The 93,440-nt window shown below is 71.6% G+C and carries 93 protein-coding genes and 1 pseudogene (1 of these 94 cut by a window edge); 60 read left to right on the top strand and 34 right to left on the bottom strand.

The features are described from left to right. The 29 genes from KPF22_RS01255 to KPF22_RS01120 all read left to right on the top strand — a co-directional run. A partial coding sequence (locus KPF22_RS01255; protein ID WP_224400977.1) for a DUF5753 domain-containing protein occupies window positions 1-761 on the top strand: 761 nt, incomplete at its 5' end. Window positions 762-967: 206 nt separating this feature from the next. Further along, the gene (locus tag KPF22_RS01250) at window positions 968-1,258 is read left to right on the top strand and encodes a WhiB family transcriptional regulator (RefSeq protein WP_100877206.1); all 291 of its coding nucleotides are present in this window, start codon (window positions 968-970) and stop codon (window positions 1,256-1,258) included. Next, a complete protein-coding gene (locus KPF22_RS01245) occupies window positions 1,255-2,286 on the top strand; it encodes a hypothetical protein (RefSeq protein ID WP_100877207.1) in 1,032 nt (343 codons plus the stop codon). The genes KPF22_RS01250 and KPF22_RS01245 overlap by 4 nt, the downstream gene beginning before the upstream one ends. 116 nt (window positions 2,287-2,402) lie before the next feature. Further along, a complete protein-coding gene (locus KPF22_RS01240) occupies window positions 2,403-2,618 on the top strand; it encodes a hypothetical protein (protein ID WP_100877208.1) in 216 nt (71 codons plus the stop codon). Beyond that, complete coding sequence (locus KPF22_RS01235; protein ID WP_100877209.1) at window positions 2,615-2,917, top strand: hypothetical protein; 303 nt, start codon at window positions 2,615-2,617, stop codon at window positions 2,915-2,917. Before KPF22_RS01240 ends, KPF22_RS01235 begins: the two co-directional genes overlap by 4 nt. Beyond that, window positions 2,914-3,441 carry a hypothetical protein gene (locus tag KPF22_RS01230; RefSeq protein ID WP_179763170.1) on the top strand — a complete coding sequence of 176 codons (528 nt, stop codon included), beginning with the start codon at window positions 2,914-2,916 and terminating at the stop codon, window positions 3,439-3,441. Before KPF22_RS01235 ends, KPF22_RS01230 begins: the two co-directional genes overlap by 4 nt. A gap of 10 nt (window positions 3,442-3,451) precedes the next feature. Further along, entirely contained in the window at window positions 3,452-3,898 is a 447-nt protein-coding gene (locus KPF22_RS01225; protein ID WP_100877211.1) for a hypothetical protein, read from the top strand. 6 nt (window positions 3,899-3,904) lie between these two features. Further along, a complete protein-coding gene (locus tag KPF22_RS01220) occupies window positions 3,905-4,933 on the top strand; it encodes a hypothetical protein (protein ID WP_157818144.1) in 1,029 nt (342 codons plus the stop codon). Between the two features lie 110 nt (window positions 4,934-5,043). Next, window positions 5,044-7,260, top strand: coding sequence for an ATP-binding protein (locus tag KPF22_RS01215; protein WP_100877213.1), 2,217 nt, complete (start codon window positions 5,044-5,046; stop codon window positions 7,258-7,260). A gap of 235 nt (window positions 7,261-7,495) precedes the next feature. Then, window positions 7,496-7,765 (top strand): WhiB family transcriptional regulator, encoded by a 270-nt coding sequence (locus KPF22_RS01210; RefSeq protein WP_179763270.1) that lies wholly within the window; start codon window positions 7,496-7,498, stop codon window positions 7,763-7,765. Then, entirely contained in the window at window positions 7,762-8,265 is a 504-nt protein-coding gene (locus KPF22_RS01205; RefSeq protein WP_179763171.1) for an SsgA family sporulation/cell division regulator, read from the top strand. The genes KPF22_RS01210 and KPF22_RS01205 overlap by 4 nt, the downstream gene beginning before the upstream one ends. A gap of 945 nt (window positions 8,266-9,210) precedes the next feature. Further along, a complete protein-coding gene (locus KPF22_RS01200) occupies window positions 9,211-10,494 on the top strand; it encodes an asparagine synthase-related protein (RefSeq protein WP_179763172.1) in 1,284 nt (427 codons plus the stop codon). Continuing rightward, window positions 10,491-11,435, top strand: a complete 945-nt coding sequence (locus tag KPF22_RS01195) for a GNAT family N-acetyltransferase (RefSeq protein WP_100877134.1) — start codon at window positions 10,491-10,493, stop codon at window positions 11,433-11,435. The genes KPF22_RS01200 and KPF22_RS01195 overlap by 4 nt, the downstream gene beginning before the upstream one ends. 355 nt (window positions 11,436-11,790) lie before the next feature. Further along, the gene (locus KPF22_RS01190) at window positions 11,791-12,996 is read left to right on the top strand and encodes a DUF932 domain-containing protein (RefSeq protein WP_224400976.1); all 1,206 of its coding nucleotides are present in this window, start codon (window positions 11,791-11,793) and stop codon (window positions 12,994-12,996) included. After that, window positions 12,993-13,379, top strand: coding sequence for a hypothetical protein (locus tag KPF22_RS01185; RefSeq protein WP_100877135.1), 387 nt, complete (start codon window positions 12,993-12,995; stop codon window positions 13,377-13,379). The genes KPF22_RS01190 and KPF22_RS01185 overlap by 4 nt, the downstream gene beginning before the upstream one ends. Window positions 13,380-13,640: 261 nt before the next feature. Continuing rightward, window positions 13,641-14,684 (top strand): hypothetical protein, encoded by a 1,044-nt coding sequence (locus tag KPF22_RS01180; RefSeq protein WP_224400975.1) that lies wholly within the window; start codon window positions 13,641-13,643, stop codon window positions 14,682-14,684. A gap of 125 nt (window positions 14,685-14,809) precedes the next feature. Next, entirely contained in the window at window positions 14,810-14,944 is a 135-nt protein-coding gene (locus KPF22_RS31740; protein ID WP_255624037.1) for a hypothetical protein, read from the top strand. A 291-nt stretch (window positions 14,945-15,235) separates the two neighbouring features. Continuing rightward, on the top strand, window positions 15,236-17,062 hold the full coding sequence (locus tag KPF22_RS01175; RefSeq protein WP_100877138.1) for a ParB/RepB/Spo0J family partition protein: 1,827 nt from the start codon (window positions 15,236-15,238) through the stop codon (window positions 17,060-17,062). 101 nt (window positions 17,063-17,163) lie between these two features. Further along, entirely contained in the window at window positions 17,164-17,607 is a 444-nt protein-coding gene (locus tag KPF22_RS01170; RefSeq protein ID WP_100877139.1) for a hypothetical protein, read from the top strand. A gap of 290 nt (window positions 17,608-17,897) precedes the next feature. Next, the gene (locus KPF22_RS01165) at window positions 17,898-18,329 is read left to right on the top strand and encodes a hypothetical protein (protein WP_100877140.1); all 432 of its coding nucleotides are present in this window, start codon (window positions 17,898-17,900) and stop codon (window positions 18,327-18,329) included. A gap of 82 nt (window positions 18,330-18,411) precedes the next feature. Beyond that, the gene (locus KPF22_RS01160; RefSeq protein WP_100877141.1) at window positions 18,412-18,885 is read left to right on the top strand and encodes a hypothetical protein; all 474 of its coding nucleotides are present in this window, start codon (window positions 18,412-18,414) and stop codon (window positions 18,883-18,885) included. 121 nt (window positions 18,886-19,006) lie between these two features. Next, a complete protein-coding gene (locus KPF22_RS01155; protein WP_100877142.1) occupies window positions 19,007-19,600 on the top strand; it encodes a hypothetical protein in 594 nt (197 codons plus the stop codon). Then, on the top strand, window positions 19,597-20,259 hold the full coding sequence (locus tag KPF22_RS01150) for a hypothetical protein (RefSeq protein ID WP_224400974.1): 663 nt from the start codon (window positions 19,597-19,599) through the stop codon (window positions 20,257-20,259). The genes KPF22_RS01155 and KPF22_RS01150 overlap by 4 nt, the downstream gene beginning before the upstream one ends. Window positions 20,260-20,682: 423 nt before the next feature. After that, window positions 20,683-21,084 carry a single-stranded DNA-binding protein gene (locus KPF22_RS01145; RefSeq protein ID WP_100877143.1) on the top strand — a complete coding sequence of 134 codons (402 nt, stop codon included), beginning with the start codon at window positions 20,683-20,685 and terminating at the stop codon, window positions 21,082-21,084. Window positions 21,085-21,455: 371 nt separating this feature from the next. Beyond that, complete coding sequence (locus KPF22_RS01140; protein WP_224400973.1) at window positions 21,456-22,451, top strand: bifunctional DNA primase/polymerase; 996 nt, start codon at window positions 21,456-21,458, stop codon at window positions 22,449-22,451. A gap of 195 nt (window positions 22,452-22,646) precedes the next feature. After that, window positions 22,647-23,789, top strand: a complete 1,143-nt coding sequence (locus KPF22_RS01135; protein WP_253067047.1) for a DUF1173 family protein — start codon at window positions 22,647-22,649, stop codon at window positions 23,787-23,789. Between the two features lie 423 nt (window positions 23,790-24,212). After that, the gene (locus tag KPF22_RS01130; RefSeq protein WP_157818118.1) at window positions 24,213-24,368 is read left to right on the top strand and encodes a hypothetical protein; all 156 of its coding nucleotides are present in this window, start codon (window positions 24,213-24,215) and stop codon (window positions 24,366-24,368) included. 71 nt (window positions 24,369-24,439) lie between these two features. Continuing rightward, complete coding sequence (locus tag KPF22_RS01125) at window positions 24,440-24,721, top strand: hypothetical protein (protein ID WP_100877146.1); 282 nt, start codon at window positions 24,440-24,442, stop codon at window positions 24,719-24,721. A 400-nt stretch (window positions 24,722-25,121) separates the two neighbouring features. Beyond that, window positions 25,122-25,976, top strand: a complete 855-nt coding sequence (locus KPF22_RS01120) for a hypothetical protein (RefSeq protein ID WP_100877147.1) — start codon at window positions 25,122-25,124, stop codon at window positions 25,974-25,976. A 205-nt stretch (window positions 25,977-26,181) separates the two neighbouring features. Here KPF22_RS01120 and KPF22_RS01115 read toward each other — a convergent pair whose 3' ends face one another. From KPF22_RS01115 to KPF22_RS01105, 3 genes are all read right to left on the bottom strand, one after another. Further along, entirely contained in the window at window positions 26,182-26,700 is a 519-nt protein-coding gene (locus tag KPF22_RS01115; protein WP_157818119.1) for a hypothetical protein, read from the bottom strand. Between the two features lie 1,030 nt (window positions 26,701-27,730). Further along, the gene (locus KPF22_RS01110) at window positions 27,731-28,858 is read right to left on the bottom strand and encodes an NAD(P)/FAD-dependent oxidoreductase (protein ID WP_224400972.1); all 1,128 of its coding nucleotides are present in this window, start codon (window positions 28,856-28,858) and stop codon (window positions 27,731-27,733) included. A gap of 112 nt (window positions 28,859-28,970) precedes the next feature. Then, on the bottom strand, window positions 28,971-29,864 hold the full coding sequence (locus KPF22_RS01105) for a metalloregulator ArsR/SmtB family transcription factor (RefSeq protein WP_224400971.1): 894 nt from the start codon (window positions 29,862-29,864) through the stop codon (window positions 28,971-28,973). Between the two features lie 113 nt (window positions 29,865-29,977). On the opposite strand from KPF22_RS01105, the gene KPF22_RS01100 reads away from it, so the two are divergent. The 3 genes from KPF22_RS01100 (at window position 29,978) to KPF22_RS01095 (ending at window position 32,888) form a co-directional block, all read left to right on the top strand. Beyond that, window positions 29,978-31,315 carry an NAD(P)-binding domain-containing protein gene (locus tag KPF22_RS01100; RefSeq protein ID WP_224400981.1) on the top strand — a complete coding sequence of 446 codons (1,338 nt, stop codon included), beginning with the start codon at window positions 29,978-29,980 and terminating at the stop codon, window positions 31,313-31,315. A 191-nt stretch (window positions 31,316-31,506) separates the two neighbouring features. After that, window positions 31,507-31,632: a hypothetical protein gene (locus KPF22_RS31735; RefSeq protein ID WP_255624031.1), complete on the top strand. Its 126-nt coding sequence runs from the start codon at window positions 31,507-31,509 to the stop codon at window positions 31,630-31,632. Window positions 31,633-31,754: 122 nt separating this feature from the next. Further along, complete coding sequence (locus KPF22_RS01095; RefSeq protein WP_224400970.1) at window positions 31,755-32,888, top strand: MFS transporter; 1,134 nt, start codon at window positions 31,755-31,757, stop codon at window positions 32,886-32,888. 44 nt (window positions 32,889-32,932) lie between these two features. Here KPF22_RS01095 and KPF22_RS01090 read toward each other — a convergent pair whose 3' ends face one another. Beyond that, window positions 32,933-33,184, bottom strand: a complete 252-nt coding sequence (locus KPF22_RS01090; protein ID WP_224400969.1) for a hypothetical protein — start codon at window positions 33,182-33,184, stop codon at window positions 32,933-32,935. Between the two features lie 97 nt (window positions 33,185-33,281). On the opposite strand from KPF22_RS01090, the gene KPF22_RS01085 reads away from it, so the two are divergent. The 5 genes and pseudogenes from KPF22_RS01085 to KPF22_RS01065 all read left to right on the top strand — a co-directional run bounded on the left by KPF22_RS01085 (window position 33,282) and on the right by KPF22_RS01065 (window position 36,657). Then, window positions 33,282-33,647, top strand: coding sequence for a helix-turn-helix transcriptional regulator (locus KPF22_RS01085; RefSeq protein ID WP_224400968.1), 366 nt, complete (start codon window positions 33,282-33,284; stop codon window positions 33,645-33,647). Next, window positions 33,644-34,804, top strand: coding sequence for an ACR3 family arsenite efflux transporter (gene arsB / locus KPF22_RS01080; protein WP_224400967.1), 1,161 nt, complete (start codon window positions 33,644-33,646; stop codon window positions 34,802-34,804). Before KPF22_RS01085 ends, arsB begins: the two co-directional genes overlap by 4 nt. 630 nt (window positions 34,805-35,434) lie before the next feature. Beyond that, window positions 35,435-35,707, top strand: a pseudogene (locus tag KPF22_RS33540) (three-helix bundle dimerization domain-containing protein); the annotation flags it as partial. Between the two features lie 30 nt (window positions 35,708-35,737). Continuing rightward, a complete protein-coding gene (locus tag KPF22_RS33535; RefSeq protein WP_224400980.1) occupies window positions 35,738-36,172 on the top strand; it encodes an arsenate reductase ArsC in 435 nt (144 codons plus the stop codon). After that, complete coding sequence (locus KPF22_RS01065; RefSeq protein WP_224400966.1) at window positions 36,169-36,657, top strand: low molecular weight phosphatase family protein; 489 nt, start codon at window positions 36,169-36,171, stop codon at window positions 36,655-36,657. The genes KPF22_RS33535 and KPF22_RS01065 overlap by 4 nt, the downstream gene beginning before the upstream one ends. Window positions 36,658-36,726: 69 nt before the next feature. Here KPF22_RS01065 and KPF22_RS01060 read toward each other — a convergent pair whose 3' ends face one another. Beyond that, complete coding sequence (locus KPF22_RS01060; protein ID WP_224400965.1) at window positions 36,727-37,251, bottom strand: DinB family protein; 525 nt, start codon at window positions 37,249-37,251, stop codon at window positions 36,727-36,729. A gap of 61 nt (window positions 37,252-37,312) precedes the next feature. Here KPF22_RS01060 and KPF22_RS01055 point away from each other — a divergent pair, with 61 nt between their 5' ends. After that, entirely contained in the window at window positions 37,313-37,618 is a 306-nt protein-coding gene (locus KPF22_RS01055; RefSeq protein WP_224400964.1) for a hypothetical protein, read from the top strand. A gap of 10 nt (window positions 37,619-37,628) precedes the next feature. Here KPF22_RS01055 and KPF22_RS01050 read toward each other — a convergent pair whose 3' ends face one another. Both KPF22_RS01050 and KPF22_RS01045 read right to left on the bottom strand, forming a co-directional pair. After that, window positions 37,629-39,593: a cation-translocating P-type ATPase gene (locus KPF22_RS01050; RefSeq protein WP_224400963.1), complete on the bottom strand. Its 1,965-nt coding sequence runs from the start codon at window positions 39,591-39,593 to the stop codon at window positions 37,629-37,631. Continuing rightward, on the bottom strand, window positions 39,590-39,967 hold the full coding sequence (locus tag KPF22_RS01045; RefSeq protein WP_224400962.1) for a helix-turn-helix transcriptional regulator: 378 nt from the start codon (window positions 39,965-39,967) through the stop codon (window positions 39,590-39,592). Before KPF22_RS01045 ends, KPF22_RS01050 begins: the two co-directional genes overlap by 4 nt. A gap of 47 nt (window positions 39,968-40,014) precedes the next feature. Between KPF22_RS01045 and KPF22_RS01040 the strand changes: the two genes are divergently transcribed. The 8 genes from KPF22_RS01040 to KPF22_RS01005 all read left to right on the top strand — a co-directional run bounded on the left by KPF22_RS01040 (window position 40,015) and on the right by KPF22_RS01005 (window position 46,874). After that, entirely contained in the window at window positions 40,015-40,641 is a 627-nt protein-coding gene (locus KPF22_RS01040) for a class I SAM-dependent methyltransferase (RefSeq protein ID WP_224400961.1), read from the top strand. 72 nt (window positions 40,642-40,713) lie between these two features. Further along, window positions 40,714-41,232 (top strand): isoprenylcysteine carboxylmethyltransferase family protein, encoded by a 519-nt coding sequence (locus KPF22_RS01035; protein WP_224400960.1) that lies wholly within the window; start codon window positions 40,714-40,716, stop codon window positions 41,230-41,232. Between the two features lie 196 nt (window positions 41,233-41,428). Continuing rightward, window positions 41,429-42,028 carry a recombinase family protein gene (locus KPF22_RS01030; protein WP_224400959.1) on the top strand — a complete coding sequence of 200 codons (600 nt, stop codon included), beginning with the start codon at window positions 41,429-41,431 and terminating at the stop codon, window positions 42,026-42,028. Between the two features lie 107 nt (window positions 42,029-42,135). Beyond that, window positions 42,136-42,387, top strand: a complete 252-nt coding sequence (locus KPF22_RS01025; protein WP_224400958.1) for a hypothetical protein — start codon at window positions 42,136-42,138, stop codon at window positions 42,385-42,387. Further along, a complete protein-coding gene (locus tag KPF22_RS01020) occupies window positions 42,384-43,955 on the top strand; it encodes a Mu transposase C-terminal domain-containing protein (RefSeq protein ID WP_224400957.1) in 1,572 nt (523 codons plus the stop codon). The genes KPF22_RS01025 and KPF22_RS01020 overlap by 4 nt, the downstream gene beginning before the upstream one ends. Further along, window positions 43,952-44,743: an ATP-binding protein gene (locus KPF22_RS01015; protein WP_224400956.1), complete on the top strand. Its 792-nt coding sequence runs from the start codon at window positions 43,952-43,954 to the stop codon at window positions 44,741-44,743. Before KPF22_RS01020 ends, KPF22_RS01015 begins: the two co-directional genes overlap by 4 nt. Further along, entirely contained in the window at window positions 44,740-46,095 is a 1,356-nt protein-coding gene (locus KPF22_RS01010) for a hypothetical protein (RefSeq protein ID WP_224400955.1), read from the top strand. The genes KPF22_RS01015 and KPF22_RS01010 overlap by 4 nt, the downstream gene beginning before the upstream one ends. Then, window positions 46,092-46,874 (top strand): helix-turn-helix transcriptional regulator, encoded by a 783-nt coding sequence (locus KPF22_RS01005; RefSeq protein ID WP_224400954.1) that lies wholly within the window; start codon window positions 46,092-46,094, stop codon window positions 46,872-46,874. The genes KPF22_RS01010 and KPF22_RS01005 overlap by 4 nt, the downstream gene beginning before the upstream one ends. A gap of 66 nt (window positions 46,875-46,940) precedes the next feature. Here KPF22_RS01005 and KPF22_RS01000 read toward each other — a convergent pair whose 3' ends face one another. The 8 genes from KPF22_RS01000 to KPF22_RS00965 form a co-directional block, all read right to left on the bottom strand. Next, the gene (locus KPF22_RS01000; protein WP_374107445.1) at window positions 46,941-47,942 is read right to left on the bottom strand and encodes a DUF389 domain-containing protein; all 1,002 of its coding nucleotides are present in this window, start codon (window positions 47,940-47,942) and stop codon (window positions 46,941-46,943) included. Between the two features lie 148 nt (window positions 47,943-48,090). After that, complete coding sequence (locus KPF22_RS00995; protein ID WP_224400952.1) at window positions 48,091-48,573, bottom strand: YqhA family protein; 483 nt, start codon at window positions 48,571-48,573, stop codon at window positions 48,091-48,093. Between the two features lie 2 nt (window positions 48,574-48,575). Next, window positions 48,576-49,580, bottom strand: coding sequence for a YhjD/YihY/BrkB family envelope integrity protein (locus KPF22_RS00990; RefSeq protein ID WP_224400951.1), 1,005 nt, complete (start codon window positions 49,578-49,580; stop codon window positions 48,576-48,578). Window positions 49,581-49,647: 67 nt separating this feature from the next. Beyond that, a complete protein-coding gene (locus tag KPF22_RS00985; RefSeq protein ID WP_224400950.1) occupies window positions 49,648-49,989 on the bottom strand; it encodes an STAS domain-containing protein in 342 nt (113 codons plus the stop codon). After that, on the bottom strand, window positions 49,986-51,086 hold the full coding sequence (locus tag KPF22_RS00980; protein ID WP_374107446.1) for a TerC family protein: 1,101 nt from the start codon (window positions 51,084-51,086) through the stop codon (window positions 49,986-49,988). The genes KPF22_RS00985 and KPF22_RS00980 overlap by 4 nt, the downstream gene beginning before the upstream one ends. Before the next feature lie 306 nt (window positions 51,087-51,392). After that, complete coding sequence (locus tag KPF22_RS00975) at window positions 51,393-51,680, bottom strand: AsnC family transcriptional regulator (RefSeq protein ID WP_308010347.1); 288 nt, start codon at window positions 51,678-51,680, stop codon at window positions 51,393-51,395. Between the two features lie 176 nt (window positions 51,681-51,856). After that, a complete protein-coding gene (locus KPF22_RS00970) occupies window positions 51,857-52,321 on the bottom strand; it encodes a DUF3040 domain-containing protein (RefSeq protein WP_224400949.1) in 465 nt (154 codons plus the stop codon). A gap of 77 nt (window positions 52,322-52,398) precedes the next feature. Then, window positions 52,399-52,593, bottom strand: coding sequence for a hypothetical protein (locus KPF22_RS00965; protein ID WP_224400948.1), 195 nt, complete (start codon window positions 52,591-52,593; stop codon window positions 52,399-52,401). Between the two features lie 402 nt (window positions 52,594-52,995). Between KPF22_RS00965 and KPF22_RS00960 the strand changes: the two genes are divergently transcribed. After that, window positions 52,996-53,220: a hypothetical protein gene (locus KPF22_RS00960; protein ID WP_224400947.1), complete on the top strand. Its 225-nt coding sequence runs from the start codon at window positions 52,996-52,998 to the stop codon at window positions 53,218-53,220. Between the two features lie 151 nt (window positions 53,221-53,371). Here the strand turns inward: KPF22_RS00960 and KPF22_RS00955 are convergent, their stop codons facing one another. Further along, entirely contained in the window at window positions 53,372-53,902 is a 531-nt protein-coding gene (locus KPF22_RS00955) for a hypothetical protein (RefSeq protein ID WP_224400946.1), read from the bottom strand. A 1,076-nt stretch (window positions 53,903-54,978) separates the two neighbouring features. Here KPF22_RS00955 and KPF22_RS00950 point away from each other — a divergent pair. The 6 genes from KPF22_RS00950 to mobF all read left to right on the top strand — a co-directional run bounded on the left by KPF22_RS00950 (window position 54,979) and on the right by mobF (window position 64,368). Then, a complete protein-coding gene (locus tag KPF22_RS00950) occupies window positions 54,979-55,641 on the top strand; it encodes a recombinase family protein (protein ID WP_224400945.1) in 663 nt (220 codons plus the stop codon). Next, a complete protein-coding gene (locus KPF22_RS00945; protein WP_224400944.1) occupies window positions 55,638-55,994 on the top strand; it encodes a hypothetical protein in 357 nt (118 codons plus the stop codon). Before KPF22_RS00950 ends, KPF22_RS00945 begins: the two co-directional genes overlap by 4 nt. Continuing rightward, on the top strand, window positions 55,991-57,661 hold the full coding sequence (locus KPF22_RS00940) for a Mu transposase C-terminal domain-containing protein (RefSeq protein ID WP_224400943.1): 1,671 nt from the start codon (window positions 55,991-55,993) through the stop codon (window positions 57,659-57,661). The genes KPF22_RS00945 and KPF22_RS00940 overlap by 4 nt, the downstream gene beginning before the upstream one ends. After that, window positions 57,661-58,407 carry an ATP-binding protein gene (locus tag KPF22_RS00935; RefSeq protein WP_224400942.1) on the top strand — a complete coding sequence of 249 codons (747 nt, stop codon included), beginning with the start codon at window positions 57,661-57,663 and terminating at the stop codon, window positions 58,405-58,407. Before KPF22_RS00940 ends, KPF22_RS00935 begins: the two co-directional genes overlap by 1 nt. 238 nt (window positions 58,408-58,645) lie before the next feature. Then, window positions 58,646-59,785, top strand: a complete 1,140-nt coding sequence (locus tag KPF22_RS00930; RefSeq protein ID WP_224400941.1) for a hypothetical protein — start codon at window positions 58,646-58,648, stop codon at window positions 59,783-59,785. Window positions 59,786-60,069: 284 nt separating this feature from the next. Further along, on the top strand, window positions 60,070-64,368 hold the full coding sequence (gene mobF, locus KPF22_RS00925; RefSeq protein ID WP_167409924.1) for a MobF family relaxase: 4,299 nt from the start codon (window positions 60,070-60,072) through the stop codon (window positions 64,366-64,368). 30 nt (window positions 64,369-64,398) lie between these two features. Here mobF and KPF22_RS00920 read toward each other — a convergent pair whose 3' ends face one another. From KPF22_RS00920 to KPF22_RS00850, 15 genes are all read right to left on the bottom strand, one after another. Beyond that, entirely contained in the window at window positions 64,399-65,145 is a 747-nt protein-coding gene (locus KPF22_RS00920; RefSeq protein ID WP_157818120.1) for a hypothetical protein, read from the bottom strand. Window positions 65,146-65,272: 127 nt separating this feature from the next. Next, a complete protein-coding gene (locus KPF22_RS00915) occupies window positions 65,273-67,162 on the bottom strand; it encodes a type IV secretory system conjugative DNA transfer family protein (protein WP_157818121.1) in 1,890 nt (629 codons plus the stop codon). After that, window positions 67,159-68,535 (bottom strand): alkaline phosphatase PhoX, encoded by a 1,377-nt coding sequence (locus tag KPF22_RS00910; RefSeq protein ID WP_224400940.1) that lies wholly within the window; start codon window positions 68,533-68,535, stop codon window positions 67,159-67,161. Before KPF22_RS00910 ends, KPF22_RS00915 begins: the two co-directional genes overlap by 4 nt. 64 nt (window positions 68,536-68,599) lie before the next feature. After that, complete coding sequence (locus tag KPF22_RS32865) at window positions 68,600-69,754, bottom strand: C40 family peptidase (protein ID WP_100877154.1); 1,155 nt, start codon at window positions 69,752-69,754, stop codon at window positions 68,600-68,602. 8 nt (window positions 69,755-69,762) lie between these two features. Next, window positions 69,763-71,511: an ATP-binding protein gene (locus KPF22_RS00900; RefSeq protein ID WP_100877155.1), complete on the bottom strand. Its 1,749-nt coding sequence runs from the start codon at window positions 71,509-71,511 to the stop codon at window positions 69,763-69,765. Continuing rightward, entirely contained in the window at window positions 71,508-73,040 is a 1,533-nt protein-coding gene (locus KPF22_RS00895; RefSeq protein WP_224400939.1) for an SCO6880 family protein, read from the bottom strand. The genes KPF22_RS00900 and KPF22_RS00895 overlap by 4 nt, the downstream gene beginning before the upstream one ends. Beyond that, window positions 73,037-74,746, bottom strand: coding sequence for a hypothetical protein (locus tag KPF22_RS00890; RefSeq protein ID WP_100877156.1), 1,710 nt, complete (start codon window positions 74,744-74,746; stop codon window positions 73,037-73,039). Before KPF22_RS00890 ends, KPF22_RS00895 begins: the two co-directional genes overlap by 4 nt. A gap of 11 nt (window positions 74,747-74,757) precedes the next feature. Then, on the bottom strand, window positions 74,758-75,618 hold the full coding sequence (locus KPF22_RS00885) for a hypothetical protein (RefSeq protein WP_100877157.1): 861 nt from the start codon (window positions 75,616-75,618) through the stop codon (window positions 74,758-74,760). Further along, window positions 75,618-75,938 (bottom strand): hypothetical protein, encoded by a 321-nt coding sequence (locus KPF22_RS00880; protein ID WP_157818122.1) that lies wholly within the window; start codon window positions 75,936-75,938, stop codon window positions 75,618-75,620. Before KPF22_RS00880 ends, KPF22_RS00885 begins: the two co-directional genes overlap by 1 nt. 105 nt (window positions 75,939-76,043) lie before the next feature. Then, on the bottom strand, window positions 76,044-77,108 hold the full coding sequence (locus KPF22_RS00875) for a hypothetical protein (protein ID WP_100877159.1): 1,065 nt from the start codon (window positions 77,106-77,108) through the stop codon (window positions 76,044-76,046). Continuing rightward, window positions 77,108-78,052 carry a serine protease gene (locus KPF22_RS00870; RefSeq protein ID WP_157818123.1) on the bottom strand — a complete coding sequence of 315 codons (945 nt, stop codon included), beginning with the start codon at window positions 78,050-78,052 and terminating at the stop codon, window positions 77,108-77,110. The genes KPF22_RS00875 and KPF22_RS00870 overlap by 1 nt, the downstream gene beginning before the upstream one ends. 45 nt (window positions 78,053-78,097) lie before the next feature. Then, on the bottom strand, window positions 78,098-80,515 hold the full coding sequence (locus tag KPF22_RS33530) for a transglycosylase family protein (protein WP_374107444.1): 2,418 nt from the start codon (window positions 80,513-80,515) through the stop codon (window positions 78,098-78,100). A gap of 67 nt (window positions 80,516-80,582) precedes the next feature. Next, window positions 80,583-81,863, bottom strand: a complete 1,281-nt coding sequence (locus KPF22_RS32860) for a family 16 glycosylhydrolase (protein ID WP_208622861.1) — start codon at window positions 81,861-81,863, stop codon at window positions 80,583-80,585. Further along, the gene (locus tag KPF22_RS00855; RefSeq protein WP_100877161.1) at window positions 81,860-83,206 is read right to left on the bottom strand and encodes a MinD/ParA family protein; all 1,347 of its coding nucleotides are present in this window, start codon (window positions 83,204-83,206) and stop codon (window positions 81,860-81,862) included. The genes KPF22_RS32860 and KPF22_RS00855 overlap by 4 nt, the downstream gene beginning before the upstream one ends. Window positions 83,207-83,229: 23 nt before the next feature. Then, window positions 83,230-83,748 carry a hypothetical protein gene (locus KPF22_RS00850; RefSeq protein WP_157818124.1) on the bottom strand — a complete coding sequence of 173 codons (519 nt, stop codon included), beginning with the start codon at window positions 83,746-83,748 and terminating at the stop codon, window positions 83,230-83,232. 726 nt (window positions 83,749-84,474) lie between these two features. Here KPF22_RS00850 and KPF22_RS00845 point away from each other — a divergent pair. Continuing rightward, on the top strand, window positions 84,475-84,909 hold the full coding sequence (locus KPF22_RS00845) for a helix-turn-helix transcriptional regulator (RefSeq protein WP_157818125.1): 435 nt from the start codon (window positions 84,475-84,477) through the stop codon (window positions 84,907-84,909). On the opposite strand, the gene KPF22_RS00840 is transcribed toward KPF22_RS00845, so the two are convergent. Further along, a complete protein-coding gene (locus KPF22_RS00840; protein WP_100877164.1) occupies window positions 84,894-85,118 on the bottom strand; it encodes a hypothetical protein in 225 nt (74 codons plus the stop codon). The two genes, KPF22_RS00845 and KPF22_RS00840, sit on opposite strands and share 16 nt — an antisense overlap. Window positions 85,119-85,798: 680 nt before the next feature. On the opposite strand from KPF22_RS00840, the gene KPF22_RS00835 reads away from it, so the two are divergent. The 4 genes from KPF22_RS00835 to KPF22_RS00815 all read left to right on the top strand — a co-directional run bounded on the left by KPF22_RS00835 (window position 85,799) and on the right by KPF22_RS00815 (window position 89,693). Continuing rightward, window positions 85,799-86,269, top strand: a complete 471-nt coding sequence (locus KPF22_RS00835) for a hypothetical protein (RefSeq protein WP_157818126.1) — start codon at window positions 85,799-85,801, stop codon at window positions 86,267-86,269. A 47-nt stretch (window positions 86,270-86,316) separates the two neighbouring features. Further along, window positions 86,317-86,790: a hypothetical protein gene (locus tag KPF22_RS00830; protein ID WP_157818127.1), complete on the top strand. Its 474-nt coding sequence runs from the start codon at window positions 86,317-86,319 to the stop codon at window positions 86,788-86,790. 641 nt (window positions 86,791-87,431) lie between these two features. Beyond that, entirely contained in the window at window positions 87,432-88,232 is an 801-nt protein-coding gene (locus KPF22_RS00820) for a hypothetical protein (protein ID WP_224400938.1), read from the top strand. A 258-nt stretch (window positions 88,233-88,490) separates the two neighbouring features. Continuing rightward, a complete protein-coding gene (locus tag KPF22_RS00815) occupies window positions 88,491-89,693 on the top strand; it encodes an amidohydrolase family protein (RefSeq protein ID WP_224400978.1) in 1,203 nt (400 codons plus the stop codon). 67 nt (window positions 89,694-89,760) lie between these two features. Here KPF22_RS00815 and KPF22_RS00810 read toward each other — a convergent pair whose 3' ends face one another. Further along, entirely contained in the window at window positions 89,761-90,981 is a 1,221-nt protein-coding gene (locus tag KPF22_RS00810; protein ID WP_224400937.1) for a hypothetical protein, read from the bottom strand. A gap of 28 nt (window positions 90,982-91,009) precedes the next feature. Beyond that, window positions 91,010-92,221, bottom strand: a complete 1,212-nt coding sequence (locus KPF22_RS00805; protein ID WP_224400936.1) for a dienelactone hydrolase family protein — start codon at window positions 92,219-92,221, stop codon at window positions 91,010-91,012. 179 nt (window positions 92,222-92,400) lie between these two features. Between KPF22_RS00805 and KPF22_RS00800 the strand changes: the two genes are divergently transcribed. After that, the gene (locus KPF22_RS00800) at window positions 92,401-92,850 is read left to right on the top strand and encodes a hypothetical protein (RefSeq protein WP_100877171.1); all 450 of its coding nucleotides are present in this window, start codon (window positions 92,401-92,403) and stop codon (window positions 92,848-92,850) included. A 108-nt stretch (window positions 92,851-92,958) separates the two neighbouring features. Continuing rightward, window positions 92,959-93,440, top strand: partial view of a DUF664 domain-containing protein gene (locus KPF22_RS00795; protein ID WP_208622862.1) — the 5' portion only. 52 nt of this gene lie beyond the right edge of the window; only the first 482 of its 534 coding nucleotides appear in the window; its start codon is at window positions 92,959-92,961; the stop codon falls past the right edge of the window.

The following is a 93,440-nucleotide window of genomic DNA, read 5'->3' as shown; positions in this document are numbered from 1 at the left end:
GGTCGCAGAGCAAGACCTCCAAGATGGAGAACGGCCACTCCGCCCTCGTACTTGCCGACATCGAGCAGTGGCTCGACACGGTCCACGCCGACGAGGACGTCCGTGCAGAGCTGCGCGCACTCGCCCAGGAGGCGGGGACCCGGGTACGGCCGTGGCGCAACAGTAACCGCCCCGACGGGCCCAGCCAGCAGGACGCCAGGGCTCGGCGTGACGCAACGACCAGCGGGATCGGGGTGTATCAGTCCGAGGTCGTTCCCGGGCTGTTGCAGACCCCGGACTACGCGCGCAGACTGCGCGAGATCCACAGCCTGCTCCCCGCCGCGGAGATCCCCGCCTCGGTGCTGTCGCTGATGAACCGTCAGACAGTCCTGTTCGACGAGTCCAAGCAGTTCGACCTGGTCATGACCGAGACCGCGCTGCGATGGCGTCCCGGCCCAGCCTCCGTGATGCTCGCTCAGCTCGACCGCATCGCCGCGCTGGCCAGCCTCCCCAACGTGCGCATCGGTGTGCTCTCCCGCGAGACGCAGGAGCGTGCCGAGGTCCGCCCCCTGCACTCCTTCGTACTCCTGCGCTACGACGACGCACCCACGACCGTCGAGATCGAGACACTCACCGCCGAGCAGGAAGTGACCGATCCAGCCGACGTCAAGCTCTACGAGCAGTTCCTCGCCGAGCAACAGCGGTCCGCAGAGCACGGACCCGCTCTACTCGCCCTGCTCGACCGCCTCCGCGCCGACCTCTCCTTGAGCACTCCAGGCTAGTCGCACGAAGACTAAGGCCCGCGATCAGCAAATTAGCTGGGCGCGGGCCATTTCTGTGCGCGCAGAGTTAGTCGCGGAAACCTCGGGCTAGACTCGCGACTAGTCACGGACTAGTCTGGAAGTAGAGATGCCCCGGCGGGTGCGACCGCCGAGGCATCTGAGCAGACAACCGGACTGATCCCCCATCACGAGGAAGCCAGGCGCCCATGAAGACCGTACCCAGAAGCGTCGACTCTCAGGCGGTGCCCGGCCGTCTGCCGTGTGCCGATACCGACGTGATCGAGCTGTTCTTCCCCGTCGGCACCGCTGGGCCGGCCCTGCAGCAGATCGCCGAGGCCAAGACCATCTGCCGTCACTGCCCGGTGCTCCAGGCCTGCCGGGCCGAGGCGCTGGCTCGGCCCGGCGCATTCACCCACGGCGTCGTGGGTGGACTCAGCGAGGACGAGCGGAACGCGCTGCTGCGGCGTCGCGCGGCACGACGAGCGGGGATCCGATGAGCGCCCCGACCAGCAACGGCCACCGTCCGACGCCGCCGTCCACTCTCTCGGCCGAGCAGTGGGGGAGCGAGCTCATCCCCTCCGGCACCACGCGTGAGGACGACCCGGTCGAAGAAAGCGTCGCCGACACCGACGAGGTCCGGGCGCTGGCTCGCCAGGTTCACCAGGCTCGAGGCCTCGTCGCCCTCCAGGACGACCCGGCCCTGCACGAAGCACTGTCCGAGCGAGAGCGGCGAGCTGACCGCAAGGTCACCGAGCGGATCCGCAGTGCCCGGCGGGCCGAGCGGCGCCGGACCGCGCTCGCCGAGGTCGCCGGCACCCGACGCGACAGGCAGGAAGCTCGCTGGGTCGGCAGGGCACGGACCAGCAAGGAACGCCTGCTCAACCCCAACCGGCGCCTCGCCGCGACCTATCGCCGCTACGTCGCGCTGTCCTGCGTACCTCCAACCCTCATCGGTTTCGGAGTGGTATTCATGTCGGCGACCGTGCACGACGGTGTCGTCGGCATGGACGGGCCGTGGGTGGGTTACCTGATCGAGCCGATGGCGTCGGTGCTGCTGGTCGTCAGCCTCCTGATCGGCTTCACCGCAGTACAGAACAGCCGGCAGGTCCCCCGAGGCCTCTACGTCCTCGACGGCGGCCTCGCGCTGGCCTCGCTGGTGTTGACGGTCGTCCCGTGGGGTCTGCGTTACGGCTTCGACGCGGGGTCGACTATGGCCCACACCCTGCCGTCACTGCTGGTCGTTGCGGCGGTGGTCGTTCAGCATCTGCTGCACTCGGTGTTCCGGCCGATCTTCGCCGAGCTCTACGAGGAGCTGCAGCCCTCGCGGCTGACCGACCAGACCGCCGACACCGTCGTGCTCTACGAGCGGACCCGTCGCGCGATCGACGACCAGCAGATTCCACTCTCTGCCTCTGGAGCACCGTCGCGAGAGGCGATCCGCAAGCGGTTCGGCGTGGGCAAGGTCCGCTCCCAGCTCGCCGGCGACGCCTACGAGCTCGTCCAGCAAACCCTCGACCCGCGGTAGCGCCAACCATGCGCCCGGGCCGCCGGCCCGGGGCGCTACCGCCGCAAGTCCTCTCCCCGGCGCCGCACCCCCAGGCGCCGGGGAGGGGACCCCTCCGATCTCCAGGAGCGCACCTCATGTCCGACCGGATCACAATCACGCTGGTCACAGGCTCCGAACGCCACCGGACCAGCGAGCCGATCGACGCCCCCGTCGACGACCCGCACCAGATCTGGGCGCACGTGCTCGAGCTCGCCGACCGGATCGGCGGCCTGGCCCGCCATGCCTACCTCGCCGAGATCGCCGTCGCCGAGACCGGCCTGCCGCTCTACGACCTGCGGTGCCTGGGATGAGCGGGCACCGCAGAAGCAACGCGGCCGCGGCCGGCGAGTTGCCACCCACGCTGCGTCGCTCCCGCCCGGACCGCCGCCGCGCCGCGCTCGCCACCCGATTCGCCAAGACCACCACCGACATCGAACGAGCCGTGTGCGCCTTCGACTACTTCCGAGGTGCCGCCAGCCGGCGCCACCCCCGGCCTGACGCCGCCGCCGAACTCGTCGCCGCCGTGATTGGCCAGCTCATCGAAGCGGGCGACCACCTTCTGCGCATGCAGGCACGAGAGCCCCTCAGCCCGAGGAAGGACACCGCATGAGCGAGCACGACGCCGCCCTCGACACCGCGGCGCCCGACTCGGGCCAACAGGAGACCCCGGCCCTGCCCAGCCCGCGTGTCACTGCGGCCACCCCGGCCGCGAACCCGGACGGCGAGCCGGAGGTCGAGGTCGACCGACCGCGTGCCGGGTGGCCAACCGTGCCCGATCGGCGCCAGGGAGCCCTGCACGCGGTCACCACCGCGGCGGCCGAGCTGCGTTTCGTGCACGAGCAGCCGGCCAGCCTGAAGCAGAGCCTCGCCCTGGCCCGTCAGGGCGCCTGGACGACCACCCGGACCGGCCCGCTGCGCCGCGCCGCGGTCGTCCACGTCTGGTGCATCCAGGCGCCCGTCCTGGTCATCGGCGCCCTGATCGCCTGGGCCGCCCGGACCCCGGGTCGCCTCTGGACGGTCGCCTTCCTACTGCTGAACGTCGCGACCGCGCTCGACCAGATCCCGGTTGTCCGCCTGCTCATACCCGAGTTCCTGACCTGGCCCTACTGGCCGCCCTTCTGCTGGATCAACTGAGGAGTCCGACATGAACGCTGCAGCCTTCGCCGGCACCGGCAGCATCGCCGCACTGGCCCTGCTGTTCGGCCTCTGGCTCTACTACCACGACGACATGCGCAAGACCACGAGCCTGCTCTTCCTAATTGCCGGGACCGGCCTCGGCGGCCTCATCGGCGCGCTCATCGCCCAGGCCTACGGCGTAGCGGCCAACGCCACCCCCCTGGCGACCCGCCTGCTCGGCTTCGGCGGCGCGGTCATCCTCGGCGGGATCGCCATCGTGATGACCCTCGAGGTCGTGATCAAGGGGATCTTCCCGAAGACGGCCAGGCCCAACCGCATCCATCCCTGGCTCGCGCTCGCGGCGCCGACCATCGGTCTCGCCAGTGGGGTGCCGATCCTCTACGGCCTCTACCGCCTGGTCGCCACCGGCATGGGCAACGCCGGATCCATCGCCCAGCAGTGGTTCGTGGGGTGATCGACGATGGAAACGCTCGTGCTGGTCGCGCTCATCACCTGGGGACTCGCCCGCTACGCAGGCACCGAGCTCATCGCCACCGCCCGCGGCACCGAACCACCGCGCCTGCGCGACCGCCAGCGCCGCGCCGAACGCGCCCACGAGCGCCGGATGGCCCGGGAAACCCGCCGCACCGGCCCCAGCGTCGGCGACGCACTGGCCCAACGCATCGCCGATCGCATCGCCCATCCCCGCGGCCCTCGCTCGCCCGGGCCCGCCCGGGCAGCGATGGGGGAGTGGTGGTCCGACGCCTGGGGCTACGCCACCGAGCGACGCCGTGAACGCCACCAGCGCCACGCCGACGGCGACCTGCTGCGACAGCGCCTGGCCCGCAACCTCCGCCAGCGATTCGGCGACACAACCGACCCGCACTGGCGACCGCGGCCGACCACCGCCCAACGCCCACCCCATCGCACGGACAACGCCGACCCGGTCGTCATCGACGCCGAGCCGACCCCAGCCCCGCCCACCGACCACACCAAACCCGCACCGGTCGAGGAGACCCCGACCGACGGCCCCCCGGAGGACCCCGAAAAGCCCAACCAGCACGAACCCGACCACACCCAGCAGCCCGAAGCCATCCACACCGAGCCCGACACCGAGCCCGAGCCGCGGTCCGCGGCCGAACACCAGTCCACCGCCACGATCCACCCCATCCGGAAGGACATCCCGATGACCGGCGCCAACCCGAACCTGACCAGCGGCGAGACCCTCGATCCCGGCAGTGCCAACCACTTCTGCGAGCAGATGCAGAACGTCGGTCAGCGACTTCTGACCGAGCTCGATCAGTCCGTCGCCTCCCTGACGCAGGCAGGCGTCAGCGGCGAACCCATCCGCCTGCTCGAGCAGATGCGCGAGAACGCCCAGCTGTTCACCAGCTCCGCCGGTGAGGCCAAGACCCACTTCGGCCGGCACCTCAACACCCAGGACCAGGTGCTCAGCGACGACACCCTCGCCGGAACCGTCAACGGCACCTACATCGGCACTCGCTCCTAGCCCGACAGCCCCGCCCCCAGGACTGACCCCGGTCGCTGGGCACCCGCGTCGCGGCGGAGCGGTGGCACTCCGACAAGCACTCCAGCACCACAACGACGAAGGGACTTGCGATGCCCAGGCAGCAGAGCGTCGCCGGCACCAACCTCACCCCAGAGGTCCTGGCCCGCGCCCTGCAGCGCCTGGTCGACGAGGACACCAGCCCGGCCACTCCCTCCGCCGAGCTCGCCGTGCGCCAGCCCACCACTGTGCTGCGCAAGGAGACGCCCCGGCGGTCGGCGATCAGCGATCACCACGATCACATCCGAGCTGAGAACGCCGCCCGCCGTGCCCCCTACCTGGCGACCTCCGCCACGGCCGCCGCCGGCTACCTCGGCTGGGGTCTGACCGAACTCGTCGGCCTCGCCGCCGGCCCCGGCGCCGAGCTGGCCACGACCACCGGCATCGGTCTCACCTCCCTCGGAGCGATCGCCGGTGCTCGCGCCCTGCTCCACAGCCGCATCCCGGCCTTCTGGCGCCGGCAGTCCTGGGCCGCGGGCGCAGGCACCGCGGCCTGGATCACCGCCGCCTCTGCCGTCGGCCCCGCCAACTGGACGATGACGGCGCTGCTCGCCGGAGGCGCTGCCGCGACCTGGGCCAGCTGGATGAAGCAGCACAGCATCCCCGACGTCGACCTCAACGCTCCCCAGCTGCCCGAGGCGAGCGACGAGACCACCAGCGGTGACTACGGCGACACGCTGGCCCAGCGCTGGTCCGAGAGCGTCAGCCGCCGCGGCAAGGCACTGCCCGGATCCATGCTCACCGACCGCGTCGATCTCAGCCGCGCCATCCGCTGGACCGTGCGCACCCCGGCCGGCGACGCCTCTTTCGACGACGTGTTCGGCCGCCGCCCCCGCATCGCTGGCGCGCTCGGCGTCTCGGCGAAGAACTTGATCATCGAACCGCACGAGGACAACGAAGCCTGGGCCTACCTGACCGTCATCGTGCGCGACTTGCTCTCCGGCGGCATCCCCTACCGAGGCCCGCGCTACGACAACGGCGTCATCCCCCTCGGCCCGTTCGCAGACGGCGAGGGCGACATGCAGTTCTACGCCGTCGAGGACATCGGCGTGCGCAACGGCCTGGTCACCGGTGAGCCAGGATCGGGAAAGTCAGCCTGCCTCGAGGCGATCGGGCTCGGTATCAAGCAGAGCGCTGTCTGGCACCTGCTGTTCGGCGACGGCGACCCCGACGGAGGGTCCAGCCCCGTACTCAACGACATCAGCGACTGGGCCGAGGCCGGGCCCCGCCAGGTGCTCGCCCAGCTCGAAGCCATCGAGGCCGCCCTCGAGATCCGCAGCCTGCTCAAGTCCACCCTCACCGAGGGCCCCGACGGCCCGGTTCGAATCACCGACCCCTCGCAGCAAAGCCCCCTGCGTAAGCTGCTGCCCAGCACCACCATCCCCGGCCTGATGTGGATCATCGACGAGCTGCAGCGGCTCAGCACCGACGCCTGGCTCGCATCGCAGGATTTCATCCCGCGCCTCGAACGTGTCGTGCGGATCGGCCGCAAGTACGGCGTCGCCGTGGTCGTCGGGACCCAGTCCCTGCTCGCTGGCGACTACGGCAACAGCACCGTGCTGCGTGGCTACCTGATGGCCCGCAACCTGTTCGCCTTCCGCAACATGAACCGCAGCGAGAACGCGGTGGTCGGCGGGATGGCCGTCACCCCAGGGTCTCTGCCTCCTGGAGGTGGCTACTGCTTCGCCATCGCCGGTGGCCGCTTGTCGATGGGCCGCGTCGCCTGGGCTCCCGACCTGGGGGAATGGGCCACAGCTCTCCCGTCATGCGCGCTCGACGAGAACACCGCCCTGGCCATGCGCGACTTCCAGCCCGCGATCGAGCAGAGCCCGGGCGCCCGCTTTGCCGCGCAGGTCGAGAAGCTCCACGCCTGGCGGCGCCGGAAGGAGTCCGGCGAACCCGTCGACGTCCCTGCCACGACCGTAGGCGACGCCGTTGAGGCCGCTCTGCCGGCGTTCATGCAAGGACTCCAGATCCCGTCCGCGCTCAGTGCGCAGAACGTCGTCGCGCTGCGCCCACGACCGACCAGCTCGCCGGCTCCCGACGGCCCGCAGGCCGCCCCGGACATCGAAGGGCTCCCCGCCAGCCAACAGGAGGTTCTACGCGCGCTCCAGGCCGGTTGTCGCCGCACTGGCGAGATCGTCGCCGCGACCGGTCTCAAGGCACCCGCCGTGTCCAAGTCGCTCGGCGCGCTCGCCGAGATGGGCGTCGCCCACAAGATCGCTCACGGGCAGTGGGAACCGGCCGGGACTGAAAGCCAGACCGGATGAAAGGCGCACCGACACCACTCGCTAATTGGTACGGTACTTGGTACTGTACTGGCTAATTGACGTCGTCATCACACGAGGCGGCCCGAGCGCTCACCTTCCACAGATCCCGCCCGGGCCGCTCCGACCTCATCGATCGGAGAACGAAGTGTCTCAGCTGTCCGCCCCCAGCCCGGGGAGCGCCACGGCCTCCTCGCAGCGCCCGGGCCTCGCCTACGTCCCGGAGGACTTCGACCACCTGTTGCTGGCACTCCTCAGCGAACCCCCGCCCTCCGAGCCGGACTGGCGGGAGCACGGACTGTGCGCCCAGACCGACCCCGACGCCTTCTTCCCCGAGAAGGGGGGATCCAGCCGGGACGCGAAGCGCGTCTGTGATCGCTGCGAGGTCCGGGACGACTGCCTCACCTACGCCATCGAGCACGACGAGCGATTCGGCATCTGGGGCGGCGCGTCCGAGAGGGAGCGGCGCCAGATCCGCCGCGAGCAGCAGTTGGAGGGGCCCCGATGACCGACACTCAGCCCGACCGCGGCGGTGTCGGTCTCAACAAGATCTGTACCCAGGTCATCGGGCGCATCTACCAGCTCCAGCTGGCCCCCGAGCCCGGCATTCGTGAGCTGCCGGTCCACGTCGAGATGACCTACCGCCGCAGCCGCCCCTTCGAGCTGGAGGTGCGATTCCGGACCTGCGGTGACACCACGAGCGTGACCTGGTGCATCGGCCGGGAGCTGCTCTCGGCCGGGCTCACCGGGGCGTCGTCCGAGGTGGACGACGCCGCTCAGCACCTTGCCCGCGACGTCCAGATCAGTACCCACGCTCTATCGCGGCACGACTGGACACTCATCACCCTCCGATCACCCAGCGGAACAGCCGAGATCGGCCTACCCAGCCACGAGCTCATCGAGTTCATCGACCGCACGGAAGACGTCGTGGCCGCTGGTATGGAAGGACCACTCGTTGCCGAGGCTGACCTCGCGGCCCTGTTTGACGAGCCAGGTCCGGTCTGGTGAGCAGACTGGCTGATCACTCGGCCGTGATCACACAGCTCGGCCCCTCCCGGACCGGGCCTGTCGGGGACTCGGCGCGAGCGCGGCGGTGCTGGTCCGGCTGACCTGTCGTGCCATCACCCACCGGGGTGGGCCCGGCGCCCGCCGAGCCCACCCCGTCACCCGACGACAAGCGCCAGCCCGGCCGGGCCAGCGCACGACGTCCGCAGGAACCCCGCGGACAGCCCACCCCGAGCCCGTCCCGTCCGATCGTCCTAGGAGAGCCGTGATACCCACCGCCGCCGTCCTCACCGACACCAGCGACAGCGCTAGTGCTACCTCCGCCGGGCGGGACAACGCGGCGCGGTCGTACGGATGGTGCCCGTCCTGCGGGGACTGGTTCTCCCACTGCAGGTCGTGCTCTGCATGCCCGAAGGGCGGCACACACACGACGAACTGTCCGAACGCGTCCCGGACCCGCTGCTGACCGGTCCCCGACCCTCCGCACGGTGCACCCCCGCGCGCAACTCCGTCGCTGATGTGCGCCTCTTCCTCGGTCCGCACGGCACCGACCCAGACCCCAGCAGCCAGCCCAACGTGACCATCGATCCCCGCCCCCGGGACGGAGATGGGCTTGGCCACTGTGACCGGTCCTTGCCGCTGCGCCCGATCGGCCTGCACCCGCGCCGCCCGGGTGGGACGAGCTCGCTGCGCTCGTCGGCCTGGCGGCCGATCCCACACCGCTCGGGCGAGCTGGTCCGCCCGACCGGTCAGCCGGACCGGTCCCGGACGTGGCGCCCACCCCGACCGGGGCCGGCAAACGATGAGCACGGAGGTCAACATGGCAGCGAAGTCTTCTCCCGGAGATGGTTCCCACGGCCGCGGGATTCGCGGCGACAACCTCGCCGTGAGCACCCCGTCGCGGGTCTACACGCTGGTTCGCGCTCTGCTGTTCGGGGCGCGGTAACGATGAGCGAGGCGTTCTCCACCGAGGTCGGCCCCTGGCTACGCGGATGCGCCCAGCCCACGGTCGACCTCGACGCGGTGGCCCTGCTGTTTGCGCCGCCGGTGCTCTACGGCGAGTTCTATCCGTGGGAGGGCGCCTCGTTGGCTGCGCCCCCGGCCGGCACTGCCGGCCGGGGGCCGGCCCTGGCCCCGGCCTTCGGCCGTGCCGTCGCCCGAGCCTGCGACGACGCCGCGGTGATCGGAGTGAGTTTCTCGGGTGGCATCGACAGCCTGGCCGTCCTCACCGAGGCCTGCCGCCAAGCACAGGGGCGTCGGGTCGTGGCGTTCACCATCGACCTCACCGACGACCAGGGCCGCTCAGCCGCCGCCGTCGCTGCTGCGCTCATCGCTCGCCTCCAGCTGGGATGTGAGCTCCAGATCATCGAGACCTCGGCCCGCACCGAGCCCGCATGGTCTCCAGCCGGGCCCCGCCTCGACGCTCTCCCGCAGCTCAACGCCACAGTTGCCGCGCGCGCGGCCGGGCTCGGCTGTGAGGTCCTGTTGTCAGGGGATGGAGCAGACGAGGTCCTCGAAGTCCCACGCTTCGCCTCGATCGAGTTGCTGGCCACCCGCGGCCCCCGCGCCGCGGCGCGCTACCTGTCCGACCGCGGCCGCGGAAGCGTCCTGGTCGACGAGGCAGCCGCCGGCATCGCACGTCTGCTGCCCGCCCAGGCGAGCTGGCGCATGTACTGGGCGGCGACTTGGGCTAGCACGATGGGTGCTGCAGTCCCCGCGGCCGTCACCGACAACTACCACGACCCGCTGCGGGACTGGAGCGAACGCTGGCTGGCCCAGCGCCGCGACCAGGACCACGCGTCGACGTCGTGGGCCCAGAAGTTCGCCCACGATGCGATCTGGCCGCACGCCCCACTGATCGGGGCCGGCCGGCTCGCCGAGCGCTCGCCGTTCCTCGACCCAGAAGTCCTCGCCGCAGCAGCGGATCTCTCCCCGGGACACCGCTATGACCCGGCGTTGCCGACCGCATACCACCGCAACAAGGCTGCGGTGGTCTCCCTGTTCGCCCCACGAGAGCGGCAGGTACTGCCGCCGGCCAAGCAGTACTTCCAGACCGCGCTGCGCGAGCTCGTCGAGCGGTGCGACCCCCGGCTGCTCACGGCGGCCGGATTGATCGATCCCGCCCGCATCGACACTGCCGACACCGCGGTGTCGATGACGATCGCCGCAACCGAGAGCTGGCTCCGTGCCGCATCGGTCCGCGGCGCCCGGATCCCAGGAGTGAGCCCATGACCGGCACTCACCTCGATACGACGTCCCTGCTGGGTCATCCTGGTCTCATGCAGGGGAGGCCGTCGACCCGACTCACCACCATCACTCTTCACCCAGTACGCCGCGACGAGCACCAGGCAGTACTCGACCTCGTCGACGCCGACCGGCTGCCTGGACAACCCCAAGCCGCCCCCGCCGACCTGCGCGAGGCTCTCGCAGGACGTTCGCCCATCGACGGCGCCTTGTGGGCGGGACTGACTGACCTGCGGCATGACGTCGCCGTCGACAGCCTCGGCAATGTGCTTGGCGTGATCGCCACCGGCTGGCGCGCCCGGGACAGCACCGCGGTCCTCACCTGGATGCACGCGCGGGAGAACAGCGCCGTCCTGTCCGCCCTGCTCGACGCCGCCCTGGCACGCTTCTCGACGACCAAGGCGGAGGCGTTCGGCATGGCGACCGCACTGGACCTAGGACTCGAGGCGCTGCCGGTATCGCACCGGCGTCACACGGCTGATGTCCTGGTCGCAGCCGGATTCGCCAGCGCCGACCTGTGGAACTACATGCTGCTGCCACCGGATGCGCTGACCGAATTGCTCGACGCCCCGGCATCGAAGCTCAGCCCTGCGCTGACGTCCCGGATCGAGAAGCGGCGACTGGGCTGGCGTATCGCGGTCCACGAGGGGAAGCACCTCGTCGGCGAGATAGAGATCGACGGCCCTGCCCAGGGCATCTCCCGGATAGCGTGGCTCGAGGTCGACCCCGGCCACCGCGGCGCTGGACTCGGCCGGTTCCTCCTTCGAGCGGGCTTGGGCCGCGCCCGGCGCGCCGGAGCCGAGCAGGCGGTGCTCTACGTCGATGACGATGAGCCCGGCACCGCGCGCGACCGAACAGCAGCCACAGCCCTCTACCGGAAGTACGGATTCCGCTCGATCGACCGTCTCCACACCTTCACTCGGTCCTGACCGTCGGGCGAGCGATACGCGGGCCGTAGGGACGGACTGGTCCTCGCGGGGGAAGAGAAGCCGGCGAGGTCCCGCCCGCTACATGGGTGGGCCGTGATGACTCTGCACCCCGCTCTCCGGCTTGCCCGCCGATGCCGCGCCTGCCGCACCCGACGCGGGTGACACCACCGGCTCTGCGTCGTCGGCCGGCCGGTTGGTGCGGTCGGGTGGTGTCACGCCGGTCGGGCGAGCGCACGCCCCCGGCGCGCCGGAGTTCGTGGTGCGGGCGAGTCACGTCCCACCGCAGCGGTCGGGACCGCACCGGCCCCACTTCCACCGGGGCCGGTACGAACGCCGCACAGATTGGACTCACGTCATGAGCCAGAACATCGAGCACAACACCTCGCGCGCTGACAACGAGGGCGGACCGGGCCCGGTGGCGCTGACGACCCGCAACGCCGACCTGAGCGACATGGTCGAGCTGCTGCGTACCCAGCAGGCCGCGAAGTCCGACCACGTCGTCGCCGCCTCGGCCTTGCAGGCCAGGGCCGGCAGGGTGGTCGTACGCGGCGCCGGCCCGGTGAAGCTGTCGATGGACGGGGTCACCAGCGGTGACCTCTCCCTGGCCCCGACCCGCACCGCCGACAACGGCATCGCCGACAAGCTCGGCATCCCCACCGCCTACCTGCGTCGGACCCGCGAGCACAACGTGGAGCTCTACGACGACAACGTCAACGGCTGGCTCACCCACGACCCGAACCGCCGGTTCCTGGTCCGCGGCCTCACCGCAGGTGAGGGCGGGCAGGGGGTCATGCGGGCGCTGCTGTCGGACCGATACCGCCCGATCGAGAACCTCGACGTCCTGATGACCGCCCTGGAAGGCGTCCACGCGGCCGGACACCCAGTCGACATCGTCTCCGCGGACCTGTCGGAGTCCCGCATGTACGTCAAGATCCGCTCGACCGCGGTCTCGGCGATGGCCCCGGCGCTGCTGGCCGGCTACACCTCCCCGTTCTCCGGCGCGCGCGGCGCCGACAACCCGACGGTGTTCGCCGGGTTCGTGCTGACCAACTCCGAGACCGGGCAGGGTAAGTTCCGGCTCATCCCGCAGCTGACCGTGCAGATCTGCAACAACGGGATGACCCTGACCCGCCACGCCATCGACGAGGTCCACGTCGGCGGGCGCCTCGCCGCAGGCCAGATCAACTGGTCCTCCGACACCCAGGCCGCGAGCTTGCAGCTGGTCACGAAGATGACCCGCGACGCGATCGGTTCGTTCCTCGACGAGCGCTGGGTCGCCGAGCGGATCGCTGAGATCGAGGCCGACGCCGGGATCGAGGTGACCCGCCCGCAGCAGACCATCGAGCACGTCAGCAAGAAGCTGCGGTTCTCCATCGAGGCCCAGAACTCGATCCTGTCTCACTTCATCGACGGCGGCCTGCGCACCTCCGGTGGGGTACTGCACGCGGTCACCGCGGCCGCTCAGGGCATCGCCGACGTTGATGAGGCCTACGAGGTCGAGGCCCGCGGTATCGAGGCCATGCGGCTCTCCGCCGCGTTCACCACCGGTCGCGTCGCGTGAGCACGCCGCAGACGGTGAACCCCCTCGCGTTCGACCACTACAGTGCGCCGACGCTGGCCCAGTGCGCGGCCGCGTCTCGCGCCGCGGCCCGGCTGGTCGGGCACGACCAGCGTTGGACGGCGGTGTCGCAGCGGGTGCTGAGGGACGGGGCCACCGATGAGCAGTTGTGGCCGGCGGTGCACCTGCTCGTGGCGCCCTCACCGGAGTGGCCGTTCCACCTGATGATGACCCGTTACCTGCCCGGCGACTGCAGCGTCTGCCACCTTCGCGAGGCGGAGCACTGTCCCTGCGGGTGGTGCCCGACCCGGGGCCACGCACCGTGCTGCGAGGTCGCCTACGGCTGGTGGCAGGTCATGTCGGTCCGCCACGCCGCCCGTCCCTGATCCCGCGCGCGTCGAGCCAACGCCACCGAACTCCCATCCCACCACCTGACCACCCGAGCCCTGGCTGGTGCGGCCTGCCCTGCGCAGTGGATCGCCCCAGCCAGGGCTTCGTGCTGTGCACACCTTTCGAGACGAGGAACCACCGATGATCACGTCGTCCGAGAACCATCGGCTACTCCACGAGCAGGGCATCGCCCCGCTCCTGCTCACCGGCGCCGCCCGGGCCGACACCGCGCCCGGCCACCCCGGGCAGGCGCGATCGTGACCGGCGCAGCGCAGCTGGGGAACCGCGATGTCGCCGAAGCTGTCGCTGAGGCCTTGACCGCGATCGACGAGCACCCCTGGGCGACGAGCACACACCCCAGCGGGATGCTGCTCACCGCCACCGACGGTGCGGCCCTGCGAGTCCGCATCGCCCGCCACGGACCGGAGTCCGGCCGATTGCTCGTGGTCTGCGAACCCCCGCCGGACGCGCGGGACGTACCCGGTGCCGACGCGCTGAGAGCCCGAGCCACCGTCGATTCGACCCGCCCGACGGCCCGGATCGCCGCAGACCTGCACCGGCGGCTGGTCACCCCGTACCGCCACGCCCGCCCGGCCGCGCGGGACTGGCGGCGCGCCGCGGACGCCCTCGCCGCCGCTGAGCAGGCCATCCTGGCCGAGGTCCGCTCCAACCTCTCCGGCCTCCCGACGCTCGTGTCGCGAGGCGAGCACGGCGACCGCGGGGCGCTACGGCTGTGCTCAGATCATCCGCACACCGGTCCCATCGACTCGGTGCAAGTCGTGGAGCCCTCCCTGCGCCACGAGATCCGCCCCGGCCAGTTCGACGCGCAGTTCCCGAGCTACACCGAGGTCCGGCTGCGGGTACACCCCCGGCTGCTACCCGACCTGTCCCGAGCCCTCGCCGTGCTCGGCTGGGCATCGGACATCACCTCAGTACCTGCCCACCAGTGCCCGCACGCCCACGAGCCGCAGTGCAGACACGGTCACGACCACACCGATCACAGAGACCCCGAGGGCCTCATCGGCCGCCTCGCAAGAAAGCACGAGGTGGGAGGCGCCGACATGATCACCGTCAGGGTCGAAAACACCTACTCGTGCGGACACGAGTCCGAGTACGCGGCCGTGATCCGTGCGCCCCACGTCGGCGAGAGCGTGGAGGGATGGTTCGACGATGTCGTCCAGCCCGAGACCGGCGACGGTCACGCGTGCGGACCGTCCGAGCACGCGCACTACGAGGCCCTGGTGACTGTCGCTCCGCGCCGCCCCGACCTGCTCGGGCAGAGCCGCACGTGGGAGGGCTGAGGTGGACGACATCGGAGCCCAACGCCTCAACGATGGGCTGACTCCCCGTCAGTCGGCCGAGCGTGCGCTGGGGGGCGCTGCGCGCGTACCGGCCGGACGGGACCTCACCCGAGCGGATCGCCGCGGTGGACGAGCAGGCAGCCGAGGGCGTGGCTGACCTGATCACCGACCTCCTCCACCTGGTGACCGAGGCCGGCTGGGACCCCCGCGAGGTCATGCGCAGCGGCATCAACAACTTCGCTGGCGAAACGGGGACATAGCCAGGTCAGGTATGCCGTGTGTCCGCCCCGGCCAGGGGGCGGACACACGCTGGCATCCCGACCGGCGGGCCGACGATGCCTCGGCCGCGAGGTCCCCCACGGGTGAACCCGCCCCGCTGACGCCTGAGCGCTGCGGCACTCCCATGGCGGGTCCACACCGGGGTGACCACGGCCGATCCCCCTCCGGCCCCCCGGCCGGGCTGCCCGGGACGCGCAGCGCACCCCCGGGCAGCGGGGGCGCACCGCCCGACCAGCGGGTCGGGCGGTCACCGCCAGGGAGAGGCCCCGTTCATGAGACACACCACCACCGACTCGACCGACCGCGTCGACGACCAGCCCGAGACCACCGGTACCCCGGTCGCGCCGGTGACCGCGGAGCTCCTCGGCGATGTCGACGAGCTCGGCGAACTGGCCTGGGCGGACCCCTCCACACTGGTCCTCGAGGTCAATACCCGCACCGACGCCCACCTCGACCCGCACTTCTGCGCCTCGATCCGCGACCGCGGCGTGCGCGAACCCATCAACGTCTACCGCCGCGCCGCCGATGGCGCCCTAGTCGTGCGCAAGGGCCAGCGCCGCACCCTTGCCGCAGTCAAGGCCGGTCTGGCCCGTGTGCGAGTTCTGGTCGAACCCCAGACCCCCGCCACCGACGCCGCCGAGGCCTTCACCGACCCCGCACAGGCCCAGCGTGTCGCCGAGGCCGAGCGAATCATCGACCAGCTCGGCGAGAACCAGCACCGCGCCGGGATCTCCGACGCCGACGAGGTCGCCGCACACCAGCAGCTGCTCGGGCTAGGCATGACGGCGTGGCAGATCGCACGGACCACCCGGACCCCAGCCAAGCGGGTCCGACAGACCACCGCGGTCGCCCGCAGCGCCCGGGCGCTCGAGATCGGGTCCTGTCACGAGCTGGACCTGGTCCAGATGGCGGTGATCGCCGAGTTCGCCGATGACGACACCGCGGTCGAGCAGCTCACCGAGACCGCGCTGACCCGACCGGGACAGCTCGCACACCAGGCGCAGCGGCTGCGCGACGAGCGCGCAGACCGCGCCCGGTGCACAGCGGTGGAGGACCAGCTGCGCGCTTCAGGGGTCACGGTCCTGAGCCGTGACGACGACCGCCTGGACACCGCGTCCTCGATCGCTCGGCTGCGGCCCACAGCGGACGACCCGCAGGGCACCGACCTCACTGAACAGGCCCACCGCGACTGCCCCGGCCACGCCGCCACCGTCATGACCCGCTGGGACTTCGAGCAGGCAGGCAGGATCGCCCAGCCGGTGTGGATGTGCCTGGCCCCCATCGAGCACGGCCACGCCGAGCTCTACGACCGGTCCCAGCCAGGCATCACGACCACTGCGCCGGTCGGGGAAACCGACGAGCAGCGCCAGGCCCGCGAGGACCGCGAGCGGGAAGCCGCGCGCCAGGAACGGCGCACGGTGATCGCGAACAACAAGGCATGGGACTCCGCGCAGATCGTGCGCCGGGACTGGCTGCGCGAGCTGTTCACCCGCAAGGCGGCGCCGAAGGGAGCAGCGATCTTCGTCGCTGCCGAGATCGCCCGGGGCGATCACGACCTACGCCGCGCGATGGAGTCCCGCAACGCCCTCGCCGCGACCCTGCTGGGGTTGGGCGCCGCCTCCCCCCGTGGCGTCTACGGCCTCCACAGTGGGCCGACCCACCCGATCGCCGAAGCCGCCGGCACGTCGAACGCGGCCCGGGCCACGATGCTCTCCCTCGCGGTGGTCCTCGCCGCCTACGAGGACGGCACCCACCGCAACAGCTGGCGTAACCCCAGCCCGGCCACGCGGCGCTACATCACCCAGCTGCGCGAGTGGGGCTACGACCTGTCCGACGTCGAGCAGCTCGTCATCACCGACCAGACCGGCGCCACCGAGACCACACCGCGGGATGCCACCGTCCCGGACCCCACTACCGAGGCGGACTCCGCCGAGAACGGCGGTGTAACCGACAGCGCCGGCGAGGCAGCGGCCGAGGACCAGACAGCGGACACCACCGAGCCCGACACCGCAGCGACCGGCACCGCGGCAACCGCCGAGGGCGGGACTGAAACCACGGCGGAGGCCGCCGCGAACAGCGAGGCCGCCGCGAACGGCTGACCGCACGGTCACCGCAGGGGCGAGACGCCCGCGGGCGTCTCGCCCCTGCGCCCGACCGCGCTGTATCCGCAGTTCCCCTACGTCGTACAGGAGCACACATCGTGGACATCTCCATCGACCTGCTCGCCGCCGTCCTCGCCGAGACCGACACCGACCACTGGCGGCGGCGTTCGCACCACGAGCAGGCCCGCTACATCACCGCAGCCCTCAGCCTCGGCACCGCCCACCCCGGCCCACGTGCCGCCCCGCCCGGGCGCGCCGCCGAAGCCGAGCACACCATCGAGGAATGGGTCTGCCGGGCCGAGCGCCACGACCTGGCAGAGGACGAGCAGCACGCGCTGCAGAGCCTGCTCACCACCTACGGCCTCTCCGGCGGAACCATCCCGTCGCCCTGGGGGCGTGCCCTCGGTGAGCTGATCGCGGTCACCGGGCCCACTCACCGGCGAGCGCTGGCCCGCGCGTTTCCCGATTGGATCGTCTGGGCCGAAGCGCTGGAGACCCCCGGGCTCCGACAGCGGCTCCTCGCCGCCGTCGATAACGCCTAAGCACCGACGGACCAGAACGTGTGGCGCTGCGGTCCGGCGCGCGACGCCGCAGGCCGGTGGAGCTCGTGCCAGATCGCCCGGAGGTCAGCACAGCACGGCGTGGTTCGCGGCGATGGACGCCTGCCGACACCGACCGGGTGGGACGGGCCTCGCTTCGATCGGACCCGCTTCGCGGGTTCCCGCCCGGTCGGGCCAGCGGCAACCCCCGCCGCCCCCTGCGGGGCCACACCGCACCGCGCTGAGGCAGAGCCGCGATCCAGCGCAAACCCCACCGATCCGCGGAGGCCCCGTTGACCAGTACAAACACCCCCACCACCAGCGAGGCGGCCCTGACCCTGGACCGGCTGCAGACCCACCCGATCGTCGTCGACGGCCTGCGGGTGAGCGTCGCGTCGGATCCGCACCGGATCCGGCTGGTCGTCGCCGACGACGACGGCGCGGTGGAGTTGCGCTGGCTCGACCCGCGCAACGCGTCGGGGCCGTTCGGGCCCTCGGTGGTGCTGCACTCGGCCCACCCGGTGGGCCCCGGCCGCCTCTACGAGGAGATCGGAGAGGACTGCGAGCTCACCGGGGACGAGGTCACCGTCGGGATCTGCTACCCCGACACCGTCGTCGCGGACGCCGTCCGATGCGACCTGCAGCCCCTGCTCGAACCCGGCGTCGATCTCGCGCCCGTGGTCGCGGTGCTGGCCGGCTACCACCGCCGCTGCCTCAACCGCTGACAACCCGCCGCGGGGCCCCGCTCCCGGCGGGGCTCCGCGCCGCCCGCACCCCGCCAGCCTACTGCCCGAGAGGGGTTCGCCCATGCACACCATCGCCGTCACCGAGGACCAGTTCACCGCCGCGCTGCACGCCGTGGCCGGTGAACGCGGCCTGAACTGGACCTACCCCGGCATCGACACCGACCCCGAGGCCTACGTCGACCCCGCCGATCAGCACCCGCTGTTCGCCGAGAACAGCGGCGAGAACGGTGTGCCGTCGTGCCGCTACGTCAGCGCCGACGGCCACCGGGCGATGTGCCTGATCGGCGCCGCCCTGCACCGCGCCGGGATGCCGTTGCACCTGTTGGCCGACCACGAGGGCGCCCTGGCCGACGCCGTCCTAGACCTGCTGATCGTCCCCACCCTGCCCCACGCTGTGACGGCCGCGGCCCGCGCCGCGCAGAACGCCCAGGACGACGGCCGCACCCTCGGCGACGCCCTGACCGCCTACCACTCGGTCCTCATCAGCACCCGGCTCTCGACCATCGCCGACCGCGCACCGGCCGCCATCAGCTGATCCTGCCGCGGCCGGCCGGCCGAGCGGACGGTTGCCCCACTCGCCCGGTCGGCGCCGTGACCACCCACCGGCGCCCGCCGGACGCCGTCGCCACCCCTCGACGACCGACCGGAGGCCACGCATGACCACGACCGCCCACAGCCCGCGATACCCCGCCTGGGGCGAGCGCATGACCGACGACACCGTGTCCTACTGGGAGTCCTTCGCCTCCGCGCTGTCCTACTACCTCGACTGGGAGCAGGAATCGCGCATGGGCAAACAGGCCCGCTACATCGCTGACGTCCCGGCCATCAACCACGACGACGTGCGCGTCGTCGTTCGCCACGGCGGGCGGTGCGCACCGTGCGTGCTGCTGCCCGACGACATCGTGCGGGCGCTGAACGTGGCAGCCAGGCAGGGATGGCAAGAGATCCCGGACGTGGCCTACGGGTTCGGGCAGTACCAGCCCGTGTGGTCGCCCGCCTACCGCGTGATGCTGACGGTCTTCGAGGTCATGGCCCAACACCGCGACCCGCACCCCGGCGGCGACCGCCCGCTCGCCACGTTCGGGCAGCGCACAGGCCGGCCGACCTGCACACCGTGCGTATTCATCGGCGGCTACTCCACCTGGGACTACGACGCCCAGGACTGGCGCGACCGTGCCAGCGACGACCAGCGCCTGTTCCTGCACCAGTTCCCCGCACTCGACGATCACGGTCTGTCCTGGGCCGGATGAGCGGCGACGGCCCCGACCGACGACGGCGGCCCGACCGCCACCTCGGCCTCGCGGGAGCGATCAACAGACCGACACCCCGACGTATGGAGATGCTCATGCCATCCCACCGGCCCAACACCGACCGGACCAACGACACCCAACCGCGCTCGGCGGCCAGCCCCGGGCAGCTCAACCGGGCCGCCGAGTTCCTGCCTCAGACCAGCGACGATCAGCTGCCCGCGGTGAGGGTCGGTGACGCCTTGGTTTTCGCCTACTGGAGCGACGACGGGGCGCTGCACGTATCGATCGACACCACCGACCTCGGCGAGCGCTACCCGAACACTCCGCCGCTGCGGGTCATGCTCAACGACGGCCTCCTCTACCGGCGCACCATCACCGGGGCGACCTTCGCGGCTGAGACTGACGCAGTGCCGCGCGTGCAGGACCTCGGAGACGAGGAGTTGTTCCAGCACCTGGCCCTGGCCGAGCATGCCGAGCTACACGGTGCGAGTGGGCTGGCCTACCCGGTGGCCACGCTCGCCGCCGAAGTCGAGAGCCGGATCCCCGGAGCCCTCGAACGGCTCGCCCAGCACTTCGCCCATCACGACACCACCGACGTCGTGCGCGCCTGGTTCAGCACGCCGGCTCGCCTGCTGCTGACTGTCGCACGCACCGCGTAACCCCCGACGCGTCGGTACGACCTCGGCAACCAGGCCTCCATATCCATATGGGGCGCCGCCCCGGGCTATCTGCAGGGCCCGGCTCCTCCTACCTCGCGCGAGATCACCTGCTCGGCCTGAACAGCGAACTATCGCCTGGGTCTGACCACCGGAGCAGGACGGTCGCACACGTGCGGGCACGCGTGGTCAGAGCCCGGGGTTGGGAGACGCCCGGAGGTCAGCACAGCACGGCGTGGTTCGCGGCGATGGACGCCTGCCGACACCGACCGGGTGGGACGGGCCTCGCTTCGATCGGACCCGCTTCGCGGGTTCCCGCCCGGTCGGGCCAGCGGCAACCCCCGCCGCCCCCTGCGGGGCCACACCGCACCGCGCTGAGGCAGAGCCGCGTCACCAACCAGCACCGACCACTCCGAGAGGCACCCCATGAACGAGATCACCCTGACCGGGAACATCGGCCAGATCCGGCCCCTGGTCCGAGGCAAGGCCAACGGCACCGCAATCCTCAACTTCTCCCTCGCTCTCAGGCAGCGCGAGCGCGACCCGAACACCGGGCAGTGGCGTGACGCCGAGCCCGCCTGGCAGCAGGTGACCGCTTTCGGCAGGCTCGCCGAGAACGTCTACAACTCGGTGGAGTCCGGTACCCGGGTGACAGTGACCGGCCGGCTCACCGACGACTCCTTCACACCTGCCGGGGAGACCCGCCGGGTCGTGCGCACCACCCTGCACGCCGACACCGCCGGGGTCGAACTCAGCTTCGCGACAGCGACCGTCCACAAGAACGGGCGTCCCGCTTCGACCACCGCGCCTGAGGTCATCGCCCCTTGACCCCAGTCGTGGGCGACGCCCGGGCGCCGCCCACGACTGCGCCCGGCCCCTCGGGCTCGTCCACCCCCGTGACCACACCGCACAGCGCCGGGCCTGCTCCGACCGACCGCGACCCAGGCCCGGCCTGTGCACCCGCCACCGCAGCATCTGACCGTGGCAGCGACACGGATTCGCCGGAGTCGCTGCAGATGTGCAGATCGACTACCGCAGGGACGGACGGATCCCGGGCCGGCCAGGCACCGGTCCCTAAACCACGCGAGGAGCACAAGATGACCGTCACGACCAGCGCCGACAGCACCCACACTGCTGGGGAGCGATGCGATGGTGCGTACGACACCGGTGCCCGGACCAGACGGGAGGACACGGCGCGCATGCCGCGAGGAGCTCGTCCGCGCCTCGAACGTGAGGTGGCGCGGCTGCGGCAGGTCGCGCTCGACGCCGCGACCGCCGGTCTGTTCGTGTTCCCGGTCCGGGCCGGCACGAAGGTCCCGGCCTTCCACGGCGAGACCCGGTGCCGGCGCCGTGGAGTGTGCGCCGAAGGACACCAGGGCTGGGAGCAGCGCGCGACCCGCGACCGCGTCCAGATCCGGCGCTGGTGGTCGAACACCACCAGATGGAACGTCGGTGTGGCGTGCGGGCCCTCCGGCCTCGTGGTGATCGATCTGGACACCAGCACCGAGCCGATCCGGGCATGGGGCGGGGCCACCACCGGACGGGAGGTCCTCGACCAGCTCGCCGCCCGGCACGGCGAGACCCTCCCCGACACCTACGCGGTGCGCACGCCAACTGATGGCGAGCACCTCTACTTCCGGGTGCCCGAGGGGCTCCAGCTGCGCAACACGATCGGCGGGCACGGTCACAGCCTCGGCCCGCTGATCGACACCCGCGCCGGGGGCGGATTCGTCGTCGGCGCCGGCAGCATCCGCCCCGAAGGTGCGTACCAGGTCGCCGAGCACGGACAGGTCGCCGAGCTACCCACCTGGCTGACCACCCTGCTCACCCCGCCGCCGCCGAGCTCGCTGGCCACACCGGCGAGGAGACTGTCGACCAAGCGCGCGAACGCCTACATCGCCGCGATCCAGGCCGACGAACTGGACAAGGTCGAACACTCCCAGGCGGGCACGCGGCAGATCACCCTGCTCGGCGCCGCCCGGGTCCTCGGCCAGCTTGTCGGCGGTGGGGAGCTCGACGCCGACAACGCTCACGCGGCTCTGCTCGACGCCGCCCGGGTACACATCGGGGTCGCGGGGTTCACCCGTGTCGAGGCCGAGCGCACCATCGCCCGTGGGATGACCTTCGGGATGCGCGCCCCGCGCACCATCGACCGCGGCACCGCCGGCGCCGACAACCACGTCGACGAGGCGTAGCCCACGCGATGCTGAACTACCCGACAACGCGGTGCGGATGAGGTAGGGAGAGCCGATATGACCTTCAGACGCGGGCGGGCGCCGGTCTCCGGACACCGACACGGCCAGCACGCGGTGTCTCGGACGCGGGTGCGGCTGGCCGGGCGCGAAGTCGCGTTGTGGCAGCTACGCCGCGCACCCAGTGTCTACCGAGCGGTGGTCGAGCAGGCCAAGATCATTGACGGCTGTGCGTGGTGCCTGTGCACTGACCCCGCCCCGCGGCTGGTGATCCGCCACCGCGCAGGGGTCTACTACCTGGCCTGTTGGCCCAGCGGTGGAGAAGAGCACGCCCGCGACTGCGAGTTCCACAACACCACCGGCCAGTGGTCCGGGCGAAGCCAGTACCAGGACGGCGCGCTGCAGGAAACTGACGACGGCAGCGCGAGCGTGGCGTTGTCGCTGCCACTACACGTTCGCACGAGCGACCCCGCGGCGTCGGGCACCACCTCGAGCCCCCGCGATGCCGGGGCGGCGCGGTCACGGATGGGCCTGCTCGGGCTGCTGCACTACCTGTGGGAACGCGCCGACCTGACCCGCTCAAGCCCACCCGATAACCCCAGATCCGGCCGGCGTGGGTGGGCCAGGTGCAGTCCGCTCGTTCGAGCCGCGACCGACGGGGTGACCTCAGCCGGCCTGCCGCTGAGCTGGTGCTGCTACGTGATCCCACCGTTCGACCCCGCGCACCCTGACCAACACGATGCGGCGTTCACCCGGTTCACCGACCGGATGGTCGAGCGCAACGGGATAGTGCAGCGGGGGCTGCTGCTCGGCGCGGTCCGTTCCTGGACCCCGACGCCCTACGGACAGCGCTGCGACCTGCGCCATCACCGAGCACCGATCTTCTTCTCCACCGCGCTGCACAAGCGCATCCGCCGGGCCGCGGCGCCGGCGATGACCGACCAGCGCCCGGCCGGCAGCGAGCAGGTGATACTCGCCCTGGTCTCGCGCAGCGACCAGGGCAACCTGTCCGCGGTCGGCGCCGCGGTGATGCTGACCAACGCCGACTTCATCCCGGCCGACTCCACACACGAGGTCGTCATGGCCGATGCCCTGACGGCGGCGAAACGGACCTTCGTTAAACCCCTGCGCTACGACGGTGAGGCCGCGGTCCTGCCGGACTTCGTCCTCACCGACACCGATCCGGCGACCCTCGTCGAGGTCTGGGGCATGCTCGACCGCGAGGACTACACCGCGCGCAAGCAGGCGAAGATCAGCCACTACCGGAGCACGGACACACCGCTGATCGAGTGGGACGTCCGCGATCGGTTACCGGACCTGCGCCTGCACACCGCGACCTGACCGCGCCTCGCCGAGGTCAACCCCGCACTGGGGCAGTCGACCACTCCACACCGGAACGGGTTCGCGTGGTCCTCCGGTGGTCGGTGCGTCTGGATCGCCCGAAGGTCAGCACACCCGGCGGGGGCGGAGCACCGATGCCTGCTGCCGACCCGTCCGGGTGAGACTGCCGGGGGCTGCTGTTACCGAGGTGGTCGGCGGTGTGTGGGCCTGTTGCGTGCGGCAGTGGCGGTCACGAGGTGGTCGGGGTGGGTCGGGCCGGGTCGCGCCGCGACGGCCGGGGTCGAGGGGGCCGAGTCAGCTGGGGTCGGGTTCGCAGTCTCACCCGGACGGGCCAGCAGCAGGCCCCGCTGTCCCTTCGGGACCCCCACCGGGCGTGCTGAGGCTGCGCCGCGTTCCAGCCGCACCGACCACCGGAGGACCGCCATGCCTGCCGCCATCTTCGACTCCCTCGACATCGCCGACGGCTACACCGAGCGCGACGCCCGGATCTTCCGCTCACTGGCCGCGGACTGGGAGTCCGCCGGCCCGGTGGAGGCCGATGGCTCGGGCATCGCCGAAGGCGAGGAGCCGCCCTTCTGAGGGCGGTCCGCCCTCCGGGGCCCGCCCGCCGGGCGGGCCCCTTCCCGTGTGCGCGTGAGGAGGTCCGGCTGATGCCGATCGAGATCCACCAGACCTACAGCACGAAGATCCGGCCGGGGGACTGGCTGCCGACCGACACCATCGACCGGATCCGCCACGACGAGTACGGCGTGCCCGTGCGGGTGGAAACCAACCGCCGTACGCGGGTGGTCGCGGTAGAGAACCGGGCCGCGACCACCCGCGGGGTCGATGGCCACGAACCGGTGACCCTGGTGCTCGACGGAGGGGCCGTCCTCGAGGCCCGCCCGGACCGCAAGATCGTCGTTGTCCGCGAGACCGCACCGGTCACCTGAGCGAACGCAGTTGCGTGGCCCCCCGCGGGAGGGCCAGCGCGGCGTGGCGGATTCCGGTGCGGTGCGCCCAAGCCGGGCGGAGTGTCAGCCGGGAGGGGCGACCGGCGGCCGGGTGGGGGCGCTCAAGGCCGCGCCGGGCCGTGAACCCCGGTGGACCGCCTTCGGCGGGAGGTGGGCCTGCCGGCCCTAGAGCTGAGCACGGCCTCACTCCACGTAAAGGGCGCTCCGCTGGCGCTCCGCGTCGCCACGGCGACAGCCCTGGCGGGCTGCCCTTGACGTCGAGCCTCGGAGGCCGAGCGATCGCCGCGAAGCGGCAGCGGGGACGACGCCCGCTGCCCCTCACGGGCCAGCAGCCCCACCCACCCCGATCACCCACCGCCAGCGACGGAGAGGCACCGCGATGACCATTGCCAGCGAGACCACCAGCACCGACGATGTCGACAACACCGGCGCTGTGATGACTGCGGCGGCCGCGGAGCTCAGCGTCATCGCCGAGATCATCGAGCGTGGCGCGGTGCGCGGCGCGCGTGCTCGTCTTGCCCGCCTGCTCGACAGCGTCGACGCGCCGACTCGACTGCTGATGGTGCGTTGCGTGGAGGCGCTGGAGGCCGAGCACCCGACAACGGCCCTTCACCGGCTGCGCGACGAATGGCGTCGGGCCGACGAGGACGGGCGCGCACTGGTGCAGGCGCTCGCGCCGACCGCGGAACGGCGCGCGGAGAAGGCCCGCGATGCCGCGCGCATCGCAGAGGACAACCGCGCCAAGGATCGCGACCGGGCGGCCCGCCGCGCGCGGAACCTGACCAGCCGCCGCGCCAACCCACGCGAGCGGCGCGACCCGCGCACGGTCGAGTCCGACACGGTGGCCCGGCGCTACTTCGCCGACCGGGTCGAGCCGAGCACCGAGGAGGACGAGCGGCAGCGTGATGACCGGATCGACTACGACCGGGCCGCGCTGGCGCCGATGGCCGGGCTCGGGTGCGTGGCGTGTGGAGTGGAACGCTCAGCCACCGACCGGCGCCGCGCCAATGACGATGGACTGTGCCAGGACTGCCGTGAGGACGGCGTTCCCGGCATCGCGATCCCGGCCGCGGACGCGGACGCGCGGGCAGTGCTGTTCGCCCGGTGCGACTACATCGCGGCGACCTCGACCAGCCCGAACGAGCGCGATGCCCGGATGAGGCGCGATTGGCGGGCGATGCGACGGACCGACCAGTTCGCCGTGGTCGACTGGCGCGAGGCGCAGGGCATGTGACGGCGTCGGGCCCCACCGGCACGGTCGTGCGGGACCGCGCCGGTGCCGGGTGGCGCTCAGGGCCGCGCCGGGCCGCGCGCGGAGCGGACCCGCCTTCGGCGGCACAGCATCATCCGCGACGACGCAGCAGCCAGGCCTGGCCTGGCCTGCCGCGGTTGCCATAGGTCAGGTAGTCGCTGCACTGCCACACGGACCTCGTAAGGGGTCAGTCCTCGACCGACTGGACGGAAGGGCCTGAGACGGAGGGGACCGGCGGACCCTCCATCTCACGTTCGGCGTCGATGGCCGGGGAAGCGTCCTTGGCCGGAGCCGGGGTAGCGGCGCCGCCGGGCTCGCCACCGGCGCGTGCGGGTCCCTCGGGTGCCGGTGTCGTTGAGTCCTGGCCGGCCGGCTCATCGGCACGAGCTCGCTTGAGCATCGCGCGGACACGTTTGACCGGCAGTTCGAACAGCGCGGCAAGGTCCTCCGCGCTGCGCCGGCCCCGGCCGTCGACGTGCAGCTCGACCAGCACTGCGCACTGGTCGGCCGTGACGGCGTCAAGTTGCTCGCGCGCGTCGGTCATCACCTGCTCCCGTCGACGATCGAGTTCGGCGATGGCATCGGCACGTTCGCGGTCGATCTCCGTGACCCGAAGCTGGGCATGCGCGTAACGAGCGAACGCTACTTCCTCCCGCTGGCGCTGCTGCTGCTGGTCACGGTCGAGCTGATCTCGCTTGGCCAGCATCCCCGCGATGTCGTCTCGCTCCTGGCGTGATTGCCGCATTCTCTGCCTGGCCATGACTGCTTGCCCCCTCAGTCCGCGTTCCCTGCGCGGGTTCTATCCCGCCCTGACAACATAATGGAAAGTACACGGCAAGTGATCTCGTTTGACAGACGAGGTGGGGGCGGCCGTCGGGTGCATGAGTCCGCCCCCCGCTCGGGCACACGCTGCCCGGGCGTGTGGCGGTCGGTGCCTGGCATGTGGCCGTGACCCTCGCGGCGATCGAGAGGGAGTGTGGCCGTGCCAGCACAGCGAGAGGACAGGGCGTGTCGGCCGTGGCGGTCACCTAGTCCGGTGCGCCGTCGTGGAGTGCCACCGGCAGGACGGCGGCGGCGACCTGCCCGCGGCTGCGCGCGCGCCAGATGGTCGGCAAGGTCGCGGCGGTTCAGATCCACACCGGTGGCCACGCAGACCGCGAGCTGATCGTCCAGGGCTCGGATTGCCGACACCCAGCCGGGCGGGACCGCCGGGCCCAGATCGCCGGCGTAGAGCACCTCGCCGGCCGTGCCAATAGTGATCCCTCCATCGGGGTGCGGCATCTCCACCGACCAGCCGGGCGGGCGCGGGAGGGCGCGGACCGCGCTCGGATGAGTCTCGGTCAATAGTGCCCAGCCGCGCCCCAGCATGGCGGAGACCAGCACGCTGACCAGCTCTGCGCCCCGATGCGGATCGGCCGCCCAGATGTCGCGGCTAAGCGCAAGCGTCAGGGTCGCCGCCACCTCACCGGTGCGCTCGTCGTGGACTACGCCCGGCGAGGCCAGCAACGTCCCCATCGGGTCGTCCGCGTTCACCGGCCGCAGCTCCTCCTCGCGCTCGTCGCCGTCCCGCACGTCGCCTTCGCTCCCCTGTGGAGCGACAGTAGAACGACAGTCCGACGGCGCCACGACGATGGCAGTAGGTTCGGGGCCTTCGGGGTGCGTTGTGCAGTCAGGCGCGGTTGGGCAGCAGGCGGCCGACTTCAGCGTTCCGGTCGCCGATTCGGCGCCAGGCACTCTCACGCTTGTGCGGCCGGCTGCTCGCAGCATCGAACGGCGGGCAGAGCCGTGCGGTGGCGCACCAGTCGGGTGGTGACGTAGCGCGCGTCGCGTCCGGCCCCGCGCAGAGTGGCCGACGCGAGGCTGCGTTGCCATTCGAGCCCGACGTAGCCGAGTCCGGGGTGCGAGGTCGACAGTCCCCGGATCTGGCGTGGCCGGTCGTGGTGGTCGAGGGCGCCGAGGTCGGTGAGGTAGGGCAGGTCCGGTCGATACCCGGTGGCCAGCAGGATGGTGTCGACCTGCTCGGTGCGCCCGTCGGGCCAGCTGAGGCGGGTGCCGTCGATGTCGGTGAATATCGGGGCTCGGCCGGGTCGGCCGGCGTCGATGGCGGTGCGGTAGGTGCCGTCGTCGACGACGGGTACCGACGGCGTGCTGCGCAGGTAGGGCCCGATGGGTAGGTGGTCGAACCCGAGCGTGGTGGCCCACCAGTGCATGTCGCGGCCCAGGATGCGCTGCGGCGCGTACTTGACCGGTACCCGGGTGGCGAGGGTGACGCGGGCGTGCTGGGTGAGTTCGACGCCGATCTGGGCGGCGGAGTTCCCGGCGCCGACGATCACGACGTGCTGGCCGGCGAACTGCTCGGGTCGGTGGTAGTCAGCGACGTGCAGGGTCTGGCCGGTGAAGGCGTCGAGGCCGGGCAGGGCGGGCCGGTACGGGTTGCCGAAGCCACCAGTGGCGGCGATGACCAGCGGGGCGGTGAGCGTCTGCTCGCCGGTGTGGATCTGGTAGCCGCCGGGCGCGGCGGTGATGGTGTCGACTCGGGTTCTGGTCCGGATGTCGACGTCGAGGTGGGCCGCGTAGCGGCGCAGGTAGTCGGCGATCTCGTCGCGGTGGGGGTACCGGCCGGGGTCGCCGGGGAACGGCAGCCCGGGTAGCGAGCTGTAGCGGGCCGGGGAGAACAGGGTGAGGCTGTCGTAGTAGTGCGGCCAGGACCCGACGGGCTCGGGTCCGGCTTCGAGGACCACCGGCGCGAGACCGGTCTGGCGCAGGGCGTGTGCGGCGGCGAGCCCGGATTGGCCCGCACCGATGACGATCGCGTCGCACGAGCTGGCGGAGCCGGACGTGCCGGGGTGAGCGGGGCGGGACATGGGCACCTCGCAGGGACGGTCCTCCGTCGGGAGGAACGCGGGCAGGAGTGAGCACCGGCGACGCGTACGGGGTCGGCGGTGAAGGTTGTGGCGCGGATGGGTCGCCGCGCGGTTAGTCGGGGTCGGTGGCGGTGCGGCGTTCGAGGAAGACGGTGTCGCGCCAGACGCCGTGGTGGCGACCGATGCGTTCGCGCAGGCCGAGGGTGCGGTAACCGGCGGACTGGTGCAGCGCGACCGAGGCCCGGTTCTCCGGGAAGATCGCGGTCTGCAGGGTCCAGAGCCCGGCGGCGTCGGCTGCGGTGACCTGCTGGTGGATCAGCGCCTTGCCGATCCCACGCCCGCGCGAGCCGTCGGCGACATAGATCGAGGACTCGGCCACGCCGGCGTAGACGGGCCGTGTCGAGACGGGTGCGAGGGCGGCCCATCCGACGACGTGGCCGTCGAGCTCGGCGACCCACCGGTGCTCGGGCAGCCATCGGCGGTCGAGCTCGCGCCGTTCGGGGACCTCGGTGTCGAAGGTCGCGTGGCCGGTGGCGATGCCCTCGGCGTAGATGCGCCGGACCGCGGCCCAGTCGCCGGGCTGCAGGGCGCGGACGGTGACGTCGGCGGGCAGGTCGGTGGGACAGCACGGGCGCGGCCCGAGCATGCCCATGACGGCGTCGGCGGCATGCGGGAGCCCGGTGCAGCAGGCCGGGTTGACCGTGACGAGGGTGGTGGTCTTCTCCTTGTGCAGGCGCACGAACCCGACGTCGGCGAGCTTGCGCAGGTGGTGGCTGCAGGTGGACTGGGAGATCCCGAGCTGTTCGGCCAGTTCCCCGACCGCGATCGCTCGTGCGGCGATCGCGACCGCGTGCAGCAGCCGCACCCGGGTCGGTTCGGCCAGGCAGGCGAACCAGCCGGCGTAGGTCTCGGCGTCGGCGACCGGCAGCTGTGCCGACGTGGCTGACACGTCGGTCAGCGGCAGCAGTGGCGTGCGAGCGGGCTGCTCGGCGGCAGTGGTGCTCATACCGCTCAGTATCGACACACATCGATGGTTGCGTCAATCGATGCCCGTCGATACAGTCCGACCAGCCCATCGACGAGCGTCGATGAATGAACCTGCCGACCCTGGAGGTCGTGATGAGTGAGAACACGTTGCCGGTCGTGGTGGTCGGAGCCGGGCCGGTCGGGCTCGCCGCCGCCGCGCATCTGCTCGACCGCGGCCTGGAGCCGCTGGTGCTGGAGGCCGGTGAGCAGGCCGGTGCGCACGTGCGGCAGTGGCACCACGTGCGACTGTTCTCCCGGTGGGCCGAGGTGGTCGACCCGGTGGCGGAGAAGCTGCTGGCCCCGACCGGATGGACCCACCCGGACCCGGAGACCTACGCGACCGGGCAGCAGTGGGCGCAGCGCTACCTGCAGCCCCTCGCCGAGGTGTTGGGCAGCCGGGTGCGGTTCGGCGCCCGAGTGTCGGGTGTGGCCCGGCGCGGGCGGGACCGGGTGGTCGACGCCGGTCGCGAGACCGAACCGTTGACCGTGCACGTGCAGACCGCCGCGGGAGAGGAGCGGATCCTCGCCCGCGCCGTGGTGGACGCCTCCGGGACCTGGGACTCGCCGAACCCGCTCGGCGCGGACGGGCTGCCCGCCGCGGGCGAGCGCGCCGCCGCCGACCGGATCGCCTACCAGGTGCCAGACCTGGCCGACCCGAGCGTGCGGGCCCGCTACGCCGGCAAGCGGGTCGCGGTGGCCGGCAGCGGGCACTCGGCACTGACCGCACTGGTGGCGTTCGCCGAACTGGCCGAGACCGCGCCGGGCACGCACGTGGACTGGCTGCTGCGCCGTGGGCAGGTCGGTGACACCTTCGGCGGTGGGGAGGCCGACCAACTGCCCGCCCGCGGGGCCCTGGGCCGGCGCGCCGCGGCCGCGGTCGAGGCCGGGCACATCAGCACGGTGACCGGGTTCCGCACCAGCGCGGTCGCCCAGACCGGCGACCGGCTCGTGCTCGAGTCCCTCGACGGGCGCCGGCTCGCCCCGGTCGACGAGGTCGTGGTGCTGACCGGGTTCCGCCCGGACCTGTCATGGCTGGCGGAGGTGCGGCTGGACCTGGACCCGACCCTGCAGGCCGCCCGGGCCCTGGCACCGTTGATCGACCCGAACGTGCACTCCTGCGGCACCGTGTACCCGCACGGCGCCCGCGAACTGACCCAACCCGAGCCCGGGGTGTTCGTGGTCGGGATGAAGTCCTACGGGCGCGCACCGACGTTCCTGGCGATGACCGGCTACGAGCAGGTCCGCTCCGTGGCCGCCGCACTGGCCGGGGACCACGAGGCCGCCGAGCGGGTCGAGCTGGTGCTGCCCGACACCGGGGTCTGCGGCGGCGCCGGCCTGTTCGACGACCCCGCCGCCGCCACCGCGGAGGCCGAGGGCGGCTGCTGCGGCCCGGCAGAACCGATCGACCAGACTGCACAGGCGGCATCCTGACTGGCCGACCCGCCTGACTGCTGTCCGTCCCGGCGCGACCCATCGCCGCGTATCGGCACCATCGCCGGAGGCGGCGAGGCCGCGTCGGGCCTCGCTGGGAGGCCAACCGCGAATGTCCTCTGTGAAACCCACCGCCGCGACCGCGTCGCTGAGCTCGAGCGGGGCTGCGTCGGGTGATGGTCGTGCTGTGCGTGACCGAGATCGTCAGCTGGGGCGTGCTGTACTACGCCTTGCCCGTGCTGGCCCCGGCCATCACCCGCCGACCCCGGCTGGTCACTCTCGATGATCACCGCCGGGTTCGCCACCGGCCTGGCTGATACGCCCACGGGAAGGACGCGACGATGGCCAGCAAGAAGACGCCGAACCTCCTACCCCCGCTGGCCGGCGACCCAGGCCGAGCCCCCTCCGGATGAGTAAGAGGCGCGCGCTCACCGGCGCAGTGCTGCTCGACCTGGCGGTGAGCCCACTATTCGCCTGGGACGTGTTCACCGCGTCCCTGTGCCGGGAACTCCGGGTCGGCGATACCGGGCTGGCCAGCGTCTTTTCCGTCGGCCTGGTGGCCTTCATGGCCGGGGTCCTGGTCGGTGGCCGGGTCGCCGACGCGGTCTCACCTCGGCGGCTGGCCATCGTCGCCGCGATCGGTACCGTGATCGGTCTGCTGGGCAGTGCTGTCGCGACCTCAGTGGTCACACTGATCCTCGCCTTCGGTGTCCTACTCGGCGGCTCGACCGGGCTCGGCTACGCCACCGCGGTCCGGGTCGCCGGCACCGTGCAGTCCGGGCGCGGCCTGGCGCTCGGCCTCGTGGTCAGCGCCTACGCGGCCGGCACAGCCGTCCTGGCACCCGTGGCAGCTGCGCTGCTCATGGCGTTCGGACGTGGCTGGACCTTCGTCCTGCTGGCCGCCGCGCTGGGGGGCGTTCTGGCCGTCGCGGCCGTGCTCGTTCCCGGTCGCGTGGCCCATCCGCGCGTAGCACGACGTCGGCCCCGGAGCACCGGCCGGCGCCACCCGAGCGGGCCGGTCGTCGCGCTGTGGCTGGCTTTCGCGCTGGGCAGCGCGCCGGCCCTCGCGGCCTTCGCGCAGGCCGGACAGCTGGCAGGGACTGCGGGGGCCGTGGCGCTGGCGGTGACGTTGCTCAATGCCGGCAACTTCGTCGGTCGGCTCATGGCCGGGCCGCTATCGGATCGGGTGGGACCATCCGCGGCCCTGCACGCCAACTCCGCCCTCCTCCTTCTTGCCTGTCTGCCACTGGCCCTGAGTGCGAGCGGGCCCGTCGCGCTTGCCACCCTGTTCCTACTCGGAACCCAATACGGCGCACTATCCACGCTCACCCCGGCGGCAGTCTCGGACGTGGTGCCCAGCGAACGGTTCGGCGCCACCTACGGCCTGGTCTTCACCGGGTGGGGCCTCGCGGGTCTGCTAGCCCCCGTCGGCGCCGCGTCCCTTGCCCCCGAAGTCGGGTACGACGGCGTCTACCGCTCCTTCCTCGTCGTCGCGGCGGTGGCGTGGGCATGCGTGGCGACCTACGCGAGGCTGGTCCGCGCCCACAACGAACCGGCCGGCCACCCGGGATGAAAGGCTGATGTTGACCCGACCGGCTGTACTTCCGGGCGGGGCGCTCACCGGGATCGGGCAAGCTTGGCCAGGCCCGCTGCGGGCAGACAGGCGAACGTCGTCACACCACCTGCTGTGAGATCGGCGTCGCCGGCCAGGAATCCCCACAGGACCAGGACGACCGCGACCGCGATGATCGCCTGCCCGATGGCGCGCGAGACTGGATCCCTGACGGGCATCGGGAGCCGGTGGCGGTGAGCACGTCCGTGATGCCGTGACACCGCAGTGCGGTCGCCGGCCTCACCGGGGTCGAGCATGCGATCACTCCAGTCGCGCAGGGTTGGATCGACGACGCTCGATCCGGGGCGGCCCTGCGAGGTTGCACTCTTATTCGATAGACGTCAAGATAGAAGTATGTCGAATAAGGAGCCGCCGGGTGTGGCGCCGTCGTGCTGGTCGCCGCTGGTCGGGCAACCGCTCTCCCCGGAGCACGCGAGCGAGATCTCCCGCGTGTTCAAGGCCCTCGGAGACCCCGTCCGGCTGCGCCTGTTGTCCCTGATCGCCTCCCACGCTGGCGGGGAGGCCTGCGTGTGTGACCTGACCGAGGTCTTCGACCTGTCCGGCCCGACGATCTCGCACCATCTCAAGGTCCTACGCGAGGCCGAGCTGATCATCGGTGAACGTCGCGGCACCTGGATCCACTACCGCGTCGTCCCCCAGCGACTCGCCTCGCTGGCCGACCTGCTGATCCCGACCACGGCGGAGGCCGTCGCATCATGAGCACGGAGAACACCACCGGCGCCGCCCAGCAGGCGGCCACCGACCCGGCCGAGGCCGGCGTCGTCGCCCGCCTGTCCACCCTCGACCGCTTCCTGGCGGTCTGGATCATCGTCGCCATGGTCGCCGGACTGCTGCTCGGCCGCCTGGTCCCCGGGCTCGCCCCGGCCCTCGACGCGATCGCGATCGACGGGATCTCGCTGCCGATCGCGCTCGGCCTGCTGATCATGATGTATCCGGTGCTGGCGAAGGTCCGCTACGACCGCCTCGACACCGTCACCGGCGACCGCAAGCTCCTGCTCACCTCGCTGGTGCTCAACTGGGTCCTCGGCCCGGCACTGATGTTCGCACTCGCCTGGCTGATGCTGCCCGACCTGCCCGAGTACCGGACCGGGCTGATCATCGTCGGGCTCGCCCGCTGCATCGCCATGGTGATCATCTGGAACGACCTGGCCTGCGGCGACCGCGAGGCCGCCGCCGTGCTGGTCGCGCTGAACTCGGTGTTCCAGGTCGTCATGTTCGGCGTACTGGGCTGGTTCTACCTGGTCGTGCTGCCCGGCTGGCTCGGCCTGCCGGTCACCGACGTGTCGTTCTCCACCTGGGACATCGTGAAGTCGGTACTGGTGTTCCTCGGGATCCCGCTGCTGGCCGGCTACCTCACGCGCCGCTTCGGGGAGAAGGCCAAGGGCCGGGCCTGGTACGAGGAGACGTTCCTGCCGCGGATCGGGCCGTTCGCGCTCTACGGGCTGCTGTTCACCATCGTGCTGCTGTTCGCCCTGCAGGGCGAGGCGATCACCTCTCAGCCGCTCGACGTCGCCCGGATCGCGCTGCCGTTGCTGGCCTACTTCGCCCTGATGTGGGCCGGGTCCTACGCCGTCGGCCGGGCGGTCGGGATGGGCTACGAGCGCACCACCACGCTGGCGTTCACCGCCGCGGGCAACAACTTCGAGCTCGCCATCGCCGTCGCGATCGGCACGTTCGGCGTGACCTCCGGCCAGGCCCTGGCGGGAGTGGTCGGGCCGTTGATCGAGGTCCCGGTACTGGTCGCGCTGGTGTATGTGTCGCTGTGGCTGCGCCGGCGCCTGTTCGCACCAATGACCACGCCCACCCTGCAGACCGAGCAGGCAAGCCCCGAGGCCACCCGGGACACTCGGTCGTGAACTGCTTGGACTGCAGCGCCCGGGACCGGCGGGCCCGACCCGCGGTCGCGGTGTGTCAGGGCTGTGGCGCGGCTACCTGCCTCGAGCACACCTGGGTGGACCACCGTGCCGGTCGGCCACCCGGGATGGCCGGGCCCGCCCGGGCACCGAGCCGGATCCTGCGCTGCGGGTTCTGCGACACGCGCACCAGCAACCAGACTGCCGCCGCGGCGGCCGGGGGTTCACGCGTCGGTCCCGGCGGAAGTCTGGGCTGCCTGCGGGGAACCGGCTCCAGCCCCGATCCACCGTAGGCACCCCACACCCGACACTCATCACCGCAAGACGGCGTGCGCGGTGCGTGATCTGCCACCGCGACGGCGCCACTGCTCGGTGGGTGCACCGCCGCACCGCCGCTGCTCATGCTCAAGGAGTCCTGATGACCGCTGTAGCGATCGGCGCGATCGACATCCCCTCCGGGCGAGGCTCTGGCCGGGGCCCTCGGGGCGCTGATCGAGGTGCCGGTGCTCGTCGCCTTGGTGTACGTGTCGTTGTGGCCGCGCCGGCGCCTGGTCACCACCGCGGACACACCGCTGCCTCGCGCGGGTGGGACTTGATGAGCACCCGCTCGGCCGGCCAGTAGCGGACCATGTCATGGACGCCTCCTCGTTCGACGCCACGCCGGTCGTCGTCGCTATTGCGCGACGGCGCCCGGCGGGCGACCGCACCCTCGAACACTTCGCGCTCACCAGCCCACACCCGCGGCTTCAGCAGACCGTCGACGAGCTGCGCCGCACATTCCACGGCACCTTCGGCCCCGAGACGATCAAGGCCGTGGTCGTGGACGTGTTCACCAAGCTGGCGCTGACCGCCCGCATCACCACCCACCTGCCCGTCCTCGCCGCCCGCCACGCCCACCAGCGGCTCGCGGCAGCAGCCCGATCCCCAGGAGCCCCCGTGACCACCACAGCCGCGGTCCCCGAAGTCCTGTTCGTCTGCGTCCACAACGCCGGCCGCTCCCAGATGGCCGCCGCCCTGCTGGCCCACCACGCCAACGGCGCCGTCCGCGTCACCTCCGCCGGCTCGGCCCCGGCCGAGACCATCAACCCCGCCGTGCGCGAGGTCATGGCCGAGATCGGCCTGTCCCTGGACACCGAGTTCCCGAAGCGCCTGACCACCGAGGCGGTCGAAGCGGCCGCCGTCGTGATCACCATGGGCTGTGGCGATGCCTGTCCGGTGTTCCCCGGCAAGCGCTACCTCGACTGGGAGCTGACCGACCCCGCCGGCAAGACCGCCGAGCAGATCCGCCCGATCCGCGACGACATCGACGCCCGGGTACGCCGCCTGCTCACCGAAGTGACCGGTGCCCCGACCGAAGCGACGACCCCGTGACCACGACACCGGCGGTGTTGTTCGTCTGCGTCCGTAACGGCGGCAAGTCCCAGATGGCCGCCGGGCTCATGCGCGCGGCCGCCGGTGACCGGGTCGAGGTGCACTCCGCAGGCACCCAGCCCGGCACCTCGATCAACCAGCTCTCCGCGGCCAGCCTCGCCGAGGTCGGCGCCGACATGTCCGGTGAGATGCCCAAGGCGATCGACGCCGACCTGCTGCGCCGGGTCGACCTCGTCATCACTCTCGGCCGCGACGCCACCGTCGACGACCCCGCCGCAGCCGAAGTACGCAACTGGGACACCGACGAACCCTCCGAACGCGGCATCGACGGCCTCGACCGCATGCGCCTGATCCGCGACGACATCGCCCAGCGCGTGCGCACACTCCTCGAGGAGGTCGCACCGTCCCAGGTGCGGAACGACAGAACGACAACAGCGCTGGCGCGCGAGGATGACAGTGCCTCTCCTCATGTAGCGGACCGCTGAGGGACTATCGGTCGGCGAGAAGGGCTCTGCCCTGCCAGAAGTGCCAGCGGTGGTACTGCACGGTAGGCCTTATGACTGGGTGTGCGGTGCCGCGATGGTGAGCTGGCGTCGATGGTGATCGAAGTGCTGGGTCCCGAAGTGGTAGACGTCGAGCACGCTCATCGTCGGCGTGAAGTAGGGATCCCAGTCCGTCGGCACGTAGATGCTCGAAGCCAGGCTCCGCTCGGTCTCGGTGGTGAGGCGACGCTGCAGGGAGCCGATGACGGTGTCCAGCAGCGCGGTCATGGCATGCGGGGACAGCAGCCGAGCGGCGAGGCAGGGACCGAGGTAGTTGATCGCATGGAAGGGGCGGTGCGCGGCGTTCAGGGTGGCGGCGAAGCCTCGGCTGTAGCCGAGGCGGTCGAGCGTTCGCACCAGGGAAAGTAGCGTGCGGACGACTCCGTAGCCGAGGACCATGTGGAACAGCAGTTGCCGGTTCGTCCACCGTGTGCCGTTGGTCAGGCGCTCTAGGTCGCCGCGCGAAGCCGTGCCGACGAGCTGGTGGAACTCGGCCTGGGCTCGCCGCAACTCCTCGCCGACCTCGTACAGGTCCATGCGACCGCCTCCGACCACCGATGCTACTGCCGCCGCGGCCGGCCAGGAGCACACTGATGTGATGCGGGTAGAGCTGCTGGTGGTGCCGAACTGCCCCCACGAGAACGTCGCTTCGGAGCGTCTGCGCCAGGCGCTCGACGACACCGGACATGCCATGACCCCGGTAGTGGTGCGAGAGGTGACCGCAGAGATAGTCGCCGGGACGCCTGAATTCGCGGGATCACCCACGATCCTGGTCGACGGAGCAGACCCGTTCGCCGAGCAAGCCGCCGGGCCGGGCGCGTTCTCGTGCCGGGTCTATCACGGTGAGCTCGGTCTGTCTGGCGCCCCGTCGGTGGAGCAGCTGCGGCAGGTGTTGCGTCGCTGATTGCATGGCGTCACGCCCCTGTTTCAATGCGCTCGCGCGAGGAGGCGGTGGTGGCGGGGCTTGCGGGGACCAGCCCCAGACGACGGGTGCGGCCGGCGCGGATGCCGTTGCCGATGACCACGACTTCGGCCACTTCGTGCACGAGCACGACCGCGGCCAGCCCGAGTATCCCGAACAGGGCCAGGGGCATCAGGCCGATGATGATGGCCAGCGACAGGGCCACGCTCTGCCACATGATGATCCGGGAGCGGCGGGCGTGCGCGAGGACCTGGGGCAGGTGGCGCAGGTCCTCGCCCATCAACGCCACGTCGGCAGTCTCGATGGCCACATCGGTGCCCATGGCGCCCATCGCGATGCCCAGGTCGGCGGTGGCCAGGGCGGGGGCGTCGTTGACCCCGTCGCCGACCATCGCGACCGGGCCGTGTGCGCGGAGCTGGTCGACGAGGCGGGATTTGTCCTCGGGGCGCAGGTCGGCGTGCACATCGCCCGGGTCGATACCAGCTTCGGTGGCCAGGGCGGCGGCGGTGGCGCGGTTGTCCCCGGTGAGCATCACGACCCGGTAGCCGGCATCGCGCAGGGACGCGGTGACCTGCCCGGCTTCGGGGCGCAGCTCGTCACGGACCGCGATGGCGCCGATCACGGTGCCGGCGTCTTCGACCAGGACGGCGGTGGCGCCGGCGTGCTGGAGCCGTGTCACGTCCTCGGTCAGCGGGCCGGGGTCGATCCAGCCTGGGCGGCCCAGGCGCACGCGGCGACCATGCAGCGTGCCGGTGAGTCCGGCGCTGGTGACCGCTTCGACCTGTTCGGCTCGTTGCGGGGTGGGGGCGGCGGCCAGGATGGCTCGGGCCAGGGGGTGTTCGCTGCGTTCTTCGAGCGCGGCGGCCACCGCGAGCACCTGCTCGCGGGTGTGTCCGGCTGCGGGGGCGGTCTCGATGACGGCCGGGTGGTTGCGGGTCAGGGTGCCGGTCTTGTCCAGCGCGACGGTGCTGACTCGTCCCATGGCTTCCAGGGCCGCTCCGCCCTTGACCAGGGTGCCGTGTTTGGAGGCGGCGCCGATCGCGGCGACCACGGTGACCGGCACGGCGATGGCCAGCGCGCACGGGGAGGCAGCGACCAGGACGACCAGGGCGCGTTCGATCCAGGTCAACGGGTCACCGAGCAGGGATCCCAGGGCGGCGATGAGTGCGGCGGCGATCATCACCCCGGGTACGAGGGGTCGGGCGATGCGGTCGGCCAGGCGTTGGCCGGTGCCCTTGCGGGACTGTTCGGCCTCCACGATGGACACGATGCGGGCCAGGGAGTTGTCCGCGGCGGTGGTGGTGACCTCGACCTCGAGCGCGCCGGTGCCGTTGATGGATCCGGCGAACACCTCGTCGCCGGGGCCGGCCTCGACGGGGACGGACTCGCCGGTGATGGCGGAGGTGTCGAGGCTGGTGTGCCCGGCGCCGATCCGGCCGTCGGTGGCCAGGCGTTCCCCGGGGCGCACCACCAGGGTGTCGCCCACGACCAGCTTCGCCGGGTCGATGCTGTGCTCGGTCCCGTCGCGCAGCACCCTGGCCTGGGCGGGGACCAGGTCGAGCAGGGCGCGCAGGCCGCGTCGGGTGCGGGCTACGGAGTACTCCTCGAGTCCTTCGGCGATGGTGTAGAGCACGGCCAGCATCGCGGCTTCGCCGACCTCGCCCAGGAGCACGGCGCCGATGGCGGCGATGGTCATCAGGGTGCCCACGCCGATTCTGCCCTTGGCCAGGCGGCGCAGGGTGCCGGGGACGAACGTCCAGCCAGCGACCGCTAACGCGGCCGCCTTCAACGCCAGACCGATGAGGTCGGGAGCGCCGACCCACACGGATCCGTAGCCGAGTCCGAGCAGTACTACGGCCACGGCGGCGAAACGGATCTCGCCGACCTGCCACAGGGTTTCCGGCTCGTGCTCGTCGGTGGTGCGGGGCTCGTCGCCGCATCCGCAGGCGTCGCTCACCGCGCACCTCCTACGTCCTGGCGGGCGGTTCCGTAGTTGGGGCACAGCGCGACCGCGTGGCCGGTCGCGGCCAGCACAACCTCGGCCGAGGCCAGCAGGTCCATCAGCTCGGTGCGGGTCAGGGAGTAGAACACCTGCCGCCCTTCGGAGCGCCCGTCGACCAGGCCGCAGTCGCGCAGGCAGGCCACGTGCTTGGAGACCGTGGACTGGGCCAGGCCTAGTTGGGTCACCAGGTCGGCCACCCGCGCCTCGCCGCCGGCCAGGCGCCGCACGATGGCCAGTCGGGTGCTGTCGGACAGGCTGTGGAACAGGGCCTCGGCGGCGCCGAGGCCGGCAGTTGTGGACGGGCACCCATCCCTGGTATCTATCGCCATACAGCAATTATATCGCATATCGGCGATGAATAAGGGTGGCCATGCTCATGAACGCGATCGAGTCGGCAGTGATCGACTCGGTGCCCCGACGCCTGCTCCAGCGCTACGAAGCGCACGTGCTCATCGAGCTCGGGGGCCGCACCCCGGGTGCCCGCACCGCCGAGCTGGGCTGCGGTCCGGGTTATGGCACCCAGCTCATCCTCGACGTCTTCGGTGCGGCCAGCGTGGACGCCGTCGACCTGGACCCCACGATGCTGGCCAAGGCCCGCCGACGGCTGCGGCGCCACGGTGCTGCCGCCCAGCTGAGCGGCGGTTCCGCCACCGACCTTGCTGCCGCGTTCGCCCGGATCGGGGGCGGCCAGGACGCCGCCTATCAGGCGGTGTTCGACTTCGCGATCATCCACCACATCCCGAACTGGCGCGACGCCCTGGCCGAGGTCGCCCGGGTACTCGAACCGGGCGGCCGGTTCTTCTTCGACGAGGTCACCGCCACCGCCCTGGCCCGACCCACCTACCAGATCCTGTTCGACCACCCCACCCACGACCGGTTCACCGCAGGAGAGTTCCTCGCCGAGCTTCCCCGCCACGGCCTGCACGTCGGCGACCGATGGCGCACCCGCATCGGCGGCGACTACCTCTTCGGCGTCGCCGTGCGCACCCAGGGCCGCACGTGAGGCCCCACGATCGGATCCACGCCGCCACCCCGGCGGCCCGCACACTCCACTGATCTCCGCCGGGAGGCCCACATGCTGTTCCAACACCTGCGAGCGATCCTGCTGGGGCCGGTGACCGTCACGATCATCATTCCGGTCCTGATCGTCACGACCGTCGGCACCGCCGCGGTCGATCTCGGGCCGGCACCAGGAAGCCTGACACTGGTGGCCGGCTCGTTGCTGGTCGTCGCCGGCGTAGCGATGCTGGCCTGGACGATCAGCCTGTTCGCCCGGTCCGGCGCGGGAACATTGTCGCCCCAGGATCCGCCGCGCACGCTGGTGATCCGCGGGCCCTACCGTCACGTGCGCCACCCGATGTTCAGCGGGGTCCTGGGCATCGTGCTCGGCGAGGCGATCGCAGCGCGCTCCCTGACCCTGCTGGCATGGTTCGCCCTGTTCGCCCTGTTCGTCGCCGTCATGGTGTCCCGGGTTGAGGAACCCCGACTCGCCCGCCGTTTCGGTAACGACTACGCGCGCTATCGGGACAACGTCCCGCGCTGGTTGCCTCGCCTGCTCTCCTGGCACGCGTCACGGCCCTCAGGAACCGACTGAGTGATCTGGGGCCTGGCGTTCCGTAGCCGGGGGTTGGCCACGGCCCTATGCCGGTAGCGCCAGGGGGTGCCCCTGTCGAGAATGGGTCGTTTCTCGACGCTCGTCGACTGGCCAACGAACCCACAGGTCGCGGTTGTCGACAACACGCGTCGTGAATCAACGTCGGTGAACGGTTGCTCGGCGCTATTGTCGACGGGTGTTGGTGGGGTATGTGCGGGTGTCGACCGCGGAGCAGAACCCGGCGCATCAGGTCGATGCGCTGACCCGGGCCGGGGTGGCCGCGCCGGACGTGTATGTGGACTACGCGTCCGGTGCGAAGGCGACGCGGCCGCAGCTGGACCTGGTGGTGCGGCTGCTGCGCGCCGGGGACACGTTGGTGATCACCCGGCTGGACCGGCTGGGCCGGTCGATGCTGCACCTGGTCACCCTCGGCGCCCAGCTGCGTGAGCGCGGGATCGGGCTGCGGGTGCTTGAGCAGGGCATCGACACCTCCACTGCGGAGGGTCGGGCGATGTTCGGGATGCTGTCGGTGTTGGCCGAGTTCCAGCGGGAGCTGATCGTGGCCAACACCCGTGACGGGCTGGCCGCGGCCCGGGCGCGGGGCCGCAAGGGTGGGCGGAAGCCGAGACTCTCCCCGGACCAGGCTGCGCATGCCCAGCAGCTCTACGACGCCGGCACGCACACCGTGGCCCAGATCGCCGCGCTGCTCGGGGTGGCCCGTCCGACGGTGTATGGCTACCTCGACCGCGGTCCTGGCACCGCGGGGGCGGCGCGTGCGGAGACGGAGGTGCGCTGATGGTCCGCGATCGGGGTGCACGCGCGGCGTATCGGGGCCGTGAGCAGTGTCGTTGTGTCGAGTGCGGGCGGGAGCCGTCGAACCCGATCGAGCGTGCGGAGGTGGCGATGACCTGGCTGTTGCCGGACCCGGCCTCCGCGGGCGCGGTGCTCGAGCGGCACTTCTGTCGCGGCTGCACCCCGCCCGGCCCGGTCACCGATGTCGCCTGCATGCGGTGCGGGGACGGTCCACTGCTGAGCGGCGACCTCGTGGCAGGGGACACGGCGGCCACGGCCGTCGTGCAGAACTGGCTGGCTGGGCGTGGCTGGCGGTTGTCCGGGCCGGTGTGCCCGGACTGCGTGGGTGAGTTGGCGCGGTGAATCAGATCGACCCGCGGGCCCGCGCGGTGCTCGTGGAGCGCCTGCAGCAGCAGCGGGTCGAGGGTCGGCTGGGTCGGGCGGAGGCGGTGGCCGTGGCCGCGGCGCTGGGGGTCAGCGAGCGCACGGTGTGGCGGTGGGCGGCCGGAGAGGTCACGCCGGATCGGCGGACGCGGGCCCAGTATGAGCTCACCGAGCAGGACCGGCGGGAGTATGCCGACTGGGCCGGGAATGTGGCGGCGTTGTGGCGGGCGCGGAAGGTGAACGGCGAGCCGGTGCCGCCGCTGCGCACGCTGCAACGTGCCTTCGCCCGCGAGCTCACGGCCGGGGAGCGGGCGGCGGTGGTCGACGGGGTGGCGGGCCGGCGCCGCCACGAGGTGTATCTGCGGTGGGAGCCGGTGTGTCGTAACGCCCGCTGGGAGGCCGATCACAAGGAGCTGCCGGTGCTGGTCACGCCGCCGCGCGGGGCGCGGCCGGTGAAGCCGTGGGTGACGATGTTCCTGGACTGCTACTCGCGGCTGATCATGGGGTGGGCGTTGTCGCTGCGCCCGGACGCCGCGACGGTACTGGCCGCGCTGCACCGTGGTCTGGTGGTCGACCCGCAGCGGGGCCCGTTCGGCGGGATACCGCGGGCGCTGGTCCCGGATAACGGGCTGGAGTTCGCCACGACCGCGTTGGGGCGGGTGTGCGCGACGCTGGGCACGACGTTCGACCCGACCGACGGCTACGCCCCGCATCAGAAGGGCAAGATCGAGCGGGCGAACCGGACGGTGGACCAGGAGTTCCTGTCCGGGCTGCCGTTTCACACCGAGGGCCCGCGCGCGGCCGACGGGCGGTTGCACGGGCCGGAGGCGGCGCCGATGGCGCTGGCGTTGTTCGTGGACCGGTTCGCCGAGTGGGTCATCGAGTACAACACCGTGCGCGCGCACTCGGCGCTGGACGGGCAGACCCCGCTGCAGCGCTGGCAGGCCGATCCCACCCCGATCCAGGAGGTGGGGGCCGAGCAGCTGCGCTGGCTGCTGCTGGCCGATGTGGAACGGACGGTGCAGCGCGACGGGGTGCACTTCGCCGGGCACACCTTTATCGCCGGGGAGCTCAACGGCCGGGTCGGTGAGCGGGTGCAGGTTCGCTACACCCCGCACGACCACCGCCAGATCGAGATCTTCCGCGGCGATACCTGGTTGTGCACCGCGTATCCGCAGGGCGCGCTCTCACCGGAGCAGCGCGAGGCGGTGTTGGCCCGGCGCCGCGCTGATGCCGCCGAGCTCGGGCGCCGCCAGCGCCGCACCAGCCGCCGGGCGCGGTCCCGGTTGGCGCCGATCACCGCCCCGGGCGAGCCGGAGGAGGTCACCGTGATCAGCGCGGAACAGGCCCGCACCGACCGGCGCCGCGACGCCGGCGAGCGCGACATCGACGCCCGCGACCGGGATCTGCAGCGGCTGGCCCGCACCGACCTGCTCAACCTGCACCGCGACTTCGACTACTGGAACCCGCCCCAGCCCACCGACGAGCGACCCGACTCGGCCGGGGCTGCGGGGGCCGGCGGCGATGACCCCGAGGAGCACCGGTGAGTGTGCGCCACTTCTTGGACCTCGACGGCGCGGCCACGCTGCCGACCGAAGCGCTCGCGCTGGTCGATCAGGCGGTGGCCGATCTGGTGGCCACCCGCGCGATGGGCGCGGTGCACGGGCAGGCGGGGCTGGGCAAGACCTTCGCCGTGGAACAGGCCCTCGCGCGGCGCACCGACCGGGCGGACGCCTGCTGGGTGTCGTTTCCCAGCCGGCCGACGATGCGGCTGGTGGCCGCGACCCTGTTCGCCGAGCTGTGCGGTGTTGCTCCGGGGCGCCGGGACCGGTTCGCGCTCTCGGCCGAGCTGCTCGAGCAGCTGGCCGATCACCGTGGCCGGGACGGGCGGGAACGACTGGTGGTAGTCGACGAAGCCCAGCAGCTCAACAGGGAGTGCATCGAGTTCCTGCGCTACCTGCACGATCACCGGCTGACCCGGTTCGGGCTGCTGCTGGTCGGCGGGGACGGCGCCTGGCAGGTCCTGGCCCGCGAGCCGATGCTGCGCTCGCGGATCTATCGCCGGGTGGTGTGCTCGCCGCTGTCGGGCGCGCAGGTGTGTGCGCTGCTGCCGCGCTACCACCGGATCTATGACGGGGTCGAGGCCGAGCTGTTGCTGTTCGTCGACGACCACTTCGCCCACGGCAACCTGCGGGACTGGGCCGCGTTCACCGCGACCGCGGTCGAGCTGTGCCAGGACACCGGCGTCGAGCAGCTCGACGAGCAGATCGCACGCAACGCGTTCGCCCTCCACGGCGGCGTCCGCTCCCGACCGGCCGCCACCAGCGCGTCGTGACCACCACGGTGGCCGGCACCGGCGTCGACCCCGTTCCGGGGGCCGGACGTGCGGTGCCCGGGGCGGTCGCGCCGACGGTCACAGTACTCATTGACCCCGACGACTCGCCGGCCTGCGTGTCTGCGGTGATGGCGTGCCACGCCGTGGATCGGGGTGTGGTGGTGTTCCTGCCGCAGCCCGGCACCGGCTCGCGCCCGCAGCTGGGTGCAGCCCTGCTGATCGCGCTGGGCAAGTCCCCGACCGCGCGGCCGGTGCAGCGCCCCAGCCACCGCTCCTGGGAACTGGCCGAGTGTTGGCTCGCGGCCGAACCCGTCACCGACCTGGTCGTGCTGCGCGCCGACCAGCTCCCCGCCGCCTGCTGGGGCGACCTCGCCGTCCTGGCCAGCGCTACCACTACACGGTTGTGGCTGGTCGAGACCGGAGCCGCCACCACTGAGGGGCGCGCCGCGGTCGCCGCGGCCCGCGGTGGCCGTGCCCCGCTGGTGCGGCCGTGGCGAGCCGGGCTGGCCGCGCTGGCACCGGCCGCCGTCACTGACCGGGACGACGACCGCGACGGTTTCCCGACGGTGCCCGATGTGGAGTTCCCGCAGTTTCGGGCCACCGCCCGCCGCCTGCTGTCCGCGGCCGGGTTCGCCCGGGTCGATGCCGTCTACCGCGGCACGTTCGCGCAGGCCCGCACGCACGCCGAAGGGCTGCGGTTGAGCCTGCTCAGCAACACCAGCCGCGCCGATCTCGCCGATGCGGTGCTGCAGCAGCTCACGATCGACGCAACCAGCACCGACGAGGTCCTCACCCGAGTGCGGGCCGCGCAAGCTGGGCTGCTCGCCGAGGGCCTGTTCCTCGACCTGCGCCCACCCTCGCGCCGGACAAGGGCCGCGACGACCGTGCGGCTCGAGCCGCGCCTCGACCCGTCGACCGTGGCCCGGCTCCGCGGTCTCTGCGACCCGACCACTGCCGCCGCCGTAGTCCTCACCCGCGCCACCGGGCTACCGGCGAGCCAGCTGTGCCGGCTACGCCCCGGTGACCTCACCGCGCACCGCGGCGGCCTGCATGTGCGACTGAGCAGCATGCTCAGCTACCGCGTCTCCGCCCGCGCGGCCGGCCTGGTCCGGGCCGTCCTGGCCCGCCCGTCGTTCCTGCCGCCCAGCAACACCTCCGCGCCGTCGAACACCGACGACGTGGCGGGCACGGCACGGCTGTTGACCCGGCCCGACGGTTCCCCGCTCGATGACCGCGCCCTGGCCCGGCTCCGCCACACCGGCGCGACCCACGCCGGGGTCGTGCTGCCTGCTGCGTCGTTCCGGCACACGACCGTGACCGACCTGCACCAGCTCTCGCGGAGTGGCTCGTGACCGACCGGCCGCGGCGGCCGGCCCGGCGGCTGGTCATCGACTGGGCGCTGGTCGAGCAGCGCCGCGTCGCGGCCGGGATGACCCACACCGAGCTCGCCGACCGCGTCGGGGCCGGCGCGGTCACCGGCCCGGCACGCCTGTGGACCGACAACGACCACGACACCGTCTCCCTGGGCCTGCTCGAACGACTCTGCCAGGTCCTCGACCTGCACCCGACCGAACTGTTCCGAGCACCTACCCGAAACGCTCAACGGCGCCGCCAGCTCGCTCACGACGAGCCAGCGGACGTCGCCGTCATCGCGGCCGCACTGGCCACCGTGACCTGCCCACCGGGCCGAGTCCCGGCCGCGGTCAACCCTGCCCGTCTGGCTGAGGCGCTGGGCTGGACCCTCGCCCGGCTCGCCGACGCGCTGGCTGCCCTCGCCGCGCAGCTCGACGACACCGGACTGCGTATCGAGCACGACCCGGCAGCGACGAGCCCCGCCCCGATTCGGGGGCTGCGCGCCCAGGACCGGTGCCTCACCGACACCCAGCGCGTCGCGCTGCACCGGCTCCATGACCCCGAACCGGGCCTGGACGTCGAGATCGCTCGCCTGCTGTATGCCATCGCCCACGACCCGCGCAGCATCACCGAGCGGCACCTGGCCTACGACCCGGCCGCGGTCGTCGCCCTGCAACAACGCGGACTCATCCGTCGCCACCCCGGCGGCGGCTACCTCGAACTCACCGACGACGCCCACTACAGCCTCGCAGCAGACCCCGCTCCGCCGGCGCCGTAGCGCGCGCGACTCATCGGGCTTGTGGAACGACGGTCAGGTGACAGTGGTTCGGTCGCTGCAAGAGCGTCAGTCGGCGGTCTTGGCGGGTTCGGGAGACGTCCGGTGACGTCGACGCGATGCCCGCACGAGTAGGAGGACCGCTACGCCAGCGGCGACGATGCCGGTGATGTTGAGGGCGAGCTGAAGCAGTGAGCTGCCCGCCCGGGCCCAGTCGGCGAGCACCACAGCAACTGCGGCGAACCCGGCCGCGGGCACTGTGGTCACCGAGATGAATACCCCCACCAGGACGCCGGTGTTCTCGCCGGCTATCAACGCGACCATGCCCGCGATCCCGGCCAGCAGCGCCACCACCAAAGAGAAGGGTCCGACTTGGTAGACGAACTCGACTCCGGGCAGGTTGGTCAGCGCGTCGTCGGGGACGACGCCGACGGCGCGGGCGCCGGCCGCGGCGATTGCGGTGACGATCACCGCGATCCCGAATCCGACCCCGAGGGCGATTCCTGCAGTACGGGCCAGTGGGCCGTCACGGCGGACCGCGGCGACGGCCAACGCGGCGAGCGGGCCGAACTCCGGGCCCAGCACCATCGCGCCCACCACGGTGACCGGTGAGTTGGTGACGACCCCGATCGCGGCGAGCAGGCAGGCGATGGTCAGCATGACCACGAACGTCACCGACAGCCGAGCGCTCTGCCCGGTCCGGGCGAGGAGCTCGTCCCACACCAGGGCGTCGATGCCCTCGCCTGGGGCGGCGTCCTCCGCGCGATCCGCGGCGGCGGAGACGACGGTGTCGAGGGTCTCCAGGACGATGCCGCCGCGTTCGGAGCAGCCGAGCGCGCGCAACGATCCGAGGATCCCGTCGACCGACTCGCGGGCCAGGTCGGCCTCGACGACGTCGCCGGGCGGGGCCATGGCGGCCCCGCGCAGGCACACGACGTGCACCGCCCCCGGCTCGGCCTCGAGCACGTCGAGCACGGCGACGGCGAGCTCCGAAGCCTCCCCGTCGGGACCGTCGCCGGACGGGTCATCGGCGGAGCGGCCTCGGGGGCACAGGACCCGCAGCCGGATCACTGGACCGGCCGGCGACGACGGTGCACCGACGGGCGGCGCTGATGCGTCGGCCGGCTGGGTCCAGGACGATCTCGCCGGTGAAGACACCGTCGTCGATCGTGAGCGCCGAGCGCTGCGCACGCGATGAACTCGCAGAGCATGGGGAGTGTCATGAGTCCCTCGGGGTGCTGTGCTGGTGTCGGTGTCCACGGTCGGTGGCCGTGAACGTGACGAGCGCGATGATCACCAGTGCGGTGGCGATGCCGTAGCTCAGGGTGTCGCCTGCGGTGCTCGCGAGCGCTCGTTCGAGGTACTTGATGCCGATGATCACGACGAGGAGGTCGACGACTGATCGCTTCAGCTCCCCGAGGTCGTGCACGGTGAGCCAGGCGGGGAGGTCGAGGTCGGCGATGAAGAGCTCGTAGAGCCCGAGGGCGACAATCAGCTGGACCACGACGACCAGGAAGAGGTCGATGATCTCGAGGAGGTCGATGAGGGACGCGTCCTGGGCCCACCCCCCGGCCACCAGCAGTCCGATGAGTCGCACCGCCCGAGCGGTGGCCCACACGAGGGTCGTGAGCGTGGTCAGCGAGAGCCCAGCGACCGCGACCAGCACGACCAGGACCCGCAACCGCCTCAGCGTTCGTGGCACGGTCACGAGGGTGGCGTGACGGAGCGGGGATGCAACTCGGCAGTCCAGGCCTCGTGTTGACGGTGCCGGGGCGGCGTTTCGGGCACCGCGGGCGTGATCGGGCTGCGGCCCACGGCGGTCCAACCCGTGGCGAACAGCAGCAGGCGCGCAACCAGGAACGCGAAGATCAGTAAGCCGATCACCGGCCCGAAAGCGAGACCGGCCGGCGAGCGCGACACGATGCTGAGGAAGATCGAGGCGGCCTGCTCGAGGACGAGGAAGCCGACCGAGGCCAGGAGCGCGGCTCGAGGCGCGTCGCGGGTGAGGTGTGAGCTTCGAGGTAGGCGGGTGATGGCCCAGAGGAAGACCAGCCAGTTCGCGATGATGGTCAGCACCGCGCTCACCACCAGCAGCAGGCCCCGCGTCGAGCGGTTGTCGGTGAGGCCGAGCAAGTGCAGCACCGTGCCCGAGAGCCCTGTGCCTGCGGTGGTGAGCGCGAACGACATCACCACCGCGGCCCCCATCGCGGCCGCGGCCGCGGCGTCGGCGACGAACCTCCTCAGATAGGTGGCCACGTCGGTCACGTCGTTCTCGAAGCCCGCCTGGGGTTCGCGCCACTGTTCGGTCAGGGCGTGGCGCAGGACCGCCATCCAACCCCTTCCGGAGTAGACGGCAAGGACCACGCCGAGTGCTCCCACCGCGTCGCGCTGGGCGACAGCACGCTCAACCACGGCACTGACGACCGGACCCAGGGTGGGAGGCAGCGCCAGGCGGACCTCGTTCTGCACACTGGCGAACAGGTCGGGGCGTCCCGAGAGCAGGTAGCCCGCGACCGCGAACCCGATCATCAGCAGGGGTGCCAGCGCGAGCACGCTGAAGAACGCGATCGCCGCCGCGTGCTGGTCGCCCTGGCGTTCGAGGTAGTGCCACCACGCGCGCATGAGACGGTCGAGGATCGGGGCCCGACGCCGAAGAAGCTCCCAGCCGCTGCCCACTCGGGCGAGCAGCGACGTTCCAGCATCAGTCAAGTCCGGCCTCCTCGGGAGAAACGAAGAGGTGACCACCGCGAGTGGCCCGGCGGCCGTTCGGGGGTGGTCAGTCAAGGCCGGCGGCGGTGAGCCAGTCTCGGGTTTCGGGAGCGCCGAGGTGCATCAGGTGCAGCCCGGTGCCGGTGGCGAGGGCGCGGTCTCGGGCGGCGGCGAGGGCCTCGACGCCGGCGAGATGGCAGGTTGGCACCCGGCTGAGGTTGACCACGACGACGGTGGGTTCGGCGTCGAGCGCGGTGTGGAGGTGGCGGCTCAGTAGCGCGGCGTCGCGGTACCGGACCGCTCCGGTGACGGTGACGGTGACGCCGTGTGCGGCCTCGACGGCCCGGACGTCGATGGTGATGCCCGGAACCTCAGGCGGTGCGGCAGCCGGGGTGTGGGTCATGGTCATCGGTTCTCCTGGGAGTCCGCGGTGTCCGGGCGCGCCGGGCTCGGGTCGGACGCAGGCTCGACTGGGGTGAGTGGGTCGGCGTGGTCAGAGCCGTCACCACGGCCGTGTGGTGCGGGGTCCTCGCCGGAGGGGCGGCGTCGTCGCGGTCGCCACACGGGCTCGAGGTCGGCGAGTTCGTCGTCGGTGGCCTGCCGGAAGGGCGGCGCCCCGGCGGGGGTGGCGAGGGCGTGGGCGGGCTGGCCGCGGGTGGTCCACCAGCTGGCGGCGACGGCGGCGGCGAGGATGGTGGTGATCACGGCGAGGGAGATGGGGGTGGGGATGTAGGTGATGTCGACCTTGAGGGCCATCTTGATCCCGACCCAGACCAGCACCAGGGCGAGGCCGAGCTTGAGGTAGACGAAGCGGTGCACGAGGTCGGCGAGCAGGAAGTACATCGCCCGCAAGCCCAGGAGGGCGAAGGCGTTGGCGGTGAACACCAGGAACGGCTCGTCGGTGACCGCGAAGATCGCGGGGATGGAGTCGACGGCGAACACGACGTCGGTGACCTCGACCAGCACCAGCACCGCCAGCAGCGGGGTGGCCAGCAGGACCCCGCGGCGGCGGATGAGGAAGCGTTGCCCGTGGTAGGCGTCGGTCATCGGCACCCACCGGCGGAACAGCCGCAGTGTCTTGGACTGCTCGGGGTCGATGTGGGCGTCGCGCTGGATGGCCATCTTGACCCCGGTGACGATCAGGAACGCCGCGAACAGGTACAGCACCCAGGAGAAGTTCGCGATGAGCACGGCGCCGGCGGCGATGAACGCGCCGCGCAGTACCAGCGCGCCGAGCACGCCGAGGAACAGGACTCGGTGCTGGAACTGCGGCGGGACGGCGAAGAAGCTGAAGATCACCGCCCAGACGAACACGTTGTCCACGGCCAGGGACTTCTCGATCAGGTAGCCGGCGAAGTATTGCTGGCCGAACTCCGCGCCCCAGAACCACCACACCGTGATCCCGAACGCCACCCCGATCACGACCCAGACCGCCGACCACGCGGCGGCCTCCCGGACGCCGATGACATGGGCGTGGCGGTGGGCGACGAGATCGACCGCCAGCATGGCGATGATCCCGGCCAGCACCGCCAGCCAGACCCACAGTGCGACATCCACGACAGAGCCCTCCAAGTGTTCGCGGTTCGGGCACTCGGAGGTCTCTCCCGACCCTGGCCGCGGGCCCGTGGCGGGGCCTCGCGGGGGTCCGTCCCGCCGGGCCCCGGCGCGTCCCGCGGGTGCGGGTCGCGCTGGTGGGCCGTGATGACGACGAGAACGCCGGGGATACTCCCCTCCAGACACTTCAAGTGAAGCATGTTTCGTGTTTTTGGGCAACACCCACGGTGGCTCTCGCGTCCGCGGCCGTGCGCGCGCTCAGCGGTGGGCCGCCGACGCCTCGTCCGAGGCCTCGGATGAGGGCGCGGGCCCGGTGGTGAACACGCCGAGGAGCTCGCCGACGGCGTGGTCGCGTTCGGCGGGGTGGCGCAGCGGGCCGGAGGGGTCGACCTGGTAGCGGTTGCGCCGGCCCACGCGGACGCGTTGCAGGTAGTCGGCGGCTTCGAGGTCAGCCACGATCGACTGCACCGAGCGTTCGGTGATCCCGACCAGGACCGCGACGTCGCGCAGTCGGGTGTCCGGGTCGCGGGCCAGCGCGACCAGCACGTGGGCGTGGTTGGTCAGGAACGTCCACCCCGAGGCCCCCGCCGCATCGGGCGGCGCGCTCGGGTCCCCAGCAGGTCCTTGGCGGGCGCCACCCCAACTGGTGTCTCCTCGACCAGCATCTGTGTGACTCGGATTCATGTTTTCAGCCTCGCACGACGGGCCGGGGACAGCCAGGGTCAATCGTGCGGGACCTGGGATGGACCGGGGCGGTGGGTGGGGTCGCGGCGCAGGAACAGCAGGTTCAGCACGGTGGGCGGGACCATGAGGAGACCGAGCGCCAGCAACGCGGTCACGGCCCCGTCGGTGAACGCCAGCAGGAGCACGATCACCACCACGACCACGATGCTGACCTGGACGAGGAGGTTCCACTCGCGGTGGGTCAGGCGGTCGGTGACGTCCCGGGTGTCACGGCGTTCGCCGGGGCGGGCGGCGCTCGCCCGATCCGACGCGGAGCCCTTCGTGGACGCTGTAGCGGGCTCCTGCGGGCGGTGGCGCGGGGCTCGGTGGCGCAGCCGGGCCCCGAGGTGGGGGTCGCTTAGATCGAGTCGGGCGCTGATGTCGGCCAGGGTGCGCTGCTCGGCGGGCGTCAGTGCTCGCCCGCGGCGGGGCTGTTCGTGGTCGAACACATCGGGTGAGGGCATCGCAGGCTCCACTAGGTCGGGGCCGGAACGCGGTCGGTGTGGGCCGCGCCGCAGGGGTCTTCGCGCTGGGCCGCGGGTCATCCCGCCGAGCTCAGGGCCGCGGCCGCGGGGGCGGACGCGGTCGTGACCAGGACCAGCCGGGGCTGCGGCGGGCGGCGGGGCGGCGACGCGTGCACCGCGCGCAGGGCGAGCAGTGCGAGCGCGGCGGTGGCCTCGGCGCCGAGGTCGATCACGTCGGCCAGAACCCGCCAGGGCAGCGGGGGTCGGCTCATCGTCTCGCCCTCGATCCTCGTCCTGGGGTGGTCGCTCAGTGGTCGCTCGGTGGTCGCGGTGGTGTGGGTGGGCCGCCGGCCGGGTCTCGGTCCTGGGGGGTGGACCGAGCTCGGCCGGCGGCCCGTCGGCGGCGCCGGACCCCCGCGCCCGCGGCGCCTCGGGGGGTGAGGCGTTGCGCGCGGGCGTCGAGATCGAGTGGCGCGCCGGTCACGCGCCCCGGGGGCCACGCCAGTGGGGCGCGGAATCCGGGACGTGGGACGCACCGTGCCGCCGGTACTGAAGGGCTGCTAACGGCTGGTGTGAGAACGACGGTGCGCCACCGACGCCATCATGCGGCTCGCTCTTCGCGTGCCGAGGTTCGTGCACTGACGAGCGTGTGCCGATGGGGATCGGTGGGCGCGGTGGGCGGCGTCGTGGCGGACGGGGCGTTCGCCGGCTCGTTCCTGCTGACGCAGGGTGGTGTGCAGGGACGGTTCGCTGCGGTCGATGATGTGGAAGCCGACGTTCTCGGCGTGGGCGCGGTCGCGGGCGCAGCGCAGGACCTCGAGCGTCTCGGGGGCGTGGACTTCGGCGTGGCTGAGGTCCAGGACCAGCACCCGCACGATCTGGTCGAGCTGCTGGTGTAGGTGGCGGCTGAGGACGGCGGCGTCGTGGCGGGCCAGGCGCCCGTGGAAGGCCAGGATCGTTCCCCTGGTGACTGAGCGGATGTGGAGCCGGCCGCCGGGGGTGGGGTGGGTGTGGTCGCCGGGGCGGACGGGGCGGACGGGCCGGGCCATCTCAGGAGCTCCTCGTCGTGGCCGCGGGCCGCGGGCCCGGCGAGACGTTCGGCGGGCTGTGGCCGCCGTGGGGTGGGTGCAGTTCGGCGTCGAGCGAGTGGGCCAGCGCACGGAGCCGGCGCTGCCACTGCCGCTCGCGGCCACGGCGGGTCAGCGCGCCGGGTGCGGCGACGGTGAGCACGGTGGTCGCGGGCCAGCCGGCGTCGGCGCAGACGTCGCAGGCGGTCCGCATGAGCGCGATGAGCCGGCTGTCGAGTCGGTCGGCGGCCACGGCGTGGACGACGGCGTCGGTGGTCCACGGCGCGGCGGGTCGGGCCACGGCGACCAGCAGGGGCCGGCGTTCGGCGCGGGCGCGCCGGGCCGCAGGACCCAGCAGGGCCGGGGCGTTGTCGTCGGGGCGCAGCCCCACCACGAGGCGGCGCGGCGGCCTCGACGCGGGGTGATCGGGCCCGGCGGGTCGGGTTCTGGGGTCGGACGCCGTGACGCGCGAGGTGGGATCGAGGACCTCGGCGTGGTCGAGGGTGGAGATCATGTCGCAGCTCCCCGGTGCGGGCTTGGTACGGGTCGTCGTCGGTGGTCGTGGTGGGCCAGATCAGCTGCCCGGGTCAGACACCGGCTGGCCGGCGCGGCGAGTGGCGGGGGTGGCGCGGGGGTCCCAGGGGTGGGGGGGTTGCCGGGGCCGTGCTTGCCCGTGTTCAGGGAGGTGCGGTTCTTCCGCCGCCGGGGTTGACCGGTCACGATCATGGTGAGGGCAGCGGCGAGCACGGCGACCCCGGCTGTGGCCGAGCCCAGCACCGTCGCCCATCCGATCGTGGGCCCGCCCGGGGCGACCGGGGCGAGCGCGATCCATACCCCGAGCACCGCGGCGGCCCACCCGGCGCGACGCGATCCTTCGGAGTTCGCGGTCCAGCCAACGTGGCCCAGCACGATCAGCACGAGGCCCACGACCATGTCCGAGACCGCGAGCGGGGACGCAGCGCTTCCCGAGTCGGCGTCCGAGGCGATGGCGCTCCAGGGCATCGAAGATGACAACAACGCCAGGTACAACCCGGCCATGGTCACTGCGCCCGCGCCGAGCTGAGCGGCCGTGACGTGCACCGTGTTCTCGTCAGGGGCCGGTCCGCTCGCTGGTCCCACCCCAGCGCTGTGCGCGGACCGGAGCGGGGGCGAGAGGGGCCGACTGGCGGCGGCGTACACGACCACAACGGCCACCTCCTCCACAGTCCGCCGCGCTGGTCACCACCCTGGTGGCCTGGCTGCGGCCAGGACCCATTCTAGCGATTCATGGTTCGTGTGTCTATATTCGCGCAACTCAAAACGTACGTCTGGGTAGCGCGGTTCGGTTCGCTGTGCGGGCGACCTCGCTGCGAGCGCGCCATGCCCCCGACGCCACGTTCCGTACTGCGCCGGCCTCGACGTGACGCGCTGTCGCTGACTCCCGCCGCCCACTCCGCGAACGTTGGAGCGACCCGAATCCTTGGATGTGGGACGGTCACCCGTCGCCCCTCGCCGGCTCATGCGGGCTCGGCGTGTCGCGGTCCAGAAGTAGTGGCCATAACGGCGTGTCGTAAAGCTCGTCCGGAGCCGACCAGCGGTACGTTCCGCGGTGTGGACCTCGGGTACGCGCGGGTGTCGACGGCCAAGCAGGACCTCGAGCGTCAGATCGACGCACTCGGCCAGGTCGGCATCCCTGCCGAGCGGATCTATCTGGACAAGCGCTCCGGAGCCAGCTCGGACCGTCCCGGCCTGGCCGCCGCACTCGCCTACGCTCGCTCCGGGGACGTGATCGTGGTCCACACGCTGGATCGGCTCGGGCGCACGGTGCGCGACACCTTGAACCTGATCCACGACCTCTCGGAGCGCGGGGTCGGGGTCCGCAACCTGGCCGACCCGATCCGGGTGGACTCGTCGAACCCCGACGACCCGATGGCGCAGCTGGCGGTGGTGCTGCTGGCGCTGTTCGGGCAGATGGAGCGCACCTACACCCTTGAGCGGGCCGCGCACGCCCGCGCGGTGGCGACCGCGAAAGGCCGTCGTGTCGGGCGGCCGGTCACCGTCGACACCCACCAGATCGCCTACGCCACCCATCTCCGCGACCAGGGCGACACGATGACTGAGATCGTGACCAAGACCGGGATCCCGCGCACCACCCTGTATCGGCACCTGCCGGCGCGGCCGCCGGAGCCGATCACCGCCGCCGAGGACCCCACCTTGGCCGCGGACCCCACTCTGGCCGTGGACCCCACTCTGGGTGGGGAGCCCCGCTCGTGAGCCCGAGGCCCCGGACGCTCCCGTCGTCCCGCGCAGCGGTCGAGGTGCGGTGTTCGGCATGTGGCCGGCAGGCCACGACCGCCGACGAGGTCGCCGACCTGGCCACCGAGTGGCTGATGCCCGACCCGGCCGGGCGCGGGCCGGCGTCGCGGCGGTTCTGCCGGGGATGCGCCCCGGACGGCCCGGTGGACGAGGTCGTGTGCGCCCGCTGCGGGGACGGGCCGCTGCTCGCCGGCGAGCTCACCAACCTCGACCTCGAGGTCACCGCGGCGATCGACGCGTGGCTCGTCGAGACCGGGTGGCGCCTTGCCGGGCCGGTCTGCCCGGGCTGCGTGGTGGACATGTCGCGATGACCCGCCTCGGCCCCGGCATGAAGGCGCTGCTGGTCGCGCGGCTGCGCGAGCTGCGCGCCGCCGGTGAACTCACCACCGCGGTCGTGCGGGCCTCCGCTGCTGGGGCTGGGGTCACCGAGCGCACGCTGTGGCGCTGGCTCGCCGTCCGTGACGCCGACCAGGGACGCGTGAGTTGCGAACATCCCGGCCACGAACACGCCGGACCCGGTGAACCGGCGGCCCATCGTGGCCGGTACGAGCTCACCAGCGCCGACGTCGACGCGTTCGTGGCCTGGCAAGGCAACGTCGCCGCGGTGCATCGCGAGCGGCACGCCGCGCAGCCCGGAGGCCCGTCGCTGCGCGGACTGCAGCGTGCCTTCGCCACGCAGCTGACTCCCGGCCAGCGGGCCGGGCTGGTGGAGGGCGCGGAGGGCCGGCGTCGCTACGAGGTGTATCTGCGGTGGGCGCCGTCGGCGCGCAACGCGATGTGGGAAGGCGACCATGTCGAGCTGCCGGTGCTGGTGCTCGCGCCGCGCGCGCAGCGCCCGGCCAAGCCGTGGGCCACGCTGTTCCTCGACGCCTACTCCCGGATGATCATGGGGTGGGCGATCTCGCTGCGCCCGACCTCGGCGACGGTGCTGGCCGCGCTGCGGGCCGGGATCGTGATCGACCCGGACCGCGGCCCCTTCGGTGGGCTGCCCGCGGTGCTGCGCCCCGATCAGGGCTTGGAGTTCAGCGCGGCCGCGCTACGCCGTTCGTGCGCCGCGCTGGGGATCGAGTTCGTGCCGACGCCGGGCTACACCCCACATCTGAAGGGCAAGATCGAGAGGGCGAACCGGACCCTGGACCAGGAGTTCCTCTCCGGGCTGCCGTTCCACACCGACGGTCCACGCAGCCTCGACGGGGCGCTGCTGGGCCCGGACGCCGAGCCGATGTCGCTGGGCCTGTTCGTGGACCGCTTCGCCGAGTGGGTACGCGGCTACAACACCACCCGGGTGCACTCCGAGCTGAGCACGACACCGCTGGTGCGCTGGGGTGAGGACGCCACCCCGCTCCGCGAGCTCGACCCGGCCCAGCTGCGGTGGATGCTGATGGCCGACGTCGAGCGCACGGTCAACCGCGACGGCATCCACTTCGGTGGGGTGCGGTTCATCGCCCCGGAGCTCAACGAGCTGGTCGGGGAACGCCTCCAGGTCCGCTACACCCCGCACGACCTGCGCCAGATCGAGCTGTTCCGCGGCGATCACTGGTTGGCCACGGCCTTCCCGCAGGACACCCTCACCTCCGAACAGCGCGACGCGGTCCTCGAGCGGCGCCGCGCCGACGCCGCCGAGCTGGGACGGCGGCACCGCCGCGCCAGCCGGCGTGCCCGCGCCCAGCTCGCCCCGATCACCAAGCCCGGCGAGGTCGAGGACACCACCGTGATCACCAACGACACCGCCCGCACCGAACGCGACCGGCGCCGTCGCCGGCGCGGGGACGAGGGCCCGGACTACGCCGCCCTGGCGCGGCTGGCGCGGACCGACCTGCTCGACCTCAAGAGCGACTTCGCCTACTGGAACCCCGAGTTCCGCGAGGCCGCCGATTCGCCCGCACCGGTCGATCTCGACCAACCCCACGACACCGAGCAGGACACCGAGCAGGACACCGAGCGCCGCGTCGGCGGTCAGGACGGAGAGCAGGGCTGATGGCGCGGCATTTCCTCGACCTGCCCGGGGCGCGGGTGCTGCCCACCACCGGGCTGCAGCTGGTCGACCAGGCCGTCGGGCACGTCGTCGACGCCGCAGCGATGGGCGTGGTCCACGGCCCGGCCGGGATGGGCAAGACCTACGCGGTGGAGTCCGCGCTGGCGGCCCGCTCGCAGGCGGGGTTGTGGTCGTCGTTCCCGTCGCGCCCGACGATGCGCCTGGTCGCCGCGACGCTGTTCGAGCAGCTGACCGGGTCGCCAGCCGGGCGGGCACGCAGCCGGTTCGTGCTGATGGACGCGGTGATCGAGGAGCTCTCGACACGTCCGCGCGTGGTGGTGGTCGACGAGGCCCAGCGGCTCAACACCGAGTGCATCGAGTTCCTGCGCCATCTGCATGATCACCCGCGGACCCGGTTCGCGCTGCTCCTGGTCGGCGGCGACGGGGCCTGGCAGGTCCTCTCGGCCCAGCCGATGCTGCGCTCGCGGATCTACCGGCGGGTCCGGCTCGAACCTCTCACCAGCGCGCAGGTGCTGGAGCTGATCCCGCGGTTCCACCCGATCTACGAGGGCGTCGACCCGGAGCTGCTGGTGCAGGTCGATGACCATCTCGCGCACGGGAACCTGCGCGACTGGGCCTCGTTCACCCAGTCCGCCGCGCAGCTGTGCGCCGAGCACGACCACCCGGTGCTCGACGCGAGGATCGTGGCGAACGCGTTCGCGTTGCACGGCGCCGCGATCACCGGATGAGCCCGCTTCTGGTTGGAGGGCCGTGACCGGCTCGGTCGCGGCCGCGAGCTGCGGGACCGCGACCGGTGGCCGCCGCGCACACGCGGCCACGCAGCGCACTGTCGTGTCGGCCACAGCGTCGGCCACGCGCAGGTCCGCGGCCACCGACGTGCGGCCACCGGCCATCAGGGCGGCCGCGGCGGCTCCGGGAGCCGGCTACCGCCATGACAGGCCCGGTTCGGGGACCGGGCTGCGGTGGGTGCTCGATCCCGACGACGACCACGCCTGTGTGCGGGCGCTGCTCGGGGTGCACGACCTCGCGGACGGGGTGGTCGTTTGCCTGGCGGCGCCGGGCTCGCCGTGGCCGGTGCTGGCCCGCGACGTGCTGCTCGCCCTCGGGAAGGACCGGCGAGCTCTGGATGCCGCCGGCCCGCGCAGCAGCGCGCCGGGGCTGCTCGAGCTCTGGTTGCGCGCGGAGCAGGTGCACCACCTGGTGGTGCTGCGCGCGCATCTGCTCCCATTCTCGACCCTCGCCGCGGTCGACCGGCTCGCCGTCGCCACCGGGGTGCAGGTGTGGAGGGTCGCCCACGGGCCACTGCACAGCGCGCGGACTCCGACAACGTTGCCCTGGCCAGCCATGCTCGCGCTGCTCACCGTGCCGACGGCCGCCGACCGCCAGAAGCCCACCGCCGAGGAGCAGTACGCAACGGTGCGCGATCTCGCCGCTCGGGCGGGGCGCGCCTGGCGGATCTACACCGAACGCACTCGCATCCGGGCCCGGAAGGTCCGGCCCGACTGCGCGCTCGGTGTGCTGCTGCAAAACCTCACCATCGACGCGCACGACGGCGATGACCTGCTGCTGCGCCTGCACGCTGCCCGGGTGGGGCTGCGTGACGCAGGCCTGCACCTCGTCCTGCCCGCGCTCGCGACCGACACCCGCCTGCTGGGCTACCTCGGGCCGCGTTTCAGCCCCGAGACCGTCACTCGGCTCCGCCGGCTGGCCTGCCCGCTCGCCGTCGGCGCGCTGACCCTGGCCCGGGCCACTGACAGCAGCGCACCCTGGCTCGCGAAGACCCGACTCGACTGGACCGACCCGTGCGGCCGCCACGTCCGCGCCTACACCGGAACCTTCCGCGTCCCCCCTCAGGCACGCCCAATGTTGCGGGCGCTGCTGCTCGACCGCGCGTCGCGGGACGACCCGCCACCGGCACTGTTCATCGGGCGTGACGGGAAGGCATTGCTCGGGCGGCGCCTCGCGCACCGAATCCGCGCCGGCGCCGACCTCGCAGGTCTGCCGGCCGGCGAGGCCGCCATCCCGCGCGAGAAGTGCTACACGCCCGAGACCTTCGCGACCACATTCACCGGCGCCACCAACCTTCAACCAAGATCAAAGCACTGACAGCCAAGCTGTCGTCTACTGACACTCGATCTGTCGTTTTCCACTGACATCGAGCTGTCGCTCCACAGGGCTGTCGCCGGGCACCTTCGTTCCCGTTGCGCCGTCCCACAGCTGCTGACATCTCCGTGGCGCCGTCTGCTGACACGACCTGTCGTTCCCGCTGACATCTCCATGTCGTTCCACACACCCATGCTGCCATCCCACCAGTCATCGTCACCGCTTCTCCGCTAACAGACCTATGCATCAACTGATGATCTTCGGTTGGGTGCGGTAAGATGTGGATCATGCTGCGGATCAACACGGTCGGGGCGGGGGCGGTCGAGTACCTGCTCCGTGGCTCCGGCTGTGCCGCGCACCGCGGCCCTGAGCAGGGCGCCGAGCAGGGCACGGATGGGCCGGGTTACTACGCCGCGGCTGTCGAGCACGGTGAGCCGGAGGGCCGTTGGTTTGGGTCGGGGATCGTGGCGCTGGGTCTGCCGTTCGCTGCCGGTGAGGCGGTGGTGGCTGAGGATGTGCGGGCGGTGTTCGGTCAGCTGCGTCGCCCGGAGTCTTCGGAGGAGGACCCGGTTTATCTGGGGAACCGGCCGCGGAAGTACCGGGCGGTGGAGGAGCGGGTCGAGCGGGCGATCAGGCGTGAGGCGGGTGTGCCGGCTGAGGAGCGGGTCGAGGAGATTCGTCGGGCGGCGGAGGCTGATACGCGTCGGAGTGTGGCGTATTACGACTGGACGTTCAGTGCGCCGAAGTCGGTGAGTGTGTTCTACGCGGCGTTGCTCGCGGCCGGTGCGGATGGTGAGGCCGCGGCGGTGCGTGCGGCGCACGACCGGGCTGTGGAGACGGCGGTGTCGTTCGCCGATGAGCGGGTTGCGGTGACGCGGACGGGCCGGCATTCGGGTCCGCGGTCGCGGGCGGGGATGGGGACGTTCGAGCGGGGGCAGGGGACGACGTGGACGTTGTGGGGGCACTCGACCAACCGTGAGGACGAGCCTCAGTTGCACACCCACGGTGCGTTGTTGAACCGGACCGCGACCGCGGATGGCCGAATCACGGCCCTGGACGGGGCGTCGTTCCGAGGGTTGAAGCAGGCCGTGGATGCGGTGTATCAGCAAGCCCTCGAGCAGCTGGTCACCGCCGCGGTAGGGGTTGCGTGGCGGGAGCGTCCGGACGGGCATGCGCGGGAGATCGCCGGTGTCGACCAGGCGTTGATGGACGCGGCGTCGACTCGGACCGGGCAGGTGGATGCGCGGATCGCGGCGTTGGTGGAGGAGTTCCGGTCGCGCACTGGGCGGGCGCCGAGTGCGGCGGCGATGCACCGGATCGCGCGGATGGCGGTGCTGGACACCCGGGCGCCGAAGTCCGCGGACGCCGGGCCGCAGGCGTTGCGGCGCTGGGCGCGGGCGCATTCGCGGGAGCTGCAGGGTGCATTGTCCGACGCGGCTGAGGCCGCCGCGCAGGGACAGCCGGTGCGGGGTGAGCGAGCGGAGCCGGTCGACCGGGAGGAGCTGCTGGGGGCGGCGGTGGAGCGGGTCACGGGCCGGTACGCGGTGTGGGACATCGGGAACCTGACGCTGGCGATCAAGGCCGAGGTCGGGGACCGGTGGGTGGGTCTCGGGCTGGGGGAGGCGACGCCGGCGCAGCGCGCGGCCGCGCTCGAGGACCTCGCCCGTGACGCGGTCCGCCGCGCGGACGTGGTGCAGGTGTCGATGGTCGAACCGGTGGAAGTTCCCGGCGGGCTGCGGCGCGACGGTGATGGTGGCTACGTCCTGCGCGGGGCGCATCGGGAGCGCTACTCCTCGGTCACACACGTCGGGCGCGAGGAGGCTGTCGTCGCTCGCGTGAGCGCACCGCTGGAGGTGGGGTTGGCCGCAGGCCGGGCGGCTGCGGTGCGGGAGGAGCTGGTCGGGCAGGGCATGAGCGGCGACCAGGTCGACGCCGTCGTGGCGATCCTGACGTCGAGGGTCGCAGGGGACGTCCTGGTCGGCCCGGCGGGTGCGGGGAAGTCCCGCACCGTGGGCGCGCTCGCAGAGATCTGGTCGCGGGAGATCGGTGGCCGGGTGTTGGGGTTGGCGACCTCACAGGTCGCCGCGGAGAACCTGCGTGGGGACGGGATCCCGGCGATCAACACGACGATGTTCGAGCACCGGTTCACCCCGGATGAAACCGGACACGTTCGGCAGCGGCTGTCTGCCGGGGACCTGTTGATCGTGGACGAGGCCGGAATGTCGTCGACGATAGACCTGCACCTGATCACCCGGCTGGCCGCCGAGGCCGGCGCGAAGGTGGTCCTGGCCGGTGACCACGAGCAGCTGGGCGCGGTCGAGGCGGGCGGGTTGTTCGAGCACCTGACCCGGCACGCGGCGAGCGTGTCGGAGTTGGTGGTCGTGCACCGCTTCGCCGAGTCCTGGGAGCGCGCGGCGTCGCTGCTGGTGCGCGGTGGGGACACCGCCGCGGTGGCGGAGTACCTGACCCGTGGCCGGTTGCGGGCGGGGACGTTGGAGCAGATGCAGGCACAGGCCGGGAAGGCATGGCTCGCCGACACCGTCGCGGGCAAGCAGTCCCTGCTGATAGTGGGAACCAACGACCAGGCTGCGGACCTGTCGCGCAGACTGCGCCAGGAACTCATCCGACTCGGGCGGGTCGACGGGCGCACGGTGAGCCGAATCCACCGCGGGCAGAAGGTGTCGGTCGGGGACCGAGTGCAGGCCCGGCGCAACGACCGCGGTCTGCTGGTGGAGCCGGCTGTGCGCGTCGACGGTCGAACCGGGGTGGTGCAGCCGGTGACAAACAGGGAGATCTACACGGTGGTCGGCGCGACGTCAGAGGGGACGGTGCTGGGGCGGGACCGGCACGGCGCGATCGCGCACTTCCCCGCCGCCTACGCCGAGGAGCACCTGACGCTGGCGTATGCGGTGACGGTGCACGCCTCGCAGTCGCTGACCGTGGACACCGGGCACTTCGTCGCGGACGAGGGCAGCAGCCGGCACGCGGCCTATCCGGCGATCACCCGGGGACGCGAGTCCAACCACGTGTGGTTGGTGTCGGAGCGTCCGGCTGATGAGCACGACCAGCAGGCGATGTATGAGACCGCGCGCAGCCGGTTCTCTGCCCTGGTCGAGCACAGCGGTGCGCAGGTCTCGGCCCTGGCTACAGCGGAGGAGGGCGAGGGGCGGGCGCGGTCGTTGGTGACGCTGGCTGGTGACTGGTTCGACCTCGCCCGCGCGCAGGGTGAGAAGCGTTCCGCGGGGCTGCTGGAGCGTGGGCTCGGGTCTGCGGTGGCCGGGCGGGTGGAGCGTGAGTCGGGGCGCGGTTCGTTGCTGACCGTGCTCGCTGAGGCCGAGGTCGGGGGGCATGACCCGGAGCGGTTGCTGCGTGAGGTCGCCGACCGCCGCGAGCTGGACTCGGCGGAGAACGTGTCGGACGTGCTGCGCTGGCGCATCGCCCGCACGCTCCCGACACGAGTAGCCGACGACGCGTCGGCCGCGCAGCAGTTCGTCACCTGGACCGTCGAGGGCGACGACGTGTACTCGGTGCAGCGGAACCGGCTGGCCCCGCTGATCACCGCCCGGGCCCGGGAACTCGGTGAGCAGGCGGCAGCCGAGCAGCCTGAGTGGGCGGTCGGACCGCTGGGCGCTGTCCCCGATGCCCAGGCGGAGCCGGAGCTGTATGAGCGGTGGGTCGAGCGGGCCGGCGTGGCGGCGGGTTATCGCGAGTACGCCGGTGTCGGCGCGGAGTCCACGACGCTCGGTCCGGCGCCCGCGGCGGAGGATGTGCAGGCGCGGGCGTGGTGGACCCGCGCGGTCGTCGCGCTCGGCGGTGAGACGGCGATGCCGCGTCATCACTCCCGGTCCGACGCTGAGCTGGTGGAGAAGGTCCGGGCATGGGAGCGGACCCGGTCGACCGGTCCGGTGTATGCCGCTGACCTGCTGGCCGGTGCCCACACCCGCCTGCACGAGGCCCAGGTTGTCGCGACCCTGGCTGGGGCGCAGCGGGACAACCCGCACGCGGTCCAGGTCGAGCGGGAGCTGAGCGGGGTCAGCGCAGACGGCGCCGAGGCGATGGTGCGCATCGCCCACGGGGAGGTCACCCGCTGGACAGGCGCCCACCAGCGGCGCAGTGAGTGGTACGAGGGGGTGCGCGAGGTCGCCGACGATGCGCGGTTGGCGGCGGAGGAGCTGCGTCGCCGTGGCCGCGACTGGCAGGTCGACCCCGAGCCCGAGCAGTACACCGACCCCGACCGGGGAGAGCGTCAAGGTATGCAGGCTTCGGCTGTCGGTGGTGGCGAGCATGGTGAGCTGCGGCCGGAGGTGAGTGAGGTGATCCGCCGCAACGAAGAGGCCGGGCGGGCCGCCGCGGCCGCGGGCAGCAACGACCCGACCGACCCCCGCGAGATCCTGCGGAGGCTCCGAGACAGCAGCCAGGCCGAACGCGGTCGGGGGCAGGACACCGGCCGTAGTCGTGACACCGGTGACCGGAAGGCTGGCCGGGCGGCGGAACGGACCCGGGCTGAGGACGCCGCGCGGCGTGCCCGCCAGGACCGGAGCCGCGACACCGGACGCGACCAGGGCCAAGGCCTCGGCCACAGCTGACCCCGCACCGGGGAGTCCGCCCCCGGGGGGTCAGCCGAAGGGGTACACGCGCTCCTCGGGATGGGCCGGGCCGGCCCAGGGCTGCAGTGCAGCTTTGCGCTGGATCTCGCGATCGAAGTCGCGGTACTCGGCGTCGGGGGCGAGCACGATCTCGTGCTCGCTGCTCCACAGGCCGGTGCACGGTCCGATGAAGTAGTCGGTGGAGGCCAGTTCTTCGTGGAGCGGTGGGCTGAGGATCTCGAACGGGGCCGCGGCGCGGGGCGGTCCCCAGTGCAGCTCGATGCGGCGGAACCGGTCGGTGGTGTGGTACTCGATCGCGCCCCGGAACGAGACGTAGATGTCGTCGACCACGTCGTCGATCGAGCCCCGGTCGATGGGATACCGGCGGCCGTCGTGAACCGCGATCGCGGTCGGCCCGACCAGCAGATGCAGGTGCAGACGGCTGCCGGGGATTCCAGGGACGACGGGGTGGATGACCGGAGTGATCTCCAGGTGGCACGGCCAGGCCCGGCCCGCATGGGCGACGTAGCCGCCGAGCTGCTGGGTCTCGCGCACCGTCGATTGCGTTGCGATGTCGATCGTCGCACGGAAGGTGTCGAGGTCGGCGGGGCTATCCTGGCCGCAGAGCCGGTCATAGAGCAGCGACAGCGTCGGCGCCGCGGTGACCTGGATGTCCAGGGCCCCGGCGGGAGGCTGTTCGTGCGGGTAGGAGAACAACGGGACGGCTTTGTTCGTCGGCTGCTGAAACTCTACGGCTGGAAGCCCTCGCAACGTCATCGTGAACCCTCCTCCCCGATCGTCACCAGCACGGTCAACCAGTCACCGTAGCGGGAGCCACCGACACTTCCGTCCGATCCTTTAACGATCACTCCGTGAACGCTCTCCCTGCCGAGGCTGTGTCCGGTCACCAGTGGAGCGGCCGGCTGCCGGGGTAGGGGCTCGGTCGGGGCTCGGGCCGGGGCAGATGCGTCCCCGAGACGGGATAGCCGTGGGCGTCGATGGGGATTCTGCCGCTTTCGATGGTGTCGACGTCGCGGCGGAGCTGTGCTCCGTCGGGGCGGTCAAAGGGGTCGACGGTGCGGGCTTGGATCGCGAGCAGGTGGCGGAACACGAGCAGGACCTGGCCGCGGTCGAGGGTACGAACCTCGGCCGGCTGGTAGGTGTGGATGCGCTCGTGGCTGCGGGTCGCGCCGCGGGCTCCGTTCCAGAGCCCGCCGGTCGGTTCCTGCAGCCGGGTGCGTTCGTGCTCGCCGAGGATGGTGGAGAGCCACTGCAGAGTGGAGGGGTCCTTCAATCCTCCCCAGACGGCCATCAGCGAGCTGTTGTCGAGCAGCGTGACCGCCTTCTGCGGCCCGTATGTGGTTTCCAGCTGTGCTTTGGACTGTGCTGCCCAGTGGATGATGACGCCCCGGCTCAGGGAGTCGGCCTGGGTGGTCGGGAGGTCCGGTACCGGTGTGGCGGCGGGGAGCTCGTCGAGGACAGCCGTGGCGGGTGGGTCGAGTCGCTTCTTCGGGTAGCGCAGCCCCATCTCGCGGGCGGTGTCGATCCATTCGGCGACGATGGTGGTCATGACGGGTGCGGCATGGGCGTCGTTCTCGGCGGCGACCAGGTACAGCGATCCGCCGGAGGCGATGAACCGCTCGACGTCATAGGAGCCTGCGGGGGAGTGGTTGCAGAGCTCGCGGATCCGGCGGTCGGCGAACGGGGCCAGAGCGCGACGGACCGAGAGCCAGACCGCGTCGGCGGTCTGGGGGACCATGTTCAACTCGGCCTCGAGGGCATCGCCGTAGGCCCGGTAGCGGACATGGCCCTGCAGGATGGTGACCGCGGAGCGGGCGGCCTCGCGGTCGGTGGCCCAGGCGGCGAGGCGGGCGAGGTCGCCGCCGGACAGGGCGGCGGCGAGGAGGTAGGCGCCGACCACGCCGACGGCGCGCTGGCGGAAGACCCGGTCGTTGCCCGAGCCGCGTCCGTCTCCGGTCTCCACCGCGAGCGCGGATGCCTCGACGAGCATGCGGGCGCGGTCCCAGGCTGTGATGTCGTCGTCGCAGCCGCGTAGCGGTGACCAGCGCAGTTTCGCCGGCCAGTTCACGGTGCCGGTCAGGTCGAACACCAGGATCGGGCCCGGCATGGGGCGCCGGGATCGGGCCAGCGCGGTCAGCATGAGCAGGTCGGGCTTGGTGGTCGAGCACAGCAGCGCGCCGGGCGCTTCCAGGCACAGCGGGGTGAGCCAGCGGCGCGACTTCCCGGTCTGGGTCGGTGCCAGGGTGCCGGTGGTGGTCTCCAGCGGCGCCCACAGAGGGCCGGTCGGGCCGGTGGGCAGCGGGATCCCGACCTCCCCCGGGGCGGCGGTCCGGATCTCGGCCGGGGTCAACGAGGGGCGCAGGCGGGTCGCGGAGGTGCGGCATGCGCGCAGGGACAGCTCAGCGCGGATCTGGGCTCGGGTGGCGTGCCCGGGCTTGGTCGGTCCCCAGCTGCGCCACCACCACCGCCCGAGCACCGCGGCCGCGGCGGCCAGCACGATCGCGGCGGCGACGGTGCAGGACAGGAACAGGGTGGATTGACGGGTCAGGTACGCGAGGGTGCTGTCCGGGGGTGGTGTGGCGCCGAGGGAGGAGCGGATGAGCGCGGTCAGGTCGCCGAAGCCGACCAGGAGCAGCCGGGGCGCGCCCGACAGCAGCCCGGTCATCACCGCGGCGATCTCGACCACGAGTGTGGCGAACAGAGCGAACCCGAGCGCGGTCACCGGCAACGCGAGATCTTCGGCCCAGGGCCGGGGAGCGCGAGTTCGGGTCATCGGGCGCTCCTGGTCGGGGTCGAGTCGGTCTCGAAGGGCCGCTGCGCAGATGTCCCACCTGGAGGTCGGTCGGGCTGCCAGGGGCCGGTGATCGCTAACAGCACCCCTGGTTGCTGGATCCCGGCGAAGAGCACCTTCCCGTCGGGGGAGAAGGTGGGGCCGGTGAACTCCGAGCCCATCTGGCTGCGGGCGATGGGGTAGGCGGTCCCGTCGTCGGCGACGCCGGCGAGGTGGTCGTCGCCGTCGCCGTCGGTGGACACGATCAGCCCGCCGAACGGGGCGGCGACGATGTTGTCCGGTGCCTCGACGGTCTCCCCATCCGCTTCCACAGCGAACACCGTGGTCAGCGTCAGTGTCGAGGCGGCGGGGTCGTAGTGCCAGATCTGGCCGTGGTGGGAGTCGGAGAAGCTGGAGACCAGGTAGGCGCCGGGGGCGCCCTCGTGGTCGGCCCACCAGGCGCCCTCGAGCTTTTTCGCCCGGGTGATCCCATCGATCGAGCGCACCGAGCCCTGCCCGGCGTCGCGGTCGGCGATGGGAACCCACTCGACGGTGTAGGAGGTGCCGACGGTGTCGCCCTGGTCCAGGTCGTCGACGAGGTTCCCGGCCTGGTCGGTGGCGGCCATCGCGGCGAGCTCACCGGCGTCGACGTCGAGGGCCTTGAGCGCGCCGCTGCGGCCGCGGAACCCGGTGGGTGGGGTCCACCGATAGACGGTGCCGTAGGGGTTGGAGGTGTCCTCGGTCAGGTAGATGGTGAGGGTGTCGGGGTCGACGCAGCAGGCCTCGTGGACGAACCGGCCGAGGGCTTTGATCGGCTGCGGGTCTCGGTTGGCCTGCAGGTCGACCGGGTCGACCTCGAAGACGTAGCCGTGACCGTCCTTGTCGGTCTCCTCGCAGGTCAGCCAGGTGCCCCAGGGGGTGACCCCGCCAGCGCAGTTGGTGGAGGTCCCGGCGAGTGCGACGGTCTCCCAGATGAGCTCGCCGTCGGGGGTGGTCTTGACGACGGTGCAGCCGCCGCCGGCGTCCTCGCGCCAGGTGTAGCCGCGCAGGTGCGGGACGGCGCCGCCGTCGTCGGGGCCGCCGCGGACCTCGTGGTTGAGCACGACGAGCACGTTCCCGTCCGGGGCTGGGAACGCGGCGGCACCGTCGTGGATCCCGGGGGAGGCGTGCTCGGAGTAGAGGCGGGTCTTCCCGGCCTGGGTGACCACTCGGTAGGAGAACCCCTCGGGCAGCGCGAGCATGCCGTTCGGGTCGTCGACGAGGGGCCCGTAACCGGTGGCTGCGCTTGGTTGGGCGGCGATGCCTGCGGCGCCGAGCAGGCCGTGGACGGGGCCGGTCACGGCGATGCCGAGGCCGAGCTGTCCGGTGCGGCGCAAGAATCGTCGTCGGTCGATCAGCACAGGTCCTCCAGGGAGCGGCTGCTGGTGATGCCAGATGGGGTCACGGGCTTGTGGCCTCGGCGAGTGCAGCGGTGACCGGTCCGGCCGGGGCGGCTACGCCTGCGGGTCCGGCGATGTGGCGGACGTGGGTGATCTTGTCGGCCCAGTCCGAGAGGGGCTGCAGGATGACCCCGGTGCTGGAGTCGTAGGCGTTGACGACCAGGCCGTTGCCGATGTACATGCCGACGTGGCGGGGGTTGGTGGGGGAGCCGAGCGAGCCGGGGATGAACACCAGGTCGCCGGGGGCGATGGTCGCGGGGCTGGCGGGGGTGCCGGCGTTCTTCTGGTTGACCGTCCCGGCGGGGATCGGGACGCCGGCGGCGGCCCAGGCGGCGAGCATCAGCCCGGAGCAGTCGAAGCCGTTGGGTCCCTTCGCGCCCCAGATGTAGGGCTTGCCGAGCTGGGCCAGGGCGTAGGTGACCGCGGCGCGCTGTGCGGGGTCGGTGGGCGGGACGAAGCCGGGCGGGAGCTTGGTCGGGTCGATGTTCGACGGGGCCAGCGGGACCCCGGCGCCGCCCTGGTCGGGGCAGGCGAACGCGGTCGAGGCCAGCTGCACGTCCGGTGCGGCACCGGGCGTGGCGGGGACGGGGTTGTCCGGGCCGACCCAGAACCGGTCGACCAGGGCTGCGGCCGGTGCTTCCTGGGGGGCGTAGCGGTCGGGGAATGCCGAGCGCTGCACCGCCTGCGCGGCGGTGCCCGGTGGCATGGTCGCCCAGCCGGGCAGGGCGATGAGGCGGTCCAGGAAGATCCGGGTCGCGTAGTCGGGGTTGAGGATCTGCTCGGGTGTGCCCCAGCCCTGGGAGGGCCGCTGCTGGTAGAGGCCCAGGGAGTCGCGGTCGCCGTGGCCGACGTTGACCAGTCTCGATTCGACGATCACGGTGGAGATCGCGATGACCGCGGCCCGGCGCGGGAGGCCGCGCTGGGCGACGATGTTGACGATCGTGGCGGCGTTGTCGGTCTGCTCGGCGTTCCAGTCGGTGCCGCCGATGGACTGCGACCCGCCGCCCAGGCCGCCGTCGCCGCTGCACCCGCCGCCGGGGAGGGCGCCGTCGGTGACCACGGTGAGCATGGCCATGCCCATGCTGAACGCGGTCGCGATGAACACGAGCACCGCGGCCACGGCGGCGAGCGCGATCGTGCCCTTCTTCTGGTCCACCGGTCAGGTCACCGGTTCGGGGCGGCGCCGTTGGCCCGGCTGTGGCCGTTCATCTCGGCCAGAGGCCCCGTGGCCGGCGCGACGACGCCGTCGGCAGGAACCGCCGCGACGCCGCTGTCGGCAGGCTTCTCCGAGGCTGCACTGTCGGCGGCGGTGGTGGGTACCGATACCAGACGCGAACGCGTTGATCCGGCCTGAGCAGGTGGTGTTTCCGCGGTCGGAGCGGGTCGTTTGCGTAGGCCGGCGTTGGTGTCGAAGATGGCCCGCTCGGTGGGGGAGAGGACCGTCTGGATCTTCATGCCGGGGCGGTTCTCCAGCTTCCACAGCGCACGGCCCTGGCCTTCCATCGCCCAGCCGGTGAGCACGGCCTGTTCACGCTCGGACAGTCCGAGCTCGTCGGCGAGCTCGTCGCCGACCCGGGTGGACTGGCCGAGCAGGATCCGGGTCGAGCACAGCGCGAGCAGGTCCTTGGCGATGGAGACCTCCTGGGAGCCGGCGGCGCCGACGGAGAGCAGGTCGGAGGGCTTGTGCATCACCAGGAGCTGGATCTTGCGTTCGGCGCGGGACAGGCGCAGGTCGGAGTCGACGGCCTGGACCGCGCGCAGCCCGAGTCGCATCTGCCGCCAGACCTCGTCGCGCACGACGATGCGCACGTCGCCGTCGTCCTGCAGGTCGGTGATCATCGAGGACCAGGAGCCGAGGCAGGTCAGAGCGACCGCGATTGCCTGATCGCCCCTGCTGCGCAGCAGCGAGAGGTCCATCGACTGCACGGGGGCGTCCCAGTCGAGGTCGAAGTTCGTCGGCTCGTCGAACAACCCCGACAGCGGGCCGACGACGAGGTTGGACAGGGCGTCGGTGATCTGGCGGGTGTGGTCGAGGAACTGGCGGTGGGAGGCGAAGCGGGTGGCCTGCCACAAGTCGTCATCAGGCCTTGCGAGTTGGTTGACGACGTCGGGGATGGTGATCGGGCGCAGCTCGCTGGCGCCGTGCTCGGCGCCGACGAGCCGGTTGAGCACGGTGGACAGGACGTGCTCGTCGGTGACGGTCGGGTCGTAGCCCTGGGCCTCCGCGAGGGCGGTCAGCAGGCGCGTCCAGCGCGCCAGGATGCCGGTGAGTTCCTCGCGCTGCCGCTCGGTGCTCCAGGTGCCCCACCTCGATCGGATGGGGCCGAGGTCCAGGGCGTTGAGGCGGTGGTGGCTACCGCGGCCGAGCGCGATCGGGGTGATCCCGAGCGAGCGCAGCAGCGGGGTGTACTCGCCCTTCACATCACCGGAGATCAGCGAGCGGACGCCGAAGAGCATCATCCGCAGCATCAAAGCGACGACGGTGGAGGACTTGCCGCGGCCCGGTTCGCCGAACACCACCAGGTTCGGGTTGGTGACCATCTGGCGCAGCACCCACTCTGTGGGGTGGACGTAGAAGGCGCCCCCGGACTGGGTGTCGTAGCCCAGCCGGGCGCCGATGGCCGGGACGCCGTTGGAGGCCAGCAGCGGGAACAGTCCGCCGACCTCGGCGGTGGTGGCCCGGTAGACCGGAGCGCGCCGGGAGGCGTCGACCGCGGCCCACCCGCGACCCGGCTCACGGTGCCCTTGGCGGGGGGCGCTGGCCTGGTTGACCCGCCCCTTGGCCGGGCGGTCGTCGAGTTCGGCTGGAGTGGCTGGCGTTGCGAGGGGAATGCCGTCGAGGTCGGTGAACTGGGACAGCAGGTCGCTGGTGGTGCGCGGCGGCACGGGGCGGCGCTTACCGAAGATGCTCATGAGTCGAACGCCCTGGTCAGACGGGGCAGCCCGATCCCGACCGGCAGCGCCGCGGCGACGAACGCCGAATCTTGAGCCAGCTCTAGACGCAGCAATCGAAAACGACCTGAGGAGTCGTTCTCCAGGCGGGCGGCGTGATCTTCGAGGTTCCACTCGGCGGGCACCGTGAGTGAGGAGGCCACGGTGAAGCGGACCAGGGCGTGCCCGGCCGCGACGGCGGCCTCCTGCTCACGCGCGCCGGTCTGGCGGCGGGTGTCGACGGCGGTGGTGTTGAACCCGCGCTGGGCCTTGGCATCGACCAGGACGTTGTTGCGGAACCGCTGGGAGCGCACCTCCCGGGCGGCGGCGGCCTGGGACAGGATCTCGTAGTGGATCTGCAGGGTGCGGCGCTCTCCTGCGGTGCGGACCGCGAGCAGCGGGCCGAGCGAGCCGAAGATCGTCCCGGATTCCGGGGGCTGCACCGCGTAGGAGACCGAGGAGAACCCGTCGTGGTGATAGGCCCGGGCAGCCGGAGCGGGAGCGAGGGCGGGGCCGGCCTGAGAGATCGGTAGCCCCACCGAGCCGTCCGGGTCGGGCCGCATGAGGTGCTGGTACTGCAGGGAGGCGGCGGTAGCGGGGTTGAAGCCGGTCTTGATGGCCTCGGCGACCCCGGTGGAGGTCAGCCAGGTCACCGACTGCACGCCCAACCCGCGCAGACCGTCGGCGACGGCTTCCAGGACGCGGTAGAGCGCGTACGCGCGGCCCGCGACACCGCCGCCGGCGGCCTTGGCAGGGCGGCGCAGCGCGTCCTCGGTGCCCGACACGGTCACGAACAGCTCGGTCCGCACGCTGACCGAGGCGACGTCGCGGTCGATCTCGGTGGTCACCTGCCGGGCCAGTGTGGGGGCGTCGGCGCGCTGGTGGCGCTCGCGCCAGACCGCGTACTCGGTGCCGTCGTCGGGAACGGTGCGCACGAGCAGGGAGATGCGGTCGACGACCTCGCGGTGCCCGAGTCCGACGAGCATCGAGCCGAGGCGGCGGGCGAGCTCGGCGCACTCGTCGTCGGACAGCATCCCGACACCGGAGTGGGTCAATCTCGCGGTGGCGCCCCAGCGTCCCTGGTCGGTGTCGTGGATCAGGCAGATCCGCGAGCCGTGGAACTCCGGGCCGTCGGGGAACTCCAGGCGCGACAGCACGCCGGGCAGGTCGGGCTCGCTGCGGTCACCGGCCAGCCCGGCCGCGGCGCGTGATTGCCAGGGGGACCAGCGCATCAGCACTCCTGTCTGGAACATGATCAGGTCGGCCAGCCAGCGGAACGCGGGGCGGCCGTGGACGGGCACGACGATCAGCACGACGGTGATAGCGGCGAACACACCCCAGCTCAGCGCGGTGGACCACTGGTTGCGTGACATCGCGATCAGCGACGGAGCACATACCGCGATCACCAGGAACGCCTGGACCGGGGTGAGGCCGGCTATCCAGCCCATGCCCTCTTTGAGGTTCAGCCCGCGATACACCCGCGGGCCGTGGGTCTCGGGCATCGCGCTCATCGGTCACCGTCCTGTCGCTCGGGGCGGTCGGGTTCAGGCGCCCACGCCGTCGTGGTCGTGGGGGGTGGGGTCGGGTCCGGGTCGGGTCCGGTGCCCGAGTCCGGGCGTCCCGTTTCGGGGGGTCCGGGGTCGACGACCGGTGGCTCAGGAGCAGGGCTGGGATCAGCACCAGGCCCTCCGTCGGTGGCGGTGGTGTGGCCGGCCTCGATCGGGCCGTGGTCGCCGCCCGCGGCCTGTCCGGACCAGCCCGTGGTCGCCGTCGCCCCGGCGTAGGCGCCGCCCGCGGCCGAGCCGATGTCGCCGCCGCTCGCGGCGGGGGCGGGTCCGGGGTGCCCGACACCGGTCTGGGCCATCTGGGAGGACCCATAGCCGCCGGCGGCGCCCGCGGCGGCCTTGGTGGCCAGGTAGCCGCCCACCACCGCCGCGGCCGCGACACCACCCACCGCGCCGATCCCTGCCGCCGCGCCACCGGCAGCTGCGCCGCCGCCCGCGGCCGATCCACCACCGGCAGCACCCGCACCACCAGCGCTACCGGCACCGGCACCGCCGGCACGGCCTGCGGCCGCGGGAGACGCGGCGGTCGAGCCGCCGAGCTCCCCACCACCCCCAGCCGAGGCGGCACCGTCAGTACTGCCGCCCGAGCGGGCCATGCGGGCGACGTTGATCGACTCGCTGGTGCCGCCATCAGCGCCCGGCGCCGACGAGCCACGCCCACCGCCGCCGGAGCGCAGCGCCATCCCCGCGCCGGTGCCCGGGTCGACGAAGGCCAGCAGCCGGTAGATCACCATCGGGCAGAACAGCGACACCAGCAGCACCGCGGTCCCCGCCAGCAGCCCAGCGACTCCTGTCGCCCTGCCCATGACCGAGACGCCGATGAGTAGCACGAGCGCGAGGGCGGGCTTCATCAGGATCGCGGCGAGGAGCCAGCGCACGCCGCGCCAGAACGACGGGGCGGTGGAGTCGGCGACCAGCATCGCGGCCAGCAGCGGGATCGTCGCGACCAGCACCAGGATCGCGGCCTGGCGGAAGATCATCTGCAGGGCGAAGCCGATCCCGGCCGGGATGACCCCGAACAGCGCGGCGAGGCCGAGGATCATCGACCGGACGTTGTCCTCGGTGTCACCGAGGTCGGGGTTGTCCCCGATCCGGGCGGTGACGGTGTCGTTGGCCAGGGTTGCGCCGAAGGTGCCGTCGCCGCCGAGCTGGGACAGGAAGAACGTGGTCAGCCCGTCCGCGGCGCCGAGCAGGACCGCGACCAGCCCGGAGGTCAGCGCGATCGCCATCCCGAACTGCAGGGGCCCGGTGAACGCCCGGAACATGCCCCGCCCGCCGCGCAGGGCGACCGAGATCAGCTGGTAGAAGAACAGGCCCAGCGCGATCAGGGTGGCCAGCCCGATCAGCGATGACCACAACGACAAGCTCTGCCCATCAGCTCCGGCCGTGGCCGCGTCGACGGCGGTGGCGGGGTTCGGGGAGTTCGGGCGCTGCTCGGTCTTGCCGGTGATCGTGCTCGGGTCGATCCAGGACACCTGGTCGGCCAGCTCGAACCCCGCCCGCAGCACCCAGACCCCGGCGTCCCATACCTTCTGCATCGCGGCGTCGAACGCGGACTGGGCCAGGGAGCCGATCGGGTCGGTCAGTGAGAAGCCGGCGCCGGTGCCGCCTCCGCCTGGGGGCGCGGGCGGGGGCTGCGTCGGTGCCGTCATGTGGGGTGGTGTCATCGCTGGATGTCCCGCCATCCGGCGGCGACGGCTTCGTCGCTGGCCGGCCACGCCGACGGTGCCGGTGCGGCGGTGGGGCCGGAGGCGACCTTCCACTGCTCACCCACACGTCGCATGGGTAGGCAGTTGCCCCACCCTGCGGTGACGACCCGGCCGTTGTAGTCGGCGACGAACTCGCCGAGCACACACGCCACGGTGTAGGTGCCGTCGGAGGTGCTGCCCTTGACCATCGCACTCGTCGGGGTCCACGACATCCGCATGCCGTTGCGCAGGGGCCCGGTCGTGTTGAAGTGCGCGCCACGGCGCAGGTCGACCAGATCGCGGCTGAGCCACGTCTCGCGGGCGGGCAGCGCTCCCGACTCGGCAAGGGAGCCATAGACCTGTGCCCACACCGCCGGGTCACCGCCGGACATCCCGGCCTTCATCAGCTCGGCCAGCTGCGCGACCGCGCCCTCAGGGGTGTCGGGGAACCCGGTCGGAACCAGGGTCGCAACGAACTGCTGAGGCTGGGGGAGCGCGATCGGCGGGCCCGCGGTCCGGGTGGACAGGGCGTGGGGTTGCATCGCCGCGAGGGGGACCTGCAGCATCGGGCGGGCGGCGAGCTCGGCCTCCGCTGCAGGCCCGGACTCCCCGTCACCGGTGCCGATCGGTGCCGGCTGTGCTGGCGCGGCCGCGGACGGATCCTGCCGCTCGGAGAGCATGCCGGTCAGCGACAGGACCAGCGCGAGGACGGTGGCGAGGGCCAGGGCCGTGACCGCGCCGAGGATCAGCACCGCACGGCGACGGCTGCCCGAGCCGGGAGCGCCCGAACGCAGGCCGAGGCGGTGCGGGTTGTGGGGGTCGGTCAGGCGGGCCATCAGCTGGCTCCGGCGGCGAACTGGGTGACCAGGGTGTAGCCGAGGCCGAACAGGACGGCGAGCGCGAGGCTGGACACGATCATGCGGGCTCCGGTGCGTCCGGAGCCGTGGTGGTCCCACATCCGGCCTGCGGTGGAGGCGACGATCCCGCCGAAGAACAGGCCGAGGATGCAGATCCCGGCGATCCAGATGACGTAGCCGACGACGTCCTGGATGGCCTGGGCGCCGGGCGGGATCTTCGGGCCCGGGTTGGGGATGTCCTGGGCCGGCAGCAGGTGAGCCTGGGCCAGCGACTCGCTGATCACGTGGGTGGCAGACATGGCGTGTGCTCCGCAGGGGTGTGATGGGCGGTGGGGTGGGGCGAACGTGGCGGCTGGTGCCGGGGTGGGGGCGCCGGACACAGCGGGGTCAGACCGGTGCGCTTCTCATCGCCGTCTCGGGGAGGGGATGAGCTGCCACGAGGCGAGCAGCGGGCGTAGCGCGTCGACCGCCCGGGCCGGGCTGGGTTCGTCGGTCACCCCGCCGACCTCCCAGGCCGGGACGTGCGGCACGAACAGGGCCTCGTCCAGTAGGGCCGCGACCCGGGGCCCGGCTGCGCCGACCACTCCCGCCGGCCACTTGCGGGCCCCGTTGACCACGAGCTGGTAGATCGGGGTGGCCAGGCGGCGTTGGATCCAGGGGTCGAGGCGGGCGAGGATTTGCTCGGCCTGGCGCAGCGACGGGCGGGTTGCGCGGACCACGAGGATCGGGCGCTGGGTGGGCAGTCCGCGGCGTAGCCAGCCCCCGGCGCCGTAGATCGGGGTCGCGGCGGCTCGCCAGCCGCCGTGACCGAGGTCGACGACGGTGGCGTGTAGCGGGTCGGGTGCGGGGTCGGGTAGCCAGTCCGGGGGTGGGGGCACCATCCCGGGGGTGATGGTCGGCAGCGTTGCGGGGTCGCGGGTCTCCAGCCGGGCCAGCAGCGCGTCGGCGCGCCAGCTGTAGCGCACGGTGAGGTGGTCGTTGATCTGCCGGGTCCAGGGGCCGTCCACCGAGGAGGCTCCGGCGAGCCCGGAGCGTGCGGGGTCGTCGGCGTCGATGAGCAGCGCGCATCGCTGGTCCTGCTGTAGCGCGTCCACGATCGCGGCCGCGACACACGAGGCGCCGGCGCCCGCGGACCCGGCGAGCACGGGGATCAGCGGCCCGAACGCCGCCCAGGACACCGGGCGGGACTCGGGGAATGCCGTGCGGGTGCGGTCCTGGGCGGCGTCGGTGGCCGCGCCGAGCTGCTCGGCGGCCTCGATCGGGTCTGGACCGTGGCCCTGGTCGGCGGCGGCTGCGGCGGAGGTGGTGTCGACGATGGTCTCGGTGTCGACCACGCCCAGCCCGCCCGGCGCGTGGGTGCGCGCGGCGGCGCCGAGGCGCTGGTTGAGCTCGTACGGGCTGCGCGGCGGCGATGCCCCCGGCCTTGCCCAGTGGTGGTGCGGGTCGGCCGCGTTCCGGGGTGAGGTCATCAGCTGGTCCCTCCTCGAGGGGCGGTCCGGGCGAGCGCGGGGTCGGGGGTGGGGGGCTGGTCGGGGAGTTGCGCGGCGGAGTCGGCGGCCTCATAGACCTGGCGGGCGGTGTCGTCGAAGCGCGGGGAGACGAGGGTGGTGTCGTCGCCGCCGGAGACGACGCCGACGACCTGGCCGCGGCCGCGGGTGGCGTCGGGTCCGGTCAGCCACGGCCCGCCGGAGGCGCCCTCGGTCATGTCGCAGGTCAGGGACAGCACCTGCCCCGGTGGCCGGTCGGGCCGGTCGAAGGACTGCGCGGCGGCGTCGCCGTCGCAGCCGCGCAGCGACTGGCCGTCATAGATGCCGGTGGCGGGGTAGCCGAGCGCGGCGACCGGCAGCTGACTGTCGGGGGTGGTGAAGCGGATGCCTTGGGCACCGAGGGCCTGCTCAGGCAGGACCCCGTCGCGGGGGAGCAGGGTCACGAACGCGAAGTCGGTCGGAGCGGCGACGTCTTCGATGGGGGAGTTGGCCTGCTGCCAGGCCGGGGGGACATAGGCGGTGTCGACCGTCCATCGCCCGAGCGGTTCCTCACCGGCGGCGTAGCCGGGGATGAAGAACGCGCCGTCGACCCGCCAGGCGCCGCCGAGCCATACGCAGTGGGCCGCGGTGGCCAGCAACCTGCGCGACCGGGATGCGACGACCGCAGCGGAGCACTGGTGGCGGCCACCGTCGACGACCAGCACTCCGACCGAGGTCGCCGACAGCCCGCCCACCACCGGTCCGGCCTGGCCCTGCACCGGCGGCTGCGCTGTCGAACCGGACGGTGCAGTGGGTGTCCTCGGGTCGGCCGACCCCCACGGTGCGGCCGACCCGAGTCCCACCACCCGAGCGCCCTGCGGGGCGTCGGAGGTCCACGTCGCCAGCGCGACGGCGGCGGTGACCGTCGCGGCGATCGCCACGGTCATCACTGCGGTCGTCTGCGCTGTGCGCCACCTGCTGCTGGTCATGGGTCAGGCCAGGCCGAGCTTCTTCGAGCACGCCGGCCAGGCCGAGTAGCCGTCGCGGTCGGCGCGGACCTTCTCCGCGATCGCGATCTGCTGCTCGCGGCTGGCCTCGTGCGCCGAGCCGGTGCCGCCGTAGGCGGCCCAGGTGGCCTGGTCGAACTGCAGCCCGCCGGAGTAGCCGTTACCGGTGTCGATCGCCCAGTCACCGCCGGATTCGCACTGCGCGAGCCGGTCCCAGGTCGCCGCACGGGCGCCCTCGCCTGCGGTGTCGTCCGCGGCCGCTGCCTGGGCCTTCTCCGGGTCGCGTGGCTGTTCCCCGTCCGCTGAGGCGGCATTGCCGGCCTGGTCCTGCCTACCCGGGGGTGTACCGGCGCCGTCAGCGCCGCCACCGGCCGCACCGTTACCGCTGCTGGCGCCGTCGCCGGACGACGTCGTGTCGTCCTGGCCCTGGCTGCCCTGCGGCTGAGCAGCGTCGGTGCTGCCGGTGCTGCCGGTGCCGCTGCCAGTGCCGCTGCCGGTGGCGCCGGGGCGCTGGATGGGGTCCCCGGCCTGGGGCTGCTGCGCCGCGCCCGAGCCCTTCTGCGACCCGCCGGAACCAGTCCCGGTGCTGTCCCCGCCACCGGTGGAGGGCTGCTCCGCGCCGTCCGAGCTGCCCTGCCCCGCGCCCTGCTCATCGGGCTCGGCTGAGCCGCTGTCCGCGGTGGCACTAGGGGAGCTGCCGGTCTCGTTCTGCGAGCCGATCCCCGCAGCGTCGAGCTTCTCGGCCAGCTGCTCGGCCAGGGGGTCGGCGTCGGCCGCCTGGTGCACCTGCTCGGCCAGCTTCTCCGCGCCCGCCTCCCAGGCGTCGCCGGCGCTGCCGGTCCCTGCGGACTCGGTCGAGGGCTCCTGCGCCGATCCTGAGCCGGTCCCGCTCCCCCCGGGGTCGTTGGAACCCGAGCCGGTGGAGGAGTCAGAGCTGCTGGACGACTCGCTGTCGGACGAGCCGCCGCTGGGCGTCTCCGACGGCGTCGACGACGTCGAGTCCCGGTCCGAGCCAGACTCCGACGAGTCCGGGCCGGACAAGTGGGGCGAGCCCCCGCCCTGGTCGGTGAGGTCGCCGAGCTGGTCGAGCTTGTCCAAGTCCGCGGGGTCTGCGCCGAGCTTCTCCAGCTTGTCGCGGTCCAGCGAACCCAGGACCGAGGTCCGCAGGTCTCCTGCGCCGGGATCAGGGCTGGCGCCCAGGGCCTGCATCAGCTCCCCGACCAGCTGGATCGCGACGCGGGCCTTCTCCAGATCCTGAGCGGACCCGCCGCCACTGCTGCTGTTGCTCGACGTCGAGCTGGAGGAGCCACCCGACTCCGAGTCGGCCGAGCCGACCCCGGAGGTGTCGTCGGGGGTGGCGGGAGTGTCGTCAGAGCTGCTGTCGGAAGAGTCCGTGCTCGGTTCGGTCGAGGCCTCGGGGCTGCTGCTGGTCGTGTCGTCGGTGCTGTCGTCACTGTTGTTGTCGGAGTCGCCGGCCGGGGGGTCCTCGGAGCTGGTCGAGCTGCCGGTGTCGGGCTGGGCAGCGGCGTCGTCGTCCGGGGACGTGCTGGGGGGCTCGGGGGTCGGTGTCGGTTCGGCAGCGGAGGATGTCGGTGCTGCCGGGGCCGTCGGAGCCGGGGCCGGGGCCGGCTTCTGCGGTGCCGGCCGTGCTGCTGGTGCTGCCGGCGCTGCTGCGGCCGGGGCGGTGGTGGCTTCGGCGTGGCTGAGGCAGGTCTCGGGCAGCGGGGGCTCGGCCTGACGGCGCGGGTTCGGCGCAGCCGGGCCCGAGGCGCTCGTCGAGCTGTCCGCGGCGGGCTTCGGGGCGGTGACGTTCTTGACCGCTTCGCCGGCGCCGGTGACGGCGTCGACGGCCCCGTCGGCGGCCCCGCCGAGGGTCTGGCCGAGCTCACCGATCGGGCCGGGCTCGGGCGGCGGGGGCTGCTTGGGCAGCATGTCGGCCGGGGTCGGGCCCAGACCTGCCCGGGCCAGGCGGGCCGCGACCTGGCGAAGGTGCGGGTCGGCAGTCGCGCTGCTGCTGCCCAGGGCGTTGAGCTGGTCGGAGACATCGACGGCCTTCTGCCGCCAGCCCGCGGGCTGGGTCGCCGGGGTGAAGCCGAGCCCGGCGATCTCACGGGCCAGGCCCTGGGCGCGGGTGTCGTTGCTGACCGCGAGGTCGGCGAGCAGCGCGCGGGTCTGGGACCGGGTCTCTCGGGCGGCCGCGAGGGTGTGGGCAGCCTTACCCTGGTTGCAGCCCAGCGCGGTCAGACCGAGCTCGGCCGGCAGCGGGCTCAGCGAGAACGCGGTGACTCCGACCAGAGCACCGGCGGTCAGCATCGCGACCGCAGCACGTCGGGCGGCGGGGCCGCGGTGAGAAGGGGGCAGGTGCTCGGCCCACGAGGGCTGTCGCTTGCGATTCAGAGGCATGTCCAGGTCTCCGTCATGTGATCGGCGGGGCTGTCTCACAACCGGGTCGGTTCAGGTCAGTCGCTGATCAGCCGCCTCCGCGCGATCCACCGCTGCGGGAGTCGCCGCTGTCCTGGCTTCCACCTCGGCCGCGGTCCCGATCACCGCTCCCAGAGCCACCGGACCCACCAGAGCCGTTGCCGCCCACTGACAGGTCGGCGCCGGCGTCGACGCCGTCCTCACCCGCAGAGACGTCGACCCCGGCGCCCACCTCGTTGCCGCTGCCGCCGGTGAGCTCGTACTGGCGGACCCAGTCGACGTGCATCGCTGCGCCGCCTGAGGCGTCGCCGCCGAAGTAGTCGAGCTGGATGGTCAGGTGCATCGGCCCGGGCGGATTGTGGGACTTGTCGTCGTCGGTGAACCACGGCTTGCCGTCGACGAGGTAGGTGATCTTGTCGGGGGTCCACTCGACGGCGAAGGCGTGCCACTCGGTGGCGTCGATCTCGACCGAGCCCTGGGTCTGGGAGTTGTCCGAGCCGTAGTGCAGGAAGCCCTCGACCTTCTGCCGGGTCCCGTCGGAGATCTCCATGAAGTCGACCTCGCCGCCCTCGGGCCAGTTCTCCGCGGTCGGCCAGAGGAGGAAGAGGGTGTGCAGGCTCGACGCAGCGGGAGCGGGGGACTGGGCGCAGCCCTCCCAGCGGCCGTACTGCTGGCTGTTGGGCGACCAGGCCATTCCGCCGGCGTCGCCGTTCTCCGACCCGGTGATGGTCAGCTGCCCGTTCGACACCGAGATCGCGTCGGGGGTACGTCGTCCGTTGCCGCCATGGCCGGGGCCGTCGTACATGTTCCAGTCCCCGGAGACCGAGCTCCCCTCGAACTCGTCGGCGACCTTCGGCTTGCCCCAGCCGAGCGTGGCCGCTGCGGTCGTCTTGCACTGACCGCCTGCACCGCCCGATCCGGAGCCGCTGCCCGATCCGGAGCCGCTGCCGGATCCCGAGCCGCCGCCGGTCCCGGAGCCATTCCCGGATCCGGGGGGAGTGCCTGTGCCACCGCCGTCGTCCCCGGCCTCGCCGGCCCCGCCGGAGCCGTTCCCGCCCGAGGCCGACCCGCCAGAGTCCCCGGCACCGGGCTCATAGCACTCGGCCGGGATGAACCCGGGCTTGTTCGCGCCCACGTCGAGCAGTGCGCGGCGCAGCTTCTCCGCACGCGGGGACGTGTCCCCGGTGAGCTCGGCGAGCACGTGCACCGCGGTGATCCGCCATCCACACTCGACGCCGCCCTCCGGCGCCGCGGCGGGCACGAGCCCTGAGGCGGTGAGGGTGGTGGTAAGCGCCAGCGCGGCGCCCACCAGCAGGTGCGGACTGATCACCGGGGGCCACCGGTGCCGCGGAATCCGTGGCTGGCCAGTCCCTGGGTGCGGCGGCCCTGGAAGCCCTCGGCGACGGTGGCGGCGAGCTCGAGCGCGGCGTCGCGCGCGGCGGGGGTGAGGGCGTCGAAGTCGATGATGCCGCCGGCCTGCAGGTGCGGGTCCGGGGGAAGGACGATCACCGCGCGGCAGCGTTCGGCGAAGAAGTCGCGGATGACGCGGTCGTCGATGTCGGGGCTGTGGCGGTCGTAGGACAGCACCACGACCGCGTCCTCGGTGAGGTGGCGGTATCCGTTGGCGGCGAGCCAGCGGAAGGTGCGAGCGGCGCGGGAGGCGCCGTCGTTGGTCGGGGCGCCGACGATGACCAGCGAGTCGGCGTGGCGCAGGCTGCCCTGCATCGCCGAGTGCACGATTCCGGTTCCGGAGTCGGTGATGATCGCGTTGTAGTAGCGGGCCAGCAGCCGCAGCGCGGCCTCGTAGTCGGCCGCGGAGAACGTCTCCGACAGCTCCGGTTCCTGTTCGCTGGTGAGGACCTGCAGGCGCCCGGCGAGATGGGTGTAACCGGCCAGGTCGGTGTGGGCGCGGATCTCGTCCAGGGCGTAGAGCAGGTCGCGCACGGTGGTCTTCGCAGCCAGGGTCTCGCCGACGAGGCGGTCGCCGAGGGTGCCGGCGTCGGGATTGGCGTCCATAGCGATGACCCGGTCCCCGCGGTACTCGGCGAGCGCGAGCCCGAGCAGCGCGGACACGGTGGTCTTGCCGATCCCGCCCTTGATCGAGCCGACGACGACGCTGTGCGGGCCGGGCAGCGGGGTGCGGATCTTCTGGAGCTGGTCGCGCAGCCGGGCCTCGGCCTCGGACAGTCCGGGGTTCCAGCGGCCGCCGGTCAGCTGGTAGGCGACGTGGCGCCATCCCTGCTGCGGACGGGCCCGCCGTTCGCGGACCACGCCCGACAGCACGCCGGTCTGCTCGTCCCACGCCGGGCGGAACGCCTGCGGATCCTCCGAGGGACCCGCACCCTGATGAGCGGGGAGGGACGCGGGGGCCGCCGGCGACGGCGCCGCCGCCGGCGCAGACGGTGGCGCCGGCCGGGCCGCTTCGGCAGCGGGCGCCGCGTCCGTCAGCGGTGGCTCGTCGCGGAAGCGCTCCGGCGCAGGCGCGGGGCGGGACGGCGGGGTGGTTGGCGAGGTGGTCGCCGCGCTCGCCTGCGTGGCCGGGGGCTTGGTCGCGGGGACCTGGGCCCCGTCGTATCCGGTGGCCGGGGCGGCCCACGCCGCGCCCGCGTCCAGCCAGGACGGGGCGGCAGGGGTGTTGTTGGTGCCGTTCGGTGAGGACGTGGGGGAGGACATCAGCAGCTACCTCGTGGTGGGGGTCAGGAGGAATCGGTGGGGCGCAGGTGCGGGTCGACGACCAGGTGGCCGTCGTCGTCGCGGGTGATCGGGACCGTCATCCGGACCCAGTTCGCCTCGACCGCCGTCCACGCCGGGTCCGCCTCGGGCGGGGCGCACGACGGGCCGAGCAGCCCGGGCACCTCCGCCTCTGCGGACCCGGCGTGGCGCGGGGTCTCGGGCGGCGGGCAGGCGCGCGCGTACGTGGTGATCCGCACGATCACCTCGACGAACACCACCGTGTCGCTGGGCCGGTAGAGCCGGCCCGGCAGTGGTGAGTCGGCGCGCTGCCTGCCCGCCCCCGACCACCCCCAGGTGCACGCCTGGGGGGCAGCGAGCAGAGGCCGCAACACCTCTGCCCGACGACTCGGGTCGTCCTCATCAAAGGACTGGAAATCAGTGGCGAACCGCCCGGCGAAGCTGGCCGCCTCCAGGTCCGAGATCGGCTCCAGCGACCGCACCGAACGGAAGAAGGAGTCCTGACCAGCGGTGTAGCGCGTCACGGCTGTCTCGGCTGCTGTGGCCCGACCACGGCAAGGTGGGACGACCTGCTCACGGGGGAGATCGGCGTTGAGTCGCACCTGGGGCCGCGCGAGCGCACCGGCGAGTCCAGGAACGGTGGCATCGCTGTCGCCGTTGCGGGACTGCTCAGCAGGCGGGGGCTCCATCTCCTTCTCTCGCGCCGGCGCGTCCTCGTCGAGGTCACCGACGGCAGCCGGAGCGAGAGCGGTCCGCGCGGGCTCGTGCTCGTGAGCGCGCGGCGGGGGTCTGAACAGAGCAGGAGCAGGCGCGCGGACCGCCTCGTCGCTGTCGTGACTCTCAGACTTGTTCCGCTCGTCGAGGGCGGTGCTCGATGACCGGCCGACGGGGGCAGCGCTTCCGTCGGAGCCCAAACCGGGGGCGGTACGCCACGGCGCGCTGGAGGACGGTGCGGGACGGGACCGGATCGGCATCACGCCCACCGCCCTGCGCGGTGCCGTCGAGACGTAGGCGCCATGACAAACACTCCCTCCATAAAACTAGATCTGATAGATTCACGCATCTTGAATACAAGACGACGGGACGTCACTATCCGCGCAGAGCGACGGCTGGTCAACCGATCGTGTGCGAGACCCGGGTCCCTAACCCGCGGGTGGGCACCCCGGCTGGGATCTGGCGCTGGGCGCAGCTAGCGTCACAGCGCCTCGTGCCACACCCACGGAGGCGGCGTGTTCGTACGGAGGTGACTGGTGCCAGACGAGCCTCGCCTCAGCGGCGCGCCGCGGACGCTGGCCGAGAAGCTGAACCACCTCGCTCGCCCGCCCGGTAGCACCCGCGCTCTCTACCTCGACGAAATCGTCGAGGGGATCGAAGCTACGGGCGGACAGGTCTCGCGCGCCACGCTGAACACGATGATGCGAGGACGCAATACCAACCCACGCCGCAGCACCATCGAAGCCCTGGCCACCTACTTCAAGGTCTCGGTCTCCTACCTGCTCGACGACCCCCATCCCGCCCTCACCGACAACGAACACGAGCTGCTCGCCAAGCTGCGTGACCCCGACCTCGCCGCACTGATCAGCGGCATCAGCGAGCTGCGCCCCGAGACTCGCCGGTCCCTCGCCCGGATCGTCGACGACCTGCGGCAGATGCAGAACAGCGAACAGGCTCACCGCTCCTCCTGAACGGCCGCGACGCGTTGCATCGCCTGATGGGCGACGATCGCCAGGTCGAGTGCCTCCGCGGCGACAGTCAGCCACCGTTGCGTGCTCTCGTCCCTAGGCTCGGCGGTATCGGTCGCATCGACCGCCTGCTGGACTGAGGTCAGCGCGTGGATGGCTGCGCTGGACAGCACTGTCAGCTCACTCTCTAACCTGTTGATCAGCTGGGCCATGCCTCCGTTCTGCTCTAGGGCCGGCCGAGCGACAGGAGATGCCAGTCCGAGAGGAGACTCGCGGCGCGGGGGGTCAAGGTGCCGTGGCGCAGGACTTTGCGATCGATGCGACGGTGCGCGGTGCTCTCGCCGACGCCCGGTATCCCGGGCCTCGGCACCTCGCGCTTCGTCAGCGGGCGCGGCCGCACCCGCAGGAAGCGCCGCGGCGGTCGACCCGGCGCCTTGCTCCCATTCGCTGGCGTGCAGGGGAACGGGCAGGGCCTCGTCCGGCATCGTGCACCTCGTCTCGGGCTCGGTCAGGATCGGAAAACTCCCGCAGGTCGGTGCGATGGTCAGGCAGAACTCAGCATGTAGGTGAAGATCGATTCGTGTGAGCGAAGGATGTCTGACGAGCGTGGTGTCGAGTCCATGCAAACGGCCTGGCGGAGCTGACTTCGGTGCGCCCTGAACCTGCTTTGGTGCTGGAGATGCACCGCATCTGAGCAGCAGCGATGATGACAGCGCCGCTGCCGGTGAAGCGAGGTCAGAGAGCAGCACCTGTCATGCATATCAGCGAAGCATCGTTGCGGCAAGATTCGCTAGCACGCGGAGCGATGAGCGTCCGAGGCGACGATGACTCTGGCGGGTGACGTCTCACCGGCTACGCTGCGCAGCAGGCCAGAGGAGAAGGGGGGACGCGGATGTCCGAGTCTCACGAGGAGAGTCCTGCGCTCGGTTCGTTGGCTGAACGCATCAACTACCTGTTCGCGTCGATAGCACCTGAGCATGGCGACCGCCCGGAGTACACCGGGAAAGAGGTGATCAGCTGGCTGCGCCAGCGAGGATACGAACTTTCAGCATCGCATCTTTCGGAGTTGCGACGTGGCATCAAGACGAACCCCACCATGCGGGTTATCGATGGTTTGGCGCGATTCTTTGCAGTCCGAGTCGGCTTCTTACACGGCGATCCCGACGCTGTCCGTGACGTCATGGCCGAAATTCGCCTACGGCGTGCCCTCCGTGAGGCACAGGTGACAGACATCGCGGCAAGGGTCGCTGGTCTGGACCCTGAGCAACGCCACGCGGTCGCAAATTTTATCACTCAGATCGTGTACGAGCAGACCACGGGAAAAGACGGAAATCCGCCCGGCCGAAGCACTCCCGATAAGTAAGGAGATATCGAATCTAGTGGCCGCCTGTACGTCGGGATGATACTGGGATGACCGCCCGAACGGCACCTTCGGGAGAAGAGCCGGATGGTGTCGAGACCCGTTTGCGCCGATTACTCGCACTGGTTCGCGTACCCACGGAGGGCGATGGTCCACCGTGTTGGGTCACGCTCGGCTCACACCTCACCGCCTGCCTTAGCGCTGGCAAAGAACTGCATGACGCGGAGCGCATTTTATCGTCGCTCCTCAGTTCAGAGACGGTGAACGTGACACCATCCGAACATGAGCTAGATGTGGTGCTGCGCTATCTCGGCGAACCTGCGAGCTATTTTGATTTGACACAGCCCCGGTTTGAGTCCGAGGCTCACCTACTGCTGGCGCAGCTGGACAAGATGGGCGTTTCTGCGTTTCGTATGTGTAGAGCATATATGCGTGAGTTCGACCGGGTCGCCGCGCTGGAACTCCTCGTCGACGTGACAAGCAGCGTCGCCCCGCGCGCCCACGAAATCGGGTCGGAGCGCTAAGATCACGCATCAGGCGTAGCAGGACGGCTGGACGGGGACAGGAACTCGATGAACGAGCGTCAACTCCGTAGCAAGGCGCGGGAGCTCCTGCGCGACTTGGGGTATCGCCGTACCCCTCCGCCCGCCGAGCTGTGTGCGCGTCTGTCGAGCCGTGTCGGTCACCCGATCGAGTTGGTCGGCAGGAGCCTTCCTTCCGTCCGGTCATTCGGCTGCGTTATACCGTTTCCGGATAAGTATCTCATTACATACCTTACTGATCTGTCGGAAGAACGTCAGAACTACACGATCTACCACGAGATCGCGCACATTCTGCTTGGCCATCTCGTCGTTGGCGCGACCGACACGCCACTGCTGTGCGGATCTCTCCTAGTCAATCAGGACGATGGCCCAGTTGGGTCGCACTACGGTCAGCGATCTGAATGGGAAGCCGAGACGCTCGGCGCGTTTTTGTCGAGCTGGTCGAAGCTACCCATCCGCGCGGCGTGGGACGACCTAGGGCGAACAGGTGGAGCTCTAGGTCGAGCTCTCGGCGGACAGGGAGTGTGAGGGAGGTGTCGTACTTTCTGGCAGTGGCATGCGGAGTCGTGTTCGTGTGGAGACTTATTCATGCATTGAGAGCACCCCGCTCACCAGATCCCTGGGTGTCCGTCCTTTTCAGCGCAGGCCTCGGCGTGATGGTTCTACTCAACCGTCCGGATTTCTCTAATTGGGTTGACGAAGTACTAGGATCTCACGTAGCTGGCATTGTGCGCAATCTTGTGATCGTCGGCGCTTTTGCGTCGATGCAGCTGTTCTACCTTCGCAACATCGCCGAATACAGGCCGCGACAGCGCCGGTACGTCGAAATTGTGGCGCTAACTGCTACGGTGCTGGTCATCCTGATCGTGCCGATGTTTGTCATGGCGCCGTTCGAGCTGAGCTTCACGAGTCGTGATATCCAGGACCCGGCGGTTCTGGTGTTCTTCGTGTCGGTAAGTGTGTACCTCGTGTACGCCTGCATTACGCAGGTATTTTGGGCTTCCCGGGACAGCGTTAGCCTCTACAAGGAACGAGCTTGGGACCTCCTTGTTGTTGCAGTTTCACTCGCCGTCGGCTGCGTTGTCTACCTCATCCTGCTGGGTGCGCGCGTTTCGTACTATGCGCAAGTCCTGTTTGGCTCCGGCTCTGTGTCTATCAACATGTGGTCCGGAGGCTTGGTTGCGATCCGGGTCTCCGTGTTGGCAATGCTCCTAGCGGTGTTCTACCCCGGCGCCGTCGCCGACTTAAAGGCTACTTCTGCACCGTGGAGCGCAGATGTACTCCTATGTGCGGCTCGCGCCTCTAGACCGAGTCGTTCGATCGCTCTACCCAGAACTGGTTCGGCCAGATGCACCCGTCGGCAGTCGAGGAACCAGCGAAACGCGAGGACGTGCTTGGATTTTCCCGTCTCGACTTTCATGTGAGCTGCGTGAGCAGCGCTGCAGCGATGGGTACGCGCGACTTTACAACGTTTTCGCTGGCTTCACCGCAGATGGTCGCGACGATGTGACGGTCGTTGTCGATCAGTTCGGGAAGATGCCTAGTGATCTGCCTGAGAGGGCACGGACTGGCGCGACCAGGCCCCTTATGGAGGTGTCGGGCTGGCTTCAGAGGGGCCATGTTCCACAGGTGCTATCCAATCAGTCAGTATAGAGCGAGGAACCAGTAAGGTGAGTGCCAAGATGGCGCAAATTTTGGTAGCGGATCGGCTCATCTCGCGAGGGCGAGAGCATTTCGGAGTTGGGGATGCGGTGCGTGTCTCGCAGGGGCGGATCGACGCGATCGGCAGCGCGAACGAGCTCATCGCTGCAGATCCCGAGGCGACCGTCTCGCGTTTTGCTGGGCACAGCATTATGCCCGGGCTCATCAACAGCCATGTCCATCTCGGTGGCGATTGCAGCAAGTCGTCGTTCGACACGTTGTGCTCTGGCGCGCCCGACGACGTACGAGCCCTGATCCGAACCAACGCACGGAGCTGCCTGCGAGCCGGCTGCACCACAGTCCGAGACCTCGGTGACGCCGGTGGATACGTAGCGAGGTTCCGAGACTCGACTGCAGACGCTGACCGCGTGCGACCTACGGTGCTCTCCGCGGGGACCCCGATCACGATCACAGGTGGACACTGCTGGTATCTAGGCGGGATCGCAGACTCGGCGGCGGAGATTCGGTCTGCAATCGACCGTTCAGCCGACGATGTAGACCTAATCAAGATCATGGCGGGTGGGGGGTATGTGACGTCAGAGGGGCCTACCCCGTTCGACGCACAATACTCCACTGAGCTAATTGGGGTCGCCGTTGAGCATGCTTCCCGATACGGGCTGCGAGTGGCGGCTCACGCTCACGGTACCGAGCCGATCGTTCGGTGCATTGATGCAGGTGTATCTACCATCGAGCATTGCGGATGGCGGTCGGGCCCCGGTCAGAGAGACCAGAATGAAGCGGCCGTTCGAAAGATGGCTCAGCAGAAAACGGTCGCTGGCGACACGACTCCGGCCGTTTGGCGCGACATTGCCAAGTACGTCACAACTCCAGAGTACAAGTTCGGCAGTCAGCTCACCTGGATGGCGGAGAATGATGTTCGAATTCTGATTGGAACAGACTCGGGAGTGCCCGGGACCAAGTTTGACCAGCTTAAACTGAGCATGGAGCTATATGAAGAGCTGGGCTTCGCTCGTGGCGATATCATCGACATGGTCACAACGGGAGCTGCCGAAGCTCTCGGAATCGGTCACAAGACAGGGGACCTCAGAGTCGGGTTGGCGGCCGATCTGCTGATCGTGGCCGGCAACCCGCTCAACGACCTCAATTGCTTACATCGGCCTCATCGGGTTATCGTTCAGGGTGTTGTGTACTCGCAGCACGATCTTGGTGACGAGCAGAGCTAGAGGTCGAGCGTGGCGTTCTTGACACCCCTCATCCGGCTGTGGGGCTCGCGGCCTGCGGCCCCGGGGCTCAGTAGTTCGGTCGCCGTTCCGGGCTTGGTGGACTCGCGGCTCCCACAGCGAAGTACTCGTTGACCAGCAGCGGAGCCGTCGACGCGGTAACGGCCTTGTCCTGGCCGGTACGACCGTCGAGCACCAGCGGCCCGGCGTCGGTGTAGCCGTAGATCATCCCGTGCCAGGCCGCGGTGACCGTCGGGATGGCCCGTCCGGAGTCGCGGGTGATCCGCCACAGCTCGGTGCCGTCGTCGTCGAAGGCGAGAACGGCGTCGGTTCCGGTGTAGGGGGCCAGCGAGCAGATCGTCAGGTCCTGCTCGTCGGAGCGGCAGGACCAGCCCGGTTGCCCGTTGAGCGGGCTGTCGGCTGGGCGGCCCGTGGCGGTGTCGATGACCTGGCTGCCGCCCCAGGCGTTCTCCACCGTGCGCAGGTTCACCAGCGCCTGCGACGCCCCGACCGGCCAGACGGTGCTGCCGGCGACCCCAGCCCAGCGGGGGCGGCCGTCGGCCAGAGCCAGGCCGCGTAGTTCGTTCTTCGCGAGGTCACGGAACCTGACCACGACGGTGTCGTCGGTGAGCAGCTGCGCGGCGACGTCGGGAACCGACCACACCAGCCTGCCCGAGGTCAGGTCGACCGCGGCGGTGAGCGCGGTGTCGGTGGCCGCGGCGCTGACGATCGCGGTCGTGCCGACCACGCCGGCGACGTAGACGGTGAACCCGGTGAGCGAGGCCTCGAGCCAGGTGTCGGGAAGCGGCACGGTGGTCGTGGTGAGGGTCTGGGCGGTCTGTGGGTCGGCCGAGACCAGCTCGATGCCCCGCCGCGCCGGGGTGGTGCCCTGGCCGGGTTGTTCGACTGGCCACGCGGCGAGCACGCGTCGCCCGGCGGGCAGATCGGCGAGCACCGGGGCGCGCAGGACGTCCGGGGCGCCGATCGCGGTCGGGCGGGACACATCGAGCCCCGCGAACAAGGGCGACCGGGGGAGACCACCGGTGAGCATGTCGCCGGTGGTGAGGTCGGTGCGGGTCAGGCCGCCCTCTGCCAGCGACCAGCCGTGGATGCCGTCGAGGACCTGCGGGACGGGGATGGCGGTGTCGCGGCCAAGGGTGAGCTCGGGTGGCCCGAACGCGGTCGGCGGGTCGAACGCCTGCCTGATGAGAGGTGGGACCGCCGCACGGCCGGGATCGGCGGGGGGCGCCGCGGTGCAGCCCGCCAGCACGGCCGCGACCACGAGCGCCACCGCCGCGGCGCTGCGACGTCGCGGTGGTCTAGCGGGTGAACAGGTCGCTGCCGAGGTAGATGTCCCAGTCGGCGTCTTCAAGGCCGTGCCCCCCGGATCGCAGGTGATAGCTCATGCCCGGCCCGCGGAAGCCCTCGCCGGTGGCCGGTGGCCAGCTGGTCGAGGACAGCCCGGTGTCACCGAGACCGTAGAGCTCGTAGACCGGGGCGGCACCGAGATAGGACAGGAACTCGCCCTGGGGGTCGGCGTTGCCGTCCTCCGCGGCCGAGGCGACCACGACCCGGCCGGGCGCGATCAGCGCGAGCAGCTCGTTCTGGTCCACCGGCAGAGCGTCGGCGTTGCTGTCGTAGCGCTTGTAGGTCTCAGGGAACCAGTGCGGGAACTGGGAGTTGATCGCCGAGATCGACTCCCCCGCCGAGTCGCGGCGGGCGAGCTTCGCCCCGGTGGAGCCGGAGTTGTTGGAGATGACCACCGGGAACCGCGGGTCCTGGGCGCCGGCCCACAGCGCGGCCTTCCCACCCCGGGAGTGCCCGATCACCGCGACCTTGCTCGGGTCGATGTCCGGATCGGTCTGCAGGTAGTCCATCGCCCTGCTCGCGCCCCACGCCCACGCGCTGATCGTGCGCCCGGCGTCGGCGGGCAGGTCCTGCCCGGCCGGGTAGAAGGCGTCGATCACGCCGTTGCGGTAGGAACTCGCGTCGTCGGGGGCGATCTCCTCGGCGTTGACCGCGGCCAGGGCGTACCCGGCGCCGGTGATCGTCGCCGCGGGCGCGTAGCCGCCCGAGCCGGGATCGTCCCCGACCGAGCCGCGGTGGTCGATCAGCAGGAACGTGCCCTTAGGCGTGCCCGACGAGGGGGTGAACAGCCGCAGCGTGAAACTCGCGTCGCCCTCCGGGCCGGTCACCGTGATGGTGATCTTCTTCGCTGAGCCGCCCCCTCCGCCGGCCTCGGAGAACGTCGTTTTCGTCGGCGCGGGCAGCGACGTGCCGTAGACGTTCTCCTCGAACGCCGCCAGCAGCTCCGGGCGCTGCTGCTCCCAGGCCCGCGCACTGGTGATCCGCTCACCGGAGTCCGACATCAGCGGATCCGGGGCACCCAGGTCATCAAGCGGACCCGCCACTCGGGCCACTGCCGCCGCGGACACCGGACGGCTCTCGCCGTTGATCCCCGCGGTGCGGGTCACCATCGAGCCGGTCGTCTCTGCGGGCAGCGCGGCCGCGACGACCGCGAGAGCCCCCACCAGAACACCGATCGACGACACTCGGCGCCGCCGCCCGTAAGCAGGCATCATCTGCATCCATTCTTCGGTACAGAGAAGGCTAGTCGATCCATTTTTGTAGATCTACTGTTCGGCGACATGAGCCCCGACGAGACGACGCAGCGGCGGACCCGTCCCGCGGCAGGTCTACGGTCCGCGAGATGAACTACGCCCCCGACGAACAGGACGCGCTCATCGCGGACGCCCTGGCTCTCGGAGGCGATGCCTTCGTTGCCGAACTCCACCAGCAGGCCGGCGAGCAGACCGCCGAGCTCGTCCCGTGGGACGGGCACGGGACCGAACTGCCCGGCTACCGCACGGTGTGGCTGATCATCGCCCGCCGCCTGATCGACGAGCGCCGCGCCGCGCTCGCACTTCTCCCGCTGCGGCCACACCAGCCTGACCTCGACCCCGAACCGCGCGTTCCGGGGCGGGTACCGGCGAACCTCGCGACATCGGCGGGATTCCAGTGGCTGGGCGACGGCCTGCTCAGCGCTGCTGACGAGCTCGACGAGCAACAGCTGCGCGACTACGTCCGCGCACTCGCCCGCCACCTGCACGAACTCGCCCGGACCGCGGAGACCCGGACGGACGCGGGCGACCACATCTGATCTCGCGTCTGCTCACCGTCAGGGGCTTTCGGGTCCTGGACTGCGAGGCGAGATCGAGGAGTAAGTGGGGTGATGCTCATGTTTGGCCGGTAGAGGCAGACTCGTTGCGTGAGCGACCCCGCGGATGACCCGGCCGACGGCGACACCCGGAGCTGGGCCGCAGATGCCGGAGACCAGGCGGCAGAGGTTCTCGGTGGCGCTGGTGAGCTGGCGACGTTGAAGGAGTTCCTGGGGTACATGCGGGACGGAGTGATCCGGAAGGCACTGGATGTCTCCGACGATGCGGGCGGCCGGGCCGGGGTTCCCTCTGGAACCAGCATTGCCTGGATCGTCACTCACCTCGCAGCGTCTGAGCGGTTCTGGTTCTGCGGCCTGACCGTCGACGATTGGGCGGCGGTGTCGGCGCCCCCAGCGGGGCGTCCGATCAGCGCCATGATCGCCGACTACCGGAACGCCATCACCGAAGCCGAGACGATCCTCGACTGCTGGGACGACCTCGACCGGGTGCAGGTGCGGCCGCCGGGCGGTGAGCTCAGAGCCACAGCGCGCTGGATCCTGCAGCACATGATCACCGAGACCGCCCGCCACGC

Origin of the sequence: Pseudonocardia sp. ICBG1034 (assembly GCF_020131375.1) — a bacterium.
Lineage (GTDB): Bacteria > Actinomycetota > Actinomycetes > Mycobacteriales > Pseudonocardiaceae > Pseudonocardia > Pseudonocardia alni.
This window is presented reverse-complemented; position numbering and strand designations above follow the sequence as displayed.

Excerpts from the sequence above, each read along its gene's own strand:
- KPF22_RS00855 (WP_100877161.1), bottom strand. The coding sequence starts at position 83,206 with ATGTCCTCCCCCACGTCCTCACCGAACGGCACCAACAACACCCCTGCC.
- KPF22_RS00955 (WP_224400946.1), bottom strand. The coding sequence starts at position 53,902 with ATGATCTCCACCCTCGACCACGCCGAGGTCCTCGATCCCACCTCGCGC.
- KPF22_RS01055 (WP_224400964.1), top strand. The coding sequence starts at position 37,313 with ATGCGGGTAGAGCTGCTGGTGGTGCCGAACTGCCCCCACGAGAACGTC.
- KPF22_RS00875 (WP_100877159.1), bottom strand. The coding sequence starts at position 77,108 with ATGACCTCACCCCGGAACGCGGCCGACCCGCACCACCACTGGGCAAGG.
- KPF22_RS01145 (WP_100877143.1), top strand. The coding sequence starts at position 20,683 with ATGAACGAGATCACCCTGACCGGGAACATCGGCCAGATCCGGCCCCTG.
- KPF22_RS00980 (WP_374107446.1), bottom strand. The coding sequence starts at position 51,086 with ATGCTGGCGGTCGATCTCGTCGCCCACCGCCACGCCCATGTCATCGGC.
- mobF (WP_167409924.1), top strand. The coding sequence starts at position 60,070 with ATGCTGCGGATCAACACGGTCGGGGCGGGGGCGGTCGAGTACCTGCTC.
- KPF22_RS00815 (WP_224400978.1), top strand. The coding sequence starts at position 88,491 with ATGGCGCAAATTTTGGTAGCGGATCGGCTCATCTCGCGAGGGCGAGAG.
- KPF22_RS00880 (WP_157818122.1), bottom strand. The coding sequence starts at position 75,938 with ATGTCTGCCACCCACGTGATCAGCGAGTCGCTGGCCCAGGCTCACCTG.
- KPF22_RS01090 (WP_224400969.1), bottom strand. The coding sequence starts at position 33,184 with ATGCTCGACCCCGGTGAGGCCGGCGACCGCACTGCGGTGTCACGGCAT.
- KPF22_RS01035 (WP_224400960.1), top strand. The coding sequence starts at position 40,714 with ATGCTGTTCCAACACCTGCGAGCGATCCTGCTGGGGCCGGTGACCGTC.
- KPF22_RS01155 (WP_100877142.1), top strand. The coding sequence starts at position 19,007 with ATGACCACGACCGCCCACAGCCCGCGATACCCCGCCTGGGGCGAGCGC.
- KPF22_RS01160 (WP_100877141.1), top strand. The coding sequence starts at position 18,412 with ATGCACACCATCGCCGTCACCGAGGACCAGTTCACCGCCGCGCTGCAC.
- KPF22_RS01120 (WP_100877147.1), top strand. The coding sequence starts at position 25,122 with ATGACCATTGCCAGCGAGACCACCAGCACCGACGATGTCGACAACACC.
- KPF22_RS01240 (WP_100877208.1), top strand. The coding sequence starts at position 2,403 with ATGTCCGACCGGATCACAATCACGCTGGTCACAGGCTCCGAACGCCAC.
- KPF22_RS01235 (WP_100877209.1), top strand. The coding sequence starts at position 2,615 with ATGAGCGGGCACCGCAGAAGCAACGCGGCCGCGGCCGGCGAGTTGCCA.
- KPF22_RS01230 (WP_179763170.1), top strand. The coding sequence starts at position 2,914 with ATGAGCGAGCACGACGCCGCCCTCGACACCGCGGCGCCCGACTCGGGC.
- KPF22_RS01190 (WP_224400976.1), top strand. The coding sequence starts at position 11,791 with ATGAGCCAGAACATCGAGCACAACACCTCGCGCGCTGACAACGAGGGC.
- KPF22_RS01245 (WP_100877207.1), top strand. The coding sequence starts at position 1,255 with ATGAGCGCCCCGACCAGCAACGGCCACCGTCCGACGCCGCCGTCCACT.
- KPF22_RS01085 (WP_224400968.1), top strand. The coding sequence starts at position 33,282 with ATGTCGAATAAGGAGCCGCCGGGTGTGGCGCCGTCGTGCTGGTCGCCG.
- KPF22_RS00935 (WP_224400942.1), top strand. The coding sequence starts at position 57,661 with ATGGCGCGGCATTTCCTCGACCTGCCCGGGGCGCGGGTGCTGCCCACC.
- KPF22_RS33530 (WP_374107444.1), bottom strand. The coding sequence starts at position 80,515 with ATGCCTCTGAATCGCAAGCGACAGCCCTCGTGGGCCGAGCACCTGCCC.
- arsB (WP_224400967.1), top strand. The coding sequence starts at position 33,644 with ATGAGCACGGAGAACACCACCGGCGCCGCCCAGCAGGCGGCCACCGAC.
- KPF22_RS01040 (WP_224400961.1), top strand. The coding sequence starts at position 40,015 with ATGAACGCGATCGAGTCGGCAGTGATCGACTCGGTGCCCCGACGCCTG.
- KPF22_RS00920 (WP_157818120.1), bottom strand. The coding sequence starts at position 65,145 with ATGACGTTGCGAGGGCTTCCAGCCGTAGAGTTTCAGCAGCCGACGAAC.
- KPF22_RS01060 (WP_224400965.1), bottom strand. The coding sequence starts at position 37,251 with ATGGACCTGTACGAGGTCGGCGAGGAGTTGCGGCGAGCCCAGGCCGAG.
- KPF22_RS01205 (WP_179763171.1), top strand. The coding sequence starts at position 7,762 with ATGACCGACACTCAGCCCGACCGCGGCGGTGTCGGTCTCAACAAGATC.
- KPF22_RS01220 (WP_157818144.1), top strand. The coding sequence starts at position 3,905 with ATGGAAACGCTCGTGCTGGTCGCGCTCATCACCTGGGGACTCGCCCGC.
- KPF22_RS00900 (WP_100877155.1), bottom strand. The coding sequence starts at position 71,511 with ATGAGCATCTTCGGTAAGCGCCGCCCCGTGCCGCCGCGCACCACCAGC.
- KPF22_RS01200 (WP_179763172.1), top strand. The coding sequence starts at position 9,211 with ATGAGCGAGGCGTTCTCCACCGAGGTCGGCCCCTGGCTACGCGGATGC.
- KPF22_RS01175 (WP_100877138.1), top strand. The coding sequence starts at position 15,236 with ATGAGACACACCACCACCGACTCGACCGACCGCGTCGACGACCAGCCC.
- KPF22_RS01225 (WP_100877211.1), top strand. The coding sequence starts at position 3,452 with ATGAACGCTGCAGCCTTCGCCGGCACCGGCAGCATCGCCGCACTGGCC.
- KPF22_RS00885 (WP_100877157.1), bottom strand. The coding sequence starts at position 75,618 with ATGGCCCGCCTGACCGACCCCCACAACCCGCACCGCCTCGGCCTGCGT.
- KPF22_RS01215 (WP_100877213.1), top strand. The coding sequence starts at position 5,044 with ATGCCCAGGCAGCAGAGCGTCGCCGGCACCAACCTCACCCCAGAGGTC.
- KPF22_RS00870 (WP_157818123.1), bottom strand. The coding sequence starts at position 78,052 with ATGACCGTGGCGATCGCCGCGACGGTCACCGCCGCCGTCGCGCTGGCG.
- KPF22_RS01130 (WP_157818118.1), top strand. The coding sequence starts at position 24,213 with ATGCCTGCCGCCATCTTCGACTCCCTCGACATCGCCGACGGCTACACC.
- KPF22_RS00970 (WP_224400949.1), bottom strand. The coding sequence starts at position 52,321 with ATGCCCTCACCCGATGTGTTCGACCACGAACAGCCCCGCCGCGGGCGA.
- KPF22_RS01150 (WP_224400974.1), top strand. The coding sequence starts at position 19,597 with ATGAGCGGCGACGGCCCCGACCGACGACGGCGGCCCGACCGCCACCTC.
- KPF22_RS00985 (WP_224400950.1), bottom strand. The coding sequence starts at position 49,989 with ATGACCATGACCCACACCCCGGCTGCCGCACCGCCTGAGGTTCCGGGC.
- KPF22_RS01195 (WP_100877134.1), top strand. The coding sequence starts at position 10,491 with ATGACCGGCACTCACCTCGATACGACGTCCCTGCTGGGTCATCCTGGT.
- KPF22_RS01140 (WP_224400973.1), top strand. The coding sequence starts at position 21,456 with ATGCCGCGAGGAGCTCGTCCGCGCCTCGAACGTGAGGTGGCGCGGCTG.
- KPF22_RS01100 (WP_224400981.1), top strand. The coding sequence starts at position 29,978 with ATGAGTGAGAACACGTTGCCGGTCGTGGTGGTCGGAGCCGGGCCGGTC.
- KPF22_RS00965 (WP_224400948.1), bottom strand. The coding sequence starts at position 52,593 with ATGAGCCGACCCCCGCTGCCCTGGCGGGTTCTGGCCGACGTGATCGAC.
- KPF22_RS00830 (WP_157818127.1), top strand. The coding sequence starts at position 86,317 with ATGACCGCCCGAACGGCACCTTCGGGAGAAGAGCCGGATGGTGTCGAG.
- KPF22_RS01250 (WP_100877206.1), top strand. The coding sequence starts at position 968 with ATGAAGACCGTACCCAGAAGCGTCGACTCTCAGGCGGTGCCCGGCCGT.
- KPF22_RS00840 (WP_100877164.1), bottom strand. The coding sequence starts at position 85,118 with ATGGCCCAGCTGATCAACAGGTTAGAGAGTGAGCTGACAGTGCTGTCC.
- KPF22_RS01025 (WP_224400958.1), top strand. The coding sequence starts at position 42,136 with ATGACCTGGCTGTTGCCGGACCCGGCCTCCGCGGGCGCGGTGCTCGAG.
- KPF22_RS00890 (WP_100877156.1), bottom strand. The coding sequence starts at position 74,746 with ATGACGGCACCGACGCAGCCCCCGCCCGCGCCCCCAGGCGGAGGCGGC.
- KPF22_RS00915 (WP_157818121.1), bottom strand. The coding sequence starts at position 67,162 with ATGACCCGAACTCGCGCTCCCCGGCCCTGGGCCGAAGATCTCGCGTTG.
- KPF22_RS00835 (WP_157818126.1), top strand. The coding sequence starts at position 85,799 with ATGTCCGAGTCTCACGAGGAGAGTCCTGCGCTCGGTTCGTTGGCTGAA.
- KPF22_RS01110 (WP_224400972.1), bottom strand. The coding sequence starts at position 28,858 with ATGTCCCGCCCCGCTCACCCCGGCACGTCCGGCTCCGCCAGCTCGTGC.
- KPF22_RS01125 (WP_100877146.1), top strand. The coding sequence starts at position 24,440 with ATGCCGATCGAGATCCACCAGACCTACAGCACGAAGATCCGGCCGGGG.
- KPF22_RS00895 (WP_224400939.1), bottom strand. The coding sequence starts at position 73,040 with ATGAGCGCGATGCCCGAGACCCACGGCCCGCGGGTGTATCGCGGGCTG.
- KPF22_RS01115 (WP_157818119.1), bottom strand. The coding sequence starts at position 26,700 with ATGCTGGCCAAGCGAGATCAGCTCGACCGTGACCAGCAGCAGCAGCGC.
- KPF22_RS01045 (WP_224400962.1), bottom strand. The coding sequence starts at position 39,967 with ATGGCGATAGATACCAGGGATGGGTGCCCGTCCACAACTGCCGGCCTC.
- KPF22_RS00940 (WP_224400943.1), top strand. The coding sequence starts at position 55,991 with ATGACCCGCCTCGGCCCCGGCATGAAGGCGCTGCTGGTCGCGCGGCTG.
- KPF22_RS00800 (WP_100877171.1), top strand. The coding sequence starts at position 92,401 with ATGAACTACGCCCCCGACGAACAGGACGCGCTCATCGCGGACGCCCTG.
- KPF22_RS01105 (WP_224400971.1), bottom strand. The coding sequence starts at position 29,864 with ATGAGCACCACTGCCGCCGAGCAGCCCGCTCGCACGCCACTGCTGCCG.